Annotated in this window: 98 protein-coding genes and 2 riboswitches (1 of these 100 running past the window's edge); of the genes, 49 read left to right on the top strand and 49 right to left on the bottom strand. The window is 72.2% G+C overall.

The window, feature by feature from the left end; translation table 11 throughout:
- The 7 genes from ACQKM2_RS24130 to mce form a co-directional block, all read right to left on the bottom strand.
- A protein-coding gene (locus ACQKM2_RS24130) for an ABC transporter permease (RefSeq protein WP_427713037.1) crosses the window boundary here: on the bottom strand, positions 1-108 show its 5' portion. The gene continues 747 nt to the left of window position 1, outside the view; 108 of the gene's 855 nt are visible here — the first part of the coding sequence; its start codon is at positions 106-108; the stop codon falls past the left edge of the window.
- Positions 105-1229, bottom strand: a complete 1125-nt coding sequence (locus tag ACQKM2_RS24125; RefSeq protein WP_427713035.1) for an ABC transporter ATP-binding protein — start codon at positions 1227-1229, stop codon at positions 105-107. The genes ACQKM2_RS24130 and ACQKM2_RS24125 overlap by 4 nt, the downstream gene beginning before the upstream one ends.
- 181 nt (positions 1230-1410) lie before the next feature.
- The gene (locus tag ACQKM2_RS24120) at positions 1411-2190 is read right to left on the bottom strand and encodes an ABC transporter permease subunit (protein ID WP_427713033.1); all 780 of its coding nucleotides are present in this window, start codon (positions 2188-2190) and stop codon (positions 1411-1413) included.
- Positions 2183-3160: an ABC transporter ATP-binding protein gene (locus ACQKM2_RS24115; protein ID WP_427713030.1), complete on the bottom strand. Its 978-nt coding sequence runs from the start codon at positions 3158-3160 to the stop codon at positions 2183-2185. The genes ACQKM2_RS24120 and ACQKM2_RS24115 overlap by 8 nt, the downstream gene beginning before the upstream one ends.
- A 113-nt stretch (positions 3161-3273) precedes the next feature.
- Positions 3274-4212 carry a hypothetical protein gene (locus ACQKM2_RS24110; protein ID WP_007266614.1) on the bottom strand — a complete coding sequence of 313 codons (939 nt, stop codon included), beginning with the start codon at positions 4210-4212 and terminating at the stop codon, positions 3274-3276.
- A gap of 194 nt (positions 4213-4406) precedes the next feature.
- A complete protein-coding gene (gene scy, locus ACQKM2_RS24105) occupies positions 4407-8996 on the bottom strand; it encodes a polarized growth protein Scy (protein ID WP_427713028.1) in 4590 nt (1529 codons plus the stop codon).
- Between the two features lie 380 nt (positions 8997-9376).
- Positions 9377-9814: a methylmalonyl-CoA epimerase gene (mce, locus tag ACQKM2_RS24100; protein ID WP_427713026.1), complete on the bottom strand. Its 438-nt coding sequence runs from the start codon at positions 9812-9814 to the stop codon at positions 9377-9379.
- A 137-nt stretch (positions 9815-9951) separates the two neighbouring features.
- Here mce and ACQKM2_RS24095 point away from each other — a divergent pair, with 137 nt between their 5' ends.
- Both ACQKM2_RS24095 and meaB read left to right on the top strand, forming a co-directional pair.
- The gene (locus ACQKM2_RS24095) at positions 9952-11154 is read left to right on the top strand and encodes an acetyl-CoA C-acetyltransferase (RefSeq protein WP_362459634.1); all 1203 of its coding nucleotides are present in this window, start codon (positions 9952-9954) and stop codon (positions 11152-11154) included.
- Positions 11155-11164: 10 nt separating this feature from the next.
- On the top strand, positions 11165-12127 hold the full coding sequence (gene meaB, locus ACQKM2_RS24090; protein ID WP_427713024.1) for a methylmalonyl Co-A mutase-associated GTPase MeaB: 963 nt from the start codon (positions 11165-11167) through the stop codon (positions 12125-12127).
- 83 nt (positions 12128-12210) lie between these two features.
- Here meaB and ACQKM2_RS24085 read toward each other — a convergent pair whose 3' ends face one another.
- From ACQKM2_RS24085 to ACQKM2_RS24070, 4 genes are all read right to left on the bottom strand, one after another.
- Complete coding sequence (locus tag ACQKM2_RS24085; RefSeq protein ID WP_405983000.1) at positions 12211-12687, bottom strand: MarR family winged helix-turn-helix transcriptional regulator; 477 nt, start codon at positions 12685-12687, stop codon at positions 12211-12213.
- An 85-nt stretch (positions 12688-12772) separates the two neighbouring features.
- Positions 12773-13591 carry an AIM24 family protein gene (locus ACQKM2_RS24080; protein WP_427713021.1) on the bottom strand — a complete coding sequence of 273 codons (819 nt, stop codon included), beginning with the start codon at positions 13589-13591 and terminating at the stop codon, positions 12773-12775.
- Positions 13588-14238 carry an AIM24 family protein gene (locus ACQKM2_RS24075; RefSeq protein ID WP_042801807.1) on the bottom strand — a complete coding sequence of 217 codons (651 nt, stop codon included), beginning with the start codon at positions 14236-14238 and terminating at the stop codon, positions 13588-13590. The genes ACQKM2_RS24080 and ACQKM2_RS24075 overlap by 4 nt, the downstream gene beginning before the upstream one ends.
- Positions 14238-14876 carry an AIM24 family protein gene (locus tag ACQKM2_RS24070; protein ID WP_427713018.1) on the bottom strand — a complete coding sequence of 213 codons (639 nt, stop codon included), beginning with the start codon at positions 14874-14876 and terminating at the stop codon, positions 14238-14240. Before ACQKM2_RS24070 ends, ACQKM2_RS24075 begins: the two co-directional genes overlap by 1 nt.
- Positions 14877-15038: 162 nt before the next feature.
- On the opposite strand from ACQKM2_RS24070, the gene ACQKM2_RS24065 reads away from it, so the two are divergent.
- Positions 15039-15383: a DUF3817 domain-containing protein gene (locus ACQKM2_RS24065; RefSeq protein WP_427713015.1), complete on the top strand. Its 345-nt coding sequence runs from the start codon at positions 15039-15041 to the stop codon at positions 15381-15383.
- Complete coding sequence (locus ACQKM2_RS24060; protein ID WP_427713013.1) at positions 15380-15676, top strand: MTH1187 family thiamine-binding protein; 297 nt, start codon at positions 15380-15382, stop codon at positions 15674-15676. The genes ACQKM2_RS24065 and ACQKM2_RS24060 overlap by 4 nt, the downstream gene beginning before the upstream one ends.
- 5 nt (positions 15677-15681) lie before the next feature.
- Here ACQKM2_RS24060 and ACQKM2_RS24055 read toward each other — a convergent pair whose 3' ends face one another.
- On the bottom strand, positions 15682-16134 hold the full coding sequence (locus ACQKM2_RS24055) for a hypothetical protein (protein ID WP_427713012.1): 453 nt from the start codon (positions 16132-16134) through the stop codon (positions 15682-15684).
- 29 nt (positions 16135-16163) lie between these two features.
- Complete coding sequence (locus ACQKM2_RS24050; protein WP_427713010.1) at positions 16164-16490, bottom strand: hypothetical protein; 327 nt, start codon at positions 16488-16490, stop codon at positions 16164-16166.
- 251 nt (positions 16491-16741) lie between these two features.
- Between ACQKM2_RS24050 and ACQKM2_RS24045 the strand changes: the two genes are divergently transcribed.
- From ACQKM2_RS24045 to ACQKM2_RS24035, 3 genes are read left to right on the top strand one after another with little or no spacing between them, the layout of a single operon-like run.
- Positions 16742-17440: a hypothetical protein gene (locus ACQKM2_RS24045; protein WP_427713008.1), complete on the top strand. Its 699-nt coding sequence runs from the start codon at positions 16742-16744 to the stop codon at positions 17438-17440.
- Positions 17437-18117 (top strand): DUF4166 domain-containing protein, encoded by a 681-nt coding sequence (locus ACQKM2_RS24040; protein WP_427713007.1) that lies wholly within the window; start codon positions 17437-17439, stop codon positions 18115-18117. Before ACQKM2_RS24045 ends, ACQKM2_RS24040 begins: the two co-directional genes overlap by 4 nt.
- Complete coding sequence (locus tag ACQKM2_RS24035) at positions 18114-18755, top strand: TetR/AcrR family transcriptional regulator (protein ID WP_427713005.1); 642 nt, start codon at positions 18114-18116, stop codon at positions 18753-18755. The genes ACQKM2_RS24040 and ACQKM2_RS24035 overlap by 4 nt, the downstream gene beginning before the upstream one ends.
- A 62-nt stretch (positions 18756-18817) precedes the next feature.
- Here the strand turns inward: ACQKM2_RS24035 and ACQKM2_RS24030 are convergent, their stop codons facing one another.
- Positions 18818-19816: a DUF5937 family protein gene (locus ACQKM2_RS24030; protein WP_427713002.1), complete on the bottom strand. Its 999-nt coding sequence runs from the start codon at positions 19814-19816 to the stop codon at positions 18818-18820.
- A 76-nt stretch (positions 19817-19892) separates the two neighbouring features.
- Between ACQKM2_RS24030 and ACQKM2_RS24025 the strand changes: the two genes are divergently transcribed.
- The 4 genes from ACQKM2_RS24025 (at position 19893) to ACQKM2_RS24010 (ending at position 23862) form a co-directional block, all read left to right on the top strand.
- Positions 19893-21134, top strand: a complete 1242-nt coding sequence (locus tag ACQKM2_RS24025; RefSeq protein WP_427713000.1) for an MFS transporter — start codon at positions 19893-19895, stop codon at positions 21132-21134.
- 21 nt (positions 21135-21155) lie between these two features.
- The gene (locus ACQKM2_RS24020) at positions 21156-21665 is read left to right on the top strand and encodes a MarR family winged helix-turn-helix transcriptional regulator (protein WP_427712997.1); all 510 of its coding nucleotides are present in this window, start codon (positions 21156-21158) and stop codon (positions 21663-21665) included.
- Between the two features lie 69 nt (positions 21666-21734).
- The gene (locus ACQKM2_RS24015) at positions 21735-22064 is read left to right on the top strand and encodes a DUF3817 domain-containing protein (protein WP_125816181.1); all 330 of its coding nucleotides are present in this window, start codon (positions 21735-21737) and stop codon (positions 22062-22064) included.
- 97 nt (positions 22065-22161) lie between these two features.
- The gene (locus ACQKM2_RS24010) at positions 22162-23862 is read left to right on the top strand and encodes an acyl-CoA mutase large subunit family protein (protein ID WP_427712993.1); all 1701 of its coding nucleotides are present in this window, start codon (positions 22162-22164) and stop codon (positions 23860-23862) included.
- Positions 23863-23950: 88 nt separating this feature from the next.
- Here ACQKM2_RS24010 and ACQKM2_RS24005 read toward each other — a convergent pair whose 3' ends face one another.
- Entirely contained in the window at positions 23951-24589 is a 639-nt protein-coding gene (locus tag ACQKM2_RS24005) for a TetR/AcrR family transcriptional regulator (RefSeq protein ID WP_427712991.1), read from the bottom strand.
- 237 nt (positions 24590-24826) lie between these two features.
- On the opposite strand from ACQKM2_RS24005, the gene ACQKM2_RS24000 reads away from it, so the two are divergent.
- The 4 genes from ACQKM2_RS24000 to ACQKM2_RS23985 all read left to right on the top strand — a co-directional run bounded on the left by ACQKM2_RS24000 (position 24827) and on the right by ACQKM2_RS23985 (position 28994).
- Positions 24827-25819, top strand: coding sequence for a tetratricopeptide repeat protein (locus tag ACQKM2_RS24000; protein ID WP_427712989.1), 993 nt, complete (start codon positions 24827-24829; stop codon positions 25817-25819).
- Between the two features lie 586 nt (positions 25820-26405).
- On the top strand, positions 26406-27053 hold the full coding sequence (locus ACQKM2_RS23995) for a DUF6230 family protein (RefSeq protein WP_007266639.1): 648 nt from the start codon (positions 26406-26408) through the stop codon (positions 27051-27053).
- A 107-nt stretch (positions 27054-27160) separates the two neighbouring features.
- On the top strand, positions 27161-27712 hold the full coding sequence (locus ACQKM2_RS23990; protein WP_427712986.1) for a DUF6114 domain-containing protein: 552 nt from the start codon (positions 27161-27163) through the stop codon (positions 27710-27712).
- Positions 27702-28994, top strand: a complete 1293-nt coding sequence (locus ACQKM2_RS23985; RefSeq protein ID WP_427712983.1) for a hypothetical protein — start codon at positions 27702-27704, stop codon at positions 28992-28994. Before ACQKM2_RS23990 ends, ACQKM2_RS23985 begins: the two co-directional genes overlap by 11 nt.
- Before the next feature lie 63 nt (positions 28995-29057).
- Here ACQKM2_RS23985 and ACQKM2_RS23980 read toward each other — a convergent pair whose 3' ends face one another.
- The 5 genes from ACQKM2_RS23980 to pta all read right to left on the bottom strand — a co-directional run bounded on the left by ACQKM2_RS23980 (position 29058) and on the right by pta (position 38387).
- The gene (locus ACQKM2_RS23980) at positions 29058-29438 is read right to left on the bottom strand and encodes a hypothetical protein (RefSeq protein WP_427712980.1); all 381 of its coding nucleotides are present in this window, start codon (positions 29436-29438) and stop codon (positions 29058-29060) included.
- Positions 29438-33202: a hypothetical protein gene (locus ACQKM2_RS23975; protein WP_427712978.1), complete on the bottom strand. Its 3765-nt coding sequence runs from the start codon at positions 33200-33202 to the stop codon at positions 29438-29440. The genes ACQKM2_RS23980 and ACQKM2_RS23975 overlap by 1 nt, the downstream gene beginning before the upstream one ends.
- 355 nt (positions 33203-33557) lie before the next feature.
- Positions 33558-34988 (bottom strand): pyruvate kinase, encoded by a 1431-nt coding sequence (gene pyk, locus ACQKM2_RS23970; protein ID WP_427712976.1) that lies wholly within the window; start codon positions 34986-34988, stop codon positions 33558-33560.
- A 61-nt stretch (positions 34989-35049) separates the two neighbouring features.
- The gene (locus ACQKM2_RS23965) at positions 35050-36264 is read right to left on the bottom strand and encodes an acetate kinase (RefSeq protein WP_427712973.1); all 1215 of its coding nucleotides are present in this window, start codon (positions 36262-36264) and stop codon (positions 35050-35052) included.
- Between the two features lie 35 nt (positions 36265-36299).
- Positions 36300-38387 carry a phosphate acetyltransferase gene (gene pta / locus ACQKM2_RS23960; RefSeq protein ID WP_427712971.1) on the bottom strand — a complete coding sequence of 696 codons (2088 nt, stop codon included), beginning with the start codon at positions 38385-38387 and terminating at the stop codon, positions 36300-36302.
- A gap of 224 nt (positions 38388-38611) precedes the next feature.
- Here pta and ACQKM2_RS23955 point away from each other — a divergent pair, with 224 nt between their 5' ends.
- The gene (locus tag ACQKM2_RS23955; protein ID WP_125816170.1) at positions 38612-39637 is read left to right on the top strand and encodes an ATP-dependent 6-phosphofructokinase; all 1026 of its coding nucleotides are present in this window, start codon (positions 38612-38614) and stop codon (positions 39635-39637) included.
- Positions 39638-39756: 119 nt separating this feature from the next.
- On the opposite strand, the gene ACQKM2_RS23950 is transcribed toward ACQKM2_RS23955, so the two are convergent.
- Positions 39757-40446: a helix-turn-helix domain-containing protein gene (locus ACQKM2_RS23950; RefSeq protein WP_427712968.1), complete on the bottom strand. Its 690-nt coding sequence runs from the start codon at positions 40444-40446 to the stop codon at positions 39757-39759.
- Between the two features lie 359 nt (positions 40447-40805).
- Between ACQKM2_RS23950 and ACQKM2_RS23945 the strand changes: the two genes are divergently transcribed.
- Both ACQKM2_RS23945 and ACQKM2_RS23940 read left to right on the top strand, forming a co-directional pair.
- On the top strand, positions 40806-41195 hold the full coding sequence (locus ACQKM2_RS23945; protein WP_427712966.1) for a MerR family transcriptional regulator: 390 nt from the start codon (positions 40806-40808) through the stop codon (positions 41193-41195).
- 30 nt (positions 41196-41225) lie between these two features.
- Positions 41226-41576 (top strand): thioredoxin family protein, encoded by a 351-nt coding sequence (locus tag ACQKM2_RS23940; protein ID WP_427712963.1) that lies wholly within the window; start codon positions 41226-41228, stop codon positions 41574-41576.
- On the opposite strand, the gene glgB is transcribed toward ACQKM2_RS23940, so the two are convergent.
- From glgB to ACQKM2_RS23920, 4 genes are all read right to left on the bottom strand, one after another.
- Positions 41566-43851 (bottom strand): 1,4-alpha-glucan branching enzyme, encoded by a 2286-nt coding sequence (gene glgB / locus ACQKM2_RS23935; protein ID WP_427712961.1) that lies wholly within the window; start codon positions 43849-43851, stop codon positions 41566-41568. The genes ACQKM2_RS23940 and glgB overlap by 11 nt on opposite strands.
- Entirely contained in the window at positions 43848-45287 is a 1440-nt protein-coding gene (locus tag ACQKM2_RS23930; RefSeq protein WP_427712958.1) for a maltokinase N-terminal cap-like domain-containing protein, read from the bottom strand. Before ACQKM2_RS23930 ends, glgB begins: the two co-directional genes overlap by 4 nt.
- 154 nt (positions 45288-45441) lie before the next feature.
- Positions 45442-47148, bottom strand: a complete 1707-nt coding sequence (gene treS, locus ACQKM2_RS23925; protein WP_427712955.1) for a maltose alpha-D-glucosyltransferase — start codon at positions 47146-47148, stop codon at positions 45442-45444.
- The gene (locus tag ACQKM2_RS23920) at positions 47145-49139 is read right to left on the bottom strand and encodes a maltotransferase domain-containing protein (protein WP_427712953.1); all 1995 of its coding nucleotides are present in this window, start codon (positions 49137-49139) and stop codon (positions 47145-47147) included. The genes treS and ACQKM2_RS23920 overlap by 4 nt, the downstream gene beginning before the upstream one ends.
- Positions 49140-49480: 341 nt before the next feature.
- Between ACQKM2_RS23920 and ACQKM2_RS23915 the strand changes: the two genes are divergently transcribed.
- Together ACQKM2_RS23915 and glgP are read left to right on the top strand one after the other, a co-directional pair.
- Positions 49481-50080, top strand: coding sequence for a GNAT family N-acetyltransferase (locus tag ACQKM2_RS23915; protein ID WP_427712950.1), 600 nt, complete (start codon positions 49481-49483; stop codon positions 50078-50080).
- A gap of 123 nt (positions 50081-50203) precedes the next feature.
- Entirely contained in the window at positions 50204-52840 is a 2637-nt protein-coding gene (glgP, locus tag ACQKM2_RS23910) for an alpha-glucan family phosphorylase (protein ID WP_427712947.1), read from the top strand.
- Positions 52841-52871: 31 nt separating this feature from the next.
- Here glgP and ACQKM2_RS23905 read toward each other — a convergent pair whose 3' ends face one another.
- Positions 52872-53873 carry an Lrp/AsnC family transcriptional regulator gene (locus ACQKM2_RS23905; protein ID WP_427712943.1) on the bottom strand — a complete coding sequence of 334 codons (1002 nt, stop codon included), beginning with the start codon at positions 53871-53873 and terminating at the stop codon, positions 52872-52874.
- A gap of 138 nt (positions 53874-54011) precedes the next feature.
- Here ACQKM2_RS23905 and ACQKM2_RS23900 point away from each other — a divergent pair, with 138 nt between their 5' ends.
- Together ACQKM2_RS23900 and ACQKM2_RS23895 are read left to right on the top strand one after the other, a co-directional pair.
- A complete protein-coding gene (locus tag ACQKM2_RS23900; RefSeq protein WP_427712940.1) occupies positions 54012-55550 on the top strand; it encodes an MFS transporter in 1539 nt (512 codons plus the stop codon).
- 131 nt (positions 55551-55681) lie between these two features.
- Positions 55682-56179 (top strand): hypothetical protein, encoded by a 498-nt coding sequence (locus tag ACQKM2_RS23895; RefSeq protein WP_427712937.1) that lies wholly within the window; start codon positions 55682-55684, stop codon positions 56177-56179.
- Between the two features lie 105 nt (positions 56180-56284).
- Here ACQKM2_RS23895 and ACQKM2_RS23890 read toward each other — a convergent pair whose 3' ends face one another.
- Positions 56285-58558: a M4 family metallopeptidase gene (locus ACQKM2_RS23890; protein WP_427712935.1), complete on the bottom strand. Its 2274-nt coding sequence runs from the start codon at positions 58556-58558 to the stop codon at positions 56285-56287.
- A 382-nt stretch (positions 58559-58940) separates the two neighbouring features.
- On the opposite strand from ACQKM2_RS23890, the gene ACQKM2_RS23885 reads away from it, so the two are divergent.
- Positions 58941-60428, top strand: coding sequence for a sugar transferase (locus ACQKM2_RS23885; protein ID WP_427712932.1), 1488 nt, complete (start codon positions 58941-58943; stop codon positions 60426-60428).
- Positions 60429-60445: 17 nt separating this feature from the next.
- Here the strand turns inward: ACQKM2_RS23885 and ACQKM2_RS23880 are convergent, their stop codons facing one another.
- Positions 60446-61390 (bottom strand): GDP-L-fucose synthase family protein, encoded by a 945-nt coding sequence (locus ACQKM2_RS23880; RefSeq protein WP_427712929.1) that lies wholly within the window; start codon positions 61388-61390, stop codon positions 60446-60448.
- 432 nt (positions 61391-61822) lie between these two features.
- Here ACQKM2_RS23880 and gmd point away from each other — a divergent pair, with 432 nt between their 5' ends.
- From gmd to ACQKM2_RS23860, 4 genes are all read left to right on the top strand, one after another.
- A complete protein-coding gene (gene gmd, locus ACQKM2_RS23875) occupies positions 61823-62836 on the top strand; it encodes a GDP-mannose 4,6-dehydratase (protein ID WP_427712926.1) in 1014 nt (337 codons plus the stop codon).
- A 147-nt stretch (positions 62837-62983) separates the two neighbouring features.
- The gene (locus tag ACQKM2_RS23870) at positions 62984-65758 is read left to right on the top strand and encodes a DUF7594 domain-containing protein (protein ID WP_427712923.1); all 2775 of its coding nucleotides are present in this window, start codon (positions 62984-62986) and stop codon (positions 65756-65758) included.
- 74 nt (positions 65759-65832) lie between these two features.
- On the top strand, positions 65833-66525 hold the full coding sequence (locus ACQKM2_RS23865; protein ID WP_427712921.1) for a hypothetical protein: 693 nt from the start codon (positions 65833-65835) through the stop codon (positions 66523-66525).
- Between the two features lie 186 nt (positions 66526-66711).
- Positions 66712-67446, top strand: a complete 735-nt coding sequence (locus tag ACQKM2_RS23860) for a hypothetical protein (RefSeq protein ID WP_427712918.1) — start codon at positions 66712-66714, stop codon at positions 67444-67446.
- A 3-nt stretch (positions 67447-67449) separates the two neighbouring features.
- Here ACQKM2_RS23860 and ACQKM2_RS23855 read toward each other — a convergent pair whose 3' ends face one another.
- The gene (locus ACQKM2_RS23855) at positions 67450-68568 is read right to left on the bottom strand and encodes a glycosyltransferase (protein ID WP_427712916.1); all 1119 of its coding nucleotides are present in this window, start codon (positions 68566-68568) and stop codon (positions 67450-67452) included.
- Entirely contained in the window at positions 68565-69104 is a 540-nt protein-coding gene (locus ACQKM2_RS23850) for a WcaF family extracellular polysaccharide biosynthesis acetyltransferase (protein WP_427712913.1), read from the bottom strand. Before ACQKM2_RS23850 ends, ACQKM2_RS23855 begins: the two co-directional genes overlap by 4 nt.
- A 108-nt stretch (positions 69105-69212) precedes the next feature.
- On the opposite strand from ACQKM2_RS23850, the gene ACQKM2_RS23845 reads away from it, so the two are divergent.
- From ACQKM2_RS23845 to ACQKM2_RS23830, 4 genes are all read left to right on the top strand, one after another.
- Complete coding sequence (locus ACQKM2_RS23845) at positions 69213-70712, top strand: hypothetical protein (RefSeq protein ID WP_427713054.1); 1500 nt, start codon at positions 69213-69215, stop codon at positions 70710-70712.
- Between the two features lie 237 nt (positions 70713-70949).
- Positions 70950-72245 carry a transglycosylase family protein gene (locus tag ACQKM2_RS23840; protein WP_427712910.1) on the top strand — a complete coding sequence of 432 codons (1296 nt, stop codon included), beginning with the start codon at positions 70950-70952 and terminating at the stop codon, positions 72243-72245.
- A 50-nt stretch (positions 72246-72295) separates the two neighbouring features.
- The gene (locus ACQKM2_RS23835; protein ID WP_427712907.1) at positions 72296-73759 is read left to right on the top strand and encodes a M23 family metallopeptidase; all 1464 of its coding nucleotides are present in this window, start codon (positions 72296-72298) and stop codon (positions 73757-73759) included.
- 60 nt (positions 73760-73819) lie between these two features.
- Positions 73820-75286, top strand: coding sequence for a CHAP domain-containing protein (locus ACQKM2_RS23830; protein WP_427712904.1), 1467 nt, complete (start codon positions 73820-73822; stop codon positions 75284-75286).
- Positions 75287-75356: 70 nt separating this feature from the next.
- Here the strand turns inward: ACQKM2_RS23830 and ACQKM2_RS23825 are convergent, their stop codons facing one another.
- From ACQKM2_RS23825 to ACQKM2_RS23815, 3 genes are read right to left on the bottom strand one after another with little or no spacing between them, the layout of a single operon-like run.
- The gene (locus ACQKM2_RS23825) at positions 75357-76568 is read right to left on the bottom strand and encodes a hypothetical protein (RefSeq protein ID WP_427712901.1); all 1212 of its coding nucleotides are present in this window, start codon (positions 76566-76568) and stop codon (positions 75357-75359) included.
- Complete coding sequence (locus ACQKM2_RS23820; protein WP_427712899.1) at positions 76565-78247, bottom strand: lipopolysaccharide biosynthesis protein; 1683 nt, start codon at positions 78245-78247, stop codon at positions 76565-76567. Before ACQKM2_RS23820 ends, ACQKM2_RS23825 begins: the two co-directional genes overlap by 4 nt.
- Positions 78244-79449: a glycosyltransferase gene (locus ACQKM2_RS23815; RefSeq protein ID WP_427713052.1), complete on the bottom strand. Its 1206-nt coding sequence runs from the start codon at positions 79447-79449 to the stop codon at positions 78244-78246. Before ACQKM2_RS23815 ends, ACQKM2_RS23820 begins: the two co-directional genes overlap by 4 nt.
- A 173-nt stretch (positions 79450-79622) precedes the next feature.
- Between ACQKM2_RS23815 and ACQKM2_RS23810 the strand changes: the two genes are divergently transcribed.
- A complete protein-coding gene (locus ACQKM2_RS23810; RefSeq protein ID WP_427712897.1) occupies positions 79623-80117 on the top strand; it encodes an adenylyltransferase/cytidyltransferase family protein in 495 nt (164 codons plus the stop codon).
- On the opposite strand, the gene ACQKM2_RS23805 is transcribed toward ACQKM2_RS23810, so the two are convergent.
- Positions 80098-80835, bottom strand: coding sequence for a CDP-alcohol phosphatidyltransferase family protein (locus ACQKM2_RS23805; RefSeq protein WP_427712895.1), 738 nt, complete (start codon positions 80833-80835; stop codon positions 80098-80100). The two genes, ACQKM2_RS23810 and ACQKM2_RS23805, sit on opposite strands and share 20 nt — an antisense overlap.
- Positions 80836-80959: 124 nt before the next feature.
- Positions 80960-83164 (bottom strand): glycogen debranching protein GlgX, encoded by a 2205-nt coding sequence (gene glgX / locus ACQKM2_RS23800; protein WP_427713049.1) that lies wholly within the window; start codon positions 83162-83164, stop codon positions 80960-80962.
- Positions 83165-83406: 242 nt separating this feature from the next.
- On the opposite strand from glgX, the gene ACQKM2_RS23795 reads away from it, so the two are divergent.
- The 7 genes from ACQKM2_RS23795 to ACQKM2_RS23765 all read left to right on the top strand — a co-directional run bounded on the left by ACQKM2_RS23795 (position 83407) and on the right by ACQKM2_RS23765 (position 92452).
- On the top strand, positions 83407-84642 hold the full coding sequence (locus tag ACQKM2_RS23795; protein WP_427713048.1) for a L,D-transpeptidase: 1236 nt from the start codon (positions 83407-83409) through the stop codon (positions 84640-84642).
- 164 nt (positions 84643-84806) lie between these two features.
- Positions 84807-87086: a choice-of-anchor A family protein gene (locus ACQKM2_RS23790; RefSeq protein ID WP_427712892.1), complete on the top strand. Its 2280-nt coding sequence runs from the start codon at positions 84807-84809 to the stop codon at positions 87084-87086.
- 121 nt (positions 87087-87207) lie between these two features.
- Complete coding sequence (locus ACQKM2_RS23785; RefSeq protein WP_427712890.1) at positions 87208-88452, top strand: L,D-transpeptidase; 1245 nt, start codon at positions 87208-87210, stop codon at positions 88450-88452.
- 117 nt (positions 88453-88569) lie between these two features.
- The gene (locus ACQKM2_RS23780) at positions 88570-89337 is read left to right on the top strand and encodes an enoyl-CoA hydratase/isomerase family protein (protein WP_427712887.1); all 768 of its coding nucleotides are present in this window, start codon (positions 88570-88572) and stop codon (positions 89335-89337) included.
- 147 nt (positions 89338-89484) lie between these two features.
- Complete coding sequence (locus ACQKM2_RS23775) at positions 89485-90093, top strand: ATP-binding protein (protein WP_427712884.1); 609 nt, start codon at positions 89485-89487, stop codon at positions 90091-90093.
- A 383-nt stretch (positions 90094-90476) separates the two neighbouring features.
- Positions 90477-91268 carry a polysaccharide deacetylase family protein gene (locus tag ACQKM2_RS23770; protein ID WP_427712881.1) on the top strand — a complete coding sequence of 264 codons (792 nt, stop codon included), beginning with the start codon at positions 90477-90479 and terminating at the stop codon, positions 91266-91268.
- Positions 91265-92452, top strand: coding sequence for a YncE family protein (locus ACQKM2_RS23765; protein WP_427712879.1), 1188 nt, complete (start codon positions 91265-91267; stop codon positions 92450-92452). Before ACQKM2_RS23770 ends, ACQKM2_RS23765 begins: the two co-directional genes overlap by 4 nt.
- Positions 92453-92512: 60 nt before the next feature.
- Here the strand turns inward: ACQKM2_RS23765 and ACQKM2_RS23760 are convergent, their stop codons facing one another.
- Together ACQKM2_RS23760 and ACQKM2_RS23755 are read right to left on the bottom strand one after the other, a co-directional pair.
- Positions 92513-93751 carry a cytochrome P450 gene (locus ACQKM2_RS23760; RefSeq protein WP_427712876.1) on the bottom strand — a complete coding sequence of 413 codons (1239 nt, stop codon included), beginning with the start codon at positions 93749-93751 and terminating at the stop codon, positions 92513-92515.
- Positions 93732-94448 (bottom strand): tRNA-dependent cyclodipeptide synthase, encoded by a 717-nt coding sequence (locus ACQKM2_RS23755; protein ID WP_427712873.1) that lies wholly within the window; start codon positions 94446-94448, stop codon positions 93732-93734. The genes ACQKM2_RS23760 and ACQKM2_RS23755 overlap by 20 nt, the downstream gene beginning before the upstream one ends.
- 276 nt (positions 94449-94724) lie before the next feature.
- On the opposite strand from ACQKM2_RS23755, the gene ACQKM2_RS23750 reads away from it, so the two are divergent.
- Positions 94725-94937 (top strand): EF-hand domain-containing protein, encoded by a 213-nt coding sequence (locus ACQKM2_RS23750; RefSeq protein ID WP_007266682.1) that lies wholly within the window; start codon positions 94725-94727, stop codon positions 94935-94937.
- 45 nt (positions 94938-94982) lie between these two features.
- Here ACQKM2_RS23750 and ACQKM2_RS23745 read toward each other — a convergent pair whose 3' ends face one another.
- The 5 genes from ACQKM2_RS23745 to ACQKM2_RS23725 are packed head-to-tail and all read right to left on the bottom strand — an operon-like array spanning position 94983 to position 98217.
- Entirely contained in the window at positions 94983-95558 is a 576-nt protein-coding gene (locus tag ACQKM2_RS23745) for a PadR family transcriptional regulator (protein WP_427712871.1), read from the bottom strand.
- A gap of 9 nt (positions 95559-95567) precedes the next feature.
- Positions 95568-96398, bottom strand: a complete 831-nt coding sequence (locus tag ACQKM2_RS23740) for an energy-coupling factor ABC transporter ATP-binding protein (protein WP_427712869.1) — start codon at positions 96396-96398, stop codon at positions 95568-95570.
- The gene (gene cbiQ / locus ACQKM2_RS23735; protein WP_427712866.1) at positions 96389-97138 is read right to left on the bottom strand and encodes a cobalt ECF transporter T component CbiQ; all 750 of its coding nucleotides are present in this window, start codon (positions 97136-97138) and stop codon (positions 96389-96391) included. The genes ACQKM2_RS23740 and cbiQ overlap by 10 nt, the downstream gene beginning before the upstream one ends.
- A gap of 3 nt (positions 97139-97141) precedes the next feature.
- Entirely contained in the window at positions 97142-97519 is a 378-nt protein-coding gene (locus ACQKM2_RS23730; RefSeq protein ID WP_427712864.1) for an energy-coupling factor ABC transporter substrate-binding protein, read from the bottom strand.
- On the bottom strand, positions 97519-98217 hold the full coding sequence (locus ACQKM2_RS23725; protein ID WP_427712862.1) for an energy-coupling factor ABC transporter permease: 699 nt from the start codon (positions 98215-98217) through the stop codon (positions 97519-97521). Before ACQKM2_RS23725 ends, ACQKM2_RS23730 begins: the two co-directional genes overlap by 1 nt.
- 29 nt (positions 98218-98246) lie before the next feature.
- Positions 98247-98445: riboswitch (cobalamin riboswitch) on the bottom strand.
- A 116-nt stretch (positions 98446-98561) separates the two neighbouring features.
- Here ACQKM2_RS23725 and ACQKM2_RS23720 point away from each other — a divergent pair.
- On the top strand, positions 98562-99281 hold the full coding sequence (locus ACQKM2_RS23720; RefSeq protein WP_427712860.1) for a flavodoxin family protein: 720 nt from the start codon (positions 98562-98564) through the stop codon (positions 99279-99281).
- A gap of 27 nt (positions 99282-99308) precedes the next feature.
- Here the strand turns inward: ACQKM2_RS23720 and ACQKM2_RS23715 are convergent, their stop codons facing one another.
- From ACQKM2_RS23715 to gcvT, 7 genes are all read right to left on the bottom strand, one after another.
- A complete protein-coding gene (locus ACQKM2_RS23715; protein ID WP_427712858.1) occupies positions 99309-99821 on the bottom strand; it encodes an AMIN-like domain-containing (lipo)protein in 513 nt (170 codons plus the stop codon).
- A 93-nt stretch (positions 99822-99914) separates the two neighbouring features.
- The gene (locus ACQKM2_RS23710) at positions 99915-100325 is read right to left on the bottom strand and encodes an SsgA family sporulation/cell division regulator (protein WP_427712856.1); all 411 of its coding nucleotides are present in this window, start codon (positions 100323-100325) and stop codon (positions 99915-99917) included.
- A gap of 217 nt (positions 100326-100542) precedes the next feature.
- On the bottom strand, positions 100543-100857 hold the full coding sequence (locus tag ACQKM2_RS23705; RefSeq protein WP_362459429.1) for a hypothetical protein: 315 nt from the start codon (positions 100855-100857) through the stop codon (positions 100543-100545).
- Between the two features lie 189 nt (positions 100858-101046).
- Positions 101047-102429, bottom strand: a complete 1383-nt coding sequence (locus tag ACQKM2_RS23700; RefSeq protein WP_427712853.1) for an L-serine ammonia-lyase — start codon at positions 102427-102429, stop codon at positions 101047-101049.
- A 230-nt stretch (positions 102430-102659) separates the two neighbouring features.
- A complete protein-coding gene (gene glyA, locus ACQKM2_RS23695) occupies positions 102660-103916 on the bottom strand; it encodes a serine hydroxymethyltransferase (protein ID WP_007266694.1) in 1257 nt (418 codons plus the stop codon).
- A gap of 17 nt (positions 103917-103933) precedes the next feature.
- Positions 103934-104317, bottom strand: a complete 384-nt coding sequence (gene gcvH, locus ACQKM2_RS23690; protein WP_007266695.1) for a glycine cleavage system protein GcvH — start codon at positions 104315-104317, stop codon at positions 103934-103936.
- A 79-nt stretch (positions 104318-104396) separates the two neighbouring features.
- Positions 104397-105512 (bottom strand): glycine cleavage system aminomethyltransferase GcvT, encoded by a 1116-nt coding sequence (gcvT, locus tag ACQKM2_RS23685; protein ID WP_427712850.1) that lies wholly within the window; start codon positions 105510-105512, stop codon positions 104397-104399.
- A gap of 180 nt (positions 105513-105692) precedes the next feature.
- A riboswitch (glycine riboswitch) is annotated at positions 105693-105796 on the bottom strand.
- A gap of 220 nt (positions 105797-106016) precedes the next feature.
- On the opposite strand from gcvT, the gene ACQKM2_RS23680 reads away from it, so the two are divergent.
- From ACQKM2_RS23680 to ACQKM2_RS23645, 8 genes are all read left to right on the top strand, one after another.
- Positions 106017-106679: an AAA family ATPase gene (locus ACQKM2_RS23680; protein ID WP_427713045.1), complete on the top strand. Its 663-nt coding sequence runs from the start codon at positions 106017-106019 to the stop codon at positions 106677-106679.
- Positions 106680-106811: 132 nt separating this feature from the next.
- Positions 106812-107552, top strand: coding sequence for an enhanced serine sensitivity protein SseB (locus tag ACQKM2_RS23675; protein WP_427712848.1), 741 nt, complete (start codon positions 106812-106814; stop codon positions 107550-107552).
- A 62-nt stretch (positions 107553-107614) separates the two neighbouring features.
- A complete protein-coding gene (locus ACQKM2_RS23670; RefSeq protein ID WP_042801841.1) occupies positions 107615-108355 on the top strand; it encodes an enhanced serine sensitivity protein SseB C-terminal domain-containing protein in 741 nt (246 codons plus the stop codon).
- Positions 108356-108986: 631 nt separating this feature from the next.
- Positions 108987-109979 (top strand): ABC transporter permease, encoded by a 993-nt coding sequence (locus ACQKM2_RS23665; RefSeq protein ID WP_427712846.1) that lies wholly within the window; start codon positions 108987-108989, stop codon positions 109977-109979.
- A gap of 94 nt (positions 109980-110073) precedes the next feature.
- Entirely contained in the window at positions 110074-111783 is a 1710-nt protein-coding gene (locus ACQKM2_RS23660; RefSeq protein WP_427713044.1) for an ABC transporter substrate-binding protein, read from the top strand.
- A gap of 166 nt (positions 111784-111949) precedes the next feature.
- Positions 111950-112951, top strand: a complete 1002-nt coding sequence (locus ACQKM2_RS23655; protein ID WP_427712844.1) for an ABC transporter permease — start codon at positions 111950-111952, stop codon at positions 112949-112951.
- Between the two features lie 29 nt (positions 112952-112980).
- Positions 112981-114042 carry an ABC transporter ATP-binding protein gene (locus tag ACQKM2_RS23650; protein ID WP_427713041.1) on the top strand — a complete coding sequence of 354 codons (1062 nt, stop codon included), beginning with the start codon at positions 112981-112983 and terminating at the stop codon, positions 114040-114042.
- Between the two features lie 5 nt (positions 114043-114047).
- Positions 114048-115088: an ABC transporter ATP-binding protein gene (locus tag ACQKM2_RS23645; protein ID WP_427712841.1), complete on the top strand. Its 1041-nt coding sequence runs from the start codon at positions 114048-114050 to the stop codon at positions 115086-115088.
- Positions 115089-115343 lie beyond the last annotated feature (255 nt).

Here is a 115343-nt window from a genome sequence, read left to right as displayed (position 1 = left end):
CGAGGCGATGGCGTGCCCCAGGTGCGGCCGCGGCGTGGGCAGCGGCGAGCTGTACGCCTGCGGCTGCTCCGCGCTCGCCGCGGGCGGGCCGGCGGGGGTGGGGGTCATCGGTGTTCCTCGGGGGTGTTCTCGGAGCCGCGGGCCAGATCGGCGGCGCTGCCCGGCATCAGGAAGGGGCGCCCGGATCCGGGCGGCGGGGGAGCGAAGAAGCTCGCCGCGGTGTCGGCGGGGACGGCCGCCTCCTCCTCCCACTCCGGGACGGCCAGCGGCTCGGGCTCCCACAGCTCGGCGCGGGGGTCCTCGGTGGAGGTGTACTCGACGGAGGACTGCGTCATCCGCATGTAGGCCTCCTCCAGCGAGGCCCGGTGCGGGGAGAGCTCCCACAGGCGTACGCCGGCCTCGTGCGCGAGGTCGCTGACGCGGGGCAGTTCCAGCCCGGTCACGCGCAGCGCCCCGTCGGGCTCCTGGAGGACCCGGCCGCCCGCCCGGGTCAGGGCGGAGGCGAGGGTGGTCCGGCCGTCGGAGCCGTCGTCCGCGGGGCCGGCGGCGGCACGCACCCGCGCGAATCCGGCCGAGTTGTGCGTGATGAAGTCCTGGGTGCTCATGTCGGCCAGCAGCCGGCCCCGGCCGATCACGATCAGGTGGTCGGCGGTGAGGGCCATCTCGCTCATCAGGTGCGAGGAGACGAAGACGGTCCGGCCCTCGGCGGCCAGCTTCCGCATGAGGTTGCGGACCCAGAGGATGCCCTCGGGGTCGAGGCCGTTGACCGGCTCGTCGAAGAGCAGCACCTGGGGGTCGCCGAGCAGGGCGGCGGCGATGCCGAGGCGCTGGCCCATGCCGAGGGAGAAGCCCTTGGTGCGCTGGCGGGCCGCGTCCTGCAGGCCGACCACGCCGAGGACCTCGTCCACGCGCTTCTCGGGGATCCCGGAGAGCTGGGCGATGGACAGCAGGTGCGTGCGGGCCCGGCGGCCGCCGTGCACGGCCTTGGCGTCGAGCAGGGCGCCGACGTGCCGCTGGGCGTTCGGCAGCTCCCGGAAGGGGAGGCCGTTGATCGTGACGCGGCCGGAGGTGGGCCGGTCCAGCCCGAGGACCATGCGCATGGTGGTGGACTTGCCGGAGCCGTTGGGTCCCAGGAAGCCCGTCACGTGACCCGGCTTGACCTGGAAGGACAGCTGGTCGACGGCGGTCTTGGCGCCGAAGCGCTTGGTCAGGCCGACTGCCTCGATCATCCTTGTGCCCCTTGCCAGCCGGGACGGCTCTCGCCCGCGTACGCCTTAAGAGGATATCGAGGCTCCTGCGGTTCCCTCCCGGGCCGGATCCCTGAGCTGCCCCTGAGATCCGACCCGGGGATGTCCCGTAGTACGCGGGACGTCCGTCGTGAGACGGACACCCCGCGTCACCGCGGGCCGGTCAGGCGTCCCGCTTCGCGAGGGTGAGGTAGCCGGCGGCGATGGCGGCCAGGGACCACAGCGCCATGATCCCGAGTCCGCCCCAGGGGCCGTAGGGGGTGTCGGCGTCCGCCGAGGCGACGGTCTGCATGATCGCGGAGCCCGCCATGTTGGGCAGGTAGTTCGCGATCTTGCGGGTGGCGTCGACCAGGCTGAGGACGATCGGCAGGATCAGGACGAAGGTGATCAGGAGCGAGATCGCGGCCGCCGAGTTCCGCAGGACCATCGAGATCCCGATGGCGAACGCGGCGAGCAGGGCCAGGTACAGGCCCACGCCGATCACCGCGCGCAGGACGTTCTCCTCGCCGAGGGAGGTGCTGTGGTCGCCGAGGAGGGCCTGGCCGAGGAAGAAGGACAGGAAGCCGGTGGCCAGGCCGACGACCAGGGCGAGGCCGGTGGCCACGCTGACCTTGCCCAGCAGCAGGGTGCCGCGCCGGGGCACGGCGGCGAGGGAGGTGCGGACCATGCCGGTCCCGTACTCGCTGCCGACGACCATCGCGCCGAAGACCAGCATGGCCAGCTGGCCCAGCATCATCCCCGAGAAGCTCATCTGCGTGGCGTCGAAGGTGATCTGCGAGGCCTTCGGCATGTCCTCGAACGTCGCGTTGACCACGGCGCACAGCCCGGCGCCCATGGCGACGGTGACCAGCAGCGTGGTGGCCAGGGTCCAGCTGGTCGAGGCGACGGTGCGGATCTTGGTCCACTCGGACCGGAGGACGGCGGAGTAGGCCACCTCACTCACCGCCCTTGCGGGTCGGCGCCTCGAAGCCGGCGCCCCACGCGGGCCCCGGCACGGGCGCGCCCGGCGCGTGGGCGTGGTACTCGACGGAGTCCGCCGTCATGCGCATGAACGCTTCCTCCAGTGAAGCCCGTTGCGGGCTGAGTTCGTGCAGCACGATCTGGTGCTGGGCGGCGAGTTCGCCGAGCCGCTCGGGTTCGACGCCGTCGATCTCCAGGGTGCCGGTGGCGGGCACGCTGACCGCGTTGATGCCGGCCTCGTGCAGTACGTCCTTGAGGCGTTCCTGCTGTGGCGAGCGCAACCGTACGTAACTGCGGGAGTTCTGGTGGATGAAATCAGACATGGACATGTCGGCAAGGAGCTTTCCCTGTCCGATGACGATCAAATGGTCTGCGGTCAAAGCCATTTCGCTCATCAAGTGGGAGGAGACGAAGATCGTTCTCCCTTCCGATGCCAGCCCCTTCATAAGATTGCGGATCCAGAGAATTCCCTCGGGGTCCAGACCATTGACCGGTTCGTCGAACATGAGGATCTCCGGATCTCCCAGCAGGGCAGCGGCGATTCCCAGCCGCTGGCCCATTCCGAGCGAAAATCCTTTCGACTTCTTCTTGGCCACGGCCGTCAGGCCGACCAGGTCCAGCACCTCGGCCACCCGCTGCTCCGGGATCCGGTTCGACTGGGCCAGGCAGAGAAGGTTGTTGTACGCGCTGCGACCGCCGTGCATGGCTTTCGCGTCCAGCAGCGCCCCGATGTGCTTCAGCGGTTCCGGCAGGTCCCGGTAGTGCTTCCCGTCGATCCGGACCGTGCCGCCGGTCGGGCGGTCGAGGTCGAGCATCATGCGCATGGTCGTGGACTTGCCCGCCCCGTTGGGGCCGAGGAAGCCGGTCACCACCCCCGGTCTGACCTGGAAGCTGAGGTTGTCCACGGCGGTCTTCGCGCCGAATCGTTTCGTAAGGCCCTCAAGCTCGATCATGCGGCCACGCTAGAACGCCCAGGGGCCGTACGCCACCTCAAAAAGGTGACATACGGCCCCTGATGTGCCGGTTTCGCTACCCGCGGGTAGACGGCGGCGTACGCGCGGGCGTACTAACGGCTCTGCTGCGCCGGGACGCCCCGGGTGACCGGCTCGTCGTCGATCGGGGAGCCGGCGGCCGCCACGGCCGCGCCCGTCAGCGTCGCCAGCATCTCGCGGACGTTGGTCAGCTGCGCGTTGATGGAGTCGCGGCGGTTGGTCAGCGCCGCCAGCTCGCGCTCGGACTCGCTGCGGATGCGGTCGGCCTTGGCGTTGGCGTCGGCCACGATGTCCTCGGCCTGGCGCTGCGCGGTCTCCACCGTCTGGCGGGCCCGGCGCTCGGCGTCCGTACGCAGCTTCTCGGCCTCCAGGCGCAGCTGCTCGGCCCGGTGCTCGATCTCCGCCAGGCGCTTCTCGGCCTTCTGCTGACGCGAGGCCAGGTCGCGCTCCGACTGCTCGCGGCGCTTGGCCAGGTTGGTCTCGAAGTCCGCGGCGGCCTGGGCGGCCTTGGCGCGGGTCTCCTCGAACAGGGCGTCGGCCTCCTCGCGCTTGGAGGCCGCGTCCTTCTGGGCCTCGGCGCGCAGGGCGGCCGCGTCGCCCTTGGCCTTCTCGACGATGCGGACGCCCTCGTCCTCCGCGTTCGACTTCCGGTCCGCCGCGAACGACTCGGCGTCGTTGCGCACCTGCTGGGCCGCCGACTCGGCCAGCTCACGGTGCTGCTCGGCCGCGCGACGGGCCTCCTCGCGCAGGTCCTTCGCCTCCTCCTCGGCCAGCCGCAGGATCTTCTCGACCCGGGCGCCGAGACCGGCGTACGACGGCTCGGCGTCGCTCACCTGGGCCTGGGCGTTCTGCGTTTCGAGGTGCAGCTCCTCGATCCGCTTTTCCAGAGAGTTGATACGTCCTAGGGCGCTGTCGCGGTCGGAGACCAGCTTGGTAATGCGGTCGTCCACCTGACCGCGGTCGTAACCACGCCGCACGAGCTCGAAGCCGAAGGGGGAGGAAGTGTCGCTCATGGGGTTCCTGTCGAATGAGACCGATGAGGTGCTACGTGAGGTGTTAAGGGGAATCCTAGGCGCCAGGGCGGCGTGTCATCGAGTCAATCCGGGTTTGCCCTGGACAATGACACCCCTTTTGAGTGGCAAGGCGACGGAATGATTGTCACTCCTTCGACTGAACCTCCCTCAGAAGCACACATCCGGTGTTCTGACTACCCCTCTGACACCTTGCCACCCGAACGAGTGGAACCCGCTGATGCGCCGGCCCTCACGCCCCCCGCGCCCTGGCCACCCAATGCGGGCTTTCCGCCACCCGAAGGTGCCTCGAATGATTCCAACGCCTCAAGAACGTCCTGGACACGGGAAATCTCCGCCTGAATGTCCTCGCGCCTGCGCACCAGGACCTCCAGCTCGCGACGGCCCTCGTCGACCAGCCGCTCCGCCTCCGCCGTCGCCTCCGCGAGCACCTTCTCGGCCTGCCGCGACAGCTCCGCCTTCTTCGTCTCGGCCTCCTTGAGCAGCGCCTCGGCCTTGCGCACGGCCGCGATGCGGACCTTGCTCGCCTCGCTGCTCGCGTCCGACACCAGCTCCTTGGCCTTCGCCTCCGCCTCGGCACTCTGCTCGGTCGCCGCGCGGACCAGCTTGTCCACGCGCTCGCCGGCCGACTTCATCTGCTCGGCGGACTCGCGGCGGGCACGCTCGTGCAGCTCCTCCACCTCGGAGTCGACGCGGGAGCGCAGCTCCTCCGCCCGCTCCCTTATCGCGGCCGCGTCCGTACGCGCGCCGACCAGCAGCTCGTCCGCGTCCGTGCGGGCCTTCTCCACCGTGGAGTTGCCCTCCACGGTCGCCTCCGACGTGATGCGCGCGGCCTCCTTGCGGGCGGCGTCGACCATCGCGTCGGCCTGCTCCTCGGCCGCCGTGGTGGCGGCGAGGGCCTGCCGGCCCGCGTCCGAGGTCAGCTTGTCCGCTTCCGCGGCCGCCTCCGTGATGAGCCGGTCCACCTGCTCGGCGGCCTCCGTGCGCCGCTTGTTGGCCTCCTCGCGGGCCTCGTCCAGCAGCCGCTCGGACTCCTCGCGCGTCTCGGTACGGGTGCGCTCCGCGTCGGTCGCCGCCTCCGCCTTCACCCGCTCCGCCTCGGACCGGGTACGGGTCGCGTGCTCCTGCGCCGAGGCCAGCGCCTCCGCCGCCTCCGCGCGCAGCCGCTCCGCCTCGGCGGCCGCGTCGCCGACCGTGCGCTCGTTGTCCTTGCGGGTCTGCTCCGTGAGCTTGTCCGCCTCGGACGCCGCCTCGGTGATGAGCCGGTCCGCCTGCTCCGCGGCATCGGTGCGCAGCCGGTTGCCCTCGCCGCGCGCCTCGTCCAGGGTCTGCTCGGCGTCCCGCTCGGCGGCCTCCAGCGTCTCGTTGGCCGCGGCCGTGACGCGCTCCGCCTCCGCGGTGGCCTCGCCGATGATCCGGCCGCCCTCGGTGCGGGCCTCCTCCAGCGTCCGCGCCGCCTCCGCGACGAGCCGGTCGGCCTCCGCCGCGGCCTCGGCGACCGTGCGCTCGTTGGCCGCGCGGGTCTCCTCGACGAGCCGGTCGCCCTCCGCGCGCGACTCCACCAGGATCCGCGCCGAATCGCGCTCGGCGGCGGCCAGGGTGTCGGCCGCCTGCGTCTTCAGGGCGGCGGCCCGCGCCTCGCCCTCCTCCAGGACCCGTGCCGCCTCGGCCGTCAGCCGCTCGGCCTCCGCGGCCGCCTCGCCGACCGTGCGCTCGTTCGCCGCACGGGTCTCCTCGGTGAGCCTGTCCGCCTCGGACGCCGCCTCGGTGATGAGCCGGTCCGCCTGCTCGGCGGCCTCCGTGCGCAGCCGGTTGGCCTCGGCGCGCGCCTCGTCCAGGGTGCCCGCGGCCTCGGCGCGGGTGGCGTCCGCCGCCTCGACGGCCTCGGCCGTCAGCCGGTCCGCCTCCGCCTGGGCGTCGGTGACCGTCGCCGCGTTCGCCGCGAGGGTCTCCTCGGTGAGGCGCTCCGCCTCCGCCTCGGCCTCGGCCACGACCCGGGCGCCCTCGGCGCGCGAGGCCTCCAGGGACTCCGCCGCCTCGCCGCGGATCCGGTTCGCGTCGTCCCGGGCGTCCGCCCGGGTCCGCGCCGCGTCCCGCTCGGACGCCGCCAGGGCGTCCGTCGCCTCGGTGCGCACCCGCTGCGCGTACTCGGCCGTGTCGGCCCGCAGCTGCTCCGCCTCGGTGATCGCGTCGCCGACGGTCCGCGCCGCCAGCTCCTTCGCCGCGTCCGTCTCCACACGGGCCTCGGTGCGCACCCGCGCGGCGTCCTCGGCCGCCCGCTCGCGCTCCGCGTGGGCGTCGGCGCGGACCCGGTCCGCCTCCTGCTCCGCCTCCGTGCGGGTACGGTCCGCCGCGTGCTCGGCCGCACTGCGCAGGCCGCTGATCTCCTCCTCGGCCTGCTCGTGCAGGCCGGCCACGGAGTCGCGCACCTGCTGCGCGGTGGCCTCGGCCGCCGCGACCAGCTCCGCCGCGCGGCGCTCCGCCTCCTCGGTCAGGCGGGCCGCCTCGGCCTGCGCCTCCTCCGAGCGCTTGCGGGCCTGCGCCAGCAGCTCCTCGTTCTGCTCACGGGCCTGCGCCCGCTCGTTGCCCGCGTCCGTCCGGGCCGCCGACAGGGTCTCCTCGGCCTCCCGGCGGCGCCGCGCGGCCTCCTCCTGGGCTGCGGCCAGCGCCTCGGCGGCCTCCGCCGCCACCCGCTCGGCCGCGGCCTTCGCCTCGGCGCGCAGCCGGTCGGCGGTCTCCTGCGCCTCGGTGCGCACCCGCTCGGACTCGGCCTCCGCCTCGGCGCGCAGCCGTACGGAGACCAGCTCGGCCTCCGCGCGGACCCGGCCCGCGTCCTGCGCGGCGTCGGAGCGCAGCTGCTCGGACTCCGCCTCCGCCTGCGCCTGGAAGGTGCGGATCCGCTCGGCCGACTCGGCGCGCAGCCGGTCGTTCTCCTCGGTGGTCTCCTTGCGGATGTTCTCCGCCGCCAGGCGGGACTCGCGCAGCGTCTGCTCCGCCGACGTCAGCCGGGCCTCGGCGTCCGACTGCAGCCGGACCAGCTCCGAGTCCGCCTCGGCGCGCTTGGCCGCCAGGGCCTGCTCGGTCTCCTCGCGGCGCGCCCGTACGGCGGCGTCCGTCTCGGCCGTCAGGGCCTCGGCCCGCTCCTCGGCCTCCGCGCGCAGCCGTTCGGCCTCCGCGCGGGTCCGCTCCAGGGTCTCCTCGGCCTGCCGGCGCAGGGTGGTGGCCCGCTCCACGGCCTCGGCGCGGACCCGCTCGCTCTCGGCGGTCGCGCCGGAGCGCAGCTCGTCGGCGTCCGCCTTGGCCTTTCCGAGCAGCTCCTCGGCGGTCTTCGCCGCCTCCTCGATCTGCCCGACGGCCTCGCGGCGGGCCTCGCCGCGGATGCGCTCGCCCTCGGCGACGGCCTCCGCGCGCAGCTGCTCGGCCTCGCCGCGCAGCCGCCGCGCCTCCTCCTGGAGTTCGACCGTGCGGGCCCGGTACTCCTCGGTGTCGTCCTTCGCGGCGCCCTTGAGCTCGTCGGCCGTGGCCGCCGCCTGGGCGCGCAGCCGGTCCGCCTCGGTCTCCGCCTCGCGGCGGATCCGCTCGGCCTCCTCGGAGGCGGCGCGGGTCGTCGCCCGGGCGTCCTCCGAGGCCTTGTTCAGCACGTCCTCGGCGGTCCGGGCCGCCTTCGCCAGCTGCGCCGCCGTGTCCTCGGCGGCGGCCGTACGGGCCTGCTCGCCGGCCTCGGTGCGCAGCCGCTCCGCCTCCGCGCGGGCGTCGGCCAGCGCGTGCTCGGCCTCGGCCTTGAGGACCTCGGCCTCCTTCGTGGCCTCGCCGACCAGCCGGGCGACCTGCTCCTTCGCGGTGCGGGTGCGCTGGTCGTTGACGGACTCTGCCGAGGCGAGCTGCCGGGCGGCGCTCTCCTTGGCCTCCGCGAGGAGCTTCTCCGCCTCGGCCCGGGCGGCGCGCAGCGCCCCGTCGGCCTCCTGGACGCGGGCCTCGGCGACCCGGCCGAGGTCCATGGTCTGCTGCCGGGTCTGCTCGGCCTCGGCGGTGGTGGTGGAGCGCAGCCGCTCCGCGTGCTCGGTGGCCTCCTGGGCCTGCGCGGAGGCGGCGGCCAGCAGCCGCTCGGCCTCCTTGCGGGCGCGCAGCAGTGCCGACTCGGCCTCGGTGCGTGCGGCCTCGGCGTCTGCGGCGAGCCGGCGGCGGGCCTCCTCGGCGGTCCGGGCGGCCTCGGCGCGGGCGGCGTTCAGCGCCTGCTCGGACTCGGCGCGGGACTCCTCCATGAGCCGGCGTGCCTGGGACTCGGTCCGGGCGCGCAGCTGCTCGGCCCAGGCGACGTTCTCGTTGACGTGCGCCTCGACGGTCTGGCGGCGCTCGTTGAGCTCCTGGTCCAGGCGCTGGCGCCGGTTGACGGCCTCGGCGTGCAGCTCGGCCTGCAGGCGCGCCTGGTGCTCGGCGTGCTCCTGCAGGATGCGCTGGGTCTGCGCCCGGGCGTCGCGCAGCTCGCGCTCGGCGTCGGACCGCATCTGGTCGGCCTGCACCTGGGCGTTGCGCAGCAGCTGCTCCGCCTGGTAGCCCATGTCCGCGCCGTCGTAGGCAGGGCGGGACGCGAGCGCGCGCCGCACCTCATGCAGCTTGGCGCGCAGCACCTCGACCTGGTACCCGAGGTCCTCGGCGTGCTGGACGGCCTTCCCGCGCTCCTTCTTCAGCCGCTCCATCTCGGCTTCGAAGCGCGTGAGATGGTCGGCTTCGGCCTGATGGCTCTCCTGGCTTTCGTAGCCCCGCACAGCGCGGTCCCATCCGTCCCCTGGTCGCAAGCTCACTCCCAAATGAGCATCGCTCGCCCGCTGAACGACGCCCCCGGGGGAATGGTGTCAGATGTCGGGGCAGGGCTCTCGGCCCCGACCCCGTTCCGCACCGAACCCCGGCCGAGCCATGGCCACTCTACCGGCCGGGGAATGGGGACATCAGTGCGCTGCTGCCGGGCGGCCCCGGCCCGGGGGGTGAGACGTCCCGATCGATGGGCCCACCATGCGTGGATTTGCGATGTTCGAATGAATCTGTCCACGCGTGGGGCGTAGCGTCGTTGACGTGGAGCCCGTCATCGGGGCGGAGCCGCCGCCGGCACACCGCGGGCGGCGGTGTGCCGTGACGAGGGGCGATCGCGTCAGTGGTCGCCGGCCTGGGGGTTGGAGGTGACCAGCTCGGTGAGGACTCCGTGGCAGTCCTTGGGGTGCAGGAAGGTGATCCGGGAGCCCATGGAGCCGATGCGGGGCTCGTCGTAGAGGACGCGGACGCCCTTGCCGCGGATGGCTTCGGCGTCGCCGTCGACGTCGGCGGTGCCGAAGGCGATGTGGTGCACGCCCTCGCCGTTCTTGGCCAGCCACTTGCCCACCGCGGAGTCCTCGCGGGTGGGCTCCAGGAGCTGGAGGTAGGAGGCCCCGCCGTCGGAGGTCTCGTTGATCTTGAGCATGGCCTCGCGGACGCCCTGCTCCTCGTTGACCTCGGTGTGGAACACCTCGAAACCGTACGTGGCACGGTAGAACTCGACGGTCTTGTCCAGGTCGAAGCAGGCGATCCCGATGTGGTCGATTCTTGTCAGCATGGGACCAGTGCACCGCCGAGGAGGGTGGTCACGCAACGTGCCAGCGATCACACCGACTGCCCGGTGACTGCGCGGGTACCGCTCAGTACATTCGGGTAAACCCTCGTTCACTCCTCATCCTCAAGGGGCTGTGCCTCATGTCCGGAACGAACAACACCACCTCAGTGATCGTCGCCGGGGCCCGCACGCCCATGGGGCGGCTGCTCGGCTCGCTGAAGTCCTTCTCGGGCGCCGACCTCGGCGGCTTCGCCATCAAGTCCGCGCTGGAGCGGGCCGGGATCTCCGGCGACCAGGTCCAGTACGTGATCATGGGCCAGGTGCTCCAGGCCGGCGCGGGCCAGATCCCCGCCCGCCAGGCCGCCGTGAAGGCGGGCATCCCCATGAACGTGCCCGCGCTCACCATCAACAAGGTGTGCCTGTCGGGTCTGGACGCCATCGCGCTGGCCGACCAGCTCATCCGCGCCGGGGAGTTCGACATCGTGGTCGCGGGCGGCCAGGAGTCGATGACCAACGCCCCGCACCTGCTGCCGAAGTCCCGCGAGGGCTACAAGTACGGTGCGATCGAGATGCTGGACGCGATGGCCTACGACGGCCTGACCGACGCCTTCGAGGGCATCGCGATGGGCGAGTCCACCGAGAAGCACAACACCCGCCTGGGCATCGAGCGCGCCCCGCAGGACGAGTTCGCCGCCGCCTCCCACCAGCGGGCCGCGGCCGCGCAGAAGAACGGCGTCTTCGAGGCCGAGATCACCCCGGTCGAGATCCCGCAGCGCAAGGGCGACCCGGTGATCTTCGCCGCCGACGAGGGCATCCGCCCCGAGACCACGGCGGAGTCCCTGGGCAAGCTGCGCCCGGCGTTCGCCAAGGACGGCACCATCACCGCCGGCACCTCCTCGCAGATCTCCGACGGCGCCGCCGCCGTGGTCGTGATGAGCAAGGCGAAGGCCGAGGAGCTGGGCCTGGAGTGGCTGGCCGAGATCGGCGCCCACGGCAACGTGGCCGGCCCGGACAACTCCCTCCAGTCGCAGCCCTCGAACGCGATCCTGCACGCCCTGAAGAAGGACGGCCTGGAGGTCTCCGACCTGGACCTCATCGAGATCAACGAGGCCTTCGCGGCGGTGGCCGTGCAGTCAATGAAGGACCTCGGCGTGACCCCGGAAAAGGTGAACGTCAACGGCGGCGCCATTGCCCTGGGCCACCCGATCGGCATGTCCGGCGCCCGCGTGGTGCTGCACCTGGCGCTGGAGCTCAAGCGGCGCGGCGGCGGTACCGGTGCGGCGGCCCTGTGCGGTGGCGGCGGCCAGGGCGACGCCCTCGTGATCCGCGTCCCGAAGGCGTAGGGGCGAGCGCATGGCGACGGTGGACGTCCCCACGCTGGTGGCGCAGGCCCGTGAGGGCCGGCCGCGGGCCGTGGCCCGGCTGATCTCACTGGTCGAGGGGGCGTCCCCGCAACTGCGCGAGGTGATGGCCGCCCTGGCCCCGCTGACCGGCGGCGCGTACGTGGTCGGGCTGACCGGCTCCCCGGGGGTCGGCAAGTCGACCTCGACGTCGGCGCTGGTCTCGGCGTACCGCGCGGCCGGCAAGCGGGTCGGCGTGCTCGCGGTCGACCCGTCCTCGCCCTTCTCGGGCGGGGCCCTGCTCGGGGACCGGGTCCGGATGTCGGACCACGCCTCCGACCCGGGGGTCTACATCCGCTCCATGGCCACCCGCGGGCACCTGGGCGGGCTCGCCTGGGCGGCCCCGCAGGCGATCCGGGTGCTGGACGCGGCCGGCTGCGACGTGATCCTGGTCGAGACCGTCGGCGTCGGGCAGTCCGAGGTGGAGATCGCCTCGCAGGCCGACACCTCGGTGGTGCTGCTCGCGCCCGGGATGGGCGACGGGATCCAGGCCGCGAAGGCGGGGATCCTGGAGATCGGCGACGTGTACGTGGTGAACAAGGCGGACCGGGACGGCGCGGACGCCACCGCCCGGGAGCTGAACCACATGCTGGGCCTGGGCGAGACCCGGGGGCCCGGCGACTGGCGGCCGCCGATCGTCAAGACGGTCGCGGCCAAGGGCCAGGGCATCGACGAGCTGGTCGAGGCGCTGGAGAAGCACCGGGCGTGGATGGACGAGCGCGGGGTGCTGGCCGAGCGCCGGGCCGCGCGGGCGGCCCGTGAGGTGGAGACCATCGCGATCACCGCGCTGCGGGGGCGCCTGGCCGACCTGCGCGGGGACGCGCACCTGGACGCGCTGGCGGCCCGGGTGGCGGCCGGCGAGCTGGACCCGTACGCGGCCGCGGACGCGCTGCTGGACAGCCTGGCCGAGGGCTGAGGGCCGGGGGCCGAGGGGTGCGGAACGCGTGAGAGGGCGGGGAGCCTCGGCTCCCCGCCCTCTCACACGTGTACGGCGCGTGCTCAGATCTTGCCGCGGTTGCCGCGCAGGTGCTCCGCGACCGGCCGCAGCGACTCGCGCAGCGCCTGGAGGGCCTCCGGCGGCAGCAGGTCGATGAAGTGCTCGCGGACGGACGCCACGTGGTGCGGGGCGACCTTGCGCATGGTCTCCATGCCCTCGTCCGTGAGGACCGCGTACAGGCCGCGGCGGTCGGACTCGCAGTTCACCCGGCGGACCAGGCCCGCGGTCTCCATGCGGGTGATCTGGTGGGAGAGCCGGCTCTTGGACTGGAGCGTGGCCGTGGCCAGGTCGCTCATCCGCATCCGCAGGCCTTCCGACTCCGAGAGGTTCACCAGGATCTCGTAGTCGTTGTTGGTGAGTCCGAAGGGCTGGAGATCCTTTTCCAGCTGGTGCATCAGCAGTCTGCTGACGTCCAGGTGGGTGCGCCAGGCGCACTGTTCGGCGTCGGTAAGCCAGCGGGTGGCCGTCTCGGTCTCCATCGTCTCCATGAAAGAACTCTACCTAAGAAGTTGAATTACGTACAAAAATAGGAAGATCGGATTCGGGCGGTGCGGGCCGCGGACCTCACAGCCCGAGACGCCGCTGGAGATCGCCCAGCTGCCCCGGCATCCGGGGCACCCCCAGCTGCCCCAGCGGACCCTGGCCGGCCCCCGGAACGCCCTGGGCGTTGCCCGTGGCCGCCCCGGCGCCCACCGCGCCCACCGACTGCTCGGCCATCAGCAGCTCGGTCGACTGCAGCAGGACCGTGCCCGCACCGACGAACTCGAACTGGTGCTCCTCGCCGGAGGTGCCGCCGATGCCGGTCAGCGAGCGCAGGCCGCCCATCACGCCCGACATGTAGCCGTGGTCGTAGTGGTGGCAGGGGGAGGGGCAGTCCGCCCAGCCCACCAGCGCCTGCGGGTCGACACGCAGCGGCGGCTCCATGAAGACCACCGGTCCATTGGACGCCGCGACGAACTTCCCGGTTCCGATCAGGGTCAGGAAACCCGGGACGATCGACTGCTTCAGCGCCAGCGTGGGCTGGTACGCCAGCAGGTTCCCCGACCGGATGGTCAGGTTGCCGTTGTCCAGGTCGTACGAGTTCACGTCGAAGGCCCGGTCGGCGAGCAGCATCTTGCCCTGGCCCTCGGCGACCACCCAGTCGCTGGCGTGCAGCGGCGAGTGGAAGCTGGTGCGCAGCAGCCGGTCGAAGCGGCCGTTGCCGATGCCGTTGAACTCGATCCGCCCGTAGTAGGCGATCATCTTGCCCTTCTGCAGGAACCACTGGCTCCCCTTGAGCTCCACGCAGAAGGTGTACGCGTTCACGTTGTCGTCGGAGGGCAGGCTGTGCGGGTCGAAGACCGTCGGGCCGCCCGGGCCCGGGTTCACGGGGCCAAAGTTCACAGCTTCTCCTCCGAGGCCTGTACGTAGACCGCGCCCTGGCCGGACAGCTCCAGCTGGAACGCCTCGCCCGAGCCGCGCCCCACCATGTCCCGCCAGCCGAGCGCGGTGGAGAGCTTGTTCCGGACGTCCCCGTGGTGGGCCACGTACGCCTGCGGGTCGACGTGGACCGGCCGGTTCGGGGTGATGGGGAGTTCGATCACTCCGCCGTGGGCCATCACGGCGACCGCGCCGTGGCCCTTGAGGGTGGTGGTGAACAGGCCCTGGCCGGTCACCTGGCCGCGCACCATGCCCATGACGCCGCCCTGCGAGCCCATGAACATCGTGCCCTGCTGGAGGGTGCCGTCGAAGGCGAGCAGCCGGTCGGCCTCGACGTACAGCGTCTCGCCCTGGAGGTTGATCACCTGGATGTGGTGGCCGCCGTGGCCGAACATCACCGTGCCGCTGCCCTCGACCGTCATCAGCGGGGTCTGCTCGTTCGCCACCCGGCGCCCGATCATGCCCATGACGCCGCCCTGGCCGCCGGTGATGCTCGGGGTGAAGGAGACCTCGCCCCGGTAGGCGAGCATCGCCCCGCGCTGGCTGTACATCTTCTGGCCGGGGACCACCTGGGCCTCGACCATCTTCGAGTTGATCTCGCGGAACGGCATCAGACGTCACCCCCGATCGTGTTGCGCTCGCTCGGCTGGACGTACACCAGGCCCTCGCCCTCGAAGCGGATCTGGAACGCCTCGCCGGAGCCCTCGCCGATCAGGGTCCGGAAGTTGATCCCCGACTGGAAGGACTGCTGGAGGTTGCCGGTGTGCGCGATGTACGCGCCCGGGTCGACCGACAGCGGGTACTGGGAGCTGACGCGCAGCACCACCGCCGGACCGTCGGACATGATCGCCGCCTGGCCGGAGCCCTCCACGGTCGTGGTGAAGAGCCCGTTGCCCGTGGTGGCGCCGCGCAGACCGGTGAAGGTCGTGCCGGTGCGCAGGCCGGCGTCGGTGCACAGCAGGTTGCTGGACTCGACGTAGAGCTTCTCGCCGCGCAGGTTCACGAGGTTGATCTCGCTCGCCCGGTCGGCGAAGTAGCAGGTGCCGTGCCCCTGGACCTCCATCACGGTCATCTGTTCGCCGGTCAGCCGGCGGGTCACCATTCCGCGGAGGCCTTCGCCGCCGCCGGTCATCTTCTTGAAGGCCATCTGGCCGTCGTACGCGACCATGGCGCCGTTCTTCGCTTTCACGGCGTCACCGGTCAGGTCGACGGCGAGCACCTTGCTGCCTTGGAGTCTGAACTGAGCCACGGGGACGAAGGTATCGGCAGCGGGCCGGGCCGAACAGGGCCTGGTGGGCCGATATCCGCCACAATCACCGGGCTTCGGGGGATCCGGGGCCCCGCGGGAAGATCGCGGAGGGCGGCTGAGACACTGGGACGGACCCCAGGTACCCGGCCCCGAAGGTTCCACGTGGACATCAAGACCGCTTCCGCCCTGCACCGGCTGCGCCTCATCTCCGTTCCGGAGGCGCTGTCGTTCCCGGCCCTGCTGATCTTCGGCTCGCTGCTGAGCCGGGTATCGGACATCGACTACCTCATGATGCCGCTGGGGATCCTGCACGGGATCCTGTTCGTCATCTACGCGGTCTTCCTGCTGGACGTCTGGAACAAGGCGAAGTGGCCGGTGAAGAAGGTCGCCCTGTTCTTCGTCCTCGCGCTGCTGCCCTTCGGCGGCCTGTACGGCGACAAGCTGCTCAAGCGCGACGAGACCGACAGCGTCATCGCCGCCCGCGCGCGCCAGGCGGCGGACGCGTGATCGTCGCGTTCTCGGTGACCCCGCTGGGGGTCGGCGAAGAGGTCGGCGAGTACGTGGCCGACGCGGTCCGAGTCGTGCGCGAGTCCGGGCTGCCGAACCGCACCGACGCCATGTTCACCACCGTCGAGGGCGAGTGGGACGAGGTCATGGACGTGGTGCGGCGCGCGGTGGCCGCCGTCGAGGAGCGGGCGCCCCGGGTCTCCTTCATCCTCAAGGCCGACATCCGGCCCGGCGTCACCGACGGCATCACCTCGAAGGTCGAGACGGTGGAGCGGCACCTGACCGAGGGCTGACACGCTCACACGGCGTGGACGTGCACATCCGGCGGATTCAGCACCGCGAGATAAGCGGCGATGTCCTCCGGATCACTGGTGAAGATCACTGCACTGCCGTGCTTCGTGGCGGCCAGGGCGACGCAGGCATCCACCGCGTCGGGCCTTTTCTTCGTCGGGAGTCGGGCTTGGCCCAGGACGGTGCCGATTCGGTGCCAGTCGGCCAGGTCGAAGCCCGTCGCGCAGGCGATGCACTCAGGCCGGCCCGCCCTGGTTTCGCGCATCGGCGGCGCCGAGCTGCGCGCCCGCGGCACCGTGCAGTCCCTGAGGGCGCTGCCCAGCGCGTGCACGAGTGCCGGATTCGGGCGCCATACCTGGGCCAGCACCGGCCCGAGGACCACCGCCCGGTGAGGGGTGGCCTTCAGTGCCTCGTGCAGGCGGGCCGGCTTGGCCTTGCGGTCCGCCAGGGCGATCAGCATCCCCGTGTCGTAGACGGGGACCCGCACGTTCACGCGGCCTCTCCGGGGCGGGCGCCGGATCGGTCCGGCCCGTAGACGAGGTCGAGGGCGGATTCGACCTCCCGTCGCTCCTGCTCGGTCAACTCGCCGACCGGCGCGACGGCCTCCGAAGGGAGGCCTGCGGCCTCGGCCTCGGCCGCTGCGATGATGGCGTCCACGCTCGCGAACTGATCCTCTATGGCCTCGGTCTCGGCCATCTGCCGCGTCGCCGCGTGCACGAGGTACGCGGAGACATCCAGGCCCGCCCGTTCGGCATGCCGCTTGATGCGGTCGGCCTGGTGCTCCTCAAGGCTGATGCTGATCCTGGTCTTGGCCACACGTGGAGTGTATGACGCGTATTACGCCTGGCCAAGTGCGATGTGCGGCGCGCGGTGACCGCCGTCGAAACGTTTCCGAAAAGCGCTCCCCGCCCGTCGGCGGGGGGCGCTTTTCGCGTGCCCGGGGCCCGTCCGGATGTGGCGGGGCTCACAGTTGAGCGGTCGCTCAAGTCGTTGAGCGACCGCTCAAAATCGTCTAGCTTTCGTTTTGAGCGACCGCTCAAAACGGTGATGGGGGAGGTGGTGGCGGAATGGGCCTGTACGTCGAGACGGTGATCCGCACCGGGATGGACGAGCTCTGGGAGCGCAGCCAGGACCCGGCCCAGCACCAGCGGTGGGACCTGAGGTTCACCTCCATCGACTACCTGCCGCGCGCCGAGGGCGAGCCCCAGCGCTTCCGGTACGCGACCCGCGTCCTGCCCTTCCTCTCCGTCGCCGGCACCGGGATCTCCGCCGGCGAACGGCACCGCCCCGACGGCACCCGCGTCTCGGCCCTGCGCTTCGCCTCGGACCATCCGCTGTCCCTCCTCGCCGTGGGCAGCGGCTACTGGAGCTACGTCCCCGGCCCCGACGGGATCCGCTTCCTCACCGGCTACGACTACCGGCCGCGCTGGGGCCGCTTCGGCGCCCTCGCCGACCGGCTGGTGTTCCGTCCCCTCATGGGCTGGGGCACCGCCTGGTCCTTCGACCGGCTGCGGCTGTGGTGCGAACGCGGCACCCCGCCCGGCCGGGCCCTCGCCCGGGCCCTCGCCGAGACCGCCCTGCGGGTGCTGCTCTGCGCCGCCGTCCTCGCCTGCGCCCCGCTCGCCGCCGCCCTGCCCGTCCTCGCCGCCGCGCTGCTGCTGCCGCCGCTGCCCGGCACCCCGGCCGCCCGCCGCTGCCTGCGCACGCCGCCCGGCCGCACCACCGCAACCGCCCCCAGCCTGCTGACCACCCTGGAGCCGTCGTGACCTCCATCTTCCGGGCCCACATGGGCGCCGACTTCGACCGTCTGCACCCGCAGATCCAGCGCCGCTTCTCCGTCGGCCTGGACAGCGGCGAGGGCTGCGTCGGGCGGGGCACCATGGAGCGGATCTGGCACGGCCGCAGCTTCGTGAAGCCGTTCCTCCGGCTCGGCGGGACCCGCAACATCCTGGTCCCGCGCGAAGGGCGGAACGTCCCCTTCGTCATCGAGAACCTCCCCTACACCGACTCCTTCGGGCGGGAGACCGTCACCTTCGTACGGACCTTCCTGCTGCCGGACGGGCCGCGCCGGTTCGACGCCACGATGGTCCACAGCCCCGAACGCGACTGCGTCCTCGACTACCTGGGCACCCACCAGCACCTCGCCAGCGACCTGCACATGAGCGCCGAACCCGACGGCTCGCTGCTCATCCGCTCCGGCGAGCACCGCTTCCGCGAGGGCCCCGTCGACGTCCGCGTGCCCGAGCTGATCGGCGGCGACGCGGAGGTGCGCGAGTCCTTCGACGACGCCACCGGCCGGTTCCGGATCCGGGTACGGGTGGTCAACCGCCGCTTCGGCCCGCTCTTCGGGTACGAGGGCTCCTTCACCGCCGAGTACGTCGACGCCCGCGCGCACGGCGTCCGCGGCGACCTGCGGCCCGTCCGCGAGGAGGTCCGGGCGTGAGCGCGGGCAGTGCGGCCACGAAGGAGAAGCTCCTCGAAGGGGCCCTGCGCACGCTGGTCGAACAGGGCATCGCCAAGGCCTCGGCCCGGACCATCGCGGCCACCGCCGGGGTGGGACAGGGGCTGATCTTCTACCACTTCGGCTCGGTGGACGAGCTGCTCGCCGCCGCCTGCCGGTACGGGGCCGAACAGCGGGTCGACCGGTACCGCGACCGGCTCGCCGCCCTCGGCAGCCTGCCCGAGCTGCTGGAGTTCGCCCGCGAGATGCACGCCGAGGAGCGGGCCGCCGGGTACGTCGCCATGCTCGGGCAGCTCCTCGCCGCCGGGCAGAACTCGCCCTCGCTGGCGGCGGCGACCGCCGCCGGGCTGGGGCTGTGGATCGAGGAGCTGGAGGCGGTGCTGGGGCGGCTGCTGGCGGCGACCCCGCTGGCCGGCTTCGCCGATCCGGCGGGGCTGGCCCGGGCCACGGCCGCGTCGTTCGTCGGCATCGAGCTGTACGAGGGGGTGGACCCGGAGGGTGCCGGGCGGGCGCTGGACGCGCTGGAGCAACTGGCCGCGCTGGCCGGCGTCCTGGAGGGCCTCGGCCCGCTCACGCAGCGGGCCGTCCGCCACGGCCTCCGGCGGGGAACCCGGGGCTGACCCCCGCCGCCCGGCGCAGCGGCACCCCGGGACCCGGGACGGCCGCGGCACCGCCCCCCGGATCAGCCGGCGGAGCCCGCGGCGAGGGCGATGCCCAGCGGGGTGCGCTCGTACAGGACCTGGTGGCCCCGGCGGAACGGGAGGAGGAGGCCCGCCGCCCGGAGGGCCTTCAGGTGGGCCGACACCGTCGAGGGGGCCAGCCCCAGCCGGTGCGCGAGCGCCGTGGTCGAGGCGGGCTCGTGCAGCGCGCACAGCACCTCCGCCCGGCCCCGCCCCAGCAGCCCCGCCAGCGCCCGCGGCGCCGGACCGGCCGCGGCCGTCCACAGCCCGCCGATGCCCCGGGCCGGGTACACCAGCGCCGGCTGCCAGGGCGGGTCGAACCCGCCGACCACCTCCGGCCAGACGAACGCGCTCGGTATCAGCAGCAGCCCATGCCCGCCGAGTTCGCGGTCGTGGTGGGAGGGGCGCTCGATCGTCAGGGTCTGCTCCTGCCCGCACCACCGCAGGTCCGGGTGGAGCCCGTCGAGGAGAGCCTGGAGCCCGCCCGCCGCCAGCCGGCGGGAGTGGAACAGCACGTCCGCCTCCAGCAGGGCCCGCAGCCGGGTCCAGTGCGGGGCGATCAGCAGCTCCCACGCCCGCTCGTACAGATCGGCCAGCTCCCCGACCGCCCGCGCGGGGTCCGCCAGCATCCGCCGCCCGATGTCGCCGTCCACCGCCCCCGGGGTGCAGACCAGCGACCGCCGCAGGTCCTCGCGGGCGGCCTCCGGATCGCCGGCCGCCGCCCGCACCCGGGCCAGCTCCTCCCCGAAGGTGACCTCCGGACCGGTCGGGGCGGGGCTCAGCAGGTCCGGGTTGTGCCCCTTCCTCGGCATCAGCAGCCACAGCGGACGCAGGTCCAGGCCGGCCGCGGCGGACCGGACCCGGCTCAGCCAGGGCAGGTGGTACGCCTGCCGGTGCGGGCGCAGCAGGACCCGTACGGCCTCCTGCGTCTCCCAGAGCGGGGAGATCGCGAACCGGCAGCGGAGCAGGTCGGCCGGCCCGAACCGGTAGTGGAACCCCACGCAGCCCCCGTCCCGGAACATTCGGACAGGGCCGAATCCCTACGGCCGCCAGCGTAGCCCCGCCAGGGTTCGGGCCATGCCCACCCACGAAGCGCGAACGACCCCCGGCCCGGGGTACCGCCCGCTGTTCCGGGTCCGCGAGTTCCGCGCCGTCTTCGCCGCGCACCTGCTGTCCCTGCTCGGCGTCGTCGTCGCCGAGATCTCCCTCACCGTCCTCGTCTACCGCGCCACCGGCTCTCCCCTGCTGAGCGCGCTCACCTTCGCCCTCGGCTTCCTGCCGTACGCCCTCGGCGGCACCCTGCTCGCCCCGCTCGCCGACCGCTACCCCGCCCGGCGGGTGCTCGTCGGGTGCGACCTGCTGTGCGCCGCCTGCGCGGCCGGCATGGTCTGGCCGGGGACGCCGGTCGCGGGGATCCTCGTCCTGCGCTGCGCCATGGCCTTCGTGGCCCCCCTCTTCCAGGGCGCCCGCAGCGCATCCCTCACCGACCTCCTCGGGACCGGCGAGGCCTTCGTGCTCGGCCGCTCGCTGCTGCGGATGGTCGCGCAGAGCGCCCAGCTCGCCGGGTTCGGCCTCGGCGGCCTGCTGCTGGCCGCGCTCTCCCCGCGCGCGGCCCTCGCGCTGACCACCGCAGGGTTCCTGGCCTCCGCACTGCTGCTGCGCCTGGGGACCCGGGCCCGGCCCGCCCGCGCCGCCGCGGGGTCCGGTGCCGTGCGGGAGTCCCCGGCGGCCGGGCTGCGGGCCGTCCTCGGCGGGCGCCGGCTGCGGGCGCTCACCCTGCTGTGCTGGCTGCCGCCCGCCTTCGCCGTCGTGCCGGAGGCGCTGCTGGCCCCGTACACCGAGGACGTCGGCGCGGGGACCGTCACCCTCGGGGTGCTGATGTGCGCGCTGCCCGTCGGCACCGTCGCGGGTGAACTCTGGGCGGGGTCGGCGCTCACCGCCCGAACGCGTTCGCGGATCACGGCGCCGCTGGCCGCCGTCTCCCTGCTCCCGCTCCTGCTGTTCGCCGTCCGCCCCGGCCCGGCCGTGGTCCTCGCGGCGCTGCTGCTCGCCGGGCTGGCGCACGCCTACACCCTCGGGCTGGACCGGATGTACGTGGACGCCGTCCCCGACGAGCTGCGCGGACGGGCGATGACCCTGCTGAGCACGGGCCTGATGACCCTCCAGGGGGTCGGCATGGCCCTCGCCGGTGCCGCCGCCGAGTTCCTCCCGGCACACGTCGTGGTCGCCGGGTCGGGTGCGCTCGGCAGCGGGGTCGTCGTACTGCTCCTGGCCGAAGTGCGGCGGTCGAGGAATGAGACGGGGCTCGCGGTGAAATGACCGCCCGGTAGGGTCTGGTGGATGCCCAAGCCGCTCAGCCTCCCCTTCGACCCCATCGCCCGCGCCGACGAGCTCTGGCGTCAGCGCTGGGGTCCCGTGCCGTCCATGGCGGCGATCACCTCCATCATGCGCGCGCACCAGATCCTGCTGGCCGGGGTCGACGCGGTGGTGAAGCCGTACGGGCTGACCTTCGCCCGGTACGAGGCGCTCGTGCTGCTCACCTTCTCCCAGGCGGGCGAGCTGCCGATGTCGAAGATCGGCGAGCGGCTGATGGTCCACCCGACCTCGGTGACGAACACCGTGGACCGGCTCGTGAGGTCCGGGCTGGTCGACAAGCGGCCCAACCCGCAGGACGGCCGCGGCACGCTCGCCTCGATCACGGCGAAGGGCCGCGAGGTGGTCGAGGCGGCGACGAAGGACCTGATGGCGGTCGATTTCGGCCTCGGGGTGTACGACTCGGAGGAGTGCGCGGAGATCTTCGCGCTGCTGCGCCCGCTGCGGGTGGCCGCCGAGGACTTCGAGGAGAAGTGAGCGCGCGACCGCGCCCCGCGGGCGGGGCCGCGTCAAGATCGCGCAAAACGGACGGTTAGGCTCGACGGCATGAAACGAAGCGTGCTGACCCGCTACCGCGTCATGGCCTACGTGACCGCGGTCATGCTCCTGATCCTCTGTGCCTGCATGGTGGCGAAGTACGGCTTCGACACCGGGGCCGGCCTGACCCTCGCGGTCTCGCAGGTCCACGGCGTGCTCTTCATGATCTACCTGGTCTTCGCCTTCGACCTGGGCTCCAAGGCCAAGTGGCCGTTCGGCAAGCTGCTGTGGGTGCTGGTCTCGGGGACCATCCCGCTGGCCGCCTTCTTCGTCGAGCGCGGCATCCGCGCCGAGATCGAGCCGCTGGTCACCGACGGCATGGCGACCGCCAAGGCCTGAGCCGCGCTCGGGTCCGACCGGATCCGGACACCCCCGGGGAGACTCTCCGGGGGTTTGCCATCGACATTTACTAGGACGTCCTAGTAAATTCGTGGGTATGGACGCTGACGCCATCGAGGAGGGCCGCCGCCGCTGGCAGGCCCGTTACGACAAGGCCCGCAAGCGCGAGGCCGATTTCACGACGCTCTCCGGAGATGACGTCGACCCCGTCTACGGGCCCCGCCCCGGCGACTCCTACGAGGGGTTCGAGCGCATCGGCTGGCCGGGGGAGTACCCCTTCACCCGAGGTCTGCACGCCACCGGCTACCGCGGCCGGACCTGGACCATCCGGCAGTTCGCCGGCTTCGGCAACGCCGAGCAGACCAACGAGCGCTACAAGATGATCCTGGCCGCCGGCGGCGGCGGCCTCTCCGTCGCCTTCGACATGCCCACCCTGATGGGCCGCGACTCCGACGACGCGCGCTCGCTCGGCGAGGTCGGCCACTGCGGCGTGGCCATCGACTCCGCCGCCGACATGGAGGTCCTCTTCAAGGACATCCCGCTCGGCGACGTCACCACCTCCATGACCATCAGCGGCCCCGCCGTGCCCGCCTTCTGCATGTACCTGGTCGCCGCCGAGCGCCAGGGCGTCGACCCGGCCGTGCTCAACGGCACGCTCCAGACCGACATCTTCAAGGAGTACATCGCCCAGAAGGAGTGGCTCTTCGAACCCGAGCCGCACCTGCGCCTCATCGGCGACCTCATGGAGTACTGCGCGAACGGCATCCCCGCCTACAAGCCGCTCTCCGTCTCCGGCTACCACATCCGCGAGGCCGGGGCGACGGCCGCGCAGGAGCTCGCCTACACCCTGGCCGACGGCTTCGGCTACGTGGAACTCGGCCTTTCCCGCGGCCTGGACGTCGACCACTTCGCGTCCGGCCTCTCCTTCTTCTTCGACGCCCACCTCGACTTCTTCGAGGAGATCGCCAAGTTCCGCGCCGCCCGCCGCATCTGGGCCCGCTGGATGAAGGAGGTCTACGGGGCGAAGTCCGACAAGGCCATGTGGCTGCGCTTCCACACCCAGACCGCCGGCGTCTCCCTCACCGCGCAGCAGCCGTACAACAACGTCGTGCGCACCGCGGTCGAGGCCCTCGCGGCCGTCCTCGGCGGCACCAACTCCCTGCACACCAACGCCCTCGACGAGACCCTCGCCCTCCCCAGCGAGCAGGCCGCCGAGATCGCGCTGCGCACGCAGCAGGTGCTGATGGAGGAGACCGGCGTCGCCAACGTCGCCGACCCGCTGGGCGGTTCCTGGTACGTCGAGCAGCTCACCGACCGCATCGAGGCCGACGCCGAGAAGATCTTCGACCAGATCAAGGAGCGCGGCCTGCGCGCCCACCCGGACGGCCGGCACCCCATCGGGCCGATCACCTCCGGCATCCTGCGCGGCATCGAGGACGGCTGGTTCACCGGCGAGATCGCCGAGTCGGCCTTCCAGTACCAGCGCTCCCTGGAGAAGGGCGACAAGCGGGTCGTCGGCGTCAACGTCCACCACGGCTCCGTCACCGGCGACCTGGAGATCCTCCGCGTCAGCCACGAGGTGGAGCGCGAGCAGGTCCGCGCCCTGGCCGCCCGCAAGGAGCGCCGCGACGACGCCAAGGTGACGGCCTCGCTGAAGGCGATGCTGGACGCCGCCCGGGACGGGTCGAACATGATCCCGGCCATGCTGGACGCGGTGCGCGCCGAGGCCACGCTCGGCGAGATCTGCAACGTCCTGCGCGACGAGTGGGGCGTCTACACGGAGCCGCCCGGCTTCTAGGCAGGGGTCCCTCCCGCGGAATCCGGTGGAAGGCCGGTCGTGCCCGCCCCGCGGCGGCGGGCACGGCCGGCCTTCCCCGTTCCGCCGCTCAGGCCCGGGCCGCGCCCTGGAGGCCGTGCATCAGGAGGGCGGTGAAGGCCCCCGCCCACAGTTCGTCCACGGGCTCGCAGCTCACCAGGGCCCGGTGCACCACCGTGCCCGCGATCACGTCGAAGATCAGGTCCGTGGTGTGGCGGGCCAGGCCCTCGTCCTCCTCGGGCGGGAGTTCGCCCCGGGCCTGGGCCCGTTCGCGGCCCAGTACGACGAGACGTTTCTGCCGGTCCACGATCGCCGACCGGATCCGGTCCCGCAGCGCCTCGTCGCGGGTGGACTCCGCGACCACGGCCATCAGGGCCGTACGGGCCTCCGGGCGCCGCAGCAGCCGCGCGAACTGGAGCACCACGTCCTCGATGTCGGCTTCGAGCGAGCCCCGGTCCGGCAGCTCCAGCTCGTCGAACAGCTCCGCGACGGCGTCCACGACCAGCTCGTTCTTGCCCGCCCAGCGCCGGTAAAGGGTGGTCTTGGCGACCCCCGCGCGGGCCGAGACGTCCCCCATCGTCAGCTTCGACCAGCCCAGCTCCACCAGCGCGTCCCGGGTCGCCGCGAGGATCGCGGTGTCGGCGGCCGCGCTGCGGGGGCGGCCGGTACGGCCGTGCGGGGGGCTGACACCGGGGCTGGGGTTGCGCATGGCCGAGACCATACCCGTCGGTAGCGGAACCGGCGGGGGCCTGTTCGCTGTGGTTCAGATCACGGGGCGCGCGGGCCCCGGGGGAGTTACGCTACGGCTCGTAGCGTAAGAGCGACAACCACGCGAAGCTACTGGCGCCAGGTGGGGACCCGGCGCCGACCAGCGAATGAAGAACAACGCAGGACGATCTTTCGGGATCCTTTTCGTCGGCGCGCGCACAAGGGGGAGGATGTACGCATGCAGCCCAGAAACATGTCCATGAGCGGCGTGGTCGACCTCGCCGCTGTGAAGGCGGCCGGCGAAGCCAAGGCCAAGGCCGAGCAGGCGCGCAACGAGGCGGCCCGGCAGCCCGGCGGCGGCGCGGGCAGCGCGCCCGGCGGCGCCGTACCGCCGTCGGCCCTCGTCATCGACGTATCCGAGGCGGGCTTCGAGCGCGACGTGCTCCAGCTCTCCAACGAGGTTCCGGTCGTCCTCGACTTCTGGGCCGAGTGGTGCGAGCCGTGCAAGCAGCTCGGTCCGCTGCTGGAGCGCCTCGCCGTCGAGGCCGACGGCCGTTTCGTACTGGCGAAGATCGACGTCGACGCCAACCAGATGCTGATGCAGCAGTTCGGCATCCAGGGCATCCCGGCCGTGTTCGCCGTGGTCGCCGGCCAGGTGCTGCCGCTGTTCCAGGGCGTCGCGCCCGAGCAGCAGATCCGCGAGACCCTGGCCCAGCTGGTCCAGGTCGCCGAGGAGCGCTTCGGGCTCATCGGCCTCCAGGTCGACCCCGGCGCCGAGGGCGCCCCGGCGGCCCCCGCCGCGGCCCCGGCCGGTCCGTACGACGCGCTGCTGGAGGCGGCCGTCTCCGCGCTGGACGCGGGTGACCTGGCCGGTGCGGCGCAGGCGTACAAGAACGTACTGGCCGACGACCCGGCGAACACCGAGGCGAAGCTGGGCCTGGCCCAGGCCGATCTGCTGTCCCGGGTGCAGCACATGAACCCGCAGACGGTGCGCGCCGAGGCGGCCGCGAACCCGAAGGACCCGGCCGCGCAGATGGCCGCGGCCGACCTGGACCTCGCGGGCGGGCACGTGGCCGATGCCTTCGGGCGTCTGGTGGATACGGTCCGGGTGACGTTCGGTGACGACCGGGACGCGGTGCGGGTCCGGCTGCTGGAGCTGTTCGAGGTGATCGGCGCGGACGACCCGCGGGTCTCCCAGGCCCGTACGGCACTGGCGCGCGTGCTGTTCTAGCCGTGCTCCGGTGGCGTGTGCCGCCACCGGCGATTTGTTGACACGGAGATAAACAGCGGCCGCGCTTTGCCAAAACTTGGCAATCGCGGCCGCTGTTACTCGCAGTAAATCGAACCCCGTGAACTGTCCGGTTGGTTCGCTCTTCGCCCCTTCTGTCGTGGCCCAGGGTGACACCCTGTGTGGCCGCGCGACGGCACTGGGCCAGACTCCGGTTATCCAGCCGTTACCCGCCAGTAACGAACCCCCTTGTGCCCCGGCCTGGAATGGACCACGATCGGCGACGCTCGGTCCTTCCCGCAGAACCGCTCACCCGGAACCGCGGCGGAGGGTCCCCACCGGGCCGGCCGGTGGCAGTGGCACCGGCCGTGGACAGGGGGGTCTCTGCCACACCGGCAGGGCCTGTCCTCCAGGTTGCGCGAACGCGTGGCCCAGTGGTTGTCGCTCGGGGGTGAACGCCGGTGTATCGGACGCGGCTGCGCCGCGGCTCGGCCGCCTGCGCTCCTTCCCGAGGACGTAGCACTTCTCCCATCCCAGGACGGGCCTCCCGGCCCGGACCGGAGATGTACGTCCGAGAAGGAGGAACAAGATGATTTCCCAGGTTCGTGGCGGGACCAGATGGAAGCGCTTCGCGCTCGTCATGGTGCCGAGCATCGCGGCCACCGCCGCGGTCGGTGTGGGTCTGGCGCAGGGTGCCCTCGCGGCGTCCTTCAGCGTTTCGGGCCAGGACTTCAAGGTGTCGGCCGACTCGCTCGTCGGTGACAACCTGATCCAGTACGGCAGCGTGGCCGAGGGCGCGACGCTGGGCGACCCCAACAAGAAGACCAAGCACCCGGTCACGATCTCCGGCTTCAGCCGCGCCGAGATCACCAACATGTGCCAGTCGCTGGTGACCCCGGTGCCGGGCCTCGGCGCCATCACCCTGCAGCTGCACACGGGCAACAAGGGCAAGCCGGCCGTCGCGGAGAACATCTACCTCGACGTCGCCGAGCTGGACGCGGACGCCAAGTTCGAGCAGCTCGACATCGGTGTCGCGGTGGGCGACGGCAGCCACGCCACCAAGCCGGTCCCCGGCACGGTGGCGGACGGCGGCCTCTTCTCGCAGCGGGCCAAGAAGGCCACGCTGACGAACGTCCGCCAGAAGGCGTGGGCGACGACGGCGGGTACCTTCACGCTGCCCGACCTCAAGCTCCGTCTGCTCAGCGGTGACAAGCCGTGCTACCAGGACGAGAAGTAATCCCGTCCCGTGTGTGACTGACCGGACGGGCGGGCGGCCCAGTGGCCGGGCGCCCGTCCGGGCTCCACAGAGTTCTCCGTACCACCGTTTCCAGGGAGCTGTTGTCCATGAACCCCCAGGCCCCGGTTCACGCCGCAGACGATCACTGGCTCACTGTCATGCGCCTCCGCTTCCGTGCCTGGCGTGGTAACCGCCCCTTCTGGGCCGGCCTGTTCACGCTCCTCGGCGGAGTGCCGATCATCTACTTCCCGTTCGCGGACATCCGACTGGCCAATGTCACCCTCGCGATGGCGACGACATCCGGCTCCGTCTCGCTGATCCTCGGCGGCCTGCTGATCACGCTGGGCATAGGCCTCTGGTTCCAGCAGGGCATCCGGGTCTTCGCGGGCGTCGCGGCGATCCTCCTGGCCCTGGTGTCGATCCCGAAGTCCAACCTCGGCGGCTTCTTCATCGGCTTCCTCACCGCCATGGTCGGCGGATGCCTCGCACTGGCCTGGGCGCCGGGCGTCCCGGCGGAGGACGAGCCGGAGCCGGCCGAGACGGCCGAGGTACCGCCCGCGGACCCGTTCTACGGCGTCCCCGGCCCCCGAGACACGGAAACGGCGTACGCGACCGAGACGACTGCCCACGCCGATGGCGGGAGGAACAGTGCGGGGTGACGAGACGCAGCGGGGCGCGGCCCCAGGCGCAGAGTCCCGTGAGAGAAGGGGCCCGCGCCACGCGGCGCCCAGGAAGTCGCTGCTGAACAAGATCCAGATACCCGTCGGCAAGACGATGGCGCTCGCGGCGATGCCGACGGCGGTCCTCGTCGGGATGGGCATCGCCCCGAAGATGGCGCTGGCGGACGACAAGGACATCCCCTTCGCGCCCGGCCCGTGCGTGACCCGCTCGGACGAGCCCGCGAAGTCGCCCTCGCCGACTCCGTCGACGTCCGCGTCCCCGTCGCCCTCGGCCTCCGCCTCACCCGGTGCGAGCCCCTCCCCGGGCGCGAGCAAGGCGCCGAAGCCGTCGGCGAGCCCCTCGGCCTCGGCCTCCACGTCCGCGAAGAAGCCGGAGACCCCGAAGACGGGCACCTCCCCGTCCCCGTCGGCGTCGGCCCCGTCCGCCAAGCCGGCGAACCCGCTGGACCCGCTGGGCGTGGGCGACGCCCTCAAGGGCCTCGTGGACGGCCTCGGCAAGCCCCTCCAGGACGCGAAGAAGCCGGCCACCCCGGCGCCCGCGCCCACCACGACCACGCCCGCCCCGGCCAAGGACCCCTCCGCCGACGCGATCCGCGACGCCGCGAAGAAGGCCGGGGTCAAGGTCGAGGAGCTCCCGCAGAGCGTCAAGGACACGGTCGCCAAGCCGAAGGACGAGACCGGCAAGACGGCCAAGGACGCGGAGAAGGACGGGGCGTCGCCCAGCCCTTCCCCCTCGACGTCGGCGACGACGGACCCGGACGGGAAGCAGCCCTTCCCCTGCCCGACCTTCGACGCCGAGGCCTTCGCCAACGCCAAGCTGGAGCCCGGCATCCCGCTCCTGCCGGACGAGCCCTGGTACCTGGACAGCTCGCTGCTGACCCTCTACGGCCTCGACTACGAGGGCATCGTGGAGGTGAAGACGGCGGGCGGCAAGGTCAAGAAGGTCCTGAAGTTCACGGCGGACTCGCTGGACATCAAGGACCTCTACCAGACGGTCGGAAAGGGACCCAACATCGCCCACCTCAAGTCGCGCCCGGGCTCCACGTCCACGATCCGCGGCGGCAAGGTCACGATGTACACGGAGAGCCTCAAGGGCAACCTCTTCGGCCTCATCCCGGTCGAGTTCACCCCGAAGACCCCGCCGCCCCTGAACGTCCCCTTCGCCTTCTTCACGAAGGTCAAGGTCGTCCAGGCCGGCCAGTTCGGCGGCAACCTCACCGTCCCGGGCCTGAAGAACTACATCGGCCCGGCGGAGAAGTAGTCCCGGCATTGAGAGAAGGCCTGCACCCCGAGGGGTGCAGGCCTTCTCGCGTGGCCGACGCGGCTAGGAAGCCGCGCCCGGTCCCTCCGGCGGGTCCAGGACGTCGGCCTTCGCCTGGAGTTCCTCCGCGATGTCGTCCCAGTCGGGGCCGAAGGCGAGGAGGTCGTCAGCGGCCTCGCGCAGCAGCGCCGCGTCGTCCGGGCGCTGCAGGCACGCGATCCGGTAGGCCAGGTTGCGGGCCCACGGCGGGAGGCCGATGAAGTTCTCGGCCTTCAGCGTGCGCAGCATCGAGAGGATCTCGTCCGGGCCGGCGTAGATGACCGTCTCCACGTACTCGAACTCGGCGAGGCCGAACTGTTCCAGGGGCACGCCCACGTTGTCCTCGGGGGTGACCCCGTGCCCCAGCTTCAGCAGCTCCGCCACGGTCGTTCTAGGTTCGCTCATCAGCCGGTCCGGTAGTAGGTCGAGATGGAGATGGCGTCGTCACCGAATTTGAAGATGTTTCCGGTGATCTCCATGCCATCGATGGTGACGATGATGTTCTGCAAGCCCTGCATGCTGCCACCCTTGCCCATGTGGGCCAGGGTTTCGAGGATAAGGGCCTTCTCGATGGTGTCCGGGTTCAGGTTTGTGGTGTTGAGCGCGGGGAAGGACGGCTTGCCCGTCGGGGCCTTGTGGGCCCGGTTCATGGCGTGTCCGGTGCTGATCGTCCACTTCCACCCCCCGGCGGTGACGGCGCGCTTGATCAGCGTGGGGTGGACGCCCGCGGCGCTGATGGTGCGGATGGCGCCGATTTCCACGTGCGCGCTGACCATCGCGATCGGCTTCAGACGGGCGAGCGTCTGGGCGGCTGCCGCAGTCGCACGGAAATAGCCGCCGAGCCCGACCGCCACCTTGGTCACGGCCACCGCGACCTGGGGGATCTTCAGTACGAGGGCGCCGACGAGGATGACGTTCAGGGCCGTCCACAGGCAGCTCTCCACGTCCCCGCTGGAGAAGCACTTCTTCGCGGCCGTGACGCCCAGTACGTCGAGGAGGATCTGGCCGCCGTTCTCGACCACCCAGTCGATGACGTCCTTGTTGGCCGCCTCCAGAGCGGCCTTGTACTCGTCCACGCAGGCCTGGCCGCAGGCCTTGCGCAGCGCCTCCTCCTGGGTGAGGTTCAGGTCCGCGCCGCCGTACCCGGGACCGCCGTCGTTCTTCGAGGCGGCGATCTGCGCAGCGCGCTGTTCCTCTTCCCACTTGCGGTAGGCCTCTTCGGCCCGGTCCGCCGACGCGTCGGCGTCCTTCGCGGACTGCTGGGCGTTGGCCGCGGCACCCTCCGCCGCCTTCGCGTCCGACTCGGCCTTGGTGGCCGCGCTGTTCGCGGCGTCGGAGTCCTTCTTGGCCGCGTTGGCGGAGGTACGGGCGTTGGCGGCGCTCTTCTCCGCCTCGGTGGCCTCGCTGTTGGCGGCCGCGGCCTCGCTCGCGGCGTCGCGCGAGGCGTTTCCGGCGAGGAGGACCTCGGCGCCGGCCTGGGAGTTGTACTCCGTGGCCTTGGTCTCCGCTGCCTTGGCAGCGGCCGCGGCCTTGGCCGCCGTGGCGGCGGAGGCACGCGCGGCGGCGACCGACTTCAGCGCCGCGGCGGTGTCCGCTGCGGCGGCGGCCGAGGCCTGGGCGGCGAGCTTGGCGTCACCGGAAGCCTTGTCGGCCAGCGCCTTGGCGGCAGCCGCGGCCTTGGCGGCCTCATCGGACTTCGCGGTGGCCGCAGCCGCCTGCTGCTCGGCGAGCGACTTCGCGGACTGCCCCACCAGGACCGCGAACGCGGCGGCGGAGTCGGACTCCCGGTACGGGGTGCCCGCCGCGATGGCGGTGTTGGCCGGCTTGACGGCCTCCGCGGCGGAGTCCCGGGCGGCCATGGCCGCCTGGGCGGTGGCGTAGGCGTGTCCGGCGGTGACCGCGGACCAGGCCGAGGTCTTCTCGGCCTCGTCCTGGGCCGCGGCCGCCTCCTTCTTGGCCTGGACCGAGGCGGCCTGGGCCTTCTTGGCCTCCGCCTCCGCCTTCACGGCGTTCGCGGAGGCGGCGTCCGAGGCGTCGATGGCCTCGGCGGCAGCCGCGTGGGCCGTCTGGGCGGCCGCGTAGCTGGTCCACCACTGCGAGTTCGCGTTCTCGTACGCGGCCTGCGAGCGGGCGGCGGCGCCCTCGGCCCGGGTGGCGGCGGCACGGGCCTCGACGGCGGCGGAGCCCGCCTCGTCGGCGGCGGCGCGGGCGCGGTCCGCCGCGCCCTTCGCGTCGTTGGCCGCGGTGCGGGCCTCCGTCGCGGCCTTGCGGCTGTCCCCGGCGGCGGCGGTGCCCTCGGCGGCGGCCGCGGCCGACTCCAGGGCGGCGGCGCGGGCGTCCTTGGCACGCATGTCGCGCTCCGCCTGCGCGGCCGCGTCACGGGCGAGGGCCGCCCGGATCTCGGCGCCCTCGGCGGCGTCCAGCTTGTCCCCGGCGGTCGAGCCGGCGGACTCGGCAGCGGTACGGGCCTTGGCCGCCGCCTCACGCTCGGTGGCGGCGCGCTTCTCCGCCGCCAGCGCCTTGTTCCGCTCCGCCGTGGCCTTGGCGTGCTCGGCCTTGGCGACGTCACGTTCCTGCTCGGCCTTGATCCGCTGGGTCTTGGCGTTGTCCGCGGCAGTCTTCGCCGTGTCCCGCGCCGCTTCGGCCGTGGCCTGAGCGGTCTTCGCCTTGGTGGCGTTGTCCGCGGCTTCCTTGGCCTGGGCGGCGGCCGACGTGGCGGCGGCCTTCGCCTGGGCTGCGGCCTCCTGGGCCGCGACACGGCGGAACTCCGTGTTCAGGGCGTGCGACTGGGTCTGCGCCAGGGCGTACAGGGTGTTGCTGTCCGCGACCGTCGCCTTGGCGGCGTTCGACGCCGTCTCGGCGGCCTTCGCCGCGGCCTGGGCGGCGGCGGCCGAGGCCTTGGCGACCTGGACGGACTGCTGCGCGAAGAGCAGGCCCCGGCCGCGCGGCGCCTTGGCCGCGTCGGCGAGCGCCCACGCCGCGTCCTGCGCGGTGTCGGCCTTCTCGGACGCCGTCTTGGCGGACGCGGCGGAGGCCGCCGCGATCTTCGCCTGCTCGGCGGCCTTGGTGCGGGCCGTGGTCAGGTCTTTGGTGGCCTGGGTGAACACGGACGCGGCGGGGCGGCTCGCCGCCGGCTGGCCGGCCCAGTACTTCTGCCAGGTCAGGATCTGGTCGGCGAGCCACGCCTGGCCCAGCGCCTCGATCATGGCCTCGGTGGACTCGCGCACCTCGGCCGCGGCCGCGACCTCGGCGTTCACGATGTCGGCACGCGGCTTCGCCTGGGTGGCGTACTCCTTCTCCCACTCCAGGTGCGCGGTGACGACGATCGGGGACATGACCCGGTAGAAGTCGAGCGGGTTGCGGCTGTCGCACGCGCCCCAGGCGACCTTCAGCGCCTCGACCTCCAGGCGGAACTCGGCCGAGTCCTCGGCGGGGGTCTTGGCCATGTAGCCGCCGAGCCGCAGGTAGCGGGCGATGTCGCTCGCCGTCGGCATGCGGTAGTTGGCGCTCGGCGCGTCCTTGAGCATGCCGTTGGTGACGAAGTCGTGGTTCTCGTCCTTGCCCTTGAGCTCGGCGGCGAGAGCCTTGGCCTTGTCGAGGGCGGCCTTCGAGGGCACTGCGTGGGCGTCGGAGCCCAGCTGGTTGTACAGGTCCCGCTGGGGGCCCAGGGTGAAGGCGACGACGTCCTTGTCGAACTTGGGGGCGTACTGGTCGACGCCCGCGCCCGTGCCGGATTTCCAGTACGGGTAGTTGGCCTTCTCCCAGCGCTCCCGCCGCTCGGCCGAGGCCACCGGGGAGCCCTCGTACGAGTCGCGGTCCTTGATCCGGGCCTGGTCCAGCGGGTACATGCCCGTGGCCAGGTCGGTCGCGGTGGCCAGGTCGGCGGCGGGACCGGTGAGGGCCTTTGCCGCCGTCTTCTTCATCTCCGGCCCGCCGATGTGCAGCGCGAAGCCGGCCGCGCAGCGGTCGAGGCGGGCCTGCTCGCCGAGGCTGATCGGGCGGTAGGGCGGGTCGGTGTCCGGGGGGACCTCGACCGCGCCGGCGGGGGCGGCCTGGATCAGGCCGACGAGGACGGCGGAGGCGGTGAGCAGGGCGGTGCCTGCCAGTCCGCGCCGCAGGGCGTCGCGGGAAGCGCGACTCCTGCCCCGCAGGAGGGTGGTTCTTTGCACGTGCTTGGTGCCTGTCTTCAGGGGTTTTGGTCAGCCCGAAGGAAGGCGCGCGTACGTACGGTCGTGCCGCCGCGGCATGCGGCGGCGGCACGGTGGAGCAGAAAAATGGTCGGTCCCCCATGTGCACGGGTCAGGTGCACAACCCCGTTCGCCTTCCCCCAAGGCGGTTTCGAGCCTTTCACGATCGGGTTACCGCCGGTAGTGTGTTTTCGGCCACACCAGCTGGGTTTCGGCCGAAACTACCGACCAGTAGCCGCGGGCGACCGAAAACACCGAGGGCGGCACCCCGGATCGGTCTCCGGGGTGCCGCCCTCGGTCTCTGTGCGGCAGAGTCAGGCAGTCATGCGGTCCGCCGTCAGGCGGGGGTGCCGCCGCCCAGGTGGTGGACGCGGACCATGTTGGTCGTGCCCGGGACGCCGGGGGGCGAGCCGGCCGTGATGATCATGGTGTCGCCCGGGTTGAAGCGCTGCAGCTTCAGGACCTCGGCGTCCACCAGGTCGACCATCGCGTCGGTGCTGTCGGCGTGCGGGACGACGGCCGACTCGACGCCCCAGCTCAGGGTGAGCTGGTTGCGGGTGTTCACGTCCGTCGTGAACGCCAGGATCGGCTGCGTGGCGCGGTAGCGCGACAGGCGGCGGGCGGTGTCGCCGGACTGGGTGAAGGCGACCAGGGCCTTGCCGTCGAGGAAGTCCGCGATCTCGCAGGCCGCGCGGGCGACGGAGCCGCCCTGGGTGCGCGGCTTCTTGCCCTGGACCAGGGGCTGGAGGCCCTTGGAGAGCAGCTCCTCCTCGGCCGCCGTGACGATCTTCGACATCGTCTTGACGGTCTCGATCGGGTAGGCGCCCACCGAGGACTCGGCGGACAGCATGACCGCGTCGGCGCCGTCGAGGATGGCGTTGGCGACGTCGGACGCCTCCGCGCGGGTCGGGCGGGAGTTGGTGATCATCGACTCCATCATCTGGGTCGCGACGATCACCGGCTTGGCGTTGCGGCGGCACATCTCGATGAGCCGCTTCTGGACCATCGGGACCTTTTCGAGCGGGTACTCGACGGCCAGGTCGCCGCGGGCCACCATGACCGCGTCGAAGGCCGCGACGACGGCCTCCATGTTCTCGACGGCCTGGGGCTTCTCCACCTTGGCGATGACGGGGACCCGGCGGCCCTCCTCGTCCATGACGCGGTGGACGTCCTTGACGTCGTTGGCGTCGCGGACGAAGGACAGGGCGACCATGTCGCAGCCCATGCGGAGGGCGAAGCGCAGGTCGTCGACGTCCTTCTCCGACAGGGCGGGGACGTTCACGGCCGCGCCGGGCAGGTTGATGCCCTTGTGGTCGGAGATGACACCGCCCTCGATGACGATGGTCCTGACCCGCGGGCCGTCGACCTCGGTCACCCGGAGCTCGACGTTGCCGTCGTTGATCAGGACCTGGTCACCCTTGGCGACGTCGCCCGGGAGGCCCTTGTAGGTGGTGCCGCAGATGGACTTGTCGCCCGGGACGTCCTCGGTGGTGATGGTGAACTCGTCACCGCGCACCAGCTCGACGGGACCCTCGGCGAAGGTCTCGAGGCGGATCTTGGGGCCCTGGAGGTCGGCGAGGACGCCGACCGCGCGCCCGGTGTCCTCGGAGACCTTCCGGACGCGGTCGTACCGCTCCTGGTGTTCTGCCTGGGATCCGTGGCTGAAGTTGAATCGGGCCACGTTCATACCTGCCTCGATGAGCGCTTTCAGCTGCTCATACGAGTCGACGGCGGGGCCCAGCGTGCAGACGATTTTGGAACGGCGCATGACCGGATCCTATCCGTTTGTTTCGTAGCGGAATATTCCGTCTGGCGGAAAGTCCAAGTGACTACTGGGTAACCAACGCGTACGCCTGGGAGGCGATCTCCAGCTCCTCGTCCGTGGGGACCACCGCCACCGCCACCCGCGCGTAGTCCGGGGAGATCAGCCGGGGCTCCGGGGAGCGCGCGGCGTTCGCCTCCAGGTCGAGGGCGAGGCCGAGCTCCTCCAGGCCGGCGATCGCGGCCTCCCGCACGGCGGAGGCGTTCTCGCCGACGCCCGCCGTGAACACCACCGCGTCCACCCGTCCCAGGACCGCCGTGTACGCGCCGATGTACTTCTTCAGACGGTGGACGTACGCCGCCAGCGCGAGCCGGGCCGCCTCGTCGCCCTCGCCCGCGCGCCGAGTCACCTCGCGCATGTCGTTGTCGCCGCACAGACCCAGCAGACCGCTCTTCTTGTTGAGCAGCGAGTCGATCTCGTCGACGGAAAGCCCGCCCACCCGCGCCAGGTGGAAGATCACCGCCGGGTCCAGGTCGCCCGAGCGGGTCCCCATGACCAGGCCCTCCAGCGGGGTCAGGCCCATGGAGGTCTCCACGCAGACCCCGCCCCGCACGGCCGAGGCGGAGGCGCCGTTGCCCAGGTGCAGGACGATGACGTTCACGTCCTCCACCGGCCTGCCGAGCAGCGCCGCCGCCGCGCGCGAGACGTAGGCGTGGGAGGTGCCGTGGAAGCCGTACCGCCGGATGGCGTACTTGTCGGCGGTCGCCGCGTCGATCGCGTACCGCGCCACGTGCTCCGGCATCGTCGAGTGGAAGGCGGTGTCGAACACGGCCACCTGCGGCAGGTCCCCGCGCAGCTCGCGCGCCACCTCGATGCCGGTCACGTTCGCCGGGTTGTGCAGCGGGGCCAGCGGGATCAGGCTGCGGATCTCCGCGAGCACCTCGTCGTCGATGACCGTCGGCTGCGTGAACCGCGTTCCGCCGTGCACCACCCGGTGGCCCACGGCCGCCAGCTCGGGGGAGTCCAGGCCCAGGCCGTCGGCCGCCAGCTCCGCCGCGACCGCCCGCAGGGCGGCCCCGTGGTCGGCGATCGGGCCGACCCGCTCGCGCCTGCCGCCCTCGGCGCCCGCCCCGGTGAGCGGCTCGTGCACGAGGCGGGAGGTCTCCTCGCCGATCCGCTCCACCAGGCCGGCGGCGAGGCGGGAGCGGTCGGCCATGTCGAGCAGCTGGTACTTCACGGACGAGGAACCGGAGTTGAGGACGAGTACGCGCGTTGCGGTCACGGTGGGGGGTCTTTCCTTCGGGTGCGGTGGGGGGATCACTGGGCCTGGGGGCGGGACTGCGACTGCGCCTGGATCGCGGTGATCGCCACGGTGGTCACGATGTCCTGGACCAGCGCGCCGCGCGACAGGTCGTTGACCGGCTTGCGCAGGCCCTGGAGCACCGGGCCGACCGCGACGGCGCCGGCCGAACGCTGCACCGCCTTGTACGTGTTGTTGCCCGTGTTCAGGTCCGGGAAGATCAGCACGCTCGCCCGGCCGGCCACCTCGGAGCCGGGCAGCTTGGTCGCGGCGACCGAGGGCTCCACGGCGGCGTCGTACTGGATCGGGCCCTCGATGAGCAGGTCGGGGCGCTGCTCGCGGACGGCCTCGGTGGCCTTGCGGACCTTCTCCACGTCCGCGCCGGAACCGGAGGTGCCCGTGGAGTACGAGAGCATCGCGATCCGAGGATCGACGCCGAAGGCGGCGGCGGTGGCCGCCGACTGCACGGCGATGTCGGCCAGCTGGGCGGCGTCGGGGTCCGGGTTGACGGCACAGTCGCCGTAGACGAGGACCTGGTCGGCCAGGCACATGAAGAAGACGGAGGAGACGATCGAGGCCTCGGGCTTGGTCTTGATGATCTCGAAGGCGGGGCGGATGGTGGCGGCGGTGGAGTGCACCGAGCCGGAGACCATGCCGTCGGCCAGGCCCTCCTGGACCATCAGGGTGCCGAAGTAGTTGACGTCGGTGACCACGTCGTGGGCCAGCTCGACGGTCATGCCCTTGTGCGCGCGGGCCTTGGCGTAGTACTCGGCGAATCGTTCCCGCAGGGGGGAGGTCGCCGGGTCGATCAGCTGCGCGGCCGAGATGTCGACGCCCAGGTCGCCGGCCTTCTTCAGGATGGCCTGCTCCTCGCCCAGCAGGGTCAGGTCGCACACCCCCCGGCGCAGCACCACGTCCGCGGCGCGCAGCACGCGCTCCTCGGTGCCCTCGGGCAGCACCACACGGCGCCGCTCGGAGCGGGCCCGCTCCAGCAGCTCGTGCTCGAACATCATCGGGGTGACGCGCTCGGAGCGGGCCACCGACAGCAGCCCGCGCAGTTCGGCGGTGTCCACGTGCCGCTCGAAGAGGCCGAGCGCGGTCTCCAGCTTGCGCGGGGTCGCGGAGTTCAACCGGCTCTGCAGCGAGAAGAGTTCGGCGGCGGTCGGGAAGCTGTTGCCGGCGACCGAGACCACCGGGGTGCCGGGGGCGAGCTTCGAGGCCAGGGTGAGGACGTCCGCGGACGGGCGCTCGTTCAGGGTCAGCAGCACGCCCGCGATCGGCGGGGTGCCCGAGGCGTGCGCGGCGAGCGCCCCCACCACCAGGTCGGCCCGGTCCCCGGGGGTGACGACGAGGCAGCCGGGGGTCAGGGCGTTCAGGAAGTTGGGCAGCATGGCGCCGCCGAAGACGAAGTCCACGGCGTCGCGGGCGAGCCCGGCGTCGTCGCCGAGGAGCACCTCGCCGCCGAGCGCCCGGGTGATCTGGGCGACGGTCGGGGCGGAGAGGTTCTTGTCGTCGGGCAGGACGTAGCAGGGCGCGGGGAGGCGGGCGGCGAGCCGCTCGGCTATGGTGTCGCGGTCCTCGGGGGCCACCCGGTTGACGACCATCGCCACGACGTGGCAGCCCAGGCTCTCGTAGGCCCGGTAGGCGCTCTGGGCCTCGGCGCGCACGGCCTCGGCGGGCTGCTTGGTGCCGCCGACGACGGGGACGACGACCGCGCCCAGCTCATTGGCGAGGCGGGCGTTCAGCGCGAGCTCGTCGGGCAGGTTGGTCTCGGCGTAGTCGGTGCCGAGCACCAGCATGACCTCGTAGTTCCGGGCCACCCGGTGGTAGCGGTCGACGAGCCGGGAGACCAGCTCGTCGGTGCCCTTCTCGGCGAGGATGGCGGAGGCCTCGTGGTACTCCATCCCGTACGCCGTCGCGGCGTCCTGGTCGAGCCGGTAGCGGGCCCGCAGCAGGTCGAAGAGCCGGTCCGGCCCGTCGTGCAGCAGGGGGCGGTACACGCCGACCCGGCCCGTCTGGCGGGTCAGGAGCTCCATGATGCCCAGCTCGACGACCTGCCGGCCGTCTCCCCGCTCGATACCGGTCACGTACACGCTGCGCGTCACGCGTGCTCTCCGTCCCATGCAGTGGATCTCTGATTGGTGTGCCTCGACCTCTTGACAATACCTCCGGCAATGGATAGGGCGCCCCTGGGAAAAAGTCCGGGCCGAAGGGACGAAAGGCCTGGTGGGTGGAGCGGTGCCGAGCGCGCACCCCTCCCGGAACATGGAACAATCGGACAGGCGTCATCAAATACGCCCTTCATATGTACGGCAGGAGACACAGCACGATGCGTATCGGAGTTCTCACCGCAGGCGGCGACTGCCCGGGCCTGAACGCTGTCATCCGGTCGGTCGTACACCGTGCCCTGGTCGGACACGGGGACGAGGTCATCGGCTTCGAGGACGGCTTCAAGGGCCTCCTCGACGGCCACTACCGCCCCCTCGACATCAACGCCGTCAGCGGCATCCTGGCCCGCGGCGGCACGATCCTCGGCTCGGCGCGCATGGAGCGCGCGCGGCTGCACGAAGCCGCCGAGAACGCCCACGAACTGGCGCGGCGCTACGGCATCGACGCGCTGATCCCGATCGGCGGCGAGGGCACCCTGACGGCCGCCCGGATGCTCGCGGACGCGGGGATGCCGGTGGTCGGCGTACCGAAGACCATCGACAACGACATCTCCTCCACCGACCGGACCTTCGGCTTCGACACCGCCGTCACGGTCGCGACCGAGGCCATCGACCGCCTCAAGACCACCGCCGAGTCCCACCAGCGCGTGATGGTGGTCGAGGTCATGGGCCGTCACGCGGGCTGGATCGCCCTGGAGTCCGGCATGGCCGGCGGCGCCCACGGCATCTGCCTGCCCGAACGCCCCTTCGAGGTGGACGCCCTGGTGAAGATGGTGGAGGAGCGCTTCGCCCGCGGGAAGAAGTTCGCCGTGGTCTGCGTCGCCGAGGGCGCGCACCCGGCCGCCGGCTCCATGCCGTACGAGAAGGGCGCCATCGACCAGTACGGCCACGAGCGCTTCGCCGGCATCGGCAACCGGCTGGCCATCGAACTGGAGCACCGCCTCGGCAAGGAGGCCCGCCCGGTCATCCTGGGCCACGTCCAGCGCGGCGGCGTCCCCACCGCCTACGACCGCGTCCTCGCCACGCGCTTCGGGTGGCACGCCGTCGAGGCCGTGCACCGCGGGGAGTTCGGCAAGATGACCGCCCTGCGCGGCACCGACATCGTGATGGCCCCGCTGGCCGAGGCCGTCACCGAGCTCAAGACCGTCCCCGAGCACCGGATGTACGAGGCCGAGTCCGTCTTCTGAGCGGCCGAACGGCCCGCCCGGCCGGGACCGGAGTCCCCGGTTTCCCGCCGAACGGCCCCGGCGCGCCTCCCCCGGGAAGCGCCCGGGGCCGCCGCGCGTCCGGTGCGGCACCCCGTGCGTCAGGCGCCGCCGGCCAGGGCCCAGAACCGGTCCGTGATCTCCGCGAGGAACTCCCGCCCCGCGTCGCCGGTACCGGCCGCGCCCTCGGCGCCGCCCCAGCCGAGGGTGGCCACCATCCGCGACTGGTAGTCGTTGTAGAGGTGCTCCAGGACCCGCTCCAGGTGGGCCTTGGGTATCGGCAGCAGCTTGGCCAGCGGCTTCACGTAGCCCTGCCAGCGGGTGGTCGCCGCGCTGCGCAGCAGGTCGGCGAGCTCCTCGTGCTTGCCGGTGGCCGTCACGAACTGCGCCAGGCTCAGGCCGAGCACCGAGGCGAGGGCGGCGGACTGGCGTTCGTTGCCCTTCCAGCGCCCGCTCTCCTCCATCTTGCGGTACGCGTTCCCCTCGACCCCGATCCGGCGGGCCAGGTCCTCGGGGTCCAGGCCACGGGCGATGCGGTGCTCCCGCAGGCTGACGGGCTCGGCCAGCAGCTCCCCGGGGGAGCACCAGAGCACGCCGGCCAGGGCCGTGAGCTCGGCGGAGGTGGGCGACTGCTCGCCCCGCTCCCAGGCCATCACGGTCTCTGGTGCGACGAGCAGTCCGTACTGGGCCCGCAGGCCGTAGGCGACGTGACCGGGCGCCATGCCCAGGGCCGCGCGGATGCGGCGCGCGGCGGGGGCATTGAAAGGTGGGCTGGAGTGCACAGGGCACACGGTAGAAGTGGCCAACCTTCGCCGACTACAGACTATTCAAACAAGCCCATAACTCGTAGGAAAGTCCTATGGAGTTCATGACTTTGGGCGGTTTTCCCGGCGACTGTCCGGTAATCGGTCCATAGGAAGATCCATTTGCGGGAGTGAGGCCAGCGTACGGATTAGGCCACTCCATTTCAGGTGACTCGCGAGGCCCGGAGAGTGATCCCGGTCACAGGGCGTGAACCGGACCGGTCCGCCGTCCGTGATCCATGTCGGGGGCCCTCGCATACGGGGGTGGCGAGGGCCCCGCCCCTTTCCTTGACGCTCTCCCTTGACGCCCTTCCCTTGACGTCGGCGTCAAGGAATACGGTCGGGCCATGCGCATCGGCGAACTGGCGAGGCGGGCCGGGACCAGCACCCGGACGCTCAGGTACTACGAATCACGCGGACTGCTCACGGCCCGCCGCACCGGCAACGGCTACCGCGACTACGACGAGGACGACCTGCGCCTGCTGCGCCAGATCCGGACCCTCCAGGACTTCGGCTTCGAACTGGAGGAGACCCGGCCGTTCGTCGAATGCCTGCGCGCCGGCCACCCGGCCGGGGACGCCTGCCCGGCCTCGCTCGCGGTCTACCGCCGCAAGCTCGCCGAGCTGGACGGCCTGATCGGCCAGCTGTCCGACGTCCGCGACCAGGTCGCCCGCCAGCTGGCGGCGGCCGAGCGGACCGCCGGGGACGCCGCGCCGCGCTGCGAGATGACCGGCTGAAGAGAACCGGCTGACGAGAGGGGAACGGAAATGATCCACGCCAAGGGTGTGGCCGAAGTGACCGACGCCGACTTCGAGGCGCGGGTGCTGGCCGAACGGGGCCGGCCCGTCCTGGTGGAGTTCACCGCGGACTGGTGCGGCCCGTGCCGCCAGCTCGCCCCGGTGCTCTCCGCCGTGGCCGCCGAGCGGGCGGACCGCCTCGCGGTCGTCCAGATCGACGCGGACAGCAACCCCGCGACCGTCACGCGCTACGGGGTGCTGTCCATGCCGACCATGCTCCTCTTCCGCGACGGGGAGCCCGTCCGGCAGATCGTCGGCGCCCGGCCCAAGCGCCGGCTGCTTCAGGAGCTCGACGAGGCGCTCGCCCCCGTCACGGCCTGAGCCAGACCGTCGCCATCGGCGGGAGCGTCATCCGCAGGCTCGCCGCACGCCCCTGGGCCGGCACCGGCTCCGGGCGCAGCGGCCGCCCGTGGTGGACGCCGCTCCCGCCGTACTCCTCCCGGTCGGTGTTGAGGACCTCCCGCCACAGCGGCACCTCCTCCGGCACCCCGATCCGGTAGCCGTGCCGGACCACGGGGGAGAAGTTCGACACGCACAGCAGCTGCGAGCCGTCCTGCGCGTACCGCAGGAACGCGAACACGTTGTCCTCGCGAGCGTCCGCCTCCACCCACGCGAACCCCTCCGGCACCGCGTCCCGCTCCCACAGCGCGGGAGCCGCCGTGTAGGCGCGGTTCAGGTCGCCCACCAGGTTCCGCACCCCCCGGTGGTCGCCGGCCGCCGGATAGGAGGAGTCCAGCAGCCACCAGTCCGGCCCGTACGCCTCCGACCACTCCGAGCCCTGCGCGAACTCCTGCCCCATGAACAGCAGCTGCTTGCCCGGGTGGGCCCACATGAAGCCCAGGTACGCGCGGTGCGTGGCCCGCTGCTGCCACCAGTCGCCCGGCATCTTCGACACCAGCGAGCGCTTGCCGTGCACCACCTCGTCGTGCGAGATCGGCAGCACGTAGTTCTCGCTGAACGCGTACACCATCCCGAAGGTCATGTCGTGGTGGTGGTACTTGCGGTGCACCGGCTCCTTCGACACGTACCGCAGCGTGTCGTGCATCCAGCCCATGTTCCACTTCAGGCCGAAGCCCAGTCCGCCCGAGTCCGTCGGCCGCGTGACCCCGTCCCAGGCCGTTGACTCCTCTGCGATCGTCACCACCCCCGGACAGCGCCGGTAGACCACCGCGTTCATCTCCTGCAGCAGCGCCACGGCGTCCAGGTCCTCCCGGCCGCCGTGCTCGTTCGGCGACCAGTCGCCCTCGCCGCGCGAGTAGTCCAGGTAGAGCATCGAGGCCACCGCGTCCACGCGCAGCCCGTCCACGTGGAACTCCTGGCACCAGTAGACGGCGTTGGCCACCAGGAAGTTGCGGACCTCCTTGCGCCCGTAGTCGAACTCCAGCGTCCCCCAGTCCGGGTGCGCGGCCCGCCGCGGGTCCTGGTGCTCGTACAGCGGCCGCCCGTCGAACTCGGCGAGCGCCCAGTCGTCGCGCGGGAAGTGCGCCGGCACCCAGTCGACGATCACCCCGATCCCGGCCCGGTGCAGCGAGTCCACCAGCAGCCGGAAGTCGTCCGGGGTGCCCATCCGCGAGGTCGGCGCGTAGAAGCCGGTGACCTGGTAGCCCCAGGAGCCGCCGAAGGGGTGCTCGGCGACCGGCATGAACTCCACGTGCGTGAAGCCGAGTTCCTTCACGTACGCCGGCAGCTGGTCGGCCAGCTGCCGGTACGTGAGCCCCGGCCGCCAGGACGCCAGGTGCAGCTCGTACACCGACAGCGGCGCCTGGTGCGGGGCCAGGGCGCCGCGCGTGGCCATCCACTCGGCGTCCTGCCACACGAACCGCGAGGCCGTGACCACCGAGGCGTTCGCCGGCGGGACCTCCGCGTACTGCGCCATCGGGTCGGCGCGCAGGGTGTGGCTGCCGTCGGGGCGGGTGATGTCGTACTTGTACAGGGCGCCCTCGCCGACCCCGGGCAGGAACAGCTCCCACACCCCGCTCCCGCCGAGCGAGCGCATCGGGTAGGCCACCGAGTCCCAGTACGAGAAGTCGCCGGTGACCCGCACCCCCCGGGCGTTCGGCGCCCACACGGTGAAGCGGGTGCCGGCCACCCCCTGGTGCTCCATCGGCCGGGCGCCCAGCGCCGTCCACAGCTCCTCGTGCCGGCCCTCGCCGATCAGGTGCAGGTCCAGCTCCCCGAGGGCGGGCAGGAACCGGTACGGGTCGTGGACCTCGACCTCGTCGCTCTCGTACGTCACCAGCAGCCGGTAGTCCGGCACCCCGGTCAGCGGCAGCAGACCGGAGAACAGCCCCTCCCCGTCGTCGAAGAGCTCGGCCCGCAGCCCCTTCGCCACGATGGTGACGGCCTTCGCGTACGGGCGCAGCACCCGGAAGGCCACCCCGCCCCGCTGTGCGCGGGCGCCCAGCAGCGAGTGCGGGTCGTGGTGGCGGCCCTCCAGCAGCCGGGCCCGTTCCTCCGCGTCCAGCGCGGGCGCCGGCCGCACGCCGTGCGGCGGGGCGGCGCGGCGGGCGCGTGGCGCGCGGGCCCGCTTCGCGGGTTCGGGTACGGCTGCGGCTTCCTCGCGGACGGTCGGTGACGGCTGTCGTGCGGCGCTCACGCGAGCGGCCTCCTCGGGGGCTTCGGGTGGGGGGTGGGGGTGGTGCCGGGAGCCGGCGGGGGCATGCGGTGTGCGGGCCGCTGGGGTTCCGACAGCCGGCGGATCGCGGCCATCGGGACGTGCAGCCAGTCGGGGCGGTGCCGGGACTCGTACCGGGCCTCGTACACCGCCTTGTCGGTCTCGTACGCGCGCAGCAGCACCGGGTCCTCGCGCGGGTCGCGGCCGGTGGTGCGGGCGTAGCCCTCGCAGAACGCGGTCCGGCAGGCGTCCGCCCAGGCGGGGGCGAAGGGCCGGTGCGAGCGGGCGGCGTAGTCGAAGGAGCGCAGTATCCCGGCGATGTCGCGGACCGCCGGCTCGGGGCGGCGGCGGTCGGCGAGCGGCCGGGCGGGCTCCCCCTCGAAGTCGATCAGCGCCCAGCTGCCGTCGGCGGTGCGCAGGGTCTGGCCCAGGTGCAGGTCCCCGTGGATGCGCTGGGCGGGGACCCCGGCGCCCCGGGAGGCGGCCAGCGCGTCGAAGGCGCCGCGCAGCCCGGCCTCGTACGGCCGCAGCGCGGGCACCTCGCGGCAGGTGGCGGCGAGCCGGGCGGTCATCCCGGCGGCGAGCCGGGCGGTCTGCTCGGGACCGAGGGCCAGGGTGGGCAGTGCGGTCGCGAGGGCGCTGTGCACCTCGGCGGTGGCCCGGCCCAGCGCGTGCGCCTCGGCGGTGAAGTCGGCCCCGGCCCCGAGTCTGCGCAGGGCCAGCTGCCAGCCGTCGTCGGAGCCGCGCAGGTAGGGCTGGAGCACGCCCAGGGTCAACGGTTCTCCACCGGGCAGCTCGGCCTCGTACCAGGCGACCGGAGCGGGCACGCGGGCGCAGCCGGCGGCGGCCAGGGCCCGGGGCAGTTCCAGGTCCGGGTTGACCCCGGGGCCGACCCGGCGGAACACCTTGAGGATGTACGAATCCCCGTAGATCAGAGAGGAGTTGGTCTGCTCCCCGGACAGCGGCCGGGGCAGCAGTCCGGCCTGGACCGGGGTGTCCGGGTCCCGGTCGAAGCGGAGCGGGCCCAGCGTCCCGGGGGAGCGGAGCCGTTCCAGCAGCAGGGAGGCGAGCCGGGGGTCGCCCAGCGCCTCGTACACGGCCCGGCCCGCGTAGGGGCCGCTCTCGGCGTGCCCGATCAGGGCGGGCGCGAGGGCGGGCGGGAGCGGGGACGGGCGGATGCCCAGCAGGAGCTGGTAGCAGTCCCCGTCCACGTCGAGCAGCAGGTGCAGCAGGCCGGGGGCGGAGCCCGGCGGCAGCAGTTCGGCCGTCGAGACGGCCTCGATCCGGCCGATCCGGCGCCCCTTGCCGGCGAACCAGCGCTGTGCGGGCAGCCAGTCCCTCAGCATCGGTTCCAGCGCGGTGGTTCCGCCGGCCCGGGCGGGCGTCAGCCGGCTCCGGGCGGATGCAGCCTCCGACATGGCGTCGCGTCCTTTCCCCGGGCCGTCACAGAATGCGCAGAGTGTCCCGGATGCGCGGCAGTTGCTTCTCCGGTATGTGCGTGTGTCGGGTCAGGATGATCCGTACAGGGGCGGGCCGTTGACCCAAAGGAGTGCCCGCCCCGTAGCGGGTCCGTCAGTCGGCGCGCTGGTCGCTGCGGAGCCGGAACCAGTAGAAGCCGTGGCCCGCCAGGGTCAGCAGGTACGGCCACTCGCCGATCGGCGGGAAGCGCACGTCTCCCGTGAGCTCCACCGGGACCCGCCCGTTGAACGACCTCAGGTCCAGTTCGGTGGGCTGCGCGAAGCGGGAGAAGTTGTGCACGCACAGCACCAGGTCGTCCCCGAACTCGCGCAGGAACGCGAGCACCGCCGGGTTGGACGAGGGCAGTTCGGTGTACGAGCCGAGGCCGAAGGCCGGGTTGGCCTTGCGGATCTCGATCAGCCTGCGGGTCCAGTGCAGCAGTGAGGAGGGCGACGCCATGGCCGCCTCGACATTGGTGACCTGGTACCCGTGGACCGGGTCCATGATGACCGGCAGGTTCAGCCTGCCCGGATCGCAGGAGGAGAAACCGGCGTTGCGGTCCGGGGTCCACTGCATGGGGGTCCGTACGCCGTCGCGGTCGCCGAGCCAGATGTTGTCGCCCATGCCGATCTCGTCGCCGTAGTAGAGCACCGGCGAGCCGGGCAGCGACAGCAGCAGGGCGGTGAACAGCTCCATCTGGTTGCGGTCGTTGTCCAGGAGCGGGGCGAGCCGGCGGCGGATGCCGATGTTGGCCCGCATCCGGGGGTCCTTGGCGTACTCGGCGTACATGTAGTCGCGTTCTTCGTCCGTGACCATTTCGAGGGTGAGCTCGTCGTGGTTGCGCAGGAAGATGCCCCACTGGCAGCCGTCCGGGATCGCCGGGGTCTTGGCCAGGATCTCGGAGACGGGGTAGCGCGACTCTCTTCGCACGGCCATGAAGATGCGCGGCATCACCGGGAAGTGGAACGCCATGTGGCATTCGTCGCCGCCCTTGGAGAAGTCGCCGAAGTAGTCGACGACGTCCTCCGGCCACTGGTTGGCCTCGGCGAGCAGCACCGTGTCCGGGTAGTGCGCGTCGATCTCGGCGCGGACCCGCTTGAGGAGCTCGTGGGTGCGGGGCAGGTTCTCGCAGTTGGTGCCCTCCTCGGCGTAGAGGTAGGGCACGGCGTCGAGGCGGAACCCGTCGATGCCGAGGTCGAGCCAGAACCGCAGCGCCGAGACGATCTCCTCCTGCACGGCCGGGTTCTCGAAGTTGAGGTCCGGCTGGTGTGAGAAGAAGCGGTGCCAGTAGTACTGCTTGCGGACGGGGTCGTACGTCCAGTTGGAGGTCTCGGTGTCGATGAAGATGATGCGGGCGTCCTGGTACTGCTTGTCGTTGTCGGCCCACATGTAGTAGTCGCCGTAGGGCCCTTCGGGGTCCTTGCGGGACTGCTGGAACCACTCGTGCTGGTCGCTGGTGTGGTTCATGACGAAGTCGATGATCACCCGCATGCCGCGGGTGTGCGCGGCGTCCACGAACTCCACGAAGTCGGCGAGGTCGCCGAACTCGGGCAGCACGGAGGTGTAGTCGGAGACGTCGTAGCCGCCGTCGCGCAGCGGCGAGGCGAAGAACGGCGGCAGCCACAGGCAGTCGACGCCGAGCCACTGGAGGTAGTCCAGCTTGGCGGTGAGCCCCTTGAGGTCGCCGACGCCGTCGCCGTTGCTGTCGTGGAAGGAGCGGACCAGGACCTCGTAGAAGACAGCCCGCTTGAACCAGTCGGGGTCGCGGTCCTTGGCGGGGGTGTCCTCGAAGGTGTCGTGGACGGGATCGTTGATCATCATGTGGTGGGTGACCCTCCGGTGGGCGGGGACGGTCGCAGGGCGGCCAGGACGTGCGCGGGAGTACGGCCCGGTTCCAGGCGCACGTAGTTCGCCCTGCCCCAGTGGTATGTCTCGCCGGTGAGCTCGTCGCGCACCGCGAGGGACCCGTGCCAGTCGAGGCCGAGTACCGGCATGTCCAACGAGACCGTCGCCTCCTGGGTGTGGTGCGGATCGAGGTTGACGACCACCAGTACGGAATTGCCACCGGAGTGCTTCGAATAGGCGATCACCTGTTCGTTGTCGGTCGGATGGAAGTGGATGTCGCGCAGCTGCTGGAGGGCCGGGTTGCGCCGGCGCAGCCGGTTCAGGGCGGTGATCAGCGGGGCGATCGTGCGGCCCTCGCGGTCGGCGGCGGCCCAGTCGCGCGGGCGCAGCTCGTACTTCTCGGAGTTCAGGTACTCCTCGCTGCCCTCCCGGACGGGGGTGTTCTCGCAGAGCTCGTAGCCCGCGTAGACGCCCCAGGTGGGGGAGAGGGTGGCGGCGAGGACCGCCCGGACCTCGAAGGCGGGCCGGCCGCCGTTCTGGAGGTACTCGTGCAGGATGTCGGGCGTGTTCACGAAGAAGTTCGGCCGCATCACGGACGCCGAGCGGTCGCCGGACAGCTCGGTCAGGTACTCGGTCAGCTCGGCCTTGGTGTTGCGCCAGGTGAAGTAGGTGTAGGACTGCTGGAAGCCGACGGACGCGAGCGCGCGCATCATCGCGGGCCGGGTGAAGGCCTCCGCCAGGAAGATCACGTCGGGGTCGGACTTGTTGATCTCCGCGATCACCTTCTGCCAGAACACGACCGGCTTGGTGTGCGGGTTGTCGACCCGGAAGATCCGGACCCCGTGCTCCATCCAGTGCCGCAGGATCCGGACCGTCTCCTCGACGATGCCGGCCATGTCCGAGTCGAAGTGGACCGGGTAGATGTCCTGGTACTTCTTCGGCGGGTTCTCGGCGTACGCGATCGTCCCGTCGGCGCGGTGGCGGAACCACTCCGGGTGCTTGTCCACCCACGGGTGGTCGGGGGAGCACTGGAGGGCGAAGTCGAGCGCGATCTCCATCCGCAGGTCGCGGGCGCGCGCCACGAAGGCGTCGAAGTCCTCCAGGGTGCCGAGCTCGGGGTGGACCGCGTCGTGCCCGCCCTCCGGGGAGCCGATGGCCCAGGGCACGCCCGGATCCCAACTCCCCGCCGACAAAGTGTTGTTGGGGCCCTTGCGGAAGGTGGAGCCGATCGGGTGGATGGGCGGCAGGTACACGACGTCGAAGCCCATCGCGGCGATGGCCGGCAGCCGTTCGGCGGCGGTGCGGAAGGTGCCGCTCACCGGGGCCCTGCCCGGCTCCACCACCGCTCCCTCCGAGCGCGGGAACATCTCGTACCAGGAGCCGAAGAGGGCCCGCCTGCGTTCGACGACCAGCGGCAGCGGCTTGGCGGCCGTGACCAGCTCCCGGTACGGGCGGCGGGCGAGCGCCGCGCCGACCGCGGGCGCGAGGGCGGCCTCGTACCGCTGCGCGGCCGGCCGGTCCTCGTCGCGCATCGCGTCGGCCGCGGCCAGCACGGCCTCGCGGCCGTCCCGCTTGGGGATCTTCGCGGCGGCCCGCTCGTAGAGCTCCGCCCCTTCGAGGAGCATCAGCCCCGTGTCGAGGCCGGCCGGGATCTTGATGGCGGCGTGGGCCCGCCAGGTGGCGACCGGGTCGCTCCACGCCTCGACGGTGTACGTCCACCTCCCCTCGACCTCGGCGGAGACCCGGGCGCCCCACCGGTCGGTGCCGGGGGCGAGTTCGCGCAAGGGCACCGGCGGGCGCAGCCGCCCGCTCGGGTCGCGCAGTACGACATGGGCGGCGACGGCGTCGTGGCCCTCTCGGAACACGGTGGCGGAGATCTCGAAGACCTCGTCCACGACCGCCTTGGCGGGTCTGGCGCCGCAGTCGACGGCGGGGCGGACGTCCAGCACGGGAATGCGACCGATCATGATGGGATCACCTGGAGGCAGTTCGCAGGGCTCGGTGACGGGCCAGCCGGAATCGCGGCTGGTAGTGCACGCTCTGTTCGCTCTGTTTCTAGCCGCTCGGAAGACGGCTGGGCTGCGGGCATGGCCGCTCCTGTCCGCGTTCACTCGGGTGGCGGGGAAAGGTTGTGGGCGGGTGCGCCGTGCGTGTACCGCGTGTACCCGCACAGCCCTTCCCACTCTCACCCCGCCCAATCCGCACCGTCGGTTAACTACTCGTACGTAGTGGGACGCGGACTGCGGGGGAACGGCTCGGCCCGGCCCGGGATCCGCCGAGGCTCCGTCAAGTCGGCGAGGATGGGCCGATGGACAGCGAAAACACCCTCGTCACGCAGGCCCCCACAGCCGCTCCCGCCCCATGGGGCGGGACCCCTCAGCCGGTGTTCGACCTCCCCTGCGGAATGGTGCTGCGGCCCTGGCGCGAGGCCGACGCCCCCGTGCTCGTCACCGCGTACGAGGACCCCGGCATCCGGCACTGGAACCGGCCCGAGCCCGAGACCCTGGAATCGGCGGCGGCCCGCATAGCCCGCTGGAACCGGCGGTGGGAGCAGCGGGCGGCGGCGGCCTGGGCCGTGTCGGCGGAGCCGGCCGCCCCGGCCGTCGGCCTGGTCGGGCTCGCCGACTTCGACCCCGAGGGCGCGAGCGCGGAGTTCCTGTACTGGCTGCTGCCGGCCGGGCGCGGGCGGGGCGTGATGCCGCAGGGCGTGGCCGCGGTGGCCGGCTGGGGCTTCCGCGAGGCGGGGCTGCACCGGCAGCGCATCTGCCACTCGGTCGCCAACCCGGCCTCCTGCGCCGTCGCGCTGAAGGCCGGCTTCCCGCTGGAGGGCACCATGCGCGGCGCCCTCCGGCACGCCGACGGCTGGCACGACGAGCACCTGCACGCCCGTCTCGCGACGGACGCCTGACAGTCCGTCCCGGAGGCGCCATGGCCGGGCCGCGGCTGCGCCGCTAGCCTTCCGGGGGCGACGCGCGGGTGCACAGCGTGGTGCGGTCGCTCCGATCCGTCATCCCCTGCGAAGGTGGAACGTGTGAAGGCTATCCGTCGATTCACCGTGCGCCCCGTCCTCCCCGAACCCCTCATGCCGCTCGCCGACCTCGCGCGCAACCTGCGCTGGTCGTGGCATACGGAAACCCGCGAACTCTTCCAATCCGTCGACCCCGAGGGCTGGCAGGCCGCCGGCGGCGACCCCGTCCGGCTGCTCGGCGCCGTGCCCGCCTCCCGGCTGGCGGAACTCGCCGCCGACCGGCGGTTCCTGCGCCGGCTCGCCGTGGCCGCCGCCGACCTCGACGACTACCTCCACGGCGGCAGGTGGTACCAGACCAACGAGAACGCCGCGGAGCTCCCCGCCGCCATCGCCTACTTCTCCCCCGAGTTCGGCATCACCGCAGCCCTGCCCCAGTACTCCGGCGGCCTCGGGATCCTCGCCGGGGACCACCTCAAGGCCGCCAGCGACCTCGGCGTCCCCGTCGTCGGCGTCGGCCTGCTCTACCGGCACGGCTACTTCCGCCAGTCCCTCTCCCGAGACGGCTGGCAGCAGGAGCACTACCCGGTGCTCGACCCCCACGAGCTGCCCCTGTCCCTGCTGCGGCACGAGGACGGCGTCCCCGCCCGGGTCACGCTCACCCTGCCCGGCGGGCGGTCGTTGCACGCGCACATCTGGCAGGCCCGCGTCGGCCGGGTGCCGCTGCTCCTGCTCGACTCCGACGTCGAGGACAACGACGCCGGCGCCCGCGAGGTGACCGACCGGCTCTACGGCGGCGGCAGCGACCACCGCCTCCTCCAGGAGATGCTCCTCGGCATCGGCGGCGTCCGCGCCGTACGGGCGTACTGCCGGATCACCGGCCACGCCGACCCCGAGGTGTTTCACACCAACGAGGGACACGCCGGCTTCCTCGGACTGGAACGCATAAGGGAACTCGACGTCGAGCAGGGCCTCGGCTTCGACGCCGCCGTCGAAGCCGTGCGCGCCGGGACCGTGTTCACCACGCACACCCCCGTGCCCGCCGGCATCGACCGCTTCGAGCGCTCCCTCGTCGCCCGCCACTTCGGCGACGGCGGCGAACTGCCCGGCGTACCGGTCGAGCGGATCCTGGAACTGGGCGCCGAGTCCTACCCGGGCGGCGACCCCGGGGTGTTCAACATGGCCGTGATGGGCCTGCGCCTCGCCCAGCGGGCGAACGGGGTCTCCACCCTCCACGGAGCGGTCAGCCGGGGCATGTTCGCCGGGCTCTGGCCGGGCTTCGACGCCGCCGACGTGCCCATCACCTCCGTGACCAACGGGGTCCACGCCCCGACCTGGGTCGCCCCCGAGGTCATGCGGCTCGGCGCCCGCCAGATCGGGGCCGGACGCACCGAGGACGCCCTCGCCGTGGGCGCCTCCGCCCGCTGGGACGCCGTCGCGCAGATCACCGACCAGGACGTCTGGGACGTACGCCGGACCCTGCGCGAGCAGCTCGTCCAGGAGGTCCGCGACCGGCTGCGCGCCTCCTGGAAGCAGCGCGGGGCCGCCGACGCCGAACTCGGCTGGGTCGACGGCGTCCTCGACCCGGACGTGCTGACCATCGGCTTCGCCCGCCGCGTGCCCTCGTACAAGCGGCTCACCCTGATGCTGCGCGACCCGGAGCGGCTGCGCCGGCTGCTGCTGGACCCGGACCGCCCGGTGCAGATCGTCGTCGCCGGCAAGGCGCACCCGGCCGACGACGGAGGCAAGCGGCTCGTGCAGGAGCTGGTCCGCTTCTCCGACGACCCGCGCGTGCGCCACCGCATCGTCTTCCTGCCCGACTACGGCATGGCCATGGCGCAGAAGCTCTACCCGGGCTGCGACGTCTGGCTGAACAACCCGCTCCGCCCGCTGGAGGCCTGCGGCACCAGCGGGATGAAGGCCGCCCTCAACGGCTGCCTCAACCTGTCGGTGCTGGACGGCTGGTGGGACGAGTGGTTCGAGCCCGACTTCGGCTGGGCCATCCCCACCGCCGACGGGCTCGGCACGGACGAGGACCGCCGCGACGACCTGGAGGCCGGCTCCCTCTACGAGCTGATCGAGGAGCGGGTCGCACCCCGCTTCTACGACCGGGACGGGCGGGCCGGGCTGCCCGTGCGGTGGATCGAGATGGTCCGGCGCACCCTGGTCTCCCTGGGCCCGAAGGTGCTCGCGGGGCGGATGGTGCGGGAGTACGTGGAACGCCTCTACGCCCCGGCCGCGCTCTCCCACCGGGCCCTGACCCCCGACGCCGCGCAGGAACTGGCCTGGTGGAAGGGCCGGATCCGGGCCTCGTGGCCGCGGGTCGCCGTCGAGCACGTGGAGGCCGTGGCCGCCGCGCCCGTCGGGGGGACCGCCGAACTGGGCGCCACCCTCACGCTGCGGGTGCGGGTCGCGCTGGACGCCCTCGCGCCGGAGGACGTGGAGGTGCAGGCCGTCGCCGGGCGGGTCGACGCCCAGGACGTGATCCGGGACGGGCGGGCCTTCCCGCTCAAGCCCGCCGCCGGACCCGACATGGAGGGGCGCTGGGTGTACGAGGGCCCGCTCGCGCTCGACCGGACCGGGCCCTTCGGCTACACCGTACGGATCCTGCCGACGCACCCGCTGCTGGCGACCCCGGCCGAACTGGGCCTGGTCGCGGCCCCGGTGGACACCGACGCGCTGGGCGGCGTACTGCTGCGCTGACCCGCCGCCGCGGGCAGGGTGCGGGACGGGCTCAGGGGGCGGGCGGCGGATCCACCAGCCGCCCGCCCTCGACCAGCATCCCGGCCCGCTTCACGCTGCGCAGGGCCGGGATCACCTCGACCTGGCCCACCCCGTCGACCGCGCCGATCTTCTCGGTCAGATAGGTGTAGAGGGCGTCGGTGTCCCGGCACACCACCACCGCCATCAGCGAGGCCGCCCCGGTCACGGCCGCCGCGAAGGGCACCTCGCGGTGGCCGGCGAGGGCGCTGCCCACCTCCGCCAGCCGGGCCGGCGGGACGGTCAGCACCAGCGTCGCCTCCGCCTCGTAGCCGAACAGCTCGGGCACGAACTCCACGTCGAAGAAGAGCGCCCCGAGGTCCCGCAGCCGCTCCAGCCGGCGCCGGGCGGTGGACTCCGACAGCCCGGTGGCGCGCGCCAGCTCCGGATACCCCGCGCGGCCGTCCCGGCCCAGCACCGCCAGCAGCGCCGACTCCGCGGCGTCGAGGACGTACCGGTCCGGCGCGGGCCCGGCCGGGGGGCGCTGCAGGGCCGCGATCTGGTCGGGACTCAGCTCGTCGACGCCCGCCCACGCCTCGGGCCCGCCGAAGAACTTCCGCAGGATGGTGTGGGCGCTGATGCCGGTGACCCGGCGGGTGCGCGGCAGCTTGTCCAGCAGCAGGGCGTCGCGGTCCCTGCGGGTGCGGGCCCGGGTCATGCAGTGGATCTCCGTGCCGCCGGAGTTCAGGGTCACCCAGGCGATGTCCGGGCGGCGGGCGAGCGCCTCGGCCACCGGCAGCGCCGCGTCGGGGGCGCACTGGATCCGCAGCCAGGACTCGAACAGCCCGACGCGGCTGCCCACGGGCAGCCCGACGACGCGGATCAGCCCGGCGCTCCGCAGCCGCCGGTAGCGGCGCACGACGGTCTGGTCGGAGACGTCCAGCACCTCGGCGATCCGGCTGAAGGGCGCCCGGCCGTCGATCACCAGGGCCTGGATCAGGGAACGGTCGAGACCGTCCAGCTCCTCGTCATTCATGGTTTCCATCATGACGGGTCCACCGGTGAGGGAAATCCGGCAGGAGGAGGTCTGCGGGTGGGGTTCCGGGGCGGCCGCTGCGAGCGTGGGGTCACGCGGGGGCGCTCCCCGCCCCACCCCGACACGAGGAGACCCCCCATGCGTAAGTGGCTGCCGCTGACGGCGGTGTGCCTCGGGGCGTTCATGCTCCTGGTCGACGTCACGATCGTGACCGTCGCCCTCCCGGACATGGCCGCCGACATGCGCACCGATTTCGCCGGCCTCCAGTGGGTGATGGACGTCTACGCCCTCGCCCTGGCCGCCCTGCTGCTCGGCGCGGGCTCACTCGCGGACCGGATCGGCCGCCGCCGCGTCTACCTCGGCGGGCTGCTGCTCTTCGCCGCCTCCTCCCTCGCCTGCGGGGTCGCGGACGGCCCGGCCGCGCTGATCGCCTTCCGCGCCGTGCAGGGCGTCGGCGGCGCGGCCATGTTCGCCACCACCATGGCCCTGCTCAGCGCGGCCTACCAGGGCCGCGACCGGGGCGTCGCCTTCGGCGTGTGGGGTGCGGTGAACGGCGCCGCCGCCGCGGCCGGCCCGGTCATCGGGGGGCTGCTGACCGAGCACTTCGGCTGGCGCTGGATCTTCTTCATCAACCTGCCCGTCTGCGCGCTGGCCGTCTGGGTGACCCTGAAGGCGGTGGCCGAGTCCCGTGACCCGCGGGCGCGGGGGCTCGACCTGCCCGGCATGGCCGCCTTCACCGTCGGGGCCGCGGCCCTGACGTACGCCCTGATCCGGGTCGGGGAGAACGGCTGGACCTCGGCCGCCACCCTCGGGCTGTTCGGCCTCGCCGCGGCCGCCTTCGCCGCCTTCGTCCTCGTCGAACTGCGCGGCTCCCGCCCGATGCTGGACCTGTCGCTCTTCCGCAGCCCGGTCTTCGTGGCGGTGATGGCCGCCGGGCTGCTGCTGTCCGGCGCGGCGTTCTCGTACCTGATGTACGTCTCCCTCTGGCTCCAGTCCGCCGAGGGGATGAGCCCGGTGGGCGGCGGCCTGGTGCTGCTCCCGATGAGCCTCGCCGGCTTCGTCGTCGCGGCTCTGGCCGGGCGGCTGCTGCACGGGGCGTCGCCCCGGCTGACCATCGGCGGCGGGCTGCTGCTGATCGGGGCGGGCGCGCTGCTCCAGGCCTGGATGCTGGACGCGGGCGACGGCTGGACCGCCCTCGCCCCCGGGCTGCTGCTCACCGGCGTCGGCGTGGGCATGGCGACCCCGGCGCTGGCGGCCACCGCCATGGGCGCGGTGGCCCCGGCCCGGGCGGGCATGGCCGGCGGCGTGCTGAACACCGCGCGGCAGCTGGGCACCGCGCTGGGGATCGCGGTGCTGGGCGCGGTGTTCCACGCCGGGCTGGCGGACGGGCTCGGCGGGCGGCCCCGGGAACTCGCCGACGCCCTCGCCTCCGGAGGGGCGGGGCGGCTGCTGGCGGCGCCGGGGGCGCGGGAGTGGGTCGACGCGGCCTTCGCGAGCGGGCTGCGGGACACCTTCCTGGTCTCGGGGGCGATGGGCCTGGCCGGCGCGCTGGCGGTGGCGCTGCTGGTCCGCCGCCCGGCCGCCGGGGCTCCGGTCCCGGCGCAGGGCGGAGCCCCGGCGACCGCTCCGGCGGGTGCTCCGGCCGCCGCTCCCGCGTCCGGACGGACCTCCGCCTGAGCCGCCCCCGGGAGGGTGAACCTTCGAACGCGCTGTGCATGGCGGGGCTGCCGGTGGCCCGTCCGCTCCTAGGCTGCCCGCGGACGTCCACCGGACCCGGTCCCCATGCCCCCCGAGAAACGGACCCTCACATGCGTCTTCGCTCCACCGCCGCGGCCGCGCTCCTCGCCTCCTTCACCCTCGTCCTCCCGGCAGCCGGCCCGTCCCTGGCCACCGGCCACGACCCGTACCACCACTCCCTGGGCGAGTTCCACTACCGGTTCGCCGACGACGGGGACACGCGCCGCAGGACGATCGAGCCCGCCGACAACGACACCTGCTACCGGCTGACCGGCACCTCGCGGAACCGGCCCGCCTTCTGGGTGGAGAACGACACGGAGTCCCTCGCCCTGGTCTTCCGGGGCGACAGCTGCGGGGGCGAGGCCCAGGAGACGCTGCGGCCGGGCGAGCGCGCACACGACCTGAACGTCCGTTCGGTGTTCTTCAAGCCGGACGGCCACCACGGCGGCCACCACGGTGGCCGTGACGACGACTGGGACGACGATGACCGCAGCATGGTCCGCCCCGGCCAGGGCCGCGCGATGACCCCGGGGGACTACATGAACGATGTCTTCCGTTCCATCGGCTGACGGACCGTCCCGCCGCATGGGACAGGGCCGCCCGGGGAGGTTTCCTCCCGGGCGGCCCCGTGGTTTCAGCGGTTCAGCGGTGGTTCACTTCCTGCCCCGAGGGGATCAGAAGGTGAGCTTCCAGCTGTCGATCTTGCCGGTGTCCAGGCTCGCGTTGTCGTTGACCCGGAGCTTCCAGACGCCCTGGGCGACCTCGGAGGAGGCGTTCACCGTGTAGCTCTTGACGATGTTGTCCGCACTGCCGCCGGAACGGTTGTGCAGGTTGTAGACGGAGCCGTCGGGCGCGACCAGGTCGACCTTCAGGTCACCGATGTAGGTGTGGACGATGTTGACGTCCACCTTGAGGGTGCTCGGCGCGTTGCCGGTGCGGGTCACCGTGATCGGGGACTCGACGGTGGCGTTGTCGGCGATCGCGTAGTCGTTCGTGTTCTCGAAGACGTTCTGCTGCGCGGTGCCGACGGTCCAGGTGAAGGACGCCGTGCCCGTCTTCGAGGCGGAGTCGGTCACCGTGACGGTCACGTTGGACGTGGCCGCGGTGGTCGCCGTACCGGAGATCAGACCGGTCGAGGAGTTGATCGACAGGCCGGCCGGCAGGCCGGTGGCCGAGTAGGTCAGCGCGCCCGGGTTGGTGCTGGTCGCCTGGACCTGGAGGCTCACCGCGGTGTTGATCTGGGTGGTCTGGTTGGCGATCGCGGTGACCGTCACGCCGTCGTTGATGCGCGGGCCGACGTTGATGGCGGCCCAGGCGTTGGCGACGTTGTTGTACGTGGCCGAACCCTGGCCGTACAGGTCGGCGGCGGCCTTCAGCGTCTGGACGCGGGCGTCGGCGTAGTTGGTGTTGGACTTGAAGTAGCCCACCGTCAGCGCGCGGAACCAGATCTTCGCGGCGGCGTCACGGCCGATCGCGGTGACGGGCAGGCCGTCGGAGGTCGGCGAGTCGTAGCTCACGCCGTTGATGACCTTGGCGCCGGAGCCCTCGGAGGCCAGGTAGAACCAGTGGTTCGCCGGACCCGAGGAGTAGTGGACGTCGATGCCGCCGAGGCCCGAGTACCAGGCGTCCTTGGAGCCGCCGTCCTTGCTCGGCTTGTCCATGTAGCGCAGCGGGGTGCCGTCGCCGTTGATGTCGATCTTCTCGCCGACCAGGTAGTCGCCGACGTCCTGCGGGTTGGCGGCGTAGAACTCGACCGCCGCCGCCATGATGTCGGAGGTGGCCTCGTTCAGACCGCCGGACTCACCGCTGTAGGTCATGTTGCCGGTGACCGAGGTGAGGCCGTGGGTCATCTCGTGCGCGGCCACGTCGGTCGAGGTGAGGGGCTTGTTGTTGCCCTCGCCGTCGCCGTAGGTCATGCAGAAGCAGGAGTCGTCCCAGAAGGCGTTGACGTACGCGTTGCCGTAGTGGACCCGGGTGTACGGGGCCACGCCGTCGTTGCGCAGGCCGTTGCGGCCGTGGACGTTCTTGTAGTAGTCCCACGTGACCTGGGCGCCGTAGTGGGCGTCCGCGGCGGCCGTCTCCTTGTTGGAGGCCAGGCCGTTGCCCCAGATGTCGTCCGGACCCGAGAACAGGGTGCCGGTGCCGGAGCTGCCGCCGTTGAGGTTGTAGGTCTTGTGGTTGCCGCGGCCGGCGTCGGTCAGCGTCCAGTTGCTGCCCGACTGCGAGGAGCCGAGGGTGACCTGGCCGCTGTACATGGTGTTGCCGGTGCCGGTCTGGACGCCCTGCCACTGGGCGATCTTCGCGCCGGTCTTGGCGTTGGTGATCACGTGCAGCTGGCTCGGGGTGCCGTCGTCCTGGAGGCCGCCGACGACGGTCTCGAAGGCGAGGACCGGGACGCCTTCCGCGGCCCAGATCACCTTGCGGGCGCCCTTGTCGGCCTTGGTCTGCTTGGAGCCCTCGGCGTTCGCAGCCGAAACGGCCTGGCCCTCGGCGGCGGACGGGGTGACGGTGGCGTTGGTGTCCGAGACCTTGATCTCGTGCTGGGTCGCCTTGGTCACGCTCTTGGTGACGCCGTCCTTGGCGTGGACGGTGAGGTCACCGCCGAGCACGGGCAGACCGTCGTAGGTCCGCTCGTACGTGGTGTGCGTGGTGCCGTCCGCGTCCTTGACCACATCGCGGACTATCAGCTTCTCGCCGCCACCGAGGCCGAGCGACTTGGCGGCCTGGGCGGTGGTCGAGTTGGCCTCGGCGAGGAGCGTCGCACGCTCCGAAGCGCTGAGTTTGGCGGCCGCCGCGCCCGGGTTGGGCTGGGCGGCGGTGCGGGCCTGCGACGCGGTGGCGTCGGCGGCGGCGGTGGCGGTGCCGGCCTGCATGCCTACGGCGATCAGGGCGGCCGCGGCTACGAGGGCGCCGGCCGCGGTGGCACGCCGCTGGGGGGTGGGACTCAACGCAGACTCCTTCTGCAAGGGGGGTTCCGGATGGCTGGGTGGGCCTCCGGGCAGATCAGGGCTGGTGCGATGAACGGATCGAAGAGTGCCAGCTGTTGGCCGCGATGTCAGGGCCACATCAAAAGGTTGGCCGGAAACAGTTCGTTGTCCGAAGAGACGTATCCGGTATCCGAACCATTCACCTTCGTGTGGGAGCGGTCCCGCCCGCGGCTGGAACGGTTGCTACCGGCTGTTAACACTTGGGCAACAAGGGGTCTCGTTCACCCGAACGGCATTTACCGTACGGGTGTTTGTCGTACTGTTTCCCGGTGCGACATGTGTTCGCTGTCAGGGGAAGCAGTGGACAGGCGGCACCGAAACAGACCACGTGCCAGGGGGGACCATGAGGCATGTCCGTTTTCCTGAGCAAAGAGAGGCCTCCGGGGCGGCCGGGCCCCACGGACCGGAGGCGGCCCCGGTGCGACGCCTCGGAGACAAGGCGCGGTGGTACCTGCCCGTGGCCGTCACGGCCGACCTTGTCGGCGCCGCCGTGCCCGTCGGCCTGGTCTTCGACGCCGCCGGACAGGCCAGGCCCCTGCACTGCGCACTCGGCGCGGCCCTCGCCTGGACCGGGGTGCAGGCCTTGCGCCGACGGTACGCCGGCCGGGTGCTCGGAGAGTCCCGCGGAGTGCTCCCCGTACTGCACGACTGGCTGATTCTGATCGGTGTCCTGGCCGTCGCCCGCGTGGTGACGGCCGAGGAGACCCCCCGCCTCGCCGCCCTCGGCGCACTGCTGCCCGCACTCCTCGTCACCGTCGCCTGCCACAAACTGACGTACCGCCACCTGTCCGCGGCCCGCCGCGAGGTGCAGGCCGTCAGCCGGGTCCTGGTGGTCGGCGAGCCCGCCGCCGCCGAGCACGTCATCGCGCACCTCGCCGCGCGCACCGACCACCCGTACGTCGCCGTCGGCCTCGTCCCGGTCGGCGGGGGCCCCCTCGCCGGCGGGATGCCCGTCGCCGCCAGGCTGGACGCCTCGATGCCCAAGGCGCCGAACCGGGACGCGTCCGCCGTGCTGCGCGCCGTCCGCCGCCACCACGCCGACCTGGTGCTGGTGGCGCCCGGGGCGCGGTTCGCGGGGGAGCGGCTGCGGCGGGTGGCCTGGGCCCTGCACGACGAGGGCCTCGAACTCGCCGTCTTCCCCGGCCTGGTGGAGGTGTCCGTCAAGCGGCTGGAGACCCTGTCGGCGGGCGGGCTCGCCGTGCTGCGGGTCGCGCCTCCCGTACGGCGGGGGGTGCAGCCCCTGCTCAAGGCGGTGCTCGACCGGGTGGGGGCGGCCGTCGGGCTGCTGCTGCTGTCGCCGCTGTTCCTCGGGCTCGTCCTGGCCATCCGGCTCGGCTCGAAGGGGCCCGCCTTCTACAGCCAGCGGCGCGTCGGCCGCGACGGGGTGCCCTTCGTCATGTGGAAGTTCCGCACGATGGTGACGGACGCCGACCGCCTCAAGGCCGGGCTGGCCGGGGCCAACGAGAACGACGGCCTGATGTTCAAGATGCGCCGCGACCCCCGGGTGACCCGGGTCGGCCGGCTGCTGCGCCGCACCTCACTGGACGAACTGCCGCAGCTCGTCAACGTCCTGACGGGCAGCATGTCGCTGGTCGGCCCCCGTCCGCCGCTGCCCGAGGAGGTGGCGGAGTACGACGAGGTCGAGCTGCGCCGGCTCACCGTACGGCCCGGGATGACCGGCCTGTGGCAGATCAGCGGGCGGTCGGACCTGTCCTGGGACGAAACGATTCAGCTCGATCTGCAGTACGTGGACAACTGGTCCTTCACCAGCGATGTCGACGTGATGGGCCGTACGCTCCGCGCCGTGGTCGACGGCCGCGGAGCGTACTGAGGGGACGTGCGGTGACGTCAGCCCTGGCCGAGCCACCAGCGGTAGGTGGCGTCGATGCCGTCCCGCAGGGCGATGCCCGGCTTCCAGCCCAGCGAGGTCAGACGGGACACGTCGAGCAGCTTGCGCGGGGTCCCGTCCGGCTTGGAGGTGTCCCAGGCCAGGCGGCCCCCGAAGCCGGTGACCTCGGCGACCGTCTCGGCCAGCTCCTTGATGGTGAGGTCCTCGCCGCAGCCGATGTTGACGGGCTCGTCGCCGTCGTAGCTCTCCAGCAGCACCGCGCAGGCCGCCGCCAGGTCGTCCACGTGCAGGAACTCCCGGCGCGGGGTGCCGCTGCCCCAGAGGACGACCTCGTCGCGCCCCTCCGCGGCCGCCTCGTGGAAGCGGCGGATCAGCGCCGGCAGCACGTGCGAGGACTGGAGGTCGAAGTTGTCGCCCGGTCCGTAGAGGTTCGTGGGCATGGCCGAGACGAACGAGGCCCCGTACTGCTTGCGGTACGACTGCACCTGCACGATGCCGGCGATCTTCGCGAGGGCGTAGGCCTCGTTGGTGGGCTCCAGCGGGCCCGTCAGCAGGGCGTCCTCGGTGATCGGCTGCGGGGCCAGCTTCGGGTAGATGCAGGAGGAGCCGAGGAACAGCAGCCGGCCCGCGCCGGCCGCGTGCGCGCCGGCGATGACGCTGAGCTGGATCCTGAGGTTGTCCTCCAGGAACTGCACCGGGTACGTGCTGTTCGCCATGATCCCGCCGACCTTCGCGGCGGCCAGCACGACCGCGTCCGGGCGGACGTCGCGCAGGTACGCCTCCGTCGCGGCGGCGTCGCGCAGGTCGAGGTCGGCGCGGCCGCGCGTGAGCACCTCGTGGCCGTCGGCGGTGAGGCGGCGCGCGACCGCGGACCCCACGAGGCCGCGGTGTCCGGCGACGAAGACGCGGGCGTGCGGGGGGAGGAGGGGCGGGGTGCTTGTCATACCGCCGATGATGCCAGTCCGCTGGCCGCGGGTTTCGGGGGACCGGACTCGGCGTCCGGACCGCCGGGTTGGCCCCCGGGAGCCGTCGTGGGCGTGCGGCGCCGTTGCCGGGGGCTCTGCCCCCGGACCCCCGCGCCTCAAACGCCGGCGGGGCTGGATGGAGCGGTGGGGCTGGATGGAGCGGTGAGGCTGGATGGAGCGGCGGGGCTGCACTGCGCGGCCAGGCCGGTCCGTAGGGCGGGACCGGAGTGGGCGTGTACGGTACGCATCCAGTCCCGGACCAGGGACGGGCGGGCCTGGCCCGCTGCCTGCCGGAATGCCGCAGGGCCGTCGGGGGGCCCTGCGGGCGGGGCCGGGGGCGGAAAAGAAGAGGCCGGCCGAACCAGAGGCCGGAGCACCTCAGAACAGCAACGGACCACAGGGGGACCCCACATGGGCAAGACCGCACTGATCACCGGCGTCACCGGACAGGACGGCTCGTACCTCGCAGAGCTCCTGCTCTCCAAGGGCTACACGGTGCACGGGCTCGTGCGGCGGTCCTCCAGCTTCAACACGGAGCGGATCGACCACATTTACCAGGACCCGCAGACGGCGAATCGTTCCTTCGTCCTGCACCACGCCGACCTCTCCGACGGCGTCGCCCTGGTGAACCTGCTGCGCGACATACGCCCCGACGAGGTCTACAACCTCGGCGCCCAGTCCCACGTCCGCGTCTCCTTCGACGCCCCCCTCTACACGGGCGACGTGACCGGACTCGGTGCGCTGCGGCTGCTGGAGGCCATCCGGGCCAGCGGCGTCGACACCCGCATCTACCAGGCCTCGTCCTCCGAGATGTACGGCTCCACCCCGCCCCCGCAGAACGAGGACACCCCCTTCCACCCGCGCAGCCCGTACGGCGGGGCCAAGGTCTTCGCGTACTGGACCACGGTCAACTACCGCGAGGCGTACGGCATGTTCGCCGTCAACGGGATCCTCTTCAACCACGAGTCGCCCCGCCGCGGCGAGACCTTCGTGACCCGGAAGATCACCCGCGCCGTCGCCCGCATCAAGGCCGGCCTGCAGGACCACCTCTACCTCGGCAACCTCGACGCCGTCCGCGACTGGGGCTACGCCCCCGAGTACGTCGACGCGATGTGGCGCATGCTCCAGCAGGACGAGCCGTCGGACTACGTGGTCGCCACCGGAGTCGCCGCCACCGTGAGGGACTTCGTCGAGTCCTCCTTCGCGCACGCGGGCCTCGACTGGAGCGACCACGTCCGCTACGACCCCAAGTACGAGCGCCCCAGCGAGGTGGACGCCCTCATCGGCGACGCTTCCAAGGCGCGGGAGATCCTTGGCTGGAAGCCGACGGTCCTGGCGCCCGAGCTGGCGCAGATCATGGTGGACGCCGATGTCCGGCAGGTCGAGGACCAACTGGCAGGCGCCACCGTCCGGATCGACCGCTAGGCTCCGGCTTCGCCTACGATTTGCCGTGTCCCGGTCAACTCGACGACCGGGTGCGCATCCGCCGTATGCGGTTCTGGTCTGCGCCAGTCCATGCGGCTGTTCGGATATTTCCAGCCATCAAGCCGGGCCAAAAGCCCTGGGGGGCTCATGCGTAGATCCAGAGGGCTGAGTGCTGCCCTCGCACTGTCACTGGCCGGTGCCGGCACGGGCCTCGGCCTGGTGCTGACGCCCGAGGCGTCCGCCGTCACGCCGCCGGTGGCGTTCACCGCCGACGAGCTGCCCACCTGGCAGCCGAACGGCGTCGTCTTCGCCATGGAACAGGCGAACGGCACCGTCTTCGCGGGCGGCACCTTCTCGGCGGTCCGCCCGCCCGACGCGGTCGGCGGCGCCGAGCAGGAAGCGGTCAACTTCGTGGCGCTGGACGCCGCGACGGGCAACCCCACCTCCTGCAAGCTGGCCTTCACCGTCGGCGACGGCAGTGCGACCGTCCGGGCGCTGGCCGTCTCCAAGGACAAGAAGACCCTGTACGCGGGCGGCTACTTCGGCGCCGTCAACGGCACCCCGGTCTCCAGCCTCGCGGCGATCGACATCGAGACCTGCACCCCCAAGGCCGCCTTCCACCCCGGCGTACCCGCCACCGTGCGGGCGCTCGACGTCAGCGACGACACCCTGTACGTCGCCGGCGACTTCGGCGCCGTCGAGGGCCAGACCCGCGAGCGGTTCGCCGCGGTCGACGCGGCCTCCGGCGCCCTCAAGCCCTGGACCGCCAACGCGGACGAGCCCGGCCGGGCCGTCAAGGTCAGCAACGACGGCAAGAACGTCCTGCTCGGCGGTGACTTCTTCGCGGTCAACGGCACCAACACGCACGCCCTCGCGGTCGTCAGCGCCACCACGGGCGCGGTCGCCAAGACGTACTCGAACATCCCCTCCAACTCGGTCGTCAAGCACATCTCGGCCGACGCGACGGGCTACTACACCGCCAACGAGGGCTCCGGCGGCGGTGTCTTCGACGGCCGCATCGGCCTGAAGACGGACTTCAGCGAGAAGTGGCGCGACCGCTGCCTCGGCGCGACCCAGTACGTGCTGCCCTACGACAGCGTGCTCTACAGCTCCTCGCACGCACACGACTGCTCCAGCGAGCTGGAGTTCCCCGACGGCAAGCGGAACTTCTTCCTCGCCCAGCCCACCGACCACACCGGCGCCGCCCCCGCGCCCGTCGACGGCTTCGTGCGCGGCCCGCGCAAGCTCGGCTGGCACCCCACCGCCAACGACGGCATCGGCGAGGGCATCGGCCCGCGCGTCATGTCCGTCGCGGAGAAGGACGGCGTCAAGTACCTCTGGGCGGGCGGTGAGTTCACCCTCATCAACGGCCAGCCCCAGCAGGGCCTGACCCGCTTCGCCAACACCGGTGACGTCGGTGCGCCGACCACGCCCGTCGCCAGCGCCGCCAGCGTCAAGCCCGGCGAGGCCCAGGTCCGCTGGCGCACCAGCTACGACCAGGACGACAGCAGGCTGACGTACCGGATCTACCGCAACGGCTCGGCGACCCCGGTCGCCACCGTGACCGCGGACTCCCTGGAGTTCGAGCGGCCGCAGGCCTCCTGGAACGACACCACCGTCAAGGCCGGCCAGTCCTACTCCTACCGGGTGACCGCCACCGACGGCGCCGGCAACACCAGCGCCCTGTCGGCGACCGCCTCCGTCACCGTCCCGGCCTCCGTGCAGGCCTACCCGGACCGGGTCCGCGCCGACGGCGCCAACCTGTACTGGCGCTACGACGACACCGTCAGCCCGTACGTCGCGGACTCCTCCGCCGGCGGCAACACCGGCGGCGTCCAGGTGGGCGCCCCGGCGCTGCGCCAGAGCCCCGGCGCCGTCACCGGCACCAGCACGGCCATGGGCTTCAACGGCTCCAGCCAGCAGGTGTACAGCGACCACCGGCAGAGCGTGGGCGCCTCCTTCACCGTCGAGACGTGGTTCAAGACCAACACCACCCGCGGCGGCAAGCTCATCGGCTTCGGCAACAACACGGCCAACAGCAGCAGCACGTTCGACAAGCAGCTGTACATGACCAACACCGGCCGGCTGGCCTTCGGCGTCTACAACGGCACCACCCGCACCATCACCACGGGCCTCTTCGAGACGTACAACGACAACAAGTGGCACCACGTCGTCGGCACGCAGGGCCCCGGCGGCATGACCCTGTACGTGGACGGCCAGAACAAGGGCACCAACAGCGCCACCGACTCCACCCCGTACGCGGGCTTCTGGCACGTGGGCGGCGACAGCCTCACCAGCTGGCCGAACCGTCCGACGAGCAACTTCTTCGCCGGGCAGATCGACGAGACCGCCGTCTACCCGACGGCGCTCACCCAGGCCCAGGTCAAGGCCCACTTCGACCTGGCCAAGGCGCCGGCCGACACGGTCTCCAGGGTCACCGCGTCCGAGGACACCTACGTCAACCAGGGCGCCCCGGGCACCGTCTACGGCACCTCGTCCTCGCTCGCGGTGCGCGGCACCTCGGCGTACGAGACCTACCTGCGCTTCACCCTCCCGGCCGCCCCGGCCGGGCAGGTCCTGAAGGCCGCCTCCCTCCAGTTCAAGACCTCCACGCAGAGCGGAGCCGGCACCGCCGACACCGTCTCCGTGGTCCCGGTCGCGGGCACCTGGAGCGGTACCGCCACGACGTTCACGACCAAGCCCGCCCTCGGCACCACCCCGCTCGGCAGCATCGCGGGCGTGCCGGACGGCTCGGCCGTCCAGAACGTCGAACTGGACACCGCCGCGGTCTCCGCGGTGCTGGGCAGCAGCTACAGCCTCGGCCTGACCGGCGCGGGCACCGACCCGCTGTGGATCTGGTCCTCGGAGTCGACCGCCGCGGACGCCGCTCCGCAGCTGGTCCTCACCTTCGGCCAGAAGTAACCGCCCGACGGAGTGCGGGGCCCGGCACGCAAGCGCCGGGCCCCGCACTCCGCCCCACGTACGGGAGCCACCTGATGTACCGACGCCCCGCGGCGGCCGCGGTCCTGCTCGCCGCCGCCCTGACGCTGACCGGCTGCAGTTCCCCGGACGGCACCGAGGCCGGCACCGCCCGGGCCGCCGCCACGCCGAAGCCGCCGGCCGCGTCCGCGGCGCCCGACCCGGCGGACGCCGCGGCGGCGCCTGCCGCACCGGCGTCACCGGACGCGAAGCCGACGGGGCCGGTGCTCCCGGACGCGAAGCTCACCCCGAAGACGGGCAGCTTCAAGGAGAACGAGAAGAAGTACCTGAGCGGCCGCGTCCCCGAGAAGACGGACCCGGCCGCCGTCCTCCAGACCGGGCAGGAGACCTGCCAGCGGGTGGAGCGCACGGCCAAACGGGACAAGGACGCGGCGGCCGCGTCGATCGTCGCCGGCGAGGTCACCGGCGCCGCGGACGCGATCACCTTCCTCTGCCCGGAGCAGAAGCCGGTCCTGGAGGCGGCCCGGAAGGGATTCCCCGACGGCCTCCGCACCGCCCCGGCCCCCGGCACCTACCGGGCCGCCACCCAGAGCACCGCGTGCACCTGGGAGGCCAGGTCGAAGGACGGCTCCGTCCTCGCCTCGGGACCCGAGACCCCGCCCGGGCCGGGCGACAGGATCACGGCCACCGTCCCCGCCGGCACCGACCGCTTCACGTCGACGGGCTGCTACGCCTGGCTCCCGGCGTAGCCTGACGGAGTAGCAGGATCCGGGCGCGGACGGGCGTATTCCGGTAAATGTTTGCCATCCTCTGGCAAAGCATGTGCCGGGCCCTTGCCGTGCCGGGGGAGACCCGATGGGATGCGCGAGTCCCATTTCGGCGCACCGGGCGATCCGGTGCGTCCTGCATGCGAAACATCGAGGTCGAGTCACACCGTGCGTCAGATATCCCCCGCCGCGAGGCTGCTCACCGTCGCGGCGCTTCCGCTGGCGCTGACCGCCTGCTCCTTCCCCGGCACGAAGGCCCCCGAGACCGCCCCGAAGGCCGCTCCGGCCGCCGCCCCCAAGGCCGCGGCACCCTCCGCCGACCCCAACAAGGGCCTGCTGACCGGTACCCAGCTCAAGGCCGCGCTCGCGCCCGCGTCCTTCTTCAGGACCGGCTTCACCGTCGACCCCGAACTCTCCCGCGACACCGGGGAGACCTACCAGCGGCCGGCCACCGCCGACGTCCCCACGCCCGACTGCACCAAGCTCGGCGCGACCTCCTGGACGGAGATCACGGGCATCACCGGAGTCTCCTTCGCGCAGAACGCGTACGTGGACAAGAACTCCTCCGAGGAGTTCGCCCAGGAGATCGACGTCTACCGCGGTACGACCGCCACGACCGTGCTCGACGCGCTGGGCAAGATCGCCACGGCCTGCCCGAGCTACACGGACGGCGACACCCACGCCAAGGTGACGGTCAGCGAGAAGCCCCTGCCGGGAGTGGGCGACGGCGCCTGGGCCATCACCCAGACCAGCACCGCCTGGCAGGGCGGCACCACCCTGGTGGCCGCCCGCGTGGGCACCTCGGTGGTGACCGTCCTGGCCAGCAGCGCCAAGGACAGCGGCCTCGCGGGCGGCACGAAGCTGGCGAAGCAGCTGGCGGCGTCCCTCAAGGGCAAGGCCTGACCCTCAGCGGCCGCCGGCGGCTTCGTAGACGCCCAGCAGGGTGTCCAGTACGGCGTCCATGGCGAAGGACCTCGCCGCGAGTCCGCGGGCGGCCGTGGAGGCCGCGGCGTTCGCGGCGGGGTCCAGCAGGGTCAGGACCGCCTCCGCCACCGGGCCCGGGCCGGGGGTGACCGCCAGGCCCGCACCCGCCGCCGCGATGTCCCGGGCCAGGCCGTTGGAGTGGGTGACCACCGGCGGGACGCCCACCGCGAGGGCCTCCAGGACCGACATGGGGAACGGCTCGTCCACCGAGGGCAGTACGTAGACGTGCGCGCGGCGGAGCTCGGTGAGGACCTCGGCCGTCGACAGGGCGCCGGGGACCGTGAAGCGGTCGCCGAGGCCCAGGGCCGTGATCCGGGCCCGGACCGCCGCCAGCTCGCCCTCGTCCGGGCCGGCCACCACGAACTCCGCGTCCGGGTGGGCCGCCAGGACCGCCGGGGCGGCGTCCACGAAGTCCACCGGGCGCTTGCGGGCCTGGAGGCGGGCCGAGTAGAGGATGCGCGGCGGGCCGCCCAGGGGCGGGCGCTCCTCCTGGGACGGGGTGCCGTTGACCAGGCGCACCGCCCGCGCGAGCGGCGGGGAGCCCGCCACCGCGTCCAGGCCCTCCCGCTCGTGCGGGGTCAGGTACAGCACGGCGTCCGCTCCGCGCAGCAGGCGGCGTACCGCCACCGCGTCCAGGACCTTCGCGAGGAGCTTCTCGCTCGGGTCGACCATGCCGTGGGTCTGGAGGACGAGGGGCTTGCCCGCGCGCAGGGCCGCCAGGGCGAGGGGGAGGGTGACCAGGTCGCGGGCCAGGTGGACGTGGACCACGTCCGCCTCCCGTACCAGGCGGGACGCCGAGGCCAGCAGGGCCGGCGAGGTCATCCCGCTGAAGCCGAGGGGGAGCGGGCGGCGGGCCGGGAACAGCTTCGCCGGGACGCCCTCCACCGACGCCGGCCACGGGTCGAAGCCCTCGCCGAGCGCCAGGAGCCGCGCCTCGTGACCGCGCGCCCGCAGGCCCTTCGCCAGGTTGAGGGCCACCCGCACCGGGCCGCCGAAGGCGTGCGAGGGGGAGTGCAGGGTCACGGCGTGCAGGACCTTCACTTGGGCTCCTCCACCGGGCGGCGGCGGCCGTCCTGGGTCTGCAGGGTCAGTTCGGGCAGGTCCTTGTGGACCACCGCGCCCGCGCCGGCCACCGCGCAGCGGCCCACGGTCACGCCCGCCAGCACGGTCGCCCGTACCGCCACCCACGCGCCGTCCTCCACGGTGATCGGGGCGTTGCGGTAGCGGAAGTCGGCGGCCCGGTGGTCGTGCGAACCCGTGCACAGCAACGACTCCTGCGACAGGCACACGTGCGAACCGATCGTCACCGGCTCCAGGTTGAGCAGCCAGGCGCCCTCGCCGATCCACGCGTGGTCGCCGACCTCCAGCTTCCACGGCCACAGCACGCGCACCCTGTGCCGGATCAGCACCCCCTCGCCGACCTTCGCCCCGAAGGCCCGCAGCAGCGCCACGCGCAACCGGGCCGGGCAGAACCACGACATGAAGAGGGTGTTCAGCACGGCGAACCACAGAGCCTGCGTCAGGAACCCGCGCCCCTTGTCGTATCCGGCCAGCGTGAAGGAAGGAAGATCGCGCAACAGAAGCCCCTCGTCGTCCACCCCGGGCGCGCCTCCCCGGGCGCCGACCGCCCAGACTAGACTGCCCGTTGATCACGCACGGGGGTGGGGGCAGCAGTGGCCACGGACATACGCGAGCCCGCCGTGGAGCCGGTGCCGGCGCCCTCCGGGGACGAGTCCCGGTGGGGGAGGGTCACCACCCCCCGCACCCTGCTCTCGCGGGCCCTGTCCGTGCCGCTCGCCCTCGGCTTCACCGTCTTCTTCCCCCTCTTCGTCGCCGCCCAGCCCGGCGACGGCCAACGCGACGCCGCCTACTGGCTCCAGCTGCTGCTCACCATGTACGCGGGCGCCCGGCTCTCCGCGATGATCCTCACGAGCCGCCGCAAGCTGCTCCAGGGCTCCTTCTGGCTCTTCGTCTACATGGCCATGGGCGTGGCCCCGCTCGCCCAGGCCGTCCTCGGCCGGGTCCCCACCCCCGTCGTCGGCCCCCGCTCCGACCTCACCCTGGCCATCGGGCTGGTCCTGCTGGGCTGCACCGCCTTCGACGTCGGCGTGCTGCTCGCCCGCCACCGGCCCGCGGGCCGAGCGGGCGGCTCCCCGAAGGAACCCCGGCCGGTCATGGCCCACCGGCGCAGGCTCCAGCTGCTGACCGGCCTCGCCTTCCTGGGCAGCGCGGCCTTCATCGTCAAACTCGGCGGCCCCGCCGTCTTCTTCTCCAGCCGCCAGGAGATCATCGCCGGCATCCAGGAGGCGGGCGTCTCCAACGGGGACGGCCAGGCGGGGCAGGCCCTGCTGCGCGGCTTCGGCACCGTGCCCGCGCTGCTCGCGCTGCTGCTGTACACCCGGTGGCTGATCACCTCGAAGTTCGCCCGCCGCAAGGTGTCGGTCATCGCCACCTGGGCGGCGCTGGCGGTGCTCAACCTGATCGTCAACAACCCCGTCTCGAACCCGCGCTACTGGTTCCTGACCGTCCTGTTCGCGCTGCTGTTCACCGTCTTCCCGGTGAGCGCCGCCATGTACCGGACGGCGCTGTCGATGGCCGTCGTCGTCGCCCTGCTCGTCTTCCCCTTCGCGGACCGCTTCCGCTACGACGAGAAGAACTACAAGCCCGTCGAGACGACCTCGTTCCTGGAGCCGATGGCGCTCAAGGACTACGACCAGATCGGCATGTTCGCCAACACCATCACCTTCTCCCGCTCCGGACCCGGCCACTTCTACGGGCGCCAGCTCGCCGGTTCCGTCTTCTTCGCGGTGCCCCGCTCGGTGTGGCCGGGCAAGCCGCGCGACACGGGCGTGATGGTCGGCCAGTGGATGGGCACGGTCAACACCAACCTCTCCTCCCCCGTCTGGGCCGAACTCTGGCTGGACTTCGGCCCGCTGGGCATGGGCGCCGGAATGCTGGGCATCGGGTACGCGGCCGCGCGCGTCGACCGCCGCTACGCGAAGCGGGCCACGCGCCGCTCCGCCCCGGGCAGCCTGATCTCCGTGGTGGTCCCGCTGGTCGCCGGGTACTCCTTCATCCTGCTGCGCGGTCCGCTGCTCCAGGCCTCCGGCCGGGTCGCGATCGCCGCGCTGTGCCTCGCGCTCGTGGCCACGTACCGCCAGGACAGGGCCGCCACCCTGCGCTGACGCGGCGCAGGTCCGCGGCCGGTCTGGCCGCATGGAGCCAGGCACCTCCGTGCCACCCCGAACCCCTGGAACACCCCCGGGCCCGGAAGACATGATCCTCTCAACGGCGCAGCAGTGAGGCGCCAGGGGGGAACCGGGCCGGCGCCGATGGGGCGCACACCTGGAGCGCCACGTCACCACAGGTCCGCGCAACTGCGCACACCTGGCCCATCCGCGTCCGAAATGTGGGGGATTGTCATGTCTGCTCGCCGTCGACTCGCCACGCTCACGTCGGTCACCGCCACCGTTGCCGTCAGCTCGTCCGTGCTCCTGTCCCTGGCCGCGGTCCCGGCCTCGGCCGCCAGCGTGGCGACCTGGGACAAGGTCGCCCAGTGCGAGAGCTCCGGCAACTGGAGCATCAACACCGGCAACGGCTACTACGGCGGCCTGCAGTTCTCGGCGTCGACCTGGCGGGCCTACGGGGGCACGGCATACGCGGCCTACGCCCACCAGGCCACCAAGAAGCAGCAGATCCTGATAGGCGAGAAGGTCCTCGCCGGCCAGGGTCCGGGCGCGTGGCCGAGCTGCGGCCGGCTCGCCGGACTCGGCAGCGACCACGCCGACCCCTACCCGGACGCGCCGACCCCGCCGGCCCCCGCCCAGTCCTGGAAGGCGCAGGTGCTGATCGGCTCCGGCAACGGGATCTACCACGCCACCCGCTTCGACAACGGCACCTGGACCCGCTTCGGGAACGTCGACAGCCAGGCGACCGCCGTCCCGGGCGGCGTGCGCACCACCGCCGAGGCGGGCATCAACGGCGACACGCACGTCCTGGCCGTGAGCAACGAGGGCAGGCTCTACCACACCATCCGCAACGCGGACCGCACCTGGGGAACCTTCGGGGACGTCCACGCCGTCGCGGGCGCCCTGCCCAACGTGACGCAGGTGGCGGCGGTTTCGTCGGGCACCGAGCTCCAGGTCGTGGTGGTGGCGGACGGGAAGGTCTACCACACGGTCCGCCGGGCCAACGGGACGTGGGCGCCGTTCGGCGCGGTCGGCAACCCGGGCGGGGCGCCGGTGACGAAGGTGGCGCTCTCCCAGACGGGCACCGACACCCAGGTGGTCGCGGTGTCCGGCGGGTCGCTCTTCCACACGGTCCGGCACGCGGACGGCACCTGGACGAACTGGGGGAACGCCTCCGCCGAGACGGGCGTGAGCGGCATCGACGAGGTCGCGGTGGCCGGCACCGGCGGTGACCTGCAGCTGGTGGTGACCACCGAGGGCGGCGCCAAGCGCTACCACGGGGCCCGCTTCGCCAGCGGCCAGTGGGTCCTGAACGACCTCTCCGCGGTGGTTCCTTCGAGCGTGACGGTCACCGACGTCGCGGCCGCCGCCGTCGACAACGAACTCCAGGCCGCCTTCGTCACCACCGACGGCCGCGTCCTGCACACCCTCCGCCGCACCGACGGGACCTGGACGGGCGCCGCCCCCATGGACCTGACCGGCGTCACCGGCGACCACACCGGCGTGTCCATCACCGCCACCTTCAACTGACCAGCGCACGACACCCGCGACACCCCCCGACAGAACCCAGGAGCCCCGTCATGTCCACCTTCACCCGTCGTGCGCTGACCTCCGCCACCGGTATCGCCCTCGCCGCCTCCGGCCTGGTCGCCTTCGCCGCCTCCCCGTCCTACGCCGCGGGGCCCGCCTACCAGATGCCCTTCAGCTGCAACCAGGCCTGGCTGGGCAAGACGTACAGCGGCCACAGCCCGTCGGTGCAGTCCATCGACTGGACGCACGGCGGCACCACGGCCAACCAGCCCGTGCTCGCCAGCGCCGACGGCGTCGTCAGCACCGCCACCACCCTCACCAACCCCGACGGCTCGTACCGCAGTTACGGCAAGTACGTGGTCATCGACCACGGCAACGGCTCGACCAGCCTGTACGCCCACCTCAACGGCTACGACGTCAGCGCCGGAACCCGCGTCGTACGCGGCCAGAAGATCGGCATCGTCGGCAACACCGGCAACTCCTCCGGCGCCCACCTGCACTACGAGCAGCGCTACAACGGCACCGTCAAGCAGTCCGTCTTCGACGGCGAGCCCTTCCAGATGGGCTCTACGCTGACCAGCCGCAACTGCTCCGACACCACCACCCCGCCGGCCCCGACCGGCCAGTGGCGGGCGCAGGTCGCGGTCGAGTCCGGCGGCGGGCTCTACCACGCGGTCCGCAACGCCGACCGGACCTGGACCGGCTTCGGCGACGTCCAGGGCGTCACCGGCGCGGTCCCGGGCGGGGTGCGCACCACCGCCGAGGCGGGCATCAACGGCGACACGCACGTCCTCGCCGTGACCAACGAGGGCAAGCTCTTCCACTCCATCCGCTTCACCGACCGCTCCTGGTCCGACTTCGGCGACGTGGCCGGCGAGGCCGGCCAGCTCGCCAACATCACGCAGGTGGCGGCGGTCTCCTCGGGCACCGAGGTGCAGGTCGTGGTGGTGGCGGACGGGAAGGTCTACCACACGGTCCGCCGGGCCAACGGGACGTGGGCGCCGTTCGGGGCCGTCGGCAACCCGGGCGGGGCGCCGGTGACCAAGGTGGCGCTGTCCCAGACGGGCACCGACACGCAGGTGGTCGCGGTGTCCGGCGGGTCCCTCTTCCACACCGTCCGGCACGCCGACGGCACCTGGACCAACTGGGGCAACGCCTCCGCCGAGACGGGCGTGAGCGGCATCGACGAGGTCGCGGTGGCCGGCACCGGCGGTGACCTGCAGCTGGTGGTGACCACCGAGGGCGGCGCCAAGCGCTACCACGGGGCCCGCTTCGCGAGCGGCCAGTGGGTCCTGAACGACCTGTCCTCCGTCGTCCCCGCCGGCGTGACCGTGACGGACGTGGCGGCGGCGCAGGTGAACAACGAGCTGCAGGCGGCCTTCGTGACCACCGACGGCCGGGTCCTGCACACCATCCGCGCCGTGAACGGCACCTGGAGCCCGGCCGCCCCGGTCGACCTGACGGGCGTCCCCGGCACCCGCACCGGCGTCTCCATCACCGGCACCTACAACTGACGCGGCGCCGACGCCCCGCCCCCCTTCCTCTTCCGCACTTCCCCCAAGGACACCCACGCCATGTTCAAGACCCAGAAGTCGGCCCGCGTCCGCTCCTTCCTGCTCGCCACCGCAGTCCTCGCCCCCGTACTGGGAATGGCCTCCGCGGCACCCGCCGCGGCGGACGCCCCCTCGGTCGCCGACATAGCCCGCTCGCAGGTCGGCAACGACTGCACCCCGTACTACGGCTGCGTCTACCCGAGCGCCTGGTGCGCCGAGTTCTCCCGCTGGGTCTGGAAGCAGGCCGGCGCCAACACCTCCGGCCTCAACGCGGCCGCCGCCTCCTTCTACAGCTACGGCCAGCGCAACGGCACCCTCCACACCAGCGGCCCCCAGGTGGGCGACGCCGTCCTGTGGGACGACGACGGCTCGGTCAGCGGCGAGGCCAACCACGTCAGCCTCGTGGTCGCGGTCTCCTCCGACGGCTCGCAGATCCAGACCGTCGGCGGCAACGAGAGCCACAAGGTCTCCGCCAAGGGCTGGTTCAACTGGCGTACGTACGTCAACCCGGGCGCGGGCCGGGCCCTCGCCTTCGTCTCCCCGGTCGGCGTCCCCGGCACCCCGCCCCCGAACACCACCCCGCCGGCCCCGACGGGCCAGTGGCGGGCGCAGGTCGCGGTCGAGTCCGGCGGCGGCATCTACCACGCGATCCGCAAGGCGGACCGGACCTGGACCGGCTTCGGCGACGTGCAGGACGTGGCCGGCGAGGTTCCGGGCGGGGTGCGCACCACCGCCGAGGCGGGCATCAACGGCACCACGCACGTCTTCGCGGTCAACAACGAGGGCAAGCTGTACCACACCGTCCGGCTGGCGGACGGGAACTGGGCGGGCTTCGGCGACGTCCACGCCGAGGCCGGCCAGCTCGGCAACATCACGCAGGTGGCGGCGGTCTCCTCCGGCACCGACGTGCAGGTCGTCGTCGTGGCGGACGGGAAGGTCTACCACACGGTCCGGTACGCCAACGGGACGTGGGCGCCGTTCGGCGCGGTCGGCAACCCGGGCGGGGCGCCGGTGACGAAGGTGGCGCTGTCCCAGACGGGCACCGACACGCAGGTGGTCGCGGTCTCCGGCGGGTCGCTCTTCCACACCGTCCGGCACGCGGACGGCACTTGGACGAACTGGGGGAACGCCTCCGCCGAGACGGGCGTGACCGGCGTCGACGAGGTCGCGGTGGCCGGCACCGGCGGTGACCTGCAGCTGGTGGTGACCACCGAGGGCGGCGCCAAGCGCTACCACGGGGCCCGCTTCGCGAGCGGCCAGTGGGTCCTGAACGACCTCTCCGCGGTGGTTCCTTCGAGCGTGACGGTCACGGACGTGGCGGCGGCGCAGGTGAACAACGAGCTGCAGGCGGCCTTCGTGACCACCGACGGTCGGGTCCTGCACACCATCCGCGCCGTGAACGGCACCTGGAGCCCGGCCGCCCCGGTCGACCTGACGGGCGTCCCCGGCACCCGCACCGGCGTCTCCATCACCGGCACCTACAACTGATCCGGCACTCCTGATCCGGACACACCGCGGGCCCGGGACGACCACCGTCCCGGGCCCGCTCCCGTGCACCTCAGGCGGCGGCCGCGACCTCCGCCGGAACCTTCAGCCGGGCCACCCGCAGCCACCCCGCGGCGGCCTTCGCGGCGGAGCCCAGGGCCAGCCCCCAGGCGGCGCCCATGACGCCCCACCCGGCGTACCCGGCCAGCAGCAGGGCCACCGACAGCAGCGAGAACAGCACCTGGAGCGAGAGGGTGGCCTTCGGTTCGAGCACGCGCAGCGTGAGCAGGGCGCAGGTGCCCAGGCCCATGACCGCGTACTGCGCGCCCGTGGCGGGCAGCAGCCCGGCGGCCGCCGTCCAGGTGTCGCCGAGAAGCTGCCGGCCCAGCCGGTCGGGCAGCGCGTACAGCACCGCCGCCCAGCCCCCGCCCAGGACCGCGAGGACGGCACCCGTCAGCAGGGTCAGCCGGACCACGCCCCGCTTGCCGGAGGCCCGGCCGACCACCGGCGGCCCGAAGGCGTTCGCAGAGTTGAACAGGACGTTCAGCGGGCCGAAGAGGGTGCTCGCGCCGCGCAGCGCACCGACGGCGAGCGGCGTCGCGAACGCCCCGAGCCCGAGCACCGCGAGCTGGCTGGCGCCGTTGCCCACGGCGAACTCGACCACGAACCGGCGCCCCAGGTGCCCGCGCCGCAGATAGGGCCGCAGGTCGGCGCGCACCCCGCGGACGAACGGCCGCAGCAGCCACACCCCCACCGCCAGCGCCGGCAGCGCGGACAGCCCCCACACCAGGACCAGCCGGCCGGCCGACACTCCCCGCGGCTGTACGGCCAGCGCCGCGACCACGCACACCAGCCGCAGCGCGTCCGCGGCCAGCGCCCGCTCGGGCACCCGCAGGGCGGAGAAGCAGTAGCGCAGCCCGTCCTGCACGAGGACCGGCGGCAGTACGAGGCCCAGCGCGAGCAGCGCCCACCCGGCGTCCCCGGGCACCGCGAGGCCCGCCGCGGCCAGTACGAGCCCGGCCGCGGCGGACGCGGCGGCCGTGAACAGCACGGAGGAGCGGCACACCCGCCCCAGCCCCTCGCCCTTCTCCAGCACCACGGTCTGGCCGACGTAGGCCATGTTGAGCCCCAGCAGCACGCTGAAGGCCACGTAGACCATCGAGAAGGCGGCGAACCCCGACGCCGACGACAGCCGGGCGGCCAGCACCAGCACCAGGATGTTCGTGGCACTGGAGGCGGCCTGGTCCAGGACCGAGGAGACCGCGGCGAGGCCCCGCCGGCTCACCTCTGGCCCGTGCGGACGGTGCGCAGCGCCACGGTGTCGCTCCCGTCGCCCGGGGCGGACTCCCCGTCCCCGGCGGCCCCGCCCTTCGACCCGCCCTTGGCTCCGCCCTTGGACCCGCGCTTGGGGGAGGGCAGCGGGGCGTGCAGCACCGCGCCCAGCACGGTCCCGCCGGCGCCGCTGATCAGCTCGCGGATCCGGGACAGGTCGCTGCGGTGCACGGCGCGCGGGTCGCAGACCACGAGGACGCCGTCGACGCGGTCGACCAGCGCGAGCGCGTCGGCGTACGAGAGCACGGGCGGCGCGAGTACCACGACGGTGGAGTTGGGGGTGTCGGCCTCCGCGATCAGCTGGCCGGTGCGCCGGGAGGTCAGGGCCCTCGCCACGTTGCGCACGCGGTCGCCGGGGATCAGGTCGAAGTCGCCGGACTCGGCGGCGTCCACGACGACCCGGCGCCCGTCGGGCCACTCGGAGTCGCCGCCCGCGGAGCCGCCCGAGAGCGAGCTCCAGCGCGGCCGGTCGCCGGTGTCGGTCGGCAGCTGGCTGGCCAGCACCGGGGTGCGCAGGTCGGCCTCGATGAGCAGGACGTCCTTGCCGGTCTCGGCGAAGGAGGCGGCCAGGTTCACGGCCACGGCGGCGGCCGTCTCGCTGCTGCCGCGCGGGGCGGCCACCAGCAGTCGGCGCCGGTCGGCGAACCGGGAGTCGTAGGCGAGGCGGAACGCCACCGAGCGGTACTCCTCGGCGAGCCGCGGATCGGCCTCCCCGGCCGCGAGGAGCGGGCCGCCGCCGGTCCGGTCCCGGGGCAGGTAGCCCAGTACGGGTGCGCGCAGGGACCGGGCCACGTCGCCCTCGGAGCGCGGCGCCGGGTCGAAGACCAGCCGGACCCACGCGGCGAGCAGGCCGAGCGCCAGGCCGACGGCCGCGCCGAGCGCGAGGGACATCGGGAGGCCGGGCCCGTCGGCGGCGGCGGGCGGGGCGGCGGCGGTGGTGACCCGGCCCGGGGTCATGTCGAGGGCCTGGAGCTTGGCGATGTTGCCGTTGAGGGTGTTGACCTTGTTCTGGAGGTCGGTGCGCGAGGAGAGGGAGGCGTCCCGGGCGTTGCCCGCCGGCATGCTGTTGATCTGCCGGGCCACCTCGTCGAGCTGCTTGGCGACCGGGTCGCGCTGGGCCTCGTACCCCTTGACCATCGTGGTGCGGGTGACGTCGAGGGCCTCCTGCCGCTTGAGCAGGTAGGCGGCCGCCATGCCGTTGGCGCGCCTGGCGGCCTCCTTGGGGGAGGCCGCGGTGTAGGTGAAGCGCAGCACCATCGTCTGCGGCGGGTTGGTCACCTGGAGGCCGCCGCGGAACGCCGGGACGTCCTTGGCGGCCACGCCGAGGGTCTTCGCCGCCTGCTCGGCTATGGAGCGGGAGAGCGCGACCTGCCGCTCCGAGCCGATGTTGATGGCCTTGTCGGGGGCCAGGCTCGGGTTGAACGGGTCGTCGGTGGGCGCGCGCAGCACCACGTCCGCGACGGACACGTAGGTGTCCGCCGTGGAGACGCCGAGGTAGACGCCGCCCAGCAGGCCGACGGCCAGGCCGGCGCCGAGGAGCCGGCGGTAGCGCAGGAGCTGCTTGAACTGGTCCCGCAGGAGATCGGGTTCGTCCTCGGCGGGGGCCGTCGCCGGGCGGTTCGTCTCGGTCACGGCCGGTTCCCCCCGAGTGCTTCGTCGATCAGCGCGTCGATGCGGGCCAGGCCCGCCTCACGGCTCAGGTGGGCCGCCACGTGGACGGGCCCGGCCGCCCCGAGGGCGTCCGCGCCCTCCGGGTCCTCGGCCAGGGAGCGGACGGCCTTCAGCAGGGCCTCGGGGTCCTCCGGCGGTACGAGCACCCCGGCGCCGGAACGCCGTACCTCCTGCGCGGTCCCGCCCTGCGCCGCGACGGAGGCGACGACGGGCCGGCCGGCCTGGAAGTAGGAGGTCAGCTTGGACGGCACGCTCATGTCCAGCACCGCGGCGTGCTGCGTGACCGCGAGGACGTCCGCAGCGGCGAGGACGTCCGGGAAGCCGTTGTCGGCGGCGGGCGGGATGATGTCCAGGTTCGGCACGTCGGCGGCCATGCTCGCGAGGGCCGCGCGCTGGCTGCCGTCGCCCATGAGGACGAAGCGGACCTGCGGATCCAGCCGGGCGGCGCCGACGAGGACTTCGAGGCCCTGCTTGAGGCCCATGTTCCCGGAGTGCAGGACGACGGTCTGGCCGGGCGCCCATCCGAGGTGGTGGCGGGTCTCCCCGCGCGGCTTGGTGGGCTTGGCCACGTGCGACCAGTTCGGGACGAGGCGGATCTTCCCGGGGTCCACGCCCATCGCCACGACCCGGTCCACGAAGGTCTCGTGGATGACGCCGACCAGTGCGGCCCGCTTCAGCGCGTACGCCTCCGCGCGCCCGGCGAACGCCGCCGCCTTGTCCCCGCCGCTGATGCCGCTCTGCGCGGCCGCGGCGCCCATCAGGTCCTGGACGACGGGTACGAACGGCACCTTCCAGCGGGCCGCGAGACGAGCGGCCGTGACCCCGCCGGCGAGGCTCGGCATCTGCGCCATGACCAGGTCGGGCTTCGGCATCCGGGGCGGGGCCGCGGCACCGTGCAGCAGAATCGATCCTTCGAACAGGGCGCGCCGGACGGCGGTCTGACGGGGCGGCACGGTGTGGGCGCGCCGGTGCACGGTGACCCCCGCGCGCTTCTCGGTGCGCCGCAGCACCCCCTTGTATTCCGGTTCGACCGACCAGGCCGGGTAGTGCGGCATGCCCGCCAGAACGTGCGCGTCGTGGCCGGTACTCGCCCAGTGCTCCGCGATCTGGGTGGCGTACGGGCCGATGCCCGCGTGCTCCGGGGCGTAGTTGGTGGAAACCAGCAGCAGGCGCCGGTGACCGGATGTGGACACTGAACGTCCCCTTCTCCCCTGGATGATGCGCACGTCACCCTATTCGTTCACCCGACAGATATGGGAACGCGCACGCTATTGTCGGCTGATCCGCCGCACCGGGGGGTGCGGCCGCTGGGGGGTAACCGATGACGGAGCGCGACATGACCGACCCTGTGCCGTCCGAGCGCAGGCCGTACCGGGTGGGCTACGCGCCCGGCGCCTACGACCTGTTCCACATAGGCCACCTCAACATCCTCCGCCACGCCCGCAGTCGGTGCGACTACCTGGTGGCCGGGGTGGTCTCGGACGAGATGGCCGAACTGGCCAAGGGGCGCCGCCCGATGATCCCGCTCGTCGAACGGCTGGAGATCGTCCGCAGCGTCAAGTACGTCGACGCCGCCTTCGTGGAGACGGTCCCCGACAAGGTGGAGACCTGGAAGCAGGTCCGCTTCGACGTCATCTTCAAGGGCGACGACTGGCGCGGCACCCCCAAGGGGGCCAAGCTGGAACGGGACTTCGCCGCCCACGGGGTCGACGTCGTCTACTTCCCGTACACCGTCCACACCTCCAGCACCCAGCTGCGCCGCGCCCTGGACGCCCTGGCCGAGCCGGCGCACCCGCAGCTGCCGGAGCAGTTCACCGCCGAACGGCGCTGAGCTCGCGGAACCACTTCGCCAGGAACGCGAGCAGGAACAGGGCGGCGACCGCGCCCAGGCCCGCGTACGCCCAGCGGAACGGCGCCCCGCCGCCCAGCAGCAGGAAGACCAGGCAGAACACCCCGTAGTCCACGGGGAGCAGGGCCACCGCGCGCAGCGTCGAGGGGGCGGCGGCCGGGCTGCCCGGGGCGGCCTTCGGCTTGAGCTTCTCGGTCAGCAGGCCCCCGAAGAAGGTGACGACGGCGGCGAACTGGAAGCCCAGCGGCACCAGCAGCCAGGCGTCGGAGCCGGTCCCGCCCCCTCCGATCCCATACGCCTCGGGGAAGCGGTGGAAGGCGATGAGCACGCAGGCGTGCAGCGCGGTCAGCTTGGCGGCGTCCACCACGTGGTCGAGCCACTCGCCCGCCGCGCTCCCGCCGCCGCGGAGCCGGGCCAGCTGGCCGTCGGCCGAGTCGAAGGCGAAGCCGACCGCGAGCGCCGCCCAGACGGCGACCCCCAGCCCCCACGAGGGCGCGGCCAGTGCCACCGCCGCGACGGCGGCGAAGCTGAACGCGGCGCTGATCAGGGTGACCTGGTTGGGCGTCAGGCCCAGCACGTAGGACCCGGCGGCCAGGTACCGGCCGACCGGCCGGTTGACGAACCGGGAGTAGAGCGACACCCCCTTGGCCGACTTCTGCGCCCCCCGCAGTTCCCGGAGCGCGGTCCCGAATCTCCCCATGCCTGCCCCTGCCCTGTCCATGTGGTCATGTGATCGTGTGTTCACAGGAAGGGCACATCATCGCAGGGGGAACGAAAGCTTCCGCTCCGGATCGGTCATCAACTCCCGTAAGCAGCCGCCCGCCTCAGCCCACCACCCGCAGCAGCAGCACCGACCGGGCCGGCACCGTCAGCGCCTCCCCGCCCCGGTGCCGCGTCCCCGGCGGAGCCTCCTGGGCCTCCCGCGCCGTGTCCAGCACCAGCTCGTACGCCGCCGCCCACGGCGCGCCCGGCAGCACCCACTCCACCGGCCGGTCCCCGGCGTGCAGCAGCGCGAGGAAACTGTCGTCCGTCACCTGGCGGCCCCGCTCGTCCCGGCCCGGGATGTCCCGCCCCGACAGGTACAGGCCCACCGCCGCGGCCGGCGCGTACCAGTCCCGCTCCGTCATCTCCGCACCCGCCGGGGTGAACCAGGCCAGGTCCCGCAGCCCGTCCGCGCCCTGCGCCCGCCCCGAGAAGAACGCCCGCCGGCGCAGCACCGGATGCGCCCGGCGCAGCGAGAGCAGCCGCCGGGTCAGCGCGAACAGGCCGCTCCACTCCGGGTCGGACAGCAGCGACCAGTCCACCCACCCCGTCTCGTTGTCCTGGCAGTACGCGTTGTTGTTGCCGCCCTGCGTGCGCCCGAACTCGTCGCCCGCCACCAGCATCGGCACCCCCGTCGACAGCAGCAGCGTCGTCAGCAGGTTCCGCAGCTGCCGCCGCCGCAGCGCCCCGATCCGCGGGTCCCCGCTCTCGCCCTCGGCCCCGCAGTTCCAGGACCGGTTGTCGTTGGTGCCGTCCCGGTTGGCCTCCCCGTTCGCCTCGTTGTGCTTGCGCTCGTACGACACCAGGTCGCGCAGGGTGAACCCGTCGTGCGCGGTCACGAAGTTCACCGAGGCGTACGGCCGCCGCCCGCCCCACGCGTACAGGTCGCTGGAGCCCGACAGCCGGTACCCCAGGTCCCGTACGTCGGGCAGCGCGCCCCGCCAGAAGTCCCGCACGGCGTCCCGGTACCGGTCGTTCCACTCCGTCCACAGCGGCGGGAACGCCCCCACCTGGTAGCCGCCCGAGCCCACGTCCCACGGCTCCGCGATCAGCTTGACCCGCCGCAGCACCGGGTCCTGGGCGATCACCGCGAGGAACGGCGACAGCATGTCCACGTCGTGCATCGAGCGGGCCAGCGCCGCCGCCAGGTCGAAGCGGAAGCCGTCCACCCCCATCTCGGTCACCCAGTACCGCAGCGAGTCCGTGATCAGCCGCAGCACGTGCGGGCGCCCGGCGTGCAGGGTGTTCCCGCAGCCCGTGTAGTCGGCGTAGCGGCGCTGGTCGGACTGGAGCCGGTAGTAGCCCCGGTTGTCGATCCCGCGCAGCGACAGGGTCGGCCCCAGCTCCCCGGCCTCCGCCGTGTGGTTGTAGACCACGTCGAGGATGACCTCGATGCCCGCCGCGTGCAGGGCCTTCACCATCCGCTTGAACTCGCCGACCTGCTGTCCCGCCGTCCCGCTGGCGGAGTACCCGGCGTGCGGGGCGAAGTACCCCACCGAGTTGTACCCCCAGTAGTTGCGCAGGCCCCGCCGCAGCAGGTGGTCCTCGTGCGCGAACTGGTGCACCGGCAGCAGCTCCACCGCCGTCACGCCCAGCGCCCTCAGGTGCTCCACCGCCGCCGGGTGGGCCAGCCCCGCGTACGTGCCGCGCAGCTCCTCGGGAACACCCGGATGGCGCATCGTGAACCCGCGCACGTGCAGCTCGTAGATCACCGTGTCGGCCCAGGGGGTCTTCGGCCGGACGTCGTCCGACCAGTCGTCGTCATCGTGGACGACCACCCCCTTCGGGACGTACGGGGCCGAGTCCCGGTCGTCGCGCACCGTGTCCGCGATGTACTGCTGCGGCCAGTCCCGGACGTGCCCGTACACCTCCGGCGGCAGCGAGAAGTCGCCGTCGACCGCACGCGCGTACGGGTCCAGCAGCAGCTTCGCCGGGTTGTACCGGGCCCCCGTCCAGGGGTCCCAGCGCCCGTGCACCCGGAAGCCGTACCGCTGCCCGGGCCGCACGCCCGGTACGAAGCCGTGCCAGATCTCGTGCGTCAGCTCGGTCAGGGTGCAGCGCGTCTCCGCCCCGAGGGCGTCGAACAGGCACAGCTCCACCGCCTCCGCGCCCTGCGCCCAGAGCGCGAAGTTGGTGCCCTCCACCCCGGCAGGCCCCGCGTGGTAGCGGGCCCCCAGCGGGTGCGAGGAGCCCGGCCACACCGGTGGCGGCGGGTGTGCGGCGGCCCGTAACACCTTCGCCTGGACCCGCTCCCGTACGGAGTCCATCCCCTCGACGGCCCGGCCGGCATCACTGCCGGCGGTCTCCACCGCCTCTTGCTCGGCTGCGCTCGACACTGCCCGCCTCCACGGCTCCTCGGTACCGGCGGGGGGAATGCGGCCCGGCGTCCCGGCCAGGCCCGCCCCGTCTGGTCCTTCCCACTGTTCTGCCCGGACTGTTCTGCCCGGAACGTGCCCGGCCCTCACGTTTCCCCCGGAGGGCCCCGGTCGTTGGACGGAACGTGACTCTTCTGACGAGGCGGGCAGGGGCGGGATTGGCCGCCGTGGCGGCGTGGGCGGGCCTGCTGGGCGGTCTGACCGGCTGCACCGAGGACGGCGGATCCCCCGTCGAGATCCAGCTGCCGGGCAAACCCCGCTCCCCGGACGAGGCCATCCGGATCACCCCCGACGACAACGCCAAGGGCGTACCGGCCGAGGGCCCGCTGCGGGTGAACGTCCCCGAGGGCCGCCTCGAACGGGTCCGGGTCACCAAGGTCGAGGACGCCCAGGAGGAGGAGGTCCCGGGCGAGATCGCCGCCGACGGCCTCAGCTGGAGCCCCGACCCCGACGCCGGACGGCTCGCGCTCGCCGCCAAGTACACCGTCGACGCGGTCGCCCTCGACGGGCACAACCGCCGCCAGGCCCGGCACACCACCTTCACCACCTACGTCCCCGAGGAGCGGTTCATCGGCTACTTCAAGCCCGAGAACCGCTCCACCGTCGGCACCGGCATGATCGTCTCCTTCAACTTCAACCGGTCGATCAAGCAGCGGGCCGACGTGGAGCGGGCCATCACCATCACCTCCGAACCGGCCGTGGAGGTCGTCGGCCACTGGTTCGGCTCCGAACGCCTCGACTTCCGGCCCAAGACCTACTGGAAGGCCGGCACCGAGGTCACCGTGAAGATGAAGCTCCGCGACATCGAGGGCGCGCCCGGCTCGTACGGCATCCAGGACAAGACCATCCGCTTCACCGTCGGCCGCTCCCAGGTCTCCACCGTCGACGCGGAGGCGCACACGATGGAGGTCCGCCGGGAGGGGCAGCTGCTGTCCACCATCCCCATCAGCGCCGGGGCGCCGAAGAACACCACCTACAACGGCAAGATGGTGGTGATGGAGATGTTCGACGTGACCCGGATGAACGGCGCCACCGTCGGCTTCACCAGCGAGGACGGCAAGGGCGAGTACGACATCCCGGACGTCCCGCACGCCATGCGGCTCACCGCCTCCGGCACCTTCCTGCACGGCAACTACTGGGCCAGCCCCGACACCTTCGGCTCCACCAACACCAGCCACGGCTGCGTGGGCCTGCGCGACGACAAGGGCGGCGGCTCGGACACCCCGGCGGGCTGGTTCTTCGACCGGACGCTGGTCGGGGACGTGGTGGAGGTCGTGAACTCGCAGGACAAGACCGTCGCCCCCAACAACGGACTGGGCGGCTGGAACATGTCCTGGGCCGACTGGGTGGCCGGCTCCGCCACCGGCTGACACACTCCGGTCCTCCCCGCACCCCGGGGGAGCGGTGCAATCGAGTGATTGTCAGACCGGAATGCCGTACTCGCCGAGTGTCTTCTGTCCGCCGCGCCGAAGCCCGCCCGCAGCCTGTCAGGGCCATCGGCGCGGGCAGGTGGCGAGACAGCGGACGGAGTGTCATGTCAGCAAGGAAATGGACCCTCGGGCTGGCCGTGGGCGTCGTACTCGCCGCCGGGTCCCCCACGGCCCTCGCGGCGGGCCCCGGCACCGAGCCCCCGGCCACGGCGCGCACCCTGAGGGCCCCGCTACCGGGCGGCCTCGGGCCCTGCATCCCGGGCGGTACCGCGGCGGGTGAGGGCTGCCCGAATCCCTACCCGGAGCCCGGCAACTGGGTTCCGTTCCCGGGCCGGGACCAGAACATCAACGTCTTCGTCGGCGGGGACATGCTGGTGCGGCTGGGCGCCGCCGAGGCCGAGGGCAAGGTCGTCGTCCTCGGCGACTTCGACATGAACAAGACGGCCGGCGTCTACAACGTGGGCATCGCGGGAGTCGGCTCCCGCGTCCCCCCGCCCGACGGCTCGTCCTTCCTGACCACCGGCGGGGACGTCACCGTGGCCCGCGGCCAGACGCTCCTCGCCGACGGCGGCAAGGTCACCTATGCGGGCAGCCTCACCGGCAACGTGACCGGTACCCACGACCCGCAGTCGAATGCCGCCGACCCCTACACCCGCCTGCGCGGCGCCCTCACCACCGCCAGCACCTGCTACGCCTTCCCCGAGGGAGCCCCGCGCACGGCCACCGGCCGGGCCGTGTACAGCGACCAGGAGACGGTGTTCACCGGCGACGGCCGCTCGCCGCTCCAGGTCTTCAACGTGGACTTCGACCTCGCCGGCCCCTCCGGCAGGCAGCAGACCCTGCGCTTCGCCGGGATCCCGGAGAACGCCACCGTCCTGGTCAACGTCACCGGGGAGAGCCCCGTACTGCGCGTCAACAACGCCCTGCTCCCCGCCGGGCTGCGCGAGCGGCTGCTGTGGAACTTCCCCAACGCGGAGACCGCCACCATCGCCGGCTCGGCGCAGCTCGGCGGCAGCGTCCTGATCGGCCCGCAGGCGTCGGTCGCCGACGTCTCCATGATCGGCATGAACGGCCGCTTCTTCACCGCCGGCAGCATCACCCACACCAGCCCGACGGCGACCACCGGCCTGGGCGCGGAGTTCCACGCGTACCCCTTCAACGGTGACCTGCCCGACTGCGCGCCCGTCCCGCCGACCCGGGGCTCGGTGTCCGTCATCAAGCACGACGAGAACGGCCGGGCCCTGCCCGGGGCGAAGTTCGAGCTGTGGAAGGAGGCCAACGGCCGGGACGGCCTCCAGTACGAGGGCACGGGCGAGCTCGACACCAAGGTCGCCGACTGCACCACCGGCGACGACGGCCTCTGCGCGCGCGAGGAGGAGCTCGGCACCTACTACTGGCGCGAGACCGCCCCGCCCACCGGCTACGACCTTCCCGCGCAGCCCGTCCACACCCTGGTCCTGACGGCCGAGAACGCCGCCCAGGGGGTGCGGTGGACGGCCGTGAACACCAAGACCCCCGTGCCGCCGGACGAGAGCGCCCGGGTCGTGCTGCGGAAGATCGACAAGGACACCGGCGAGCCGCTGCCCGGGGCGAAGTTCGAGCTGTGGCGCGAGAGCAACGGCACCGCCGGCCTCCAGACCGGAACGACCCCCGACACGCTGCTCGGTGACGGCGCCTGCACCACCGACGAGCGGGGCACCTGCACGGTCGAGCTGCCGGTCGGCCAGGGCTACTACTGGCGGGAGGTGGGCCTGCCGGCGGGCTACGAGCGGCCCGGCGACCCCGTCACCGCCTTCGACGTGGAACTCGGCGAGAACGAGGAGTACGTCATCGTCACCGTCCCGAACAAGAAGGAGGACGAGGACCCGGCCGGCGTCATCAAGGTGCTGAAGAAGGACGCCAAGACGAAGCGGCCGCTGCGCGGCGCGGAGTTCGAGCTGTGGCGGGAGACCGGCAAGGCCGTGGGCCTGCAGCGGGGCGGTGGCAACGCGGACGAGCGGGTCGGGGACGAGTGCACCACCGGCCGGGACGGCGTCTGCGCCTTCGACGGGCTCCCGGACGGCTCGTACTACGTGGTCGAGGTGGACGTCCCGGACGGCTACGTGCTGCCGCGCGACCCGGTGACGGGCCCGCTGACCCTGGACGGCCGCACTCCCGGCCACCGCATCGCCGTCACCCTCCTCAACAAGCGCGCGCACGACGGGCAGACCTGCCACTGCAAGGACAAGCCGGACCACGGCAAGCCGGACCACGGCAAGCCCGACCACGGCAAGCCGGACCACGGCCGTCCCGACCACGAGGGTCCCGGCCACGACGGCCCCGACCACGGCCGTCCCGGCTGGAACCCGGGCGAGTGGCCCCTGGGCGGTGACCGCAAGGCCTGACGGGCCTGACGCCCCGTCCCCCCGGGCACTTGGGACGGAACGGTGACACGACTGTGCCTATTCGTAATCTCCCCATGTGATTTCCTGTCGACAAGCGCGCGACTGTCCGTGCGCGGGGGACATGGGGAGAACACGAGTGAACCTGCAGCCGATACGCGGCCGCGTCCGCACCGGCCTGCCGGCCGTTCTGCTGGGGGCGGCCCTGCTGCTGACCAGCGCGTGCAGCGGCGGCGGCAACAGCGGGGGCAGCGGCGGGGACAACGGCAAGGCCGGTGGCGGTACGGCGAAGACCGGCACCGAGGCGTCCAAGGCCGTGGTCAACGTCAAGCCGGACGACGGGTCGAAGGAAGTCGCCACCAGCGGCGTCCTGAAGATCACCAGCAGCGGGGGCAAGCTGACCACCGTGACGGTGGCCGACACCAAGGGCAACGCGGTCGAGGGCAAGCTGGCCGCCGACGGCGCGACCTGGGAGCCCGCCCGCAACCTGGCCGCCGCCACCGAGTACAAGGTGCACGCGGTGGCCAAGGACGAGGCCGGCCGCGAGTCCGCCAAGGACACCACCTTCAGCACCCTGACCCCGCAGAACACCTTCGTGGGCCACTACACGCCGGAGGACGGTTCGACCGTCGGCGTGGGCATGCCCGTCTCCATCAACTTCACCCGCGGCATCACCAACACCGAGGCCGTCGAGAAGGCCATCACCGTCACGGCCGAGCCGTCCGTGCCGATCGAGGGCCACTGGTTCGGCAACGACCGCCTCGACTTCCGCCCCGAGAAGTACTGGGCGGCGGGCACCAAGGTCACCGTGAAGCTCGCGCTCGACGGCGTCGAGGGCCGCCCCGGCGTCTACGGCAAGCAGACCCGCACGGTCACCTTCACCGTCGGCCGCTCCCAGGTCACCACCGTCGACGCCACCTCCAAGAAGATGGAGGTCGTCCGCGACGGCCAGGTCCTCAAGACCATCCCGATCACCGCGGGCGCCCCGTCGACGACCACCTACAACGGTCAGATGGTCATCAGCGAGAAGTACAAGGTGACCCGGATGAACGGCGCCACCGTCGGCTTCGGCGGCGAGTACGACATCTCGGACGTCCCGCACGCGATGCGCCTGTCGACCTCCGGCACCTTCGTCCACGGCAACTACTGGGCCCCCTCCAGCACCTTCGGCTCGGAGAACGTCAGCCACGGCTGCGTCGGCCTGGAGGACGAGCGCGGCGCAGGCGACCCCAACACCCCCGCCGCGTGGTTCTACGACGAGTCGATGATCGGCGACGTGGTCGTCGTGAAGAACTCCAAGGACAAGCAGATCGCCCCGGACAACGGCCTCAACGGCTGGAACATGGACTGGGCGGAGTGGATCAAGTAGCCGATCCGCGTACGTGAGCCGGTGGCCCGGTGCTGTGACCCACAGCACCGGGCCACTCCGCGTGCTGCGCCCTTCTGGGGGAGACCCCCAGACCCCCCGGCGGCTAACCTCCCCCGTATGACCATCTCTCTCGAAGTCTCCGAAGGCGTCGGCACCATCCTGCTGGACCGCCCGCCCATGAACGCCCTGGACATCGCCACCCAGGACCGGCTGCGCGAGCTCGCCGTGGAGGCCACCGACCGCGCCGACGTGCGCACGGTCGTCCTCTACGGCGGGGAGAAGGTGTTCGCGGCCGGCGCGGACATCAAGGAGATGCAGAACATGGACCACGCGGCCATGGTCGCCCGGTCCCGCGCGCTCCAGGACGCCTTCACCGCCGTGGCCCGGATCCCCAAGCCCGTCGTCGCCGCCATCACCGGCTACGCCCTCGGCGGCGGCTGCGAGCTCGCCCTGTGCGCCGACTACCGGATCGCCGCCGACAACGCGAAGCTCGGCCAGCCCGAGATCCTGCTCGGCCTGATCCCGGGCGCGGGCGGCACCCAGCGGCTCTCCCGGCTGATCGGCCCGTCCAAGGCCAAGGACCTGATCTTCACCGGCCGCATGATCAAGGCCGAAGAGGCCCTCGCCCTCGGCCTGGTGGACCGCGTCGTGCCCGCCGCCGAGGTGTACGAGCAGGCGCACGCCTGGGCCGCCAAGCTGGCCCAGGGGCCGGCGATCGCGCTGCGCGCCGCGAAGGAGTGCGTGGACGCCGGCCTGGAGGCGGACATCGACACCGGCCTGACCATCGAACGCAACTGGTTCGCGGGCCTGTTCGCCACCGAGGACCGCGAGCGCGGGATGCGCAGCTTCGTCGAAGAGGGCCCGGGCAAGGCCAAGTTCGTCTGAGGAACGCTCGAAGGCGGCCGCACGGAACCCCTGCGGGTGGATTAGCCCAGCCTTAAGGCAGCCTTAAGGGGAGCTGATGATCCACCGACGGTGATCGCCGAGCAGCGGAACGTCACCCCAGGTCAGGGTGGTTCATGCGGCCCTCGATTGCCTTTCGCATATGCCGGGACACCCCCTCGGAATCCTCGGTTCCGGGGGGTGTATTCCTGCGGAACGGCCCGGACGGGCGCGCGGGCCGTCCATGATGGGTGCATGGCGGGCCTGGAGGGTGTGGAACAGCCGCGGCAGCGCAGCAGCGCTTCGGCCGTACGGATCACGGCGGCGGTCGAGGAGGAACAGGGCCTCAGGGCCCTGGAGTTGTACGGCAACCCGGCCGAGGCGGAAGTGACGCTGCCGTCCATGCCGGAGTCCGCGAGCACGGCCCGCCGGCTCACCCAGAGCGTGGTCATCCGCTTCTGGGGGCTGTCGCCGCAGATCTCCGAGCACGCCGTCCTGCTGGTCTCGGAGCTCGTCGGCAACGCCGTGCGCCACACCGGCGCCCGCTCCTTCGGCTTACGGATGCTGCGGCGGCGCGGCTGGATCCGGGTGGAGGTGCGCGACCCCTCGCGCGGGCTGCCCTGTCTGATGCCGGTCCACGAGCTGGACACCACCGGGCGGGGGCTGTTCCTCGTCGACAAGCTTTCCGACCGCTGGGGCGCCGACCTGCTGCCGCGCGGCAAGATCACCTGGTTCGAGATGCGGGTCGCCGACCGCTGACCGGCCCCGGAACGCCAGAAACCCCCTGTCGCCGAGGTGGGGCGCTACGGGGGTTTCATGGGTGCGCCGAGGATCGGTGGGGTGTGTGATCCTCGGCGAGGTGACTTCGCTCGGGTCAAAGGGAAGCCGTGCTTCCGACTATGGCAGACGAGGGCCCGAACGCCAAAAGTCCCGACTCGGACATAAGTGTGCATATCCCAAGAGTTTCCACCTAAATCCTAGGTGAGATGGGCCACTCGCCTCGCAATCAACGAATAAATATCGACCGCTCTGCGTAAATCGTTGATCACATAGCGGACACCGGGCTCTGTGGGGCCAACCGACGAAAGTCCCAAATTGGGTCAATCATTACCTTGAGGGTGATCCGGCTCTTAAATGGGCGGGTGCTCTGTTATCCAGACCGCCGTACCGCCCTGCGCGCCACGGCGGCGGCCGCCGCCGGCGCCCTCACCGCGGCCTGCGGCACGGGCGGCGGCCGGGCGGCGCCGGGACCCGTCCGGGCCACCCCCGCACCGCCCGCCCGCCCGGCCGGGCAGGCTCCCGCGGCCCCGGCCCCCCGCCGCATCCCGGGGCAGCCCGTCGAGATCGCGCACGGCCCCCGCGACCGGCCCCGGGTCGCCCTCACCTTCCACGGCAACGGGGACCCCGCCACCGCCCGCGCCGTACTCGCCGCGGCGGAACGGGCCCGCGCGCGGGTCACCGTCCTGGCCATCGGCAGCTGGCTCGACGAACACCCCGACATGGCCCGGCGGATCCTGGACGGCGGCCACGAACTCGGCAACCACACCCAGCGCCACCTCGCCATCAACGGCATGTCCGAGGCCGAGGCCTACGCCGAGATCACCGGCTGCGCCCAGCGCCTCAAGCGGCTCACCGGCTCCATCGGCACCTGGTTCCGCCCCTCGCAGACCCAGTACGCCACCCCCCTCGTCCGGACCCTCGCCCAGCGGGCGGGCTACCCGCACGTCCTCTCGTACGACGTGGACTCCCTCGACTTCACCTCGCCCGGCGCGGCGGCCGTCATCCGCAACGTCACCGGGACGATCCGGCCCGGATCGGTGGTGAGCCTGCACTTCGGCTACGCGGACACGGTCGACGCGATGCCGCCCCTCCTCGAAGAACTCGCGCGCCGCGAACTGCGCGCGGTGACCACCACGGAGCTGCTGACCTCATGAAGACCACCCGCCTTCCCCGGAAGGCCACCGTGCTGCTGGCCGGTCTGGTCCTCGCCGCCCTGGCCGGCTGCGGATCGGCAGACAAGGCCCCCGCCGAGGCGCTCGGCGAAGGGCCCGCCAGGCAGCCCGTCAAGGCCGTCCCGGCCGTGCCGCCGGGCCTGACCGGGATGCCCCCGCTGCTCGACCCCCACGACGTGTACGCCGCCGACCGGCCGAACAAGCTCTCCCCGGCGGTCAAGGACTTCCCGTCCCGGGTCTACGTGCCGAACACCAACTCCAACACGGTGTCCGTCATCGACCCGGCCACGTACAAGGTCATCGACACCATCCCCGTCGGCGTCCAGCCGCAGCACGTGGTGCCCTCCTGGGACATGAAGACCCTCTGGGTCAACAACAACCGCGGCCACACGCTCACCCCGATCAACCCGGCCACCGGCGAGGCCGGCAAGCCCGTCGAGGTGCACGACCCGTACAACCTGTACTTCACGCCCAACGGCAAGTACGCCGTCGTGATGGCCTCCATGGACCGCGAGCTGGTCTTCCGCGATCCGCACACCATGGACCGGGTGAAGACCCTCCCCGTCACCTGCTTCGGCGTCAACCACGCCGACTTCTCGGCGGACGGCCGCTACTTCATCGTCAGCTGCGAGTTCTCCGGCGAACTGCTCAAGGTCGACACCGAGAAGATGGAGGTGATCGGCCAGCAGAAGCTGCCCTTCGAGGGCGCGATGCCGCAGGACGTCAAGATCTCCCCCGACGGGAAGACCTTCTACGTCGCGGACATGATGGCGCACGGCATGTGGGTGCTCAGCGGGGACAAGTTCGACGTCCCCAAGCTGCTGCCCACCGGCAAGGGCTGCCACGGCCTGTACGTCAGCCGCGACTCCAGGGAGATGTACGTCTCCAACCGCGGCGAGGGCAGCATCTCCGTCTTCGACTTCAAGGAGAACCGCCTCACCAAGAAGTGGCAGCTGCCCGACGGCGGCAGCCCCGACATGGGCGGGGTCTCGGCCGACGGCCAGGTGCTGTGGCTCTCCGGCCGCTACAACTCCGAGGTCTACGCGATCGACACCGTCACCGGCAAGCAGCTGGCCCGCATCCCGGTCGGCGGCGGTCCCCACGGCCTCGCCGTGTACCCGCAGCCCGGCCGCTACTCCCTCGGCCACACCGGCATCTTCCGGTAGCGGACGCGACGGTGCCCCGGGAGCTCGCACAGCACCCGGGACACCGTGTCCGTGAGGCCGCTACCAGGCGACCGGCAGCCGCTCGGGCAGCCGCTTGATGAAGCCCGTGCGCCACACCAGGTTCTCCGCCGGCACCGCGAGGCGCAGCCCCGGCAGCCGCTCGACCAGCACCTGGAGCGCGGTCTCCGCGTGCGCCCGGGCCAGCGCCGAGGCCGGGCAGAAGTGCCGGCCCGCACCGAAGGCCAGGTGGGCGCCCGCGCCCTCCCGCTCCAGGTCCAGCTCCTCGGGGCGCTCGAAGACCGCCGGGTCGAAGTTGGCCCCCTCCAGCAGGACCAGCACCAGCTCGCCCTCCTTCACCAGCACGTCCCCGACCGGTACGTCCGCCAGCGCGATCCGCGGCAGGCCGTCCCCGACGGACAGGTTCCACCGCAGCAGCTCCTCGACCGCCGCGCCCGTGCGCTCCGGATGCGCGCGCAGGTACCCGATCAGCTCGGGCCGCTGGAGCAGCGCGAGGACCGCGAGGACCAGGAACGCGGAGGTGGAGACCGCCCCCGCGCCGAAGAGGGAGACGGCGACGGTCGCGAACATCTCGTCCGTCAGGTGGGCCGACTCCGGGTCGGCCTCGCGCAGGCCGGCGAAGGTGCCGAGGAGCCCCGTACGCTCCTCGGCGGGCAGCGCCAGCTGCTCCCGGAACCGGTCGGCGAAGTAGCCGACGTCCTTGTACCAGTTGAGGGCCGAGTCGGCGAACGGCTCGCGAGCGGTCATGAACGCGACGTCCAGCCCGGACATCAGCCGGCGCCAGTCCTCGAACGGCACCCCCAGCACCCGGCAGTGCAGGGCCGCGGAGAAGGGGTCGGCGAACCCGGCCCGGAGGTCGGCCGGGCCCCCTTCGGCGACGACCGCGTCCAGCAGCTCCCCGGCTTGTGCGCGCAGCGCCTCCCGGAGACCGGGCCGGCGCGGGCTGAGCGCCTTCATCACCGCGTCGCGCAGGCCCGCGCTGTTGATGTTGCCCATGTTGTTGACGACCTCGGGCGGGATCGTCAGCGCGTACTGGCGGGGCACCCCGGCGTTCGCGGTGTCCTTGAGGCTGAAGCGCTCGTCCTCCAGCACCTGCTTGGCCAGCGCGTGGCTGCTCACCAGCCAGGCCGGGTCCCCGGTGAGGGTGCGGACCCGGGCGACGGGCGCCTTCTCGCGCAGCCAGGAGCACTCCTGCGGTACGACGTCACCGCGCCGGGAGAGCGGGAAGTCGAGGAGGGGCTGCTCCGGGGCCCCGCCGTCCTCAAGCCGCTCGACGCCCATCGGCACTCCCTTCGGGGCGTACGACGGCGTACGCCTGGTTGCGGGTCGCGCGCAGGCCCCCGCCGCGGGCGAAGAGGACGTCGGTCATCGGCATCCTGACGTGGTAGGCCGCCACGGAGGACGGCACGTCGAGAATGCTGGGGGTGTCGATGAAGAAGGGCAGCTCGGCGGCCAGGTAGTCGAAGCACACCCGCAACTGGGAATCCGTCATGGATTCACCTGCGGGCAACTTCGAGCCGACGAAATGCTGAGCCATTTCCTCGCATCCCTTGCGGAATGCGTCGTCGGTCTCCAGGAAATGCAGTACGCGCCGGTGCAGCAGTTGGTAGACGGGGTTCTCCTGGAACTCCGAAAGCGCTCTCACCCGTATCTCGACGTGCTGCGGGCCCGAATCCTCGACGCCTTTGATGATCCTCCTGCGGACTGCCTTGATCTCCTTCGAGGCGCGTCGGCTCGCGTGCTCCGGGGTGTAGCCGAAGGCGGCGAACATCCGGTCCACGTGGAGGTCCGCGTAGACGAAGTCGACCTGCGCGAACCGGCTCACGGCCCACCGGGCGAGACTCGACACGCGCTCGGCGCTGAAGTAGCCGTTGCCGGGGCTCACGCCTATGAGCACATGGTCGCCGTCTTCCCAGATATGGCGGCAGGTACGGGTGAAGGGCAGAACTTCGAATGATGCGTCAGCTGTGATCGTCACCTGTGATCGCCCTTGTTGCCGCATGTCCCTGGGAGCCCTGCGCTCCTGGTGTGGCGGCAATGCCGGTACGTTATGCCGTAATCCCGGAGCGTGACAAGTGGTAGGCGGATCCGTTGGCTGGAATTATCGGTTCCGTCTATCCGTCGAACCGTTCCGGCGGCTTACGCGCGGGTAATTGAATATCTTTCTGCCGCCCGAACGGGACCCGCGGCAGCCTCCGGCGCCCCGGGCGGCTACCCTGAGCCGGTCAACAAGCACCGAGAAGGGGTGGACCCAGTGGCTGACATCGAGAGCGCACGGGCGACGTTCGACAAGTTCGACGTGAACGGTGACGGCTTCGTCACGGCCGACGAGTACAGCGCGGCCATGAAGGCGATGGGTGACCACTACGTCACCGCCGCGGTCGCGGACTCCGTGATCGCCGCCAAGGACAGCGACGGCGACAAGCTGATGAGCTTCGACGAGTTCTGGGCGTCCCTGAACAAGTAAGCGCGGCGCGTCCGCCTCCGCCCCGTACGCCGGGGCGGGGGCGCGTCAGGCCCCGCCCTCCTGCGCCGCCGCCGGCCCCTCCGCCCCGGACAGCGCCTCCACCTCGGACAGGGCCTCCTCCAGCCAGCTCAGCCAGAAGCCCTCCAGGGCGATGCCCCCGCGCAGCACGAGCCGGCGCAGCCGGTCCGCGTCCGCGTCCCGCCCCGCCGGGAAGTCCTTCGCCTCGATGGCCTCGTACACGGCCAACTGCGCCCGGTGCAGCTCCAGATGGCGCCGCAGCTCCGGCCCCAGGCCCTGCGGCCCGACCACCGCCGCCGCGCGGATCCGCAGCAGCAGCGCGTCCCGCACCGGCTTCGGGTCCTGGCTCTCGTCCACCCACCGCGCCAGCTCCGCGCGGCCGTCGGGCAGCACCTCGTACTCCTTCTTCTGCCCGCGCACCGGCACCTCGCTGGGCAGCGCCCGGATCAGCCCCGCCTCCTCCAGCCGCCCCAGCTCGCGGTAGATCTGCTGGTGCGTCGAGGACCAGAAGTAGCCGATCGACTTGTCGAACCGCCGGGTCAGCTCCAGCCCCGACGAGGGCTTCTCCATCAGGGCGGTGAGGATGGCGTGCGGCAGCGACATGCGGCCATCCTAGGAGCCCAGTGCCGCGAGCTCCTCCGGGGTCCGCGGCCCCGGCGCCCCGTCCGCCAGCACCCCGCGCGCCCGCAGGAACGCGCCGACCACCGGCGCCCAGGCCGACCGCAGCCCCGCCGACGCGAGCAGCTCCGGGTCCGCGAGCAGCTCGGCGGCCGGACCCGTGCGGATCCCCGACGGGGTCAGCACGGCCGCGTCGTCGGCCCAGCGCACCGCGAGGTCCACGTCGTGGGTGGCCATGACCACCGTGGTGCCGGCCGCGCGCAGCCCCGCGAGGACGTCCAGGAGGCGCTCCTGCCCGTCCGGGTCGAGCCCGGCGGTGGGCTCGTCCAGGATCAGCACCCGCGGGGCCATCGCCACCGCGCCCGCGATCGCCGCGCGCTTGCGCTGCCCGTACGACAGCAGGTGCGTCGGCCGGTCCCGCAGCGCGGTGATGTCCAGCGCGGCCAGCGCGGCGTCCACCCGCTCGCGGACCTCCGCCGCCGGCAGCCCCAGGTTCATCGGCCCGAAGGACACGTCCTGCTCCACGGAGGCCGCGAAGAGCTGGTCGTCCGGGTCCTGCACCACCAGCTGCACCGAGGTGCGCAGCCGGACCAGGCCCTTGCGGTCGTACGCCACCTCGGCGCCGCCGAGCCGCAGCGTCCCCGGGCCGGGCCGCAGGCCCCCGCTCAGCAGCCGCATCAGCGTGGTCTTGCCGCTGCCGTTGCGGCCGAGCAGCACCAGCGCGCGGCCCTCGGCGATGCCGAAGTCCACCCCCGACAGCACGGCCGGGCCGTCCTCGTACGCGTACCCCGCGCCGACCAGCTCCACCAACGGGGTCACAGCCACAGCTCCTTCAGTACGAGGGTCCCCGCGACCACGGCGGTCAGCAGGGCGGCGGACCCCGTCAGGAACCGCCAGGACAGCGCCGCGTCGGGCACCAGCACCCGCAGCGCGCCGTCGTAACCGCGCCCCGCCAGCCCCTCCTGGAGCCGGGCCGCGCGGTCGAAGGCCCGGACGAACGAGGTCGCCGCGAGCCCGGCCAGCGAACGCCACACCGCCGCCCGGCCCGCCTGCCCGAGCCGGGCCGCCTGGGCCCGCCGGACCTGGGCCATCGAGTCCAGCAGCAGGAAGCCGATCCGGTACATCACCAGGGCCACGTCCACCACCGGCGCCGGCACCCCGGCCCGCACCAGCCGCGGCAGCACGTCCGAGACCGGTGTCGTGAAGGCGAACAGCAGCACCCCGAGCGAGGCCGCCGAGGTGCGCAGCAGCAGCTCCGCCGCGTGCCGGGGCCCGTCCGGGGCCAGGGCGAGGAACCCGTCCGGGCCGCCCACCGACACCAGCAGCGGCAGCGCACCGGTCACGCAGAAGCCCAGCGGGACCCGGAAGGCCCGCCACAGCTGCCGCCCGGCCACGCCGGCCGGCCCGAGCAGCACGGCCAGGGTCGCGGCGGCCACCAGCGGCCCGCCCGGCCAGGGCGGCAGGCACACCGCGGTGACGGTGAGCCCGAGCCCCAGCAGGGCCTTCTCCAGGGGGTGGCGGCCCCGCCAGCGGCTGGAGTGCGCCGCCACGTCGATCGGCAGCACCGCCTACGACTCCGGGGTCGGGCGGGTCCGCCCGTCCTCGGCGTCCTGCGGGGCCCCGGATGCCGCGGCCTCGGCGAGGGCCTGCGCCGCGCCCTGGCGGCGGCCCTTGCGGACGCCGAAGTAGTAGGCGAGCACGCCCGCCCCGAGCGCCGCCTGGAGGGCGAACAGCGCCGACTCGACCTCGCCCGACGGGGGCTCGTACAGCGGGGCGAACCAGGGCTCGTAGTCCGGCTTCAGCTCGGTGATGGCCGCCTCGGCCTGCGCGTCGGCGCCGGCGAACGGCTCCTCCTTGCCGTCGCCGAGGCCCAGCGCGAGCGGGATTACGGCCAGCGCCGCCACCAGGAGCAGCAGCAGGGTGTTGATCTTCGCGTTCCTGCTCATCAGAGGGCCGCCTCCGGCTTCGCCTGCCTGCCGCCGGTCAGCTTCGCGACCCCGAGCCGGACCAGGTCCGACTTGCTGGACTGCATCAGCAGCCGCATCACGAGCACGGTCAGCAGCCCCTCGCTGACGGCGAGCGGGATCTGGGTGAGGGCGAAGATGCCCGCGAACTTCTCCAGGGAGCCCAGGAAGCCGCTCGCCGGGTCGGGGAAGGCCAGCGCCAGCTGGACGGAGGTGACGCAGTAGGTGACCAGGTCGGCGAAGAACGCGCCGAAGAAGACGGTCACCATCAGCGGCGCGCCGGACTTCCGCAGCAGTCGGTAGACCCCGTAGCCGGCCCAGGGCCCGGCGATGGCCATCGAGAAGACGTTGGCGCCCAGCGTGGTCAGTCCGCCGTGGGCCAGCAGCAGCGCCTGGAAGAGGAGGGTGATCGTGCCGAGCACCGCCATGATCGGCGGCCGGAAGAGGATGGCCCCGAGCCCCGTGCCCGTCGGGTGCGAACAACTGCCCGTCACCGAAGGGATCTTCAGGGCGGACAGGACGAACGTGAACGCGCCGGACGCCCCGAGCAGCAGCGTGCTCTCCGGGTTCGCCTTCACCTCGCGGGTCAGCGCGCGGACCCCGTGGACGACGAAGGGGGCGGACGCGGCGCCCCAGGCGGCCGCGTGCAAGGGGGGCAGGAACCCCTCGGCTATATGCATGGGTTGGGAGACCTCTCCAGCACCTCGTGGATGGACGACGCGCCCCGGCCGGTCTCCTGGCTCACGGGTACTGATGCCCTGGCTCCGCCTTCCCGGGACCGTGCGGTCTCCCGCGCGGGCCCAGTGGCTTCCCGCGGTGGAGAGTGGAGCCGGACTTCCCGATCACAGTGGCGAGGGCCGCACCGGTTTCCCACCGGTTTCCCGAACACCAAGGCCAGACGACCCTAGTCGCCCGCACGGACCGTCACAAGCCGGACCGATCCGGCCACCCGGCCGCCCCCCGGCGCACCCGTACGGGCCAGGCCCGCTGGCCGGGCCGCCGGGCGCCCGGCACGGTGGAGGGCATGGCCGCCGACGACAGCCCCCGGTACGAGGACCTCTCCGCCGTCTACGTGAACTGCACCCTCAAACGCTCTCCCGAGACCAGCAACACCGAGGGCCTGATCGCGCGGAGCCGGGCCGTCATGGAATCGGCCGGCGCGCGCACCTCGCTGATCCGCGCGGTCGACCACGACATCGCCACCGGCGTCTGGCCGGACATGACCGACCACGGCTGGGAGAGCGACCAGTGGCCGGTCCTGTACAGCCAGATCATGGACGCCGACATCCTGGTGCTGTGCGGCCCCATCTGGCTCGGCGACAACAGCTCCGTCATGAAGCAGGTCATCGAGCGGCTCTACGCCTGCTCCTCCCTGCTGAACGAGCAGGGGCAGTACGCCTACTACGGGCGCGTCGGCGGAGCGCTGATCACGGGGAACGAGGACGGCGTCAAGCACTGCGCCATGAACGTCCTCTACAGCCTCCAGCACCTCGGCTACGCGATCCCGCCCCAGGCCGACGCGGGCTGGATCGGCGAGGCCGGCCCCGGCCCCTCCTACCTGGACCCGGGCTCGGGCGGCCCGGAGAACGACTTCACCAACCGGAACACCACGTTCATGTCGTGGAACCTGATGCACCTGGCGGCGCTCCTCAAGCGCGCCGGAGGCGTGCCGGCCCACGGCAACCAGCGTTCCCTGTGGGACGCCGGCTGCCGTTTCGACTTCCCCAACCCCGAACACCGCTAGCCGGGCGGCTCCGGGGCCGTCAGCGGGTCAGCAGGTGTTGGGGTGCGGGAAGTCCAGTACGAGCCGCTCGGGCGAGTGCAGGACGGAGGTGTTCCAGGTCGGCTTGGTGTCGAAGGCGGCGCCGAAGGTCACGTACCCCTCGTAGTCGCCGGTCATGGCCATGCCCTTGAGCTTGCTGAGGTAGATCTTCTGGAGCCTGGGCCCCTGGTAGACGTTCTGCCCGGCGTCGTTGTGCCCTGCGGCCGGGTGCAGGCGGATCTCCAGGAAGTACTTCCCGGCCAGCGGCACGGGCTGTCCCGAGCCGTCGTAGACGAGCTCCGACACGGGAGTGACGGTGACCGGGGGCACGTAGCCCTGGAGGTCGATGACGAACCGGTCGTACGTGCAGTGCCCGCCCCAGCGGGCATTGACGACGAGCGGCGTCTGGGTGCGGGTGGTCGTGGTGGCTGCGGAGGCCGGCGACGCGGAGAGCGCGATCCCGGCGGTGAGCAGGGCACCCGTGGCGAGGGCCACGATCCGGCGGCGGTGCGGGTGACGCATGATGTCTCCCCGGTTCCGTGAGACGGGGACTTGCCTGTCATCTCATAAGACAGCGCCGGGCCGCGACCGGTTCCACGGGAGGTGCCCGCCGCGTCAGAAGGTCAGCAGCGCGCTCAGCTGGGCGTCCAGGTCGTAGTGGCGGTGTTCCTGCCCGCGCGGCACCAGCTCGGTCATCCGCCGGCACAGCTCGCGCACGTCCTTGGCGCGGGCGGAGACCACGCAGCTCTGCTCGCCGTTGCTGAAGCCGAGCAGGACGCGCGGCTCCGAGCCGCTCCACCGCGGCCACACCTGTATGTCGCCCTCGCCGGTGGCGGTGTTCTGCCCGTCGAGCAGCAGCTCCCGCGAGAACACCCAGCGGGCGAGGTGCGTGCCGGCGCCCCGGAAGTCCACGGCCACCTCGTACGGGCGGTCCGTGCGGTAGACGAACCGGCCGGTCAGTGGCACGGACAGGGGGGCGGCTTCCAGCCGCAGCGGCAGGAGTCTCTGTTCGGTGATGGTGGCCATCGGCGGCTGCCTCTCGTCGCGCGTGGGTGCTTCCCGCGCCCCTCCCGGCACGCTATCCCCGGCACGGGGGAGCGGCGCGGGGCCGAAGGTCCCGAGCCGCCGGGCCGCAGGGCCTCTTTTCGGCCACCGCGAGCGGAGCGCGGGCACGCGAAGGGCCCGCCCTCCGGGGGGAGGGCGGGCCCGGTGGCACGCTGCGGCGGGGCCGCGCGGCCGGCCGCTACGGGACCGGGTTGTAGATCAGCGAGTCGTGGTTGTTGGACTGGCCGATCGCGGTGAAGCCGGAGCCGTTGGCCTGGGCGCCGTTGTTCTGGTTCGACGCCCCGAAGCCCGACGCGACCTGCTGCGCGGTGGAGGAGTTGCCGAGGTTGCTGCCGCCCACTCCGCTGCCCAGGATCCCGGCGAGGGCGGCGTTCGAGGCGGTGCCGGCGGCGCCGGCCCCGTTGTCCGCCTGGGCCGTGCCCGTGAAGAGCGCGGCGGCGAGGGGGAGCGATGCGAGCGCCGCCATCACGCGGATGCTGCGGATGCCTGCCATGGTGAAGCCTCCAGTACGCAAAAAAGCAAGGGGGGTGGCGGTTGGCCTACCGCCCGGGGGTGTCGCGACGTCGCGTGACCAGACTGGCCTACGTGATCATCGAGAAACCAGCCCGGACCGGCTTCTTCCCTCGCAAGCGTGATCAACTCGGTCCAAACCTCGAACCGGAGATCATTTGCGCACTTCGGATCAGCACTCGATGACGTTGACCGCGAGGCCGCCGCGCGCCGTCTCCTTGTACTTGATCTTCATGTCGGCGCCGGTCTCCTTCATGGTCTTGATGACCTTGTCGAGGGAGACCTTGTGGCTGCCGTCCCCGCGCATCGCCATCTTCGCGGCGGTGACGGCCTTGACGGCCGCCATGCCGTTGCGCTCGATGCAGGGGATCTGGACGAGCCCGCCGACCGGGTCGCAGGTCAGGCCGAGGTTGTGCTCCATGCCGATCTCGGCGGCGTTCTCCACCTGCTCCGGGGTGCCGCCCAGCACCTCCGCGAGGGCGCCGGCCGCCATCGAGCAGGCCGAGCCCACCTCGCCCTGGCAGCCGACCTCGGCGCCGGAGATCGAGGCGTTCTCCTTGAAGAGCATGCCGATCGCGCCCGCGGCCAGCAGGAAGCGGACCACGCCGTCCTCGTCCGCGCCGGGCACGAAGTTCACGTAGTAGTGCAGGACCGCCGGCAGGACGCCCGCCGCGCCGTTCGTGGGCGCGGTGACGACGCGGCCGCCCGCGGCGTTCTCCTCGTTGACGGCCATCGCGTAGATCGTCGTCCACTCGCTGCGGTGCATCATCGGGTCGCCCTCGGTGCGCAGCTGGCGCGCCGTGGACGCGGCGCGGCGCTTGACGCGCAGGCCGCCCGGGAGGATGCCCTCGCGGGACATGCCGCGCGAGACGCAGGACTGCATGACGCGCCAGATCTCCAGGAGGCCCTCGCGGATCTCCTCCTCGGTGCGCCAGGCCTTCTCGTTCTCCAGCATCAGGGAGGAGATCGACAGGCCCGTCTCGTTGGCCAGGCGCAGCATCTCGTCACCGGAGCGGAAGGGGTACTTCAGCACGGTGTCGTCGAGCTTGATCCGGTCCTCGCCGACCGCGTCCTCGTCCACGACGAAGCCGCCGCCGACCGAGTAGTACGTCTTCTCCAGCAGCGGCGCGCCCGAGGCGTCGTACGCGAAGAGGGTCATGCCGTTCGCGTGGTAGGGCAGCGAGCGGCGGCGGTGCAGGATCAGCTGGGACGGCTCGTCGAAGTCGATCTCGTGGGCACCGCCTATTTCCGCACCCAGCAGCCGCAGCTTGCCGCTCTTGCGGATGCGCTCCACCTCGTCGTCGGCGGTCTCGACGTTCACCGTGCGGGGGGAGTGGCCCTCCAGGCCCAGCAGGACCGCCTTGGGCGTGCCGTGGCCGTGGCCGGTCGCGCCGAGGGAGCCGAAGAGCTCCGCCCGCACGGCGGCGGTCTGGGCGAGGACGCCGTCCTTCTTCAGCCGCGTCACGAACATGCGCGCCGCACGCATCGGGCCGACCGTGTGGGAGGAGGACGGGCCGATGCCGATGGAGAAGAGGTCGAAGACGGAGATGGCCACTGGCGGACTCCCTTGTCTGCTCGTGGGGTGGAGAGGGGGCAGGGGTGTGGTGATCAAGACGGGGGGATCTGCGGATTTTGTCCGGCAGACGAGCGTAACGCGTGGAGATGAACGGTTCGCCTCACGGACGGGGCCGTCAGACGTGAGCCGGATCGCGTTCCGGTGCCGGATTCCGGCCACGAAAAGGGCCCGGCCTTGTGGAGAACAAGGCCGGGCCCCCGAAACCGTGCCTAGAGCGACGGGTACAGCGGGAACTTCGCGGCCAGGGCCGAGACGCGCGCCTTGAGGTCGGCGGCGTCGTAGCTCGGCTTCAGCGCCTGCGCGATGATCTCGGCGACCTCGGTGAAGGCCTCGGCGTCGAAACCGCGGGTCGCGAGGGCCGGCGTGCCGATCCGCAGGCCCGAGGTGACCATCGGCGGCCGCGGGTCGTTCGGGATGGCGTTGCGGTTGACCGTGATGCCGACCTCGTGGAGGCGGTCCTCGGCCTGCTGGCCGTCCAGCTCCGAGTTGCGCAGGTCGACCAGGACCAGGTGCACGTCGGTGCCGCCGGTGAGGACGTCCACGCCCACGGCCTTGACGTCGTCCTGGACCAGGCGGGCGGCGAGGATCTTCGCGCCCTCCAGGGTCCGCTCCTGGCGCTCCTTGAACTCCGGCGAGGCCGCGACCTTGAAGGAGACGGCCTTGGCCGCGATCACGTGCTCCAGGGGACCGCCCTGCTGGCCCGGGAAGACCGCGGAGTTGATCTTCTTGGCCAGCTCCTGAGTCGACAGGATGACGCCGCCGCGCGGACCGCCGAGGGTCTTGTGCGTGGTGGTCGTGACGACGTGGGCGTGCGGCACCGGGTTCGGGTGCAGACCCGCGGCGACCAGGCCGGCGAAGTGCGCCATGTCGACCATCAGGTACGCGCCGACCTCGTCCGCGATCCGGCGGAACGCGGCGAAGTCCAGCTGGCGCGGGTACGCGGACCAGCCGGCGACGATCAGCTGCGGCTTGGACTCCTTGGCGAGGCGCTCGACCTCGGCCATGTCGACCTGGCCGTCCTCGCCGACGTGGTACGGGACCACGTTGTAGAGCTTGCCGGAGAAGTTGATCTTCATGCCGTGGGTCAGGTGACCGCCGTGGGCCAGGTTCAGGCCCATGATCGTGTCGCCCGGCTTCAGCAGCGCGAACATCGCGGCGGCGTTGGCCTGCGCACCCGAGTGCGGCTGGACGTTCGCGGCCTCGGCGCCGAACAGCGCCTTGATGCGGTCGATCGCGATCTGCTCGACCACGTCGACGTGCTCGCAGCCGCCGTAGTAGCGGCGGCCCGGGTAACCCTCGGCGTACTTGTTGGTCAGGACCGAGCCCTGGGCCTCCATGACGGCGACCGGAGCGAAGTTCTCCGACGCGATCATTTCCAGGGTCGACTGCTGGCGCACGAGCTCCGCGTCGACGGCGGCGGCGACGTCGGGGTCGAGCTCGTGGAGGGGGGTGTTCAGAACGGACATTCAGGGCCCCTGGGGTGTCAGTTGTCGGAGTGGGTGAGCGCGGCGTACTCGTCGGCGGAGAGCGCGTCCTTCGGCTCCTCCGACAGGCGCACCTTGAACAGCCAGCCACCCTCGAACGGGGCGGAGTTCACCAGCGACGGGTCGTCCACGACGTCCTGGTTGAACTCGGTGATCTCACCGGAGACGGGGGAGTACAGGTCGCTGACCGACTTGGTCGACTCCAGCTCGCCACAGGTCTCGCCCTCGGTGACGGTCTCGCCGACCTCGGGGAGCTGGGCGTAGACGACGTCACCGAGCGCGTTGGCCGCGAACTCCGTGATGCCGACCGTCGCGACGCCGTCCTCGACGGCCGACAGCCACTCGTGCTCCTTGGTGTAACGCAGCTGCTGGGGGTTGCTCATGACCTGATTCTCCTGGATGCGGGGAGGTGGATACGAACGGTGGTCTTGCGTGCTGAGACGGGGGGACCCGGTACGAGGGTTACTTCTGCCGCTTGTAGAAGGGCAGGGCCACGACCTCGTACGGCTCATGCGTACCGCGAATGTCGACGCCGACGCCGGAGGTGCCGGGCGCGGCGTGCTCCGCGTCGACGTACGCCATCGCGATCGGCTTGCCCAGCGTCGGGGAGGGGGCGCCGGAGGTCACCTCGCCGATGACCTCGCCGCCCGCGACCACGGGGAAGCCGGCGCGCGGGACGCGGCGGCCCGCCGCGACCAGGCCGACCAGCTTGCGCGGCGGCTTGGTGGCGGCGACCTCGGCGGCGGCCTCCAGGGCGGCACGGCCGACGAAGTCGCCCTCCTTCTCGAACTTCACGACCCGGCCCAGCCCGGCGTCGAAGGGGGTCAGCGCGGTGGTCAGCTCGTGCCCGTACAGCGGCATGCCCGCCTCCAGGCGCAGCGTGTCGCGGCAGGACAGGCCGGCCGGCACCAGACCGGCGTCCTCGCCCGCCTCGGTCAGCGCCTGCCACAGCGCCACGGCGTGCTCGGGGGAGACGAACAGCTCGAAGCCGTCCTCGCCCGTGTAGCCGGTACGGGCGATCAGCGCGGGCACGCCCGCGACGGTGCCCGGCAGGCCGGCGTAGTACTTCAGGCCGTCCAGGTCGGCGTCCGTGAGGGACTTCAGGATGCCGGGGGACTCCGGGCCCTGGACGGCGATCAGCGCGTACGCGTCACGGTCGTCGCGGACCTCGGTGTCGAAGCCGGCGGCGCGCTCGGTGAGGGCGTCCAGCACGACCTGGGCGTTGGAGGCGTTGGCGACGACCATGTACTCGGTCTCGCCGAGGCGGTAGACGATCAGGTCGTCGAGGATCCCGCCGTCCTCCTGGCAGATGTGCGTGTAGCGGGCGCGGCCGACGCCGACGGTGGAGATGTTCCCGACGAGCGCGTAGTCCAGCGCCTTCACGGCCTCCGGGCCGGTCAGGGTGATCTCGCCCATGTGGGACAGGTCGAACAGGCCGGCCTTGGTGCGCACGGCGTTGTGCTCGTCGCGCTCACTGGCGTAGCGCAGCGGCATGTCCCAGCCCGCGAAGTCGGTCATGGTCGCACCGAGCGATCGGTGCAGCGCGTCGAGCGCGGTCAGGCGGGGGGCAGTGCTCATGGGTGTGGCTCCCGGGTCCCAGGGCATGACATGACGAGGAGGATCCTCCCCATCTGTCATCGGAACCTGAGAGGTTCGCCGAGAGTTCCCGGAGGGGGAACGCCGACTTGCACCTTGGGTGGAGCACGCGCCGGGCGGCCGTCGGGGACGGACGCGGCGGGGCTCGCTTTTCAGATCTGCCTCATCCACGCGGTACGGGGCCTGAGAGATTCAAGGGAGGTACTTGCTCCTTCGGCGCCCGGGCACGGCCTCGCGGCCTGCCGGGACTCTCCCGCGCGGATTCAAGCGGCCGGTATGCAGTTTGGTGTCCAGATGGCGCACATCATTGCACGGGACGGGCGCGGGAGGGCAGTGGGGCCCGAAAGAACGTGCGGTCCGGACGGGGCCGGCGAGTGACCGGGCCGTCCGCGCTGTGGAACGCCCGGCCGCAACCGGGGCCGTCGGATTACCGTCTCTTTACACAGGGCGGGCAGGGGGCCCTCGCGGCCCGATTCGGGGGAGACGATCACTGTGCGGAGACTCGGAGTGGCGACGACTACAGGCGCGGTCGGGGCGGCCACGGCGCGGCGGAACACCGCCCGGCCCGTGGCCGCCGCCGACGGCACCGTCCGCGACCTGCGCGGACGCCCCGCGCGGCCGCACCGGCTGAGCTACGCCGCCGGGGACATCGTGGTGGTGTCCGGGCTGCCCGGCGGAGGCAAGAGCACCCTGATCAAGCGGGCCGCCGAAGCCGCCATCGACTCGCAGGACACCCGCGAGCGCTGGGAGCGCCGGATGCCGTCCGGCCTGCCGTACGCGGTGTACCGGCCGCTGGTCCGCGCCGCGCACTACGGGGGGCTGTGGCGCGAGCTGCGCTCCGGCGCCTCTGTGGTGGTCCACGACTGCGGCACCCAGCCGTGGGTGCGGGGCCTGCTGGCCGCCGTCGCCCGGAGGCGGGGGCGGGGGCTGCACCTGCTGCTGCTGGACACCACCCCCGAGGAGGCGCTGTCCGGGCAGGCGGTCCGGGGGCGGCGGGTGTCGGCGTACGCCTTCGCGCGGCACCGGGGGGCGGTGTCCCGCCTCCTGCGCTCCGCGGAAGCGGGCCGCACCCCGCGCGGCTGCGCCTCGGTCACCCTCCTGGACCGCCGCTCGGCTGCCGCCGTCACCCGGATCACGTTCGGCCCCTGACGCCCCTGCCGTGCCGGGCGGGGCGGTGTGCCGCGCAGCGGTACCCCGCGCACCGGACCGGGGGTCCACGGCGTGCCCCGGCCCCGATAGCCTCGGGGCCACACAGGGCGGAACCACACGGAGGCACGGCAGATGCAGGCGCAAGGCAACGGCTGGCCGGCGAACGAGTTGGAGCAGGTGCTCGGGGCGGCGCTCGGCCAGGCGGACGCCGGCCCGCGGATCATCGACGCGCTCGGCCGCAGCCGGCTCTGGGTGCCGCTCCCCAACGGCGGCGGCCCCGACAGCGCCTCCCTCGACCTCCCCACGATGCTGATCGACGGCGCCGCGTACGTCCCCGTCTACAGCTCGGAGGCCCAGTTCCGCATCGCCGCCGGCCCCGCCATGGACTTCGCGGTCGCCCCCGCCGTCGAGTTCGCCCGCGGCCTGCCCCCGCAGCTCGGCATCGCCGTGAACCCCGAGGGCGCCGCCGGGGTCCCGCTCCCCCCGGCCGCCGTCGCGGAGCTGTGCCGCGCCGGCCGCACCGAGCTCGACGGCCCGGCCGCCGGCGCCCGCGTCCGGCTCTTCGAGCCCGACTGGCAGGACGACCCGGTCGACTTCCTCGCCGCCGCGGCCGAGGAGTTCCGGGCCACCGGAGTCGTGGCGGCCGCCCACCGCTGCCTCGCCAGCGTCGAGGGCGGCGACCCCCAGCTCTACATCGGTGTCCGCCTGCTGGGATGGGATCCCGAACTGCGCGCCGCCCCGCTGGAGGCGCTCGGCCGCGCCCTGGGCCGCGTACCGGCGCCCTGGCCGGTGCAGTTGATCCTGCTGGACGCAGCCGAGGACCCGGTCACGGAGTGGATTCGTGAGCGCGTACGCCCCTTCTACCTCCCGTAGCGCCGCTTAAGCTGGTCGGGACGTGTGGACGACGGGCGGACGAAGACGAAGAGGGGTACCGGGTGAGTGCGTCAGGCACGGCCGCGGCCGGGCAGGTCGAGCACATGCTGCGCCAGGTGACTCCCGGGCGCTATGAGAGTTATGAGTCATTCCTGCACGCCCTCGCCGAGGGCAGGCTGTGGATGCTCCTGTGGCAGGGGCAGCCGGGTTCACCGGACGCCCAGTACGGCGGCATGGAGGTCGAGGGACTGGGCTACGCCCCCTGCGTGACCTCCCCGCAGGAGCTGGCCGCGAGCGGCTGGAACCGCGGCTACGAGGTGGTCACGGGCCGGGACATCGCCCGCGCCCTCTACCCGGACCGCTGGGGATTGTGGGTCAACCCGCACGCCCAGGGCGGCGGCCTCGGCATTCCCTGGGCCGACCTGCGCCGGGTCGCCACCGGCCTGGACCGGATGCCGGCGGGGCCGCTGCGGCTGTCCGAGCCGTCCCTGGAGCTCCCGCAGTTCTACGGGCTGCTGACCCAGCACGCGCACCGCACACCGGCCGTGAGGTCGCTGCGCCGCGCCTGGGTGCAGCCCTCGCTGGGATCCGCGTACCTCGCGGTGGGGCTCGACCTGTACGACGCCTCGCCGCCCGCGCTGGAATCCGTACGCGAGATGATGCGCCAGTCGGTCGGCGCCGTGCCCGAGGGGGTCCCGGTGTGCACGGTCGCGCTCGCGGACGAGCACGACCCGGTGGCGATGTGGCTGCGCGCGCAGACCAGGCCGTTCTACGACCGCGAGGGGCAGGCAGCCGCCTACTGAGCCCCCGCGGGCGCTCCGGGGACGCGTTCCCCGAGCTTCCTACAGGGATTCCCGGGGTGCGTTCGCACTCTGGGACGACCCCCTCCGACGGACACCAGGCCGCCGGGAACCACGGTTCCCGGCGGCCTTCGTCTTGTCCGGATATCGCCCCAGGTGAGCGCCCAATTGGCGCACTAGTCCCCGGAGTTGACCGTGATGTCCGTTTGCGTACCGAACGGACGGTCTTGCTCCGCTGAGCCGTGAGCGGAGTCCGGATAACGGGAACACGGGCCTCAGATCACGGTTGCGCATCCATTCATCTGCGGGTCTGGCGGCTGGTCGAGCGCCCGATGAAGACTCCCCACCCAAGAGCCGGTCAGTCCTCCAGGGCGCGGCTCGGCACGTGGACCTCGCCGCTCGTCCCGACGCGGCGCTTCCGCACTTCCCGCACCTCAGCTGCACCGCACCGCACGCACCGCACGCACCGCACCCTGCTCCACCCACAGCACGGCCGCACTGCCAGCACTGCCAGCACCTCGCACCTCGTACGCGTTCACGTGCCCCGAGCACTGGAGCGCCACTCCGCACCAACGCCGCCACAGCGGCGGGCATGGGCCGACCCACCCGTCGGCCGAGAGGGGTCCCCACCACGATGACGGCACCACTGCACGACACGAGCGCGGAAACACCCGCACCCGTGTCCGTAGCCGAAGTCCCTGCCAAGGCCATCGAAGGCCGCTCGCCCGGCCGCATCGCCTGGATGCGGCTCAAGCGCGACAAGGTCGCGCTGACCGGCGGCGTGATCGTGATCCTCCTGATCCTGGTGGCGGTCTTCGCGCCGCTGATCGTGAACCTGCTGGGCCACGACCCCAACGAGTTCCACGAGGACATGATCGATCCGGACCTGGGCACGCCGCTCGGCTCGTTCGGCGGCATCAGCTCCGACTTCCTGCTGGGCGTCGAACCGACCAACGGGCGCGACGTGTTCAGCCGGATCGTCTACGGCGCCCGCATCTCGCTGGTCGTCGCCTTCCTGGCGGCCTTCGTCTCGGTCGTCCTCGGCAGCCTCCTGGGCGCCCTCGCCGGCTTCCTCGGCGGCTGGGTGGACGGGATCATCAGCCGCCTGATGGACCTGCTGCTGGCCTTCCCCCAGCTGCTGTTCACCATCGCCCTGGTCTCCGTGGTCCCCAACTCCGTCTGGGGGTTCGAGGGTTCCGGCGTCCGGATGGGCGTGCTCATCCTCGTCATCGGCTTCTTCGGCTGGCCGTACATCGGCCGCATCGTCCGGGGCCAGACGATCTCCCTGCGGGAACGCGAGTACGTCGAGGCCGCGCGCAGCCTCGGAGCCGGGCGGGGCTACATCCTCCTCAAGGAGCTGCTGCCCAACCTGGTCGCGCCGATCCTCGTGTACGCCACGCTGATCATTCCGACCAACATCCTGACCGAAGCGGCCCTCAGCTTCCTGGGCGCCGGCGTCAAGCCGCCCACCGCTTCCTGGGGAAAGATGCTCTCCGACGCCGTCCCCATCTACCAGGACGACCCCATGTACATGGTGGTTCCCGGTATGACGATCTTCATCACCGTCCTGGCGTTCAACCTCTTCGGGGACGGGCTGCGTGACGCACTCGACCCCAAGGGCAGCTGAACCGCTTCTTCGATTCACCACCTATGGAGGTTGGACAACCGTGACCCGCAGAAAGCAGGCCCTCGCGATCGCCGCCGTGATCGCCGCCCTCTCGATGACCGCCGCGTGCGGTGACAACGGGGCCAAGAAGGACGACAAGGCCGACGGTGACAGCGGCAAGGGCTACAGCGGCGCCGCCACCGCCGTGATCAACCCCTCCGACGCCAAGGGCGGCGAGCTCAAGCTCTGGTCCCCGCAGGACGTCGACTACCTCGACCCGGCGCGCGCCTACTACGGCTTCGTCTGGAACATGCAGCGCCTCTACGTCCGCAGCCTGCTGGCCTACGACGCCAAGCCGGGCAAGGACGGCACGAAGGTCGTCCCCGACCTCGCCGAGGCCCTGCCGGTCATCAGCAACGACGGCAAGACCTACACCCTGAAGCTCAAGGACGGGGTGAAGTTCGAGGACGGTACGCCGATCACCTCGAAGGACATCAAGTACGGCGTCGAGCGCGTCTTCGCGCAGGACGTGCTGTCCGGCGGCCCGACCTACCTGATCGACCTCCTGGACCAGGGCCAGAAGTACCCCGGCCCGTACAAGGACACCGACCCGAACAAGATGGGTCTGAAGACCGTAGAGACGCCGGACGACAAGACGATCGTCTTCAACCTGGCGAGCGCCAACTCCGACTTCAGCTACCTGCTGGCCATGCCGTCCTCCTCGCCGGTCCCGGCGGGCAAGGACACGGGTGCCACGTACACCAACAAGCCCGTTTCCACGGGCCCTTACAAGGTCGAGAGCTTCACCGCCGGCAAGGGCGCGACCTTCGTCCGCAACGAGAACTGGGACCCGAAGACGGACCCGATCCGCAAGGGTCTGCCGGACAAGGTCTCCTTCACGGTCACCACCAACCCGGACGACATGGACCAGCGCCTGCTCTCGGGCGACATCGACATGGCCGTCGACGGCACCGGTGTCCAGCAGGCCGCGAAGAACAAGATCCTCAAGGACGAGAAGCTCAAGGCCAACTCGGACAACCCGTTCACGGGCTACATCCGCTACTTCGCCTTCCCGCAGACGGTCGCGCCGTTCGACAACATCGAGTGCCGCAAGGCCGTCATCTACGCGGCCGACCCGAAGTCCCTGCAGACCGCCCGCGGCGGCCCGACCAGCGGTGACCTCGGCGCGAACATGCTGCCGGCCGGTGTCCCCGGCTCCGACAAGGCCTACGACCCCTTCAGCCTGACCAAGGGCAAGCCGCAGACGGCCAAGGCCAAGGAGGCCCTCAAGGCCTGTGGCAAGCCCGACGGCTTCGAGACCGTCATCGCCGTGCGCAACAACCGCGCCCCCGAGGTGAAGACGGCCGAGTCCCTGCAGGCCTCGCTCGCCAAGGTCGGCATCAAGGCGACGATCGACCAGTTCGACGGCAAGCTCTCCTCCTCCACGATCGGTTCGCCCGAGAACGTGAAGAAGAAGGGCTACGGCATCATCGTCATGGGCTGGGGCGCCGACTACAACTCCGGCGCGGGCTTCCTGCAGCCGCTGGTCGACGGATCGTTCATCCTGCCGAACGGCAACAACAACTACACCGAGGTCAACGACACGGAGATCAACGGCCTGTTCGACAAGGCCGCTGCCGCCGCGACCCCGGAGGCCGCTGCTCCGTTCTACACGGAGATCAACAAGAAGGTCATGGACAAGGCGCTCTACCTGCCGATCAACTTCGACAAGGCGCTCGTCTACCACAACCCGCGCCTGACGAACGTCTTCTTCAACGAGTCCTTCGGCAAGATCGACCTCGCCACCGTGGGCATCAAGCAGTAGCAGCAGTCAGCCCGGCCGTCCGCGGCCGGGCACGCAACCGCAACTCAGCACGTTAGTAAGTGCCTTCACCGCACATGCGCTAGTCCGAAGGGCAGGTGAAGGCCGCAGGCGCTGGCCGCCGCCCCCACGAGGGGCGGCGGCCACCAGCCCCGGGCGGCCGACTGCAGTGCTCGTCTACCTCATACGGCGGCTGTTCAACGTCGCCGCCACGCTGCTGGTGGTCTCCGTGGTCACCTTCGGCATCTTCTTCGCGGTCCCGAAGCTGACCGGCAGCGATCCCGCGCTCATGTACGCAGGCCGGGAGACCAACGAGACCGCCCTGGCGGGCATCCGCGTGAAGATGGGCTTCGACAAGCCCATCTCCGAGCAGTACCTGCTCTTCGTCAAGGGCATCTTCGCCGGCCGCGACTACGACGGCGGCACCGAGATCACCCACTGTGCGGCCCCCTGCTTCGGCTACTCCTTCAAGACCGAGGCGCCCGTCTGGGAAACCATGATGGACCGCATCCCGGTCACCCTCTCGCTCGCCCTCGGGGCGGCCGTGATCTGGGTGATCGCCGGTGTGGCCACGGGCGTGATCTCCGCACTCAAACGCCGCACAGCCGTCGACCGCACCGTCATGGTCGGCGCGCTCGCCGGCGTCTCCCTGCCGATCTTCTTCACCGGCATGGTGGCCCCCGCGATCTTCGTCTACAGCCTCGGCTGGCTGGACGTCTCCAACTACCAGCCGATAACAGAGGATCCGCTGGCCTGGCTCAACAGCATGATCCTGCCCTGGATCACCCTGGCCTTCCTCTTCGCCGCGACCTACGCCCGCATCACCCGGGCGACCATGCTTGAGGTCATGGGCGAGGACTACATCCGCACCGCCCGCGCCAAGGGCCTCAAGGAGGGCGTGGTCATCCGCAAGCACGCCCTGCGCTCCACGCTCACCCCGGTCGTCACCATGTTCGGCCTGGACCTCGGCGGCCTCCTCGGCGGCGCGGTGCTCACCGAGACCACCTTCAACTTCCAGGGCCTGGGCACGGCAGCGGTCGCCGCCATCAGCGCCGGCGACCTTCCCGTGATCATGGGCGTCACCCTGCTCGCCGCCCTGTTCGTGGTCCTCGCCAACCTGATCGTGGACCTGCTGTACGCCGTCATCGACCCGCGCGTGAGGCTGACGTGACCAAGAACGATTCCGACCAGCCGGCCTTCGTGCCCGAGCAGGGCGGCGCGTCCGACGCGGCCCCCTTCCTCTCCGTGCGCGACCTCAAGGTCCACTTCCCGACCGACGACGGCCTGGTCAAGTCCGTGGACGGCCTCAGCTTCGACCTGGAGCGCGGCAAGACCCTCGGCATCGTGGGCGAGTCCGGCTCCGGCAAGTCGGTGACCTCGCTGGCCATCATGGGCCTGCACCGCACCGGCAACGCCCGCAGCCGCCCGGACATCTCCGGCCGGGTCGTGCTCGACGGCGAGGACCTGGTCAGCGCCGACGCCGACCACGTGCGCAGGCTCCGCGGCCGCAAGATGGCGATGGTCTTCCAGGACCCGCTGTCCGCGATGCACCCGTACTACTCGGTCGGCAAGCAGATCGTCGAGGCGTACCGGACCCACCACGACGTCGACAAGAAGAAGGCCCGCGCCCGCGCCGTCGAGATGCTCGACCGCGTCGGCATCCCGGAGCCCCACCGGCGCGTGGACGCGTACCCCCACGAGTTCTCCGGCGGCATGCGCCAGCGCGCGATGATCGCGATGGCGCTCGTCAACAACCCCGAACTGCTCATCGCGGACGAGCCGACCACCGCCCTGGACGTCACCGTCCAGGCGCAGATCCTCGACCTGATCCGCGACCTGCAGAAGGAGTTCGGCTCCGCGGTCATCATGATCACGCACGACCTCGGCGTGGTCGCCGAGATGGCCGACGAGATCCTCGTGATGTACGGCGGCCGGTGCGTCGAGCGCGGCACCGCCGAGAAGGTCTTCTACGAGCCCCGCCACCCCTACACCTGGGGACTGCTCGGCTCCATGCCGCGCATCGACCGCGACCAGACCGAGCGGCTGATCCCGGTCAAGGGCTCGCCGCCCAGCCTCATCAACATCCCGAGCGGCTGCGCGTTCAACCCCCGGTGCCCCTACGCCGACGTGCCCAAGGGGGGCATCACCCGCACCCAGCGGCCCGAGCTGACCCAGGACGACAGCCGGCACTGGTCCGCCTGCCACATGTCGCAGGAGGAGCGGACCCGGATCTGGACCGAAGAGATTGCGCCGAAGCTGTGACGGACATGAACAAGGACACCGCCGCCCAGGACTCGGCCGGCGCGACGGCCGTCACCGAGGCGGAACCGCTGCTGAAGGTCACCGGCCTGGTCAAGCACTTCCCCATCAACAAGGGCCTGCTGCGCCGCCAGACCGCCGCCGTCAAGGCCGTCGACGGGATCGACTTCGACGTCCGGCGGGGTGAGACCCTCGGCGTCGTCGGCGAGTCCGGCTGCGGCAAGTCGACGATGGGCCGCCTCATCACGCGGCTGCTGGAGCCGACCGGCGGCCGCATCGAGTTCGAGGGCAAGGACATCACCCACCTCGGCGTGGCCGGCATGCGCCCGCTGCGCCGCGACGTGCAGATGATCTTCCAGGACCCGTACGGCTCCCTGAACCCGCGCCACACGGTCGGCGCGATCGTCTCGGCCCCCTTCAAGCTCCAGGGCGTCACGCCCGAGGGCGGCGTCAAGAAGGAGGTCCAGCGCCTCCTCTCGCTCGTCGGTTTGAACCCGGAGCACTACAACCGCTACCCGCACGAGTTCTCCGGCGGCCAGCGCCAGCGCATCGGCATCGCCCGCGCCCTGGCCCTGAAGCCGAAGCTGGTCGTCGCGGACGAGCCGGTGTCGGCGCTGGACGTGTCGATCCAGGCGCAGGTGGTGAACCTGCTGGACGACCTCCAGCAGGAGCTCGGCCTGACGTACGTGATCATCGCGCACGACCTGTCGGTCATCCGGCACGTCTCGGACCGCATCGCGGTGATGTACCTCGGCAAGATCGTGGAGCTGGCGGACCGCAAGTCGCTCTACGAGTCCCCGATGCACCCGTACACGAACGCCCTGCTCTCCGCGGTCCCCGTCCCGGACCCGAGGCGGCGCGGGGCGAAGAGCGGCCGCATCCTGCTCAAGGGCGACGTCCCCTCGCCGATCTCCCCGCCGGCCGGCTGCCGCTTCCACACGCGGTGCTGGAAGGCGACGGAGGTCTGCGCGAAGCAGGATCCGCCGCTGCTGACGATCAAGCCGGGCCACCAGACGGCCTGCCACCACCCGGAGAACGCCCCTTCTTAATGCGCCGCTCGCGCGGCTCGGCCCTAGGGGGCCTCACCGGCTTCGCGCCGCTGCGCCGGACTCCGTCCGTCGGGTGTGGGGCGGGGCCGGCTTGGGTGGCTGGTGCCGGTGGGTCTCTGTGGGTGGGTGGGCCGCTGCGCGGTGCGGTCCCCTACCTACCCTTCCACCGTTCCCAGGGGCGCTGCCCCTGACCCCGTACGGGCGCTGCGCGCCCGTCGCCTCAAACGCCGGCGGGGCTATGTATAGCCTCGCCGG

It is taken from the genome of Streptomyces sp. NPDC004126, assembly GCF_050275515.1.
Lineage (GTDB): Bacteria > Actinomycetota > Actinomycetes > Streptomycetales > Streptomycetaceae > Streptomyces.
Note: the sequence above shows the minus strand (reverse complement) of the source record. Positions and strands in the feature narration are given on the sequence as shown.

Bases quoted from the DNA above. Each gene is read 5' to 3' on its own strand.
- ACQKM2_RS23915 (WP_427712950.1), top strand. From the start codon at position 49,481: ATGGACAGCGAAAACACCCTCGTCACGCAGGCCCCCACAGCCGCTCCC.
- ACQKM2_RS23830 (WP_427712904.1), top strand. From the start codon at position 73,820: ATGTTCAAGACCCAGAAGTCGGCCCGCGTCCGCTCCTTCCTGCTCGCC.
- ACQKM2_RS24110 (WP_007266614.1), bottom strand. From the start codon at position 4,212: ATGAGCGACACTTCCTCCCCCTTCGGCTTCGAGCTCGTGCGGCGTGGT.
- ACQKM2_RS23790 (WP_427712892.1), top strand. From the start codon at position 84,807: ATGTCAGCAAGGAAATGGACCCTCGGGCTGGCCGTGGGCGTCGTACTC.
- ACQKM2_RS23990 (WP_427712986.1), top strand. From the start codon at position 27,161: ATGAACCCCCAGGCCCCGGTTCACGCCGCAGACGATCACTGGCTCACT.
- mce (WP_427713026.1), bottom strand. From the start codon at position 9,814: ATGCTGACAAGAATCGACCACATCGGGATCGCCTGCTTCGACCTGGAC.
- ACQKM2_RS23810 (WP_427712897.1), top strand. From the start codon at position 79,623: ATGACCGACCCTGTGCCGTCCGAGCGCAGGCCGTACCGGGTGGGCTAC.
- ACQKM2_RS23715 (WP_427712858.1), bottom strand. From the start codon at position 99,821: ATGCGTCACCCGCACCGCCGCCGGATCGTGGCCCTCGCCACGGGTGCC.
- ACQKM2_RS23840 (WP_427712910.1), top strand. From the start codon at position 70,950: ATGTCTGCTCGCCGTCGACTCGCCACGCTCACGTCGGTCACCGCCACC.
- gcvT (WP_427712850.1), bottom strand. From the start codon at position 105,512: ATGAGCACTGCCCCCCGCCTGACCGCGCTCGACGCGCTGCACCGATCG.
- ACQKM2_RS24045 (WP_427713008.1), top strand. From the start codon at position 16,742: ATGGGCCTGTACGTCGAGACGGTGATCCGCACCGGGATGGACGAGCTC.
- ACQKM2_RS23745 (WP_427712871.1), bottom strand. From the start codon at position 95,558: ATGTCGCTGCCGCACGCCATCCTCACCGCCCTGATGGAGAAGCCCTCG.
- ACQKM2_RS24015 (WP_125816181.1), top strand. From the start codon at position 21,735: ATGAAACGAAGCGTGCTGACCCGCTACCGCGTCATGGCCTACGTGACC.
- pyk (WP_427712976.1), bottom strand. From the start codon at position 34,988: ATGCGCCGTTCCAAAATCGTCTGCACGCTGGGCCCCGCCGTCGACTCG.
- ACQKM2_RS23900 (WP_427712940.1), top strand. From the start codon at position 54,012: ATGCGTAAGTGGCTGCCGCTGACGGCGGTGTGCCTCGGGGCGTTCATG.
- ACQKM2_RS24115 (WP_427713030.1), bottom strand. From the start codon at position 3,160: ATGATCGAGCTTGAGGGCCTTACGAAACGATTCGGCGCGAAGACCGCC.
- ACQKM2_RS23930 (WP_427712958.1), bottom strand. From the start codon at position 45,287: ATGTCGGAGGCTGCATCCGCCCGGAGCCGGCTGACGCCCGCCCGGGCC.
- ACQKM2_RS23835 (WP_427712907.1), top strand. From the start codon at position 72,296: ATGTCCACCTTCACCCGTCGTGCGCTGACCTCCGCCACCGGTATCGCC.
- ACQKM2_RS24025 (WP_427713000.1), top strand. From the start codon at position 19,893: ATGCCCACCCACGAAGCGCGAACGACCCCCGGCCCGGGGTACCGCCCG.
- ACQKM2_RS23980 (WP_427712980.1), bottom strand. From the start codon at position 29,438: ATGAGCGAACCTAGAACGACCGTGGCGGAGCTGCTGAAGCTGGGGCAC.
- ACQKM2_RS24085 (WP_405983000.1), bottom strand. From the start codon at position 12,687: ATGGAGACCGAGACGGCCACCCGCTGGCTTACCGACGCCGAACAGTGC.
- ACQKM2_RS24005 (WP_427712991.1), bottom strand. From the start codon at position 24,589: ATGCGCAACCCCAGCCCCGGTGTCAGCCCCCCGCACGGCCGTACCGGC.
- ACQKM2_RS24010 (WP_427712993.1), top strand. From the start codon at position 22,162: ATGGACGCTGACGCCATCGAGGAGGGCCGCCGCCGCTGGCAGGCCCGT.
- gmd (WP_427712926.1), top strand. From the start codon at position 61,823: ATGGGCAAGACCGCACTGATCACCGGCGTCACCGGACAGGACGGCTCG.
- ACQKM2_RS23710 (WP_427712856.1), bottom strand. From the start codon at position 100,325: ATGGCCACCATCACCGAACAGAGACTCCTGCCGCTGCGGCTGGAAGCC.
- ACQKM2_RS23805 (WP_427712895.1), bottom strand. From the start codon at position 80,835: ATGGGGAGATTCGGGACCGCGCTCCGGGAACTGCGGGGGGCGCAGAAG.
- ACQKM2_RS23725 (WP_427712862.1), bottom strand. From the start codon at position 98,217: ATGCATATAGCCGAGGGGTTCCTGCCCCCCTTGCACGCGGCCGCCTGG.
- ACQKM2_RS23665 (WP_427712846.1), top strand. From the start codon at position 108,987: ATGACGGCACCACTGCACGACACGAGCGCGGAAACACCCGCACCCGTG.
- ACQKM2_RS23660 (WP_427713044.1), top strand. From the start codon at position 110,074: ATGACCGCCGCGTGCGGTGACAACGGGGCCAAGAAGGACGACAAGGCC.
- ACQKM2_RS23785 (WP_427712890.1), top strand. From the start codon at position 87,208: ATGGGGAGAACACGAGTGAACCTGCAGCCGATACGCGGCCGCGTCCGC.
- ACQKM2_RS24125 (WP_427713035.1), bottom strand. From the start codon at position 1,229: ATGATCGAGGCAGTCGGCCTGACCAAGCGCTTCGGCGCCAAGACCGCC.
- ACQKM2_RS23895 (WP_427712937.1), top strand. From the start codon at position 55,682: ATGCGTCTTCGCTCCACCGCCGCGGCCGCGCTCCTCGCCTCCTTCACC.
- ACQKM2_RS24000 (WP_427712989.1), top strand. From the start codon at position 24,827: ATGCAGCCCAGAAACATGTCCATGAGCGGCGTGGTCGACCTCGCCGCT.
- ACQKM2_RS23705 (WP_362459429.1), bottom strand. From the start codon at position 100,857: ATGGCAGGCATCCGCAGCATCCGCGTGATGGCGGCGCTCGCATCGCTC.
- ACQKM2_RS23780 (WP_427712887.1), top strand. From the start codon at position 88,570: ATGACCATCTCTCTCGAAGTCTCCGAAGGCGTCGGCACCATCCTGCTG.
- ACQKM2_RS23940 (WP_427712963.1), top strand. From the start codon at position 41,226: ATGATCCACGCCAAGGGTGTGGCCGAAGTGACCGACGCCGACTTCGAG.
- ACQKM2_RS23920 (WP_427712953.1), bottom strand. From the start codon at position 49,139: ATGATCGGTCGCATTCCCGTGCTGGACGTCCGCCCCGCCGTCGACTGC.
- ACQKM2_RS23905 (WP_427712943.1), bottom strand. From the start codon at position 53,873: ATGAATGACGAGGAGCTGGACGGTCTCGACCGTTCCCTGATCCAGGCC.
- ACQKM2_RS23765 (WP_427712879.1), top strand. From the start codon at position 91,265: ATGAAGACCACCCGCCTTCCCCGGAAGGCCACCGTGCTGCTGGCCGGT.
- ACQKM2_RS23720 (WP_427712860.1), top strand. From the start codon at position 98,562: ATGGCCGCCGACGACAGCCCCCGGTACGAGGACCTCTCCGCCGTCTAC.
- ACQKM2_RS23945 (WP_427712966.1), top strand. From the start codon at position 40,806: ATGCGCATCGGCGAACTGGCGAGGCGGGCCGGGACCAGCACCCGGACG.
- ACQKM2_RS23995 (WP_007266639.1), top strand. From the start codon at position 26,406: ATGATTTCCCAGGTTCGTGGCGGGACCAGATGGAAGCGCTTCGCGCTC.
- meaB (WP_427713024.1), top strand. From the start codon at position 11,165: ATGGCGACGGTGGACGTCCCCACGCTGGTGGCGCAGGCCCGTGAGGGC.
- glgX (WP_427713049.1), bottom strand. From the start codon at position 83,164: ATGGACTCCGTACGGGAGCGGGTCCAGGCGAAGGTGTTACGGGCCGCC.
- ACQKM2_RS24075 (WP_042801807.1), bottom strand. From the start codon at position 14,238: ATGCCGTTCCGCGAGATCAACTCGAAGATGGTCGAGGCCCAGGTGGTC.
- ACQKM2_RS23885 (WP_427712932.1), top strand. From the start codon at position 58,941: ATGAGGCATGTCCGTTTTCCTGAGCAAAGAGAGGCCTCCGGGGCGGCC.
- ACQKM2_RS23730 (WP_427712864.1), bottom strand. From the start codon at position 97,519: ATGAGCAGGAACGCGAAGATCAACACCCTGCTGCTGCTCCTGGTGGCG.
- ACQKM2_RS24020 (WP_427712997.1), top strand. From the start codon at position 21,156: ATGCCCAAGCCGCTCAGCCTCCCCTTCGACCCCATCGCCCGCGCCGAC.
- ACQKM2_RS24095 (WP_362459634.1), top strand. From the start codon at position 9,952: ATGTCCGGAACGAACAACACCACCTCAGTGATCGTCGCCGGGGCCCGC.
- gcvH (WP_007266695.1), bottom strand. From the start codon at position 104,317: ATGAGCAACCCCCAGCAGCTGCGTTACACCAAGGAGCACGAGTGGCTG.
- glyA (WP_007266694.1), bottom strand. From the start codon at position 103,916: ATGTCCGTTCTGAACACCCCCCTCCACGAGCTCGACCCCGACGTCGCC.
- ACQKM2_RS23760 (WP_427712876.1), bottom strand. From the start codon at position 93,751: ATGGGCGTCGAGCGGCTTGAGGACGGCGGGGCCCCGGAGCAGCCCCTC.
- ACQKM2_RS23675 (WP_427712848.1), top strand. From the start codon at position 106,812: ATGCAGGCGCAAGGCAACGGCTGGCCGGCGAACGAGTTGGAGCAGGTG.
- ACQKM2_RS23865 (WP_427712921.1), top strand. From the start codon at position 65,833: ATGTACCGACGCCCCGCGGCGGCCGCGGTCCTGCTCGCCGCCGCCCTG.
- ACQKM2_RS23955 (WP_125816170.1), top strand. From the start codon at position 38,612: ATGCGTATCGGAGTTCTCACCGCAGGCGGCGACTGCCCGGGCCTGAAC.
- ACQKM2_RS24055 (WP_427713012.1), bottom strand. From the start codon at position 16,134: ATGCTGATCGCCCTGGCGGACCGCAAGGCCAAGCCGGCCCGCCTGCAC.
- ACQKM2_RS23645 (WP_427712841.1), top strand. From the start codon at position 114,048: ATGAACAAGGACACCGCCGCCCAGGACTCGGCCGGCGCGACGGCCGTC.
- ACQKM2_RS23880 (WP_427712929.1), bottom strand. From the start codon at position 61,390: ATGACAAGCACCCCGCCCCTCCTCCCCCCGCACGCCCGCGTCTTCGTC.
- ACQKM2_RS23870 (WP_427712923.1), top strand. From the start codon at position 62,984: ATGCGTAGATCCAGAGGGCTGAGTGCTGCCCTCGCACTGTCACTGGCC.
- treS (WP_427712955.1), bottom strand. From the start codon at position 47,148: ATGATGATCAACGATCCCGTCCACGACACCTTCGAGGACACCCCCGCC.